The organism is Brevundimonas sp., assembly GCF_035626975.1.
GTDB lineage: Bacteria > Pseudomonadota > Alphaproteobacteria > Caulobacterales > Caulobacteraceae > Brevundimonas.
Window position 1 is genome coordinate 1 of record NZ_DASPMQ010000035.1, and the last position, 115343, is coordinate 115343.

Below are 115343 nucleotides of genomic sequence, written 5' to 3' on the forward strand. Positions count from 1 at the left end.
CGAGCCGCTGGTCTGGTACGAGGGCGCGACCCTGACCGACCGCCGCTGGCTGCACGCCGACGCCCAGGGGTCGATCATCGCCACGAGCGGGGCCAGCGGGGCCATCCTCGGCCAGACCTACCGCTACTCCCCCTACGGCGAACCCGATGCCGACTATGGCTTCAGCGGCGGCTCGCGGTTCCGCTACACCGGCCAGATCACCCTGCGCGACGCCCCGCTGTGGCACTACAAGGCGCGGGTCTACGACCCCGGCATCGGGCGGTTCCTGCAGACCGATCCGGTCGGCTACGCAGATCAGATGAACCTGCATGCCTATGTGGGGAACGATCCGGTGAACGGCACCGATCCCACGGGGATGCTCACTTCAAGCAGCAGTCCGTTTGATCCAAACTGTTATGTGGATTGCGCGACTGAGGAAGACTACGAAGAATATCTGCAAACCTTTATCAGTTCCGTGCAGAGTGGAGGCCGTCGAACGCGGCGACGCGGATGGGTTGATGACGCGCTGGAAACTATCATCGAGGGCACTGCTCGCAGCGTGCCGATTGATGTGTATCGCGTATGCAGTCAAAATGATGACCCGTGCCGGGAGGGCACCTATTGGACACCCGAAGATCCGCGAGAGATGGCTGATTGGCGAGACCGGCTGGCTGTCTACCCCGGGTGGAACTCCGGGGAGTATCTCGCTATCGGTCAGGTCACGTTCTGGGACCTAAGGACCGGACGCGTTCAGGTCTCCGGGCTTCCTGGATCTGTGGCAGGGCCTCAGCCGTACAATCCTGGGCTGGGGGGCGGTCCTTACGAGGGACGAGGGACCGAATGGAGGATTCGCGACCCCGCGAATACAGTAACCGGACTCCGCGTTATCCCGTTTAGGCGCCAAAGATGACTGCAAAGTTCGACGCGAAGTTGAGAGCTTGTCTGCGCTGGGGCGTAGGCGCGTGGTTGGTTGCCGTTTTCCCTCAAGACCCTGCGGCGACGTCAAGGGAGGTTCCCGTGCAGCATGTTTGTGAGCTGGTGCTTGAGCGAGGTGATGGCGACGAGAGGTACATGTCTTTTGAACACGTGCTTGAGCCGGCGATTGAGCCTTGGTTCCCGAACTTAATACTTGGCCAAGAGGCGACGCTTTACCGTGAGGTCGGCGGCAAGGACCGCAACTGGATTGCACTAACGTCGAAGACAAATTACCCGATCGCGCGGCAACTGGAGGCCGATGGGTTCGCCAGCGTAGTTGTGTATACACTGCGAGTGTCAGGGCCCGGCTTTGATTCGGGTAATTTTGAGCATTTCGATGCTCGGGGGTATACTTACCTAATCCCTCGTTGCGCGGCTGACGGGAGAGGTTAGGGGCCCTGCGGCGCGGGCGAGTCGGGGCTTGGGCTACGGCCGTGGTCGGGTGCCGGCGACCGTCGCCTGCCAGCACGACCGGGCCGCGTCCAGACGCAGGTCAACCGGCCCTAGCTGGAGTGATGCCAACCCTGGCGGAGGCGGCCAGCTACCGCGTGCCGATCAATCTGAACCAGATGACCTCGGCCAACGGCACGGCGCTGACTTGGGACAACAACGGCAACCTCGAACAGCACGGGACCACCGGCTACCAGTGGACCCACGGCAACCGCCTGTGGCGGGCGGTGAAGCCAACCTCGACGACGGAATACGCATCGGTGGATGACGGCAATGAAGCGGAGGCAGCACACAAGAGGCGTACCCACGCCTCCTGGCCGGCATAGACTGTGTCTAATATGTATGGGACGGTCCCGGCTGGATCATCCAGCTGTCCGATAGTGGGCTCTTCGCCGGAGCCAGGTTGCGGTAAGGCTGGAGCCAGTCTGACCTTAATCGAGACCAGAAACGGCACTCACGCCAACAGTAGCGCCGCCGGACTTGGCAACCCCCGGAAACTCGTCAATATGCTTGGCGAGGGCGTCGGGGGCTAAATGGGTAAACTGTTGAGTATATTTCGCGTGAGTCTCGCGGCGGCGCTCGCTGCCGGCGCGCCCGTGGCCGCGCAGGCCCAGACCGTCTTGGCGGATCCCAGAGGCTCCGGCCCGATCGTCTCGGCGGTGCAGTGGCTGCAGGGTACGTTGCTGGGCACCGTGGCGACCGTCGTCGCGGTGATCGCCGTCGCCTGCGTCGGCTTCATGATGCTGACCGGCCGGATGAACTGGCGCTATGGGGCGGTGGTGATCCTGGGTTGTTTCATCCTGTTCGGCGCCGTGAGCATCGTCGCCGGGATCCGGTCGACCGCCGCGTTCGCGGGCTAGGGACGTGGACGAGCTGGACCGCACGCCCCTGTTCACCGCCCTGACCCGGCCGCAGATGTTCGCGGGGGTGACCTACAGCTATTTCGTGATCAACGCCGTGGTCGCCGCGGAGCTGTTTCTGGTGTTCCGCTCGATCTGGGTTCTGCCCATCGCGCTCGTCGTCCACGGCGCCGGCGTGCTGCTCTGCCTGCGCGAGCCCCGGATCATCGACCTGTGGCTGACCCGCGTCGGCCAGTGCCCGCGTGTCCCCAATCACCGTATCTGGCGATGCAACTCCTACCGCCCCTGAGCCAGGGGGCTCGTACGGTGAAGCGTGAGCAACCGGCCGGGGTCCACCTCCCCTACGCCCGGCACGTCAACGACCACACGCTCGAGACGCGCGACGGCCTGCTTCTGCAGGTGATCCATCTGCGCGGTCTGCTGTTCGAGACCGCGGACACCAGCGAGCTGAACTATCGCAAGACTTTGCGGGACGCGATGTTGCGCGCCATCGGCTCGTCCCGATTCGCTCTCTATCACCACGTGGTGCGGCGGCGGGTCGAGGTCGACCTCGATCAGACGTTCCCGGACGACTTCTCGCAGACGTTGGGTGATCGGTGGGCGGAACGGCTGGCCGCGAAACAGCTGTTCGTCAACGACCTCTATCTGACGCTGGTGCGGCGGCCGCTGCAGGGCCGGGTCGGGATCGCCGACCGGATCCGCAACTGGTTCGTTCGCGCCGGCGAGGCGCCGGACACCGGACAGGTCGCCGAGCTTGGCCAACTGGACGCGGGGCGGGACACCCTGATTTCGGCTCTCGGAGAGTACGCGCCCCGCCTTCTGGGGGTCTACGAGACGCCGAACGGCGTCTGCTCGGAGCCGCTGGAGTTTCTCTCCGGGCTCTACAACGGCGAACAGCGGCCGGTGCTGTTGCCGCACCAGGATCTGGGATCCTACCTGCCCTACCGCCGGGTCAGTTTCGGTCAGGACACGGTGGAGCTGTCCGCGGCCGGCCATGTGCCCCGGGGCTTCCTCGGCCTGGTCTCGATCAAGGACTACCCGGCCTGGAGCGCGCCGGGCATGTTCGACGAGCTGCTGCGGCTGCCTTTCGAACTGGTCATCACCCAGTCCTTCGCCTTCGTCGAGCGCCAGACGGCGCTCGAGCGCATGAACCTGGCCCTGCGGCGCATGCGCTCCGCCGAGGACGAGGCGCTCTCCCTGCGCGGGGAGCTGGCCCAGGCCAAGGACGAGGTCGCGGCCGGCCGCGCCGGTTTCGGCGAGCACCACATGACGGTCGGCGTGCGCGGCGCGACGCTGGAGGAGATCGACGCCGGCGTCGCCGAGGTGACGGCCACCCTCGCGGACATGGGCATCGTCGCGGTGCGCGAGGAGATCGCGCTCGAGCCGGCCTTCTGGGCCCAATTCCCGGCCAACTTCAAATACATCGCCCGGCGGGGGCTGGTCTCCACCAACAATTTCGCCGGCCTCGCCAGCATCCACAACTTCCCGACCGGCGCCGAAACCGGGTCGCACTGGGGTGATGCGATTACCCTGCTGGAGACCACGGCGGCCGGCCCCTATTTCTTCAACTTCCACCAGGGCGATCTCGGCAACTTCACCGTCATCGGACCGTCCGGTTCGGGCAAGACGGTTGTGCTCAACTTCCTGCTGGCCCAGGCGCGCAAGCTCGGGCCGCGCATCATCTTTTTCGACAAGGACCGCGGCGCCGAACTGTTCATCCGGGCGATCGGCGGCCGCTACGATCTGCTGCGTCCCGGCGAGGCGTCCGGTCTCAATCCGCTTCAGCTCGAAGACACGCCGGCCAACCGCGGCTTCCTGGTCGACTGGCTCGCCCAGCTCGCGGGCGGGGCGGACGTCACGGATCTGGCCCGTATCCGCGACGCGGTCGCCGCCAATTTCGAACAGCCGGTCAAGCATCGTCGGTTGAGACACCTGGTCGAGCTGTTCCGCGGCGATCAGCGGCCCCACGCCGGTGATCTCTGGTCGCGCCTGCGTCCATGGTGGGGCGACGGGGAGCGCGCCTGGCTGTTCGACAACGCCAAGGACCTGACGGACCTTTCGGCGCAGACAGTCGGATTCGATATGACGGTGCTGCTCGACGATCCGGTCGTTCGGACGCCGGCGATGATGTACCTGTTCCACCGGGTGGAGGAACGCCTCGACGGCACGCCTGCGATCATCGTGGTCGACGAGGGATGGAAAGCGCTCGACGACGACGTCTTCGTCCGCCGCATCAAGGATTGGGAAAAGACCATCCGCAAGCGCAACGGCATCGTCGGCTTCGCGACCCAGAGCGCGCAGGACGCCCTCGAGAGCCGCATCGCCAGCGCCATCATCGAACAGGCCGCGACCCAGATCTTCATGGTCAACGCCAAGGCGCGCGCCGAAGACTATGTGCAGGGCTTCGGCTTGACGCCCCACGAGTTCGACCTGATCCGCACCCTGCCGGATAGCGCCCATTGCTTCCTCATCAAGCGCGGCGGTGAGAGCGTCGTCGCCCGCCTCGATCTGTCGGGTGAAGACGACCTGCTGACCATTCTGTCGGGCCGCGAACGGACCGTGCGCCTGCTCGACACCCTTCGTGCGTCCACCGGCGACGACCCTGCGCAGTGGATGGCGCCCCTCCTGGAGCAGGCATGAGCATCGCCGCCTGTCCCGCCCTGTCGACCGGTGAGGCGTTTCTGTCCACGCTGCTGCGGCACATCGACTGTCAGGCCCAGACGATCGGGACGACCGGCTATCAGGCGCTGGCCGATCCGGGCTCCCCCATGGCGGCTGTATTGACCGGCGTGCTGACCATCTTTGTCGCCCTCTTCGGCTTCCGCATGATTCTCGGCCAGGCGCCGAGTCTGCGCGATGGCGTCATGGCCGTGGTCAAGATCGGCGTAGTGCTGACGCTCGCCACCAGCTGGGGAGCCTACCGGACGGTCGTCTACGACGTGGTCGTCGATGGCCCGTCGCACCTCAGCGCCGCTATTGCCGGACCCGCCGCATTGCCCGGCGCCGGGGGCGACCTCATCGACCGCCTGCAGGCGGCGGATGGCGCGATCATCCGCCTGACCAATCTGGGGACCGGGCGCGAGGACGCCGCGTCCCGGCCGCTTCCCGGCCGGAGGGGTCCGAACCAACCTCCTGAGCGCACCCCGCTCCCCGACGATCCGGCTCTGGGCTGGGCGCGCGTGCTGTTCCTCTCGGGCGTGGTCGCCGCCGCCGCCACGGTCAGACTGACGGCCGGCGTTCTGCTCGCTCTGGCGCCGCTCATGGCGGGATTATTGTTGTTCGAGATCGGACGTAGCCTGTTCGCCGGCTGGGCGCGCGCCCTGGTGTTCACCCTTCTGGCCTCGATCGCCGTCACCGTCATGCTCGGCGTCGAACTGGCCCTGCTGGAGCCTTGGTTGATGCACGTCCTGAGGCTGCGCGAGGCCAAGGTTTTCACGGCCTCGGCCCCCGTCGAACTGCTGATCATGTGTCTGGCGTTCGCCTTGGCCCTGTTCGGATCGCTCGCGATCCTGCTGCGTCTGGCCTTCACGGTTCACCTCTCGATCAGCCCCGATCGCCTGCCCTTCCTCCAACGGGCCGCCGAACCGCGCGAGCGCCCCGTTCTGATTCCGGATCAGAAGACGGCCCACCCGTCTCCGTCCCGGGCTCTGGCCGTCGCCGACGCCCTTCGCGCCTCGCAGGGCCGTGATCGAACAGGGCCGGGCCAATTGTATTCGGGGCCCATCGCCCAGCCGTTGGTCGCCCAGCGCGCTGCGGGCGGCAACATGGACGCGTTCGCGGTACCGTCCTTCGGACAGGCTTTGCGCCGTAGCAGACCGCGAAAATCGCTTGGCGCCGCGCTTCGGGACCGTCGCTCATGAAGAAAACCAGCCGCGAGGCCCTCAACGCCTACTATCGTGAAGCGGGAAGCTGGGCTTCGGACAAGATCGGCGCCCTTCAGGCTTCACGCCGTCTCGCCTGGATCGTGGCCGTCGCGGCAGTCTCCGTCGCCGTCGTCGAGGCTCTGGCGCTCGTTATCCTCATGCCGCTGAAGACGGTGGTGCCCTACACCCTGCTGGTCGACCGTACGACCGGCTTCGTCCAGGCGCTCAAGCCCCTCGAACCGAACCAGATCACACCTGACCGGGCCCTCGTTCAGTCAATGCTGGTCCAGTATGTGATCGCCCGCGAAAGCTTCGACATCGCGACCCTTCAGGCCAACTATCAGAAGGTCGGCCTGTGGTCCGCGGACAAGGCGCATGAGGAATATCTGAACCTGATGCAGCCCTCCAATCTGGATGGCCCCTTGATCCGATATCCGCGAAGTGCGGTCGTCGAGACCCGGGTGAAGAGCGTGTCGCGACTCGACGAACAGTCCGCACTGGTGCGTTACGAGACTGTCCGCCGGGACGAAGGCGCCCAGGCAGAGCCGGCGCAGCACTGGGTCGCTATCGTCCAGTATCGCTTCTCGGGCGAGCCCATGTCCGCGGAGGACCGATTCCTGAACCCCCTGGGCTTCCAGGTCGTGGACTACAGGCGTGATCCGGAGGCCTTGCCACAGGTTGATGCCGTGGCGGCGGTCGACACCCCGGATCCGCTGGTGCTTGAGGTCGACGGACCCGTGACCGTCTATCCTGCGGAGGAAGCGCCGTGAAGCGGCTCATCCTCATCCTCATCCTTATGCTTCCGGGCACGCCGGCGATTGCGCAGGTTTCGCCCAGCCCTCTGCCGGGCGATCCCCGACTTCAGTCTATCCAGTACGACGCCGGCAAGGTCATCCGCCTGAACGTGGCGACCAATTTCCAGCTGACGGTCATCTTCGATCCGGCCGAACGGGTGGAGAATGTCGCTATCGGCAACAGCGATACCTGGCAGGCGACTGTCAACAAGCGAGGCGACACGCTCTTCCTCAAGCCGCTCCGGCAGGATGGCGCGACGAACATGACGGTCATCACTGATGCGAGGATCTACAATTTCGAGCTGACTTCGAGTTACGGCCCGACGGCCGAGTCGCCCTTCACAGTCCGGTTTCTGTATGGCGACGCGCCACCCGAAGGTCCGGCCGCTTCCACCGCAGAACCCGGCGTCGGACAATACCGACTGAGCGGGGCAAGCGCCTTGCGGCCCGTGACCATCACCGACGACGGCTTCCGCACCTATGTCGAGTGGCGTCCGGAACAGCCGCTTCCTGCGGTCTTCGCCATTGATGAGAGAGGCGACGCCACGCTCGTGGACGGCCACATCCGGGACGGCCAGTATGTCATCGACGCCGTGTATCGAAGGCTCGTGTTCCGCCTCGACGGCCAAACCGTACGCGCGACGCGTGTTCCTGTGGGGAATCGCAGGTGACCCCGGGCGCAAACAATCCACGCCCTGGGGTGAATGCGATGGATATCCGCCCCGTCGTCGCCCGCGAACGCGGCCAGGTCCCCGCCTGGCTGGTGATCGGCCTCATCATCCTGGGAGGTGTTCTCCTGTTCGTCGTCCTGGATGGCCAGAGACGCGCAGCCACTGCGCCGACTACCCAAGTGAGAACGGTGGATTCGGTTCAAAGCCTGTCGACCCTGCCGCCGCTCTACATCATCCCCGAGCCGCCGGCGCCGCCCCCGCCGCCGCTTCCACCAGCGGAACAGGTCACGCCGCCCCCGCCGCCCCCGCCGCCGCAATATATTCCGCAACCTCCGCCGCCCAGCTACGTGCCGCCACCCGCCTATGTGCCTCCTCAACCGGCGCCGGCGCCGCCCGTGACCTCAGGAGGACCTGCGCTGGTTGTCGATACGACAGTCGCGGCTGAAGCCGCCGCCGGCAGCACTGCTGGTCCCGCGGTCGCAGCCCGGCTCAGTCGGCCCTCGACGACGGTCCCGCAGGGTACTCTGATCCCCGCCGTACTTGAAACCGCGCTCGACTCGACCCCCCCTGGCCACGTGCGGGCCATCGTGTCTCGCGATGTCCGAGGGTTCGACGGCAGCCATGTGCTGATCCCTCGTGGGACCCGGGTGTTCGGCGAATACCAAGCGGACATGGCCGCTGGCCAAAGCCGGGCGCTGGTGCAATGGACGCGTCTCGTGCGGCCTGATGGCGTCACCATCGCAATCGCCTCTCCGGCAGCCGACCTTGAAGGTCGCGCCGGGATCGAGGGACGCGTTGACAGCCACTTCCTTGAGCGGTTCGGAGGCGCGCTGCTGCGGTCGACCCTGAACGTCGGCAGCAGTCTGGTGGGGCAGAAGATCGGCGGCGATGGTTCTGTGATCATCCTCCCCGGAGGGGTGCACGGCGCCGAAGCGCTGACAGCGAACACGGGTCCACGCCCCACGCTCCGGGTAGACGCGGGCGCCCGGGTGACGGTGTTCGTCGCCCGGGATCTGGAATTCCCGCCGAGCGAGGCTGGCCCGTGAAGGACGGCCAGCCCGAGGGTCAGGTCTATCTCCGGAGCTATCTGGCGCCGTTCGCCGAAATCCTCGGGCGGGCGGATGTGACGGATGTCTACGTCAACAGACCCGGAGAACTCTGGGCCGAAACGCTCGGCGGGGCGATAGAACATCACGAAGTGGCGGGTCTCGACCGCAATGTCCTTGCCCGGCTCGCTGGTCAGATCGCCGCCTTCACCCACCAAGGCGTCAACCGCGAGCATCCCATCCTGTCAGCGACCCTGCCGGGTGGCGAACGTGTGCAGATCATCGTCCCGCCGGCGACGCGGGGCGATCTTGCGCTGGCTATTCGCAAACATGTGTCGTCGGATCTCGATCTGTCCGACTACGTGGCGGCGGGCGCCTTCGAGAATGTCCATTGCGGCGGTTCTCGACCCGAGGGAGATGTCGACACGCGGCTCAGGGCGCTACTGGAGGTCGGGGACCTTGCGGGCCTGCTGGCTGCCGCAGTCAAAGCCCGTCGCAATATCCTTGTCTCGGGCGGGACCTCCACCGGGAAGACGACGTTCCTCAATGCCCTGATCCGCGAGATTCCGCCGGATGAGCGGCTGATTTTCATGGAGGACACGCCCGAACTGCACATGCGGCACTGCAATGCGATCGGCCTGCTCGCCGCCCGCAGCGCGCTCGGAGAAGCCGCCGTGACCGCGGAAGACCTGTTGAATGCGTCGCTGCGTATGCGGCCCGACAGGATCCTCCTCGGCGAACTGCGGGGACCGGAGGCCTATACTTTTCTTCGAGCTATCAACACCGGGCACCCGGGATCGATGACGACTGTGCACGCAGACAGTCCCGAACGCGCCGTGGAGCAAATCGCTTTGCTTGTTCTGCAGGGTGGAACGCGTCTCCGAAGGGACGACGTTCTTCACTATGTCCGCTCGACAATCGACGTGTTTGTTCAGCTAACCCGTGTGGCAGGACGCAGGAGTGTCTCGGAGATCCAGTTGCGCGAAGTCGCCTGAGCCCGCGCGCCCGGACGGAGGCCATGATCGCCCCCCTAAATGCCTTCACCGGGGGAGATAATCAGACCGAACGGGGAACGTGAGTTGCAAAACCCCATGCAAACCGTCCTGCCGAAACCGGGCTAACCCTTGGAGCGGCCGGCGGGAATCGAACCCGCGACATTCAGCTTGGGAAGCTGACGTTCTACCTCTGAACTACGGCCGCGACCGGGGTCGCCGGATCGGAGGCGGACCATAGCTTCGCGCCCGCAAAAGAAAAGGCCCGGCGCGGCGGCCGGGCCTCTCCATCGACCTGCCAGACCCCCTATTGGGCGACCTCGACGTCCACGCCGCGGCGCTCGAGGATTTCCTGAATCCCGTCATCGCCAGCCAGGTGGGCGGCGCCGACGGCGATGAACACCGTGCCGGATCCATCCAGCAGGGTCTGGATCTGGTCGGCCCAGTTGGTGTTCCGGCGGACCAGCAGGGCCTGGTAGAGGTCCTCGCTGCTCTCGCGCATCGGCTGGACGCCGATCGCCTCGATGGCCTCCACGTCGCCCGCCGCCCAGGCCTCGACGAGACGATCCAGGTCGACGGTCGCGGTTTCGAACTCCTCCAGCGTCGTGCGCAGGAAGGCGAGTTGGGCCTCCTCCGGGAAGCCGGCGAGAATGCGGATCTGCTCGTCGATGGTCTCAAAGCCGGTGACGGGTTTGCCGGCGGCCTCGGCGCGGGCCTTGAGGATCAGTTCGACACCGGATTGCGGATCGTAGCCGGCCCTGGCCAGCGGCGCGACCGCCAGGGTCAGGGCGGCGAGCCACGGACGGAAGGGCTCGAGCTGGGCCGCGCTGTACCCGATCGTCTTCGCCGCCGCGTCCAGGGCCGCGACCTCTTCGGCGTTCAGCAGGCTCGACAGGGGCCGGGTCGGGGATAGGCCGTGCTGCTGCACGAGGGGGATGACGGCGGCCTGGTCGTCTGGATTGGAAATCTCGAGCACCACGCGGGAGGCGCTGTCGAAGGCGGCGTCGACCCGATCCGTGCCCCAGCCCGTGGTCGGGCGCAGCAGGTGGACCGTGCCGAACAGATAGAGGGTGGAGTCGGCGTCCTTCACCACCCAGAGGGCGGGGCCGCGGCCCTCGGCCGGCGGAACGACGCGGAGGGCGGGGGCATCGCTCGCCACCGGCGGGGCCACGACCTGGGCGTCGGCCGGAGAGACCACGGCGAGGACGAGGGCGAGGCCCAGCGCGGTTCCGACGGTCAGGCGGCCGAGGGCGGCGACGGTGGTGTTCAGACGCATTTTGAAAGTCATCTCAGGTCCATGGCACGGGAAAGAGGATAGATCGGGGCGTCATTCGGCGATGAAGATGGCTTCGATCGGCTGGCCGAAGACGCGCGCGATGCGGAAGGCGAGGGGCAGGGACGGGTCGTAGCGGCCGGTCTCCAGCGCGTTGACGGTCTGACGCGAAACGCCGAGCCGTTCGGCCAGTTCGGCCTGGCTCCAGTCGCGCTCGGCCCGCAGCACCTTGAGGCGGTTGTTCATCGAGCGATCCTCACCGGCGCTTCCACCACCACCACGCCCAGGCGAGGGTGTAGCCGGCGACCATGAGCAGGGCGAGGGCGCCGGCGCCGGTGGCGGCGTAGGCGACCGGGTCGGTTCGCCCCTCGAACCACGTCGGAATTTCGACAGCGGCGGCCTGCGGGATCGAGGCGAGGATGATGAATACGCCGCCCACGGCCATGCCGCCGCAGCCGCCCCAGAACCAGGCCGACTTGTGCGCCTCGCGCGCCGCCTCGTCGATCGACCGCATCCAGGCCACGCTGATGGCCATCCCCCCGATCATGGAGACGACGGCCACCGCCGCCATGGTCCAGAACAGGAACTGGTCGACATCGATCGCGGCCCCGCGGGCCTTCTGGTAGCCGGCGACCCAGCCGACCGCAAAGGTCACCAGGATAAGGCCGACGAAGCCGAGCAGCGAGTACAGGGCGACCTGTTTCAGGCCTTTGGACATCCGGAAGCTTCCTTGTCGATGTGACAAGTGTCCTTTACGTGCCCGGGGGCGGCGATGTCAAGCAGACTTGTCAGAAAGTCTGTCGGCCTTGTCTACTCATTTCGCGGCCACGTCCGCGGCGGGCGCCGCCAGTTCCGGTCGGGACAGGGAGCGGGGAGCCGACTCGACCGGGGGCAGGGCCGGCAGCTCCTTGCCTTCGTGGTCGACCTGCAGATCCTCGAAGCGGCGGGCCGAGACCATGACCTGGCTTTCGAGCGAGCCGACGAACTGGTTGTACTTGCTCACCGCCGTGTCGAGGGCGCGGCCAACGGCGGCGGCGTGGCCGCCCATCACCGACAGGCGTTTGTAGAGCTCCTTGCCGAGCCTCGCGACGTCCTCGGCGTTCTTCGCCTGCTCCTCGGCCCGCCAGCCGTACGCAACAGCCTTGCAGAGGGCGAACAGGGTCGTGGGCGTGACGATGACCACCCGCGAGGCCATGGCCTGGGTCATCAGTTCGGGCTCGTGGTCGAGGGCGGCGGCGAGGAAGGCGTCGCCGGGCACGAACATGGCCACGAAGTCCGGGCTGGGCCTGAACTGGTCCTGATAGGCCTTGGAGGCGAGCTGGCGGACGTGGGTCTTCATGCTCGTCGCCGTGCGCAGCGAGGCGGCGAGACGCTGGGCCTCCTCGTCGCCGTCGGCCTCGTCGCCGAAGGCCAGCGACACCTTGGCGTCGATCACGAACATGCCGCCGCCGGGCAGGCGCACGACGAAATCGGGGCGCGACTGGCGGCCTTCCTCGTTGGCGGTCGAGGTCTGTTCCTCGAAGTCGAAGCGCCCGGCCATGCCGGCGGCCTCGAGCACGTTGCGGCAGGTCTGCTCGCCCCAGCGGCCACGCCGTCCGGTGTTGCCCTTGAGCGCCTCGGTCAGCCGGCGGGCCTCGTCGCGGGTGGCGGTCGAGGCGGTCATCAGCAGTTCGAGCTGCTGCTTCAGCCCGCCGGTCTCCTCGGCCCGGACCTTCTCGAGGGCGGCGACGTGTTCCTGGAATTGCTTCAGGGTGTCGGCGACCGGCTTGAGCTGCGCCTCCATGCGCTGCCGGGCCATCTCCTCGCGGTTGCGGAAGGTTTCGTCGGTGCGCTTGAGCAGCTCCTCGGCGACGGTGGTCGCTGACTGGGCGGCCTGGGCGCGCAGCAGTTCGGTGGAGGTCGCGGCCTGGTCCTCGAACAGGCGCATGCGGGCCTCGGTCTCGGCATGGCGTTCGCGCAGCTCCCACGCCCGGGTCTCGGCGGCCCCGGCGCGGCGGCGCTCCATCAGGGCCCAGGCAAGGGCGATGACGGCGACCACGGTGGCGGCGAAAAAGGCGACGAGGGTAGCGTTCATGCTCCGTTCCTTACCGGGAGTCGGCCGGGGCCGCCATGGCGGGGCATGCGAAGTGTCCCGGGGGACATGAAATTCGTGGGACACTTTCGGACATTTCGGACACTTCCCCGGGTTCCTGACCGAGAGAAGCCTGTCAGCCTGCTGCGTCAGAAGCGGACGTAGGGTTCCTCTTTCCTCCGTCATCCCCGGGCTTGATCCCGGGATGATGGTGAGGGGGGATGCTGGCGCTACGCCGGCCGGCGCTGCCGCAGCGCCTGGATGATGGTGCCGTCGTCGAGCCAGTCGAGCTCGCCGCCGACCGGAACGCCGCGGGCGAGGGAGGTGATCTCGACACCGGAGCCGGCGAGGCGCTCGGCGATGTAGTGGGCCGTGGTCTGGCCGTCGACGGTGGCGGGCAGGGCCAGCACCACCTCCTTCGCCTCGCCGTCGCGCACCCGGCCGGCCAGTTCAGCGACGCGCAGGGCGTCGGGGCCGACGCCGTCCAGCGCCGACAGCAGGCCGCCGAGCACATGGTATTTGCCGCGAAAGGCGCCCGACCGCTCCATGGCCCACAGGGCGCCGGCCTCCTCGACCACGCAGATCAGACCGTTGTCGCGGGTGCGGTCCGAGCAGATCGAGCAGGGATCGCGGGTATCGGGCGCGCCGCAGACGCTGCACGAGGTGACCTTCTCCGCCGTCTCGGCCAGCGAGGCAGCCAGCGGGACCAGCAGCTGTTCGCGTTTCTTCAGCAGCGCCAGCGCCGCGCGGCGGGCCGAACGGGGACCGAGACCGGGCAGTTTGGCGAGCAGGCTGATCAGCCGCTCGATCTCTGGTCCGGCGGACGCGGCCACCTAGAACAGCTTGGGCATGCCGGGGATGTTCATCCCGGCCATGGGGCCGGCGGCCTCGCGCATCAGGGCGGAGTTGATCTCGTCCAGCTTGCGCTTGGCGTCAGCGTGGGCGGCGACGATCAGGTCGGCGAGGATCTCGCCCTCGCCGGGGACCAGCAGGCTGTCGTCGATGGTCACCGAGGTGATGTCGCCGGGGCCCTTGAGGCCGATGGTGACCAGGCCGCCGCCGGAACTGCCGGACGCCGTGGTCTCGGCCATTTTCGCCTGGGCGTCCTGCAGCTTCTGCTGCATCGCCTGGGCCTGCTGCATGAGGGCGTTGAGGTCTTTCATGGCCCCTAGATAGGCCTCGCCGCCCTGGCCCCGCAAGGGAGGCGAGGGCCATCCCCGACAGCATTAGTAACAGTTTGTGTTCCGGAATGTCTGGCGCAGCGGCGCGGAAGGCCTAATTAGCATTCGCCACAGTTACTAATACTGATCAGGAGGACTTCCCCATGGCCTTTGACGCTTCCACCGTCCGCGACCGCCCGCTGTCCGAGCCGGCGCTGGCCCAGCTGTTCACCGAGGCGCGCACACGCAACGCCTGGTCGGATCGGCCGGTGTCGGAGGACCTGCTGCGCAAGCTGTACGACCTGACCAAATTCGGGCCGACGGCGGTCAACGCCACGCCGGCTCGGTTCGTGTTCGTGACCTCGCCGGAGGCCAAGGCCCGGCTGGCGCCGCACATGGCCGAGGCCAATCGCGCCAAGACGCTGCAGGCGCCGGTCAATGTGATCATCGGCCACGAGGTCGATTTCCATGAGCACCTGCCGGTGCTGTTCCCGCACGCGCCGGGCGCGAAGGACTGGTTTGGCGAGGAAGCCGGCCGGCGCGAGACCGCCTTCCGCAACGGTTCGCTGCAGGGCGGCTATTTCCTGCTGGCGGCGCGGGCCCTGGGCCTGGACGTCGGCCCGATGTCGGGGTTCGACGCGGCGGGGGTGAAGGCCGAATTCTTCCCGGACTCGACCATCGAGCCGAACTTCATCGTCAACCTGGGGTACGGCACGGACGAGAACCTGTTCCCGCGCTCGCCGCGGCTGGCCTTCGAGGAGGCGGCCCGGATTCTGTAGGGCGTTGGCGACGCGGCGCGTCCGGACGTGAACGCGCCGTAGTTCCGCGACGGCGGGCGGCGGGCGGCGGGCGGCGGCCGGCGCCCGGGCCCAAGGGCCGAGCGGGGCCGCCCGGGAGCGGCCCCGTCGGTCGCAATCACCAATCCGGCGGAAGGTAAGGGCCGTTGCCCGCACACACGTACATCCGGGTCTTGACCTCATAGCCGGCCGGAAGCCAGGGCGACGTCACGAAGGGCCCCCCGTTGCAGGAATCGGACCCGCTGCCGATCAGGTTGGTCATCGCCTCGTCGGAATAGATCTCGTGATAAAAGGCGATCGGCCAGCAAGTGTTGTGGTCGGTGCAATAGAAGTCCTCGCTGGATTGCAGGGCGACTGATGCGGCCGGCGCCGGGGCCGCGCCTGCCGTCATGACCAGGGCCGACGCGACCGAGAGTACTAAAATCTGACGCTTCATTCCATTTCCTCCCTATCCGGCGGATGCCGGTCAGTCAGACCCGCACGCTCTCGACCGTACAACAAGTCACAAGCGAGTGATCTGAGGTTGTGTCGCCGTTGGTTAACAACCGCGCCAGCGGGTCGGGAGCCGACTGTCGCAGGAGGGTGGACATGGATTTTCGCCTGCGACGGCTCGTCATCAATCCTGCGGCACGCCGACCTCACGACAGCCCGTGAGGGGCCCCTCAGTCTTCCTCGCCCGCCTCATCCGGAATGACCGGCAGTTCCACCGCCGGGGCCAGCGTCTTGATCTCGCCGATTCTCGCGCCCGGGAAAGCTTCCATCACGGCCACCACGAACGGATCGGCCTCGATCTGCGCCCGTTCCTCGGCGCGCTTGCGGCGATCGACCTCGATCATGGTCTCGCCGCCGCCCTGGCCGTTAGCGGCGATCAGCCAGGTGCGGCCGGTCCACTCCTTGAGGCGCGAGGACAGGCGGCGGGCGAGGTCGATCGGCGCGCCCTCGATGCTTTCGTAGGTGATGGCGCCGGGCTTGAAGGCGACGGGGCGGACGTAGCGCTGCACGTCCATCTGCAGGCCGACCTCGCGCTTCTCGCCGATCAGGGCGACCACAGCCTCGAACGACTGCGGGTCGGGCAGGGCGGGGGCCTGTACGGGCGGGGCCGCCAACTGGGCCGAGGCCCCGCCGCCCCCACCACCGCCCGAGGGGCCGCGCGGGGCGCCGCCGCCGGCGGGCATGGGCTCGCCATCGCGGAGGGCCTTGAGCGCCTCTTCCGGCCCGGGCAGGTCGGCGGCGTAGGCGAGGCGGACGATGGCCATCTCGACGGCGTCGGCGGGATTGGGCGCGCGGCGCACCTCGTCCAAGGCCTTGAGCAGCATCTGCCAGACGCGGGCCAGGGTGCCGGCCGAGATCACCGCGCCCAGCGCCGTCAGCTTCTGGGCCTGGTCGTTGGGCAGGCGGGTGGCTTGGGGCCCCAGCATCTTTGCCACCGAGGCGGCGTGGCAGTGCTCGAGCAGGTCGTTGGTCACCTGCACCGGATCGGCGCCGTAGCCGTAGAGGGTGCGAAACAACTCCAGCGCCTCGGGCGTGCGGCCGGCCATGACGGCCTCGAACAGGGCGATGGTCTGGCTCCGGTCGGCGAGGCCGAGCATGTCGCGGACGACGGTGGTCTGGACCGTCTCGCCTTTTTCGCCCTGGACCAGGGCCTGGTCCAGTAGGGACAGGCCGTCGCGGACCGAGCCTTCGGCGGCGCGGGCGATCAGGGCCAGGGCGTCCTGTTCGATCTTCATGCCCTCGCGGTCGGCGATGCGGGCGAGGTGCTCGACGAGGATTTCCGGCTCGACGCGGCGCAGGTCGAAACGCTGGCAGCGGCTGAGGATGGTCACCGGCACCTTGCGGATCTCGGTGGTGGCGAAGATGAATTTGGCGTGCGGCGGCGGCTCTTCCAGCGTCTTCAGCAGGGCGTTGAAGGCCTGGTTCGAGAGCATGTGCACTTCGTCGAGGACGTAGACCTTGTAGCGCGCCTCGACCGGGGCGTAGCGGACGCTCTCGATGATGTCGCGGATGCCGTCGATGCCGGTGTGGGACGCGGCGTCCATCTCGACCACGTCCATGTGCTGGCCGGCCATGATGGCGGCGTCGTGCCGGCCATGGCCGGTCAGCTCGAGCGACGGGCGGTCGATGCTGTCGGTCTGGTTGTTGAGGGCGCGGGCCAGCAGTCGGGCCGTGGTGGTCTTGCCGACCCCCCGCACGCCGGTGAGCATGAAGGCGTGGGCGATGCGGCCTGTGGCGAAGGCGTTGGTCAGGGTGCGGACCATGGCCTCCTGGCCGATCAGGTCCTCGAAGGTGCGCGGCCGGTATTTGCGGGCGAGGACGGTGTAGGCGGCGCCGTCGTCGACGTGGGCGGCCGGGCCGTCATCGGCCTTCGCAGGGGCGGCCTTCGCGGCGGACTTTGGCGCGGGCTTCGGTTCGGGGGATGCGGCGACGGGTGCGGAGATGGCCTCGGCCTCGCGCATGCCCGCGGGTTCGGGCGCGCCGAACATATCCTCGGTATTGGGGTCGCGCTCCTCGACTTCGGGCGCGTCCTCTTCCCAGGGGGGGCTTTCGAGACTCGGGTCGACGTCGCTCATGGATCCGTCTTAGCGCGGGAGGGCCCGGACGCTAAGGGCGTCGCTTTAAAGTTCTCGGGGATAGCCGGAATCGCGCGCGCTCAAGCAGCGAGCGACCGCGTCGCGAGTGACAGCGCACCAAAGAGAGGAGAGGTGGAGACCGCGACCCGAAGGGGAATTCGTTGTGGCTGCTGCCTTCCGGCCCTGACCAGGTTGGCGAAGCCTTCGCCCGCGATCTCCAAGGCCGATATGACGATTCCGGCTCGCCGATGCAAGCGGCGCCTTGCTAGAGAGCCTCATGCCCCTCCCCGCCCTGAACACCTTCGCCGGCAATCCGCTCGATCGGGCGGGGGACCGGCGCAACGATCCCGTCTGGCTGGCTGAACAGGCGGCTGATCCCGAGGCGCTGGCGCTGGTGCTGTGGGAGGGCCGGCCGCTGCTGGAGGCCGGGGGGGAGCCGCAGCTGGCGTGGCTGCCGATGGCGCACGCGCGGGCGGTGGTTCCGGACCGGGAACTGTTCCTCGGCCTGTGGAAGGGCGCGCCGGTGTTCGCGGTCGAGATCGAGGGCGCGGCCGATCCGACGGCGGGGCCCCTGCAAGGGCTGGGCGTGTTCCACGAGATGCGCGAGGCGGCGGCTCTGTTGTCGGGGCCGGACGCCGCCATGGCCGGGACGGCGAGGTCGCTGTTCGAATGGCGGCGGCGGCACGGCTTCTGCGCCGCCTGCGGGACGTTGAGCGAGGACGCCTGCGGCGGCTGGAAACGGGTTTGCCCGGCCTGCGCGACCGAGCATTTCCCGCGGGTCGACCCGGTGACCATCATGCTGGCGGTCTACCGGGGCGGGGATGAGCCGCGCTGCCTGCTGGGGCGTCAGGCGAGCTGGCCCGAGGGCCGGATGTCGGCGCTGGCGGGATTCCTGGAGCCGGGCGAGACCATCGAAGAGGGCTGCGCGCGCGAGATCAAGGAGGAGGCGGGACTGACCGTGACGGCGGTGCGCTACCACTCCAGCCAGCCGTGGCCGTTCCCGTCGCAGCTGATGATCGGCCTGATGTGTGAGGTCGATTCGGAGGACGCCGCGCCGGACCAGACCGAGCTCGAGGCGGTGGCCTGGCTGACCCGGGACGAGGCGCGGGCCTGTCTGGCGGGGGATCACCCGACGATCAAGGCGCCGCCGCGGATCGCCATTGCGCGGACGCTGATGGAGGCGTGGGTGGAAGGTTTCGAGGTCTGAACCGCTTCTCACCGCTCATCCGGGCGAAAGCCGGGACCCAGTTCTTTGGGTGATGAGCGCGAGCGCTTGTTGTATCGACGCTCGTCCTGAAACGCCGGCGCCAGACTGGACAGGACTGGGTCCCGGCTTTCGCCGGGATGAGCGGAATTACTGCGCTATCCGCCGCGCCGCTTCCAGATCGGCGGGGCTGTCGACCGACAGGGGGGCCTCGTCGATGACGGCGGCCCAGATCTGCAGGCCCATCTCGAGGGCGCGGAGCTGTTCCAGCTTCTCGCGGCGCTCCAGCGGCGACGGCGGGGCGGCGCAGAAGCGTTCGAGGGCGGCGCGGCGGTAGCCGTAGAGGCCCACATGGCGCCAGACGGGGCCGTCGCCGTACAGCGTCGAGCGGGTGAAGTAGAGGGCGCGGCCGTGGCGGGCGTCCTCCGGCAGGGCCAGCACGGCCTTGACCACATCGGGGTTGGCGCGGGCGGAGACGTCCGCTTCCGGCGCGACCAGGGTGGCGATGTCGCAGGCCGGCTCGGACTCGAGCAGGCGCGCGCAGGCGATGGCGAGGCCGGGATCGGCGAACGGCATGTCGCCCTGCAGGTTAATGACCGCGTCGTGGCGGCCATCGGGGTCGAGGGCGTTCAGCGCGGCGCGAATGCGGTCCGAGCCGGAGGGCAGGTCGGGGTCGGTCAGGACGGCGACGCCGCCCGCGGCCTCGATGGCGGCGACGATCTCCGGATCGCCCGCGGCGACGGCGACCGGCAGGCCGGACTCCGCCGCCTGACGCCAGGCGCGCACGATCATCGGCTGACCCCCGATGTCGGCCAGCGGCTTGCCGGGCAGGCGGGTCGCGGCCATGCGCGCCGGGATCAGAACGAGGGGGTTCATCGTTGTTTTCCTGCCTGCGACGCCCCGACGCCCTCGGGGACGCCCGGGGCCGGTTGCGAAGGTCGCGCTAGCGTGTAAGAGACGCCCACGCAAGAATCCGCCCCGCCGCGTCCGCGGCCGGGCCTCAAGAACGGGATGCGACGACGCGCATGAGCGGCGATCTGAACGCGAACAAGATTTTGGGCGCCGTGCTGGCGACCGCCTTCGTCATCGTCGGCGTGCAGCAGGTTACAGCCGCGATCTACCACACCGAGGCCCCTAAAAGGATGGGCTATTTCGTCGACGCGCCGGAAGAGGCCGCCGGCGGGGCCGCCGAGGCCGTGCTGCCGCCCGACTGGGGCACGGTGCTGCCGACCGCCGATCTGGCTGCCGGCGAGGCCGCCTTCGCGCGCTGCGTCGCCTGCCACACCGTCACCGCGGGCGGCGCCAACGGCACCGGTCCGAACCTGTACGGCGTGCTGGGGCGTCCCGTCGCCAGCCACGCGGGCTTCGCCTATTCCGACGCCATGATCGCCCACAAGGCCGAGGCCCCGACCTGGACCTATGATGCGCTCGACCAATTCCTGACCGCGCCGGGCCGGGTCGTGCAGGGCACCAAGATGTCGTTCGCCGGCATCCGCGACACCCAGACCCGCGTCAACCTGATCGCCTGGCTGCGCTCGCAGGGCTCGGGCGGCGTCGCCGTTCCGGCCCCCGATCCGGCCCGTCAGCCGGGCGCGGCGGCGGCCCCGGCCGAGACTCCCGCGGAAACCCCGGCCCCCGGCGCGGAACAGGCCGCGGCCCAGGCCGGCGGCGCGGCGGGCTCGGCCCCCGACACCGGCCCGGCGGCCCGGTCCACGACCCAGGCCACGCCGGCCGCTCCGCCGGCGGCGACCAGCGGGGGTCACAGCGCCCACTGAGCCGCGAGGCCGCTGCTGAACAAAATGCGGGCGCCCGTGGATCCACGGGCGCCCGTTTTCTTGCCTGCCGGCGAGCCGTCCTACTGGTGGATGGTCTCGCCGTGCTGGGTGTAGTCGAGGCCCTCGATCTCCGCCTCCTTCGTCACCCGCAGGCCGGTGGTGAATTTGCACACCATCAGGATCAGGAAGGTGCCGACCCCGCTCCACGCGATGACCGCGAGCAGGCCGATGGCCTGGTTCAGCAGGTTGGCGTTCTCGCCGGCCGGGTTGATGGCGGCGGTGGCGAACACGCCGGTCAGCAGGGCGCCGACGATGCCGCCGACACCATGGACCCCGAAGGCGTCGAGGCTGTCGTCGTATTTCAGGGCGCGCTTGAGCCAGACGGCGCCGGCGTAGCAGGCCGGGCCGGAGATGACGCCGATGAGGAAGGCGCCCTTGGGATCGACGAGGCCGGCGGCCGGGGTGATGCCTACCAGGCCGGCCACGACGCCGGACAGCAGGCCAAGCAGGGTCGGCCGCTTGTGGTCGATCCATTCGACGGCGGTCCAGCCGATCGCGGCCGCGGCGGCGGCGAGGATGGTGTTGAAGGCGGCCACGGCGGCGATCCCGTCGGCCGCCCAGGCCGAACCGGCGTTGAAGCCCAGCCAGCCGACCAGCAGCAGGCCCGCGCCGATGGCGGTGAAGGCGAGGTTGTGCGGGGCCATGTTGTCGCGGCCGAAGCCATGGCGCGGGCCGAGCACCAGCGCCGCCACCAGGCCGGCGACCCCGGCGTTGACGTGCACCACCGCCCCGCCGGCGAAGTCGAGCACGCCGAGCGAGCCCATCCAGCCGCCGCCCCAGACCTGGTGGCAGATCGGGACGTAGACCAGCAGGTGCCACAGGAAGAAGAACAGGATCGAGGCCGAGAATTTGATCCGCTCGGCGAAGGCCCCGGCGATCAGGGCCGGGGTGATGACGGCGAAGGTCAGCTGGTAGGCGACCCACAGGAACTCGGGCAGGCCCGGCGCCAGGCTATGCGCCGTTGATGGGGTGACGCCGTTGAGGAAGGCCGCCTGCAGCCCACCGATGAAGCCGTTGGTCGCCTCCGCGCTGGAGCCGAACGACAGGCTGTAGCCGACCACGAACCACAGCACGGTGACGATGGCGAAGGCCGCGGTGGAATGGGCGATCGTGGCGATGACGTTCTTGCGCCGGACCATGCCGCCGTAGAACAGGGCCAGGCCGGGCAGGGTCATCAGCAGGACCAGCGCTGTCGAGGTCAGGATCCAGGCCGACGAGGCTTCGTTCAGCTCAAGCGGCGCCTGGTGCGCGAGCAGGGCCGCGGCGACGGGCGCGGCCTCGGGCGCGGCGGCCAGCGCCGGCGCGGCGACCAGACAGGCGCCGAGAGTGAGCAGAAGGGGGAAAAGTCGAGTCATATGCGCGCGCCCGGGCCCTGGAATGCAGAAAATTTCGGCCCGAACCCGCGTTCGACGCCGCGGATTGGGATAGGACCCTATTGCGGTGCGGCAGGCAATTCATTTCGTGTGCGGCGCAATAACAAGCGGTGACGATGCGCTCTCTCGGTGTGGAAACCCTGTTTCGGACACGGGCTTGCCGCGAACCTTCGCGGATGCGTCAGGCGCCGTAGAAGTCGCGATACCAGTCCACGAACCGCTTCACCCCGATCTCGATCGGAGTCGACGGCGTGTAGCCGAGGGCGGCGCGGGTCTCGGTCACATCGGCTTCGGTGCGCACGACGTCCCCGTCCTGCACGGGCATCATGTTCAGCTCGGCCTTTCGACCCAGCGCATCCTCCAGCACCTCGATGTAGCGCATCAGCTGTTCGCGGCGGCCGGCGCCCAGATTGAGGATGCGCCACCGGGCGACGCCGCTGGTCGAGGGGTTGGGCGCCTCGGCCTTCCAGTCGGGATCGATCGCGGCCGGCCGGTCCAGGGCCGCCACCACGCCGTCGACGATATCGTCGACATAGGTGAAGTCGCGCTCCATCCGGCCATGGCCGTAGACGTCGATCGGCCGGCCTTCGAGAATCGCCCGGGTGAACTTGAACAGCGCCATGTCCGGCCGGCCCCACGGCCCGTAGACGGTGAAGAAGCGCAGGCCCGTCGAGGGGAAGCCGAACAGGTGGGAATAGGAGTGCGCCATCGCCTCGTTGGCGATCTTGGTGGCGGCGTAGACCGTCATCGGATGGGCGACGCCCTGGCGGACCGAAAAGGGCAGGGCGCCGTTGGCCCCGAAGGCCGAGCTGGTCGAGGCGAACACCAGGTGTTCGGCCTGCACCGCGCGGGCGCCCTCGAGGATGGTCAGGAAGCCGACCACGTTGGAATCGACGTAGCTCTCCGGATGTTCGAGGCTGTAGCGGACGCCGGCCTGGGCCCCGAGGTGGACGATGCGGCGCGGCGCGTGTTCGGCGAAGAGGGCCGCCATGCCGGGCCGGTCGGCGAGGTCGAGGGTGTGGTGGACGTATCCGGGCTCGGCCTGCAGCCGCCCCAGCCGCGCCTGTTTGAGGGTCGGGTCGTAGTAGCTGTTCAGGTTGTCGACACCGATCACCGTCTCCCCGCGCGCCAGCAGCCGGCGAGCGGTGTGGAAACCGATGAAGCCGGCCGAACCGGTGACGAGGACGGGGCCTTTGGTCATCCGTTCTCGTTACCGCCGGTAACGCCAGACCGCCAGCGTCAGCGCGCGTATCGCTCCTCCACCGGCGCATAACGGTCCCATACCGCGCGGTCGGCGAGGGAGCGGAGGAGCTTGATGTATTCGGCGTGGGTCCAGGCCAGCGGGGTCGCGGAGTTGGTGCCTTCGCCGGGGCGGTAGCCGTGGGCGGTGGGGTGGCCGACGCCATCCCAGGCCTGTTCGGGCAGCAGAAGGCCGCCGTTGGCGAAGGACTCCATGCCGCGGACCCAGGTGTCGCGAACCGGCGTCAGGTCGGATTTGCCTGCGGCGAGACGGGCGGCCAGTTCGTAGTGGCCGCGCTCGCCGGTGAAGAAGGGCCACAGGCGGCCGCGCTGGCCGGCCGCCATCTGGCCGCCGACGCCGTAGTTGGCCCCGGTGTCGGTGGTCTCGCCGTAGCCGTCGTTGCCGTAGCGGCGGAAGCCGGGGACGCCGTTGATGTCGTAGCGGACGCGGAAACGGTCCTCGCGGGTCTGGTCGTCGTATTCGGGCAGGGTGGCGAGAATGGACGGGGCGTCGGGGGCGCGGACGCCGTAGCGGACCAGTTCGAGGAAGCCGCCGTCGATGATGCGGTCCTCCGGCATGGCGGGCTGACCGTTGTTCTCGCCGATCGCGGCCTTGTCGTTGGGGTTCTCGTTGCGGGTGATGCGGACGAAATAGTCGCCGTCGCCCCAGTCGCCGCTGGTGGTGAACATTCGCGCCTCGACCTTCGCGGCGTAGTCGTCGGCGGCGGCCTGGTAGCGGGCGGCGGACGCCGGATCGCCTGAGGCGCGGGCGATGTCGGCGGCCACGGTCAGGCCGGTGATGACGGCGGCGGTGGTCGAGGGGGAATAGCCTTCCTGCTCCTCCCAGCGCTCCTGCTGCGTCCACGGCGGAGTGATCTGGCGGTCGTTCCACAGCAGGCCGACCTTGCCGCCGTCGACGAGGAAGTCGGCGGCCGGCTTGATCATCTGGCCATACATGCGGGCCATTTCCGCATCGGAGACGAGGCCGGCCTTCCACAGCTTCCAGCCCAGCATGATCGGCATCGCGGTCTGGTCGAGCTGGACGCCGACCCATTCGATCTCGCCGTCGACGTGGGTCTTCTGCAGGAACCAGCCCGTCGCGCCGGTGTTGCCGGGCGTCTCCGCGTCGACCTGCACCTGCGGCAGGTAGCGGAAGGCGGCCAGCGGGGTTTCCTTGTCGCCGAGGGCGAGCAGGGCCATGGCCACCTGGTAGAAGTCGCGCGGCCAGACGGCCTTGTAGCCGGTCGAGGGACTGGTGGCGTCGACGGTGTCGCCCCACGGGTTGGACAGCGAGGCGATAAGGGCGCCGGCGTAGGTGCGGTCCTCCTGCACCTTGAGCATCAGGGCGGAGGCGAAAGCCAGCTTGCCGCCGTCGGTGGACTGTTCGGCGAGGCGGGGGAGTTGGTCGAGGGAGGCGATGTAGTCCTCCCAGCCGACATGGTCGCCTTCGCCGTTGAAACGGGCGAGGACCTCGTCGAGGCCGGTCATGAATGGTCGGGTCGCCTCACGCACCGCGCCCGGCTCGCTGTCGCTGAAGCCGATGACGAAATCGCGCGACAGGGAGTCTCTCGTCCGAAGCCTCGGCAGGGCGCCGGTCAGCATGATGTTGCCGCCCTCGGGGCCGGTGGACTCGTAGACGTGGTCCAGCCGGCCGTCGGCCAGATCGGTCAGGCCGTCGGAGACGCCGATGAAGCCGACGCTCTGGGCCTCGAACGCCTCGCTGGCCCACAGGGCGAGGTGGATGTCGCCCTCCGCCGCGTGGAACACGCTGTAGCTCGTCGACCCGTCCGGCGTGGGCGGGTCGAGAGGTGCGGTCGAATGCCAGCCCCGATCCCCAACGCCGGTATTGGCCATGTGCGGCTCGAGCAGCAGGTAGGGGGTGATGTCGCCTCGCAAGGCCCGGATGGTGGCGCGCACCACCAGCGCCTGATCGTCGGGGCTGACGTAGATGCGCTTCTCGATCTCGTAGCGGCCGGCCTTGTCGGTGGTGATGACGCGATAGGCGGGCGAGAGCGGACGGCCCTGGGCGTCGACGTGCAGGTATTCGGTGCGGCTGGTGGTGTCGGTCCCCTCGACCGAGAGACCGGTCCCGGTGACCACGGCGAAGCGCAGCTGCTTGATCTGGGCCTCGTGGATCAGGCCGTACATGGTCTCGGTCAGGACGCCGTCGGCGATCGAGAACCAGACGCGGGAGACCTCGCCGGTCGGACCGCCGTCGCGGTACTGGCCGTCGACATAGGCTTCGTACGAGGCCCCCGCGCCGGTCTTGGCGGCGTTGACCCAGGTCGGCGTGTCGCCGGGCGCGCCGGGGGAGATGGAGACCACCTGGGGCGCGGGATCGGCGACGGAGGGGGCGTCGGCCCCGGGCGTCAGGTCCTGCAGGGTCGAGCACCCGCCGCCCATGGCCAGAAGGGCGGCGCCGGCGAGGAGAGTGGAGGACAGGCGCATGGGAGAACTCATCGGGCTGAAGGCGAAAGCAGGAAGGCGAGAGGGACGTCGAGCCGCTGGTTCCAGCTGGCCTCATTGTGCCCGGCTCCGGGAAAGACCAGCGAGCGGAAGCGGTCGGACGGCCAGCCGGCGGCGCGGATGGTCTCGTCGATGCGGCTCTGGAACTCGGCGTAGAAGGCGTCGAGGCTCTCGTCGCCGCGGTCGAAATAGAGGTAATGGCCGCCGACGGGGGGCAGGCCCTCGCGAACGACGCCGGTCCACGCGGCGACGAGGCGCTCGCGCCACGGAGACAGCAGGGCGGGGTCTTCGAGGCCCCCGATCTTCAGGGGCCAGTGGGTGGAGACGCGGCCCGCGCCGCCGAAGACGAGCGGGTATCGCATCAGCGCGTACAGGGAGATCAGGCCGCCCATGCTGCTGCCCATGATCGCCGTGTCGAGGCGGCCGGGACTGGTGCGGTACGTCCGGTCGATGAAGGGCTTCAACTCGCGGACGATGAAGCGCAGATAGCCGTCGGACAGGGGCTCGCCCCCGTAGATGGCCTGAACGTCGGCGCGCATGTCGTCGGGCAGGGCGCGGATCAGGTCGGCGGGGATGTATTCGCGCAGGCGCAGGGGCGTGTTGCCGATCCCGACCACGATCGGCGTGCGGATCTGGCCGGTGGCGGCGAGGCGGGCGACGTGCTCGTCCACGCCCCATTCGGCGCCGTAGGGCGCGCGCGAGGCGTCGAACAGGTTCTGGCCGTCGTGCATGTAGAGGACAGGCCAGCGGGCGTCCGAGGCGTCGTAGCCCGGCGGCAGCCAGACGGTGACGTCGCGGGGCTGGGCGAAGGCCGAGGCCATGGCCGGGTGTTCGACCAGCCGGCCCTGCGTCGGAGCCTCGGCGCGGGCGGCGGTCGCCAGCGGCAGGGCCGACAGCCCGGCCAGCAGGGCGCGGCGGTCGAGCCTCATGCCCTCGCCGTCCTTGTGTCAGGCACCAGCAGGCTGGCGCCGGCGGCGATCAGGAAGCTGACGGCGCCGAGCACCAGCGCCCAGATGGCGTCGCCGCCGAAGACGCCCTTGAGGATGGCCCCCAGGATGGTGGCGGCGACCAGCTGGGGCACCACGATGAAGATGTTGAAGATGCCCATGTAGACGCCCATTTTCCGACCCGGCACGGCGTTGGCCAGGATGGCGTAGGGCATCGAGACGATCGACGCCCAGGCGAAGCCGACGCCGATCATCGGCAGCCAGAGCCACTGCGGATCGCGGATCAGGAAGACGCCGAGGAAGCCGGCGGCGCCGAGCGCCAGGTTGACCGCGTGGGCCCCGCGCAGCCCTGTCCGGTGGGCGATGACCGGGATCAGGAAGGCGGCGAGGGCGGCGACGCCGTTGTAGATTCCCATCAGCACGCCGACCCAGTTGGCCCCCTCGCCGTAGCCGGCCGAGGTCGGGTCGGGCGAGGCGTAATGCACGGCGGTGACCGCCGGGGTCATGTAGATCCACATCGAGAACAGGGCGAACCAGCTGAAGAACTGGACCACGGCGAGGCCCTGCATGGTCTTCGGCATGGCGAAGATGTCGCTCATGATCTCGGTCAGGGCGTTGGAGCGGCCCGCCCCCGCCAGCGCTCCGGCGGCCAGCTGCATCAGGCCGAAGGCGACGATGAAGCCGGCCAGCAGATAGAGCTCCTTCTGCAGGCCGAGGAGATAGACCGCGCCCAGGCCGAGCGCGCCGGCGACGGCCCAGATCAGGCCGCCCCCGTACCAGGCGGCGCCGGAGCGGGCGGCGGCCGGGGCGTGGCGGGCGTCGCGCGCCGTTTCGAAGGCCTCGATCTGCTCGGGGCTGTATTCGCGGGTGGTGAAGACGGTCCACAGCACGGCGGCCAGCAGGGCCACGGCGCCGACATAGAAGGAGATGCGCACCGCCATCGGCACCACGCCCTCGGGGGCGGTCGAGGCGAGGCCGAACCACTCGGTCAGGATCCACGGCAGGCAGGAGGCGAACACCGCGCCGGCGCCGATGAAGAAGCTCTGCATCGCATAGCCGGTGGTCCGCTGCTCCTCGGGCAGGTTGTCCCCGACGAAGGCCCGGAACGGCTCCATGGTGATGTTGATCGAGGCGTCCATGATCCAGAGCATCGACGCCGCCATCCACAGCGCCGGGCTGTGCGGCATGACCAGCAGGGCCAGGGTGGTGAGGATCGCTCCGACGAGGAAATAGGGCCGGCGGCGGCCCAGCGGCCCCCAGGTCCTGTCGCTGAAATGGCCGACGATCGGCTGGACCAGCAGGCCCGTCAGGGGCGCGGCGATCCACAGGATGGCGAGGCTGTCGACCTCGGCGCCGAGGGTCTGGAAGATGCGGCTGGTGTTGGCGTTCTGCAGGCCGAACCCGATCTGGATGCCGAAGAAGCCGACGCACATGTTCCAGATCGCCCAGCCGCTGAGGCGCGGGCGGGCGGACAGCGGCGCGGCGGCGCCGGGCGCGACCCCTTCCGGCGTGACGGTGGTCAACGGCGCGCCCTCCCCAGCGGGACGAAGCGGATGGCCTGTCCGCCGCCCGGGGCGAGGCGCAGGTCGAGCACGTCGGCCGCGGTGACCTCGCGCTGCTCGATGACGATCGCCTCGCGGTTGGTCTTCCAGTGGGCGTCGGGCGCGTCGCGGTAGATCTCGGCGCGATAGCGGCGGCCCGGGTCGAGGAAGCTCAGCGGCTCGGACAGGGCGCGCGGCGACTCATCTGTGATCGAGCCGAGGAACCATTCGTCCGAGTTGCGGTCCTTGCGGACGATGGTGACGTAGTCGCCGACCTCGCCGTTCAGGACGCGGGTTTCGGCCCAGTCGACGGCGACGTCCTTGATGAACTGGAAGGGACCGGGATTGGCCTCGTAGTTGACCAGCAGGTCGGCGGCCATCTGGATCGGGCTGTAGATCGTCACATAGAGGGCCAGCTGCTTGGCCCAGGTGGTGGCGATGCCGTCGGGGCTGCGGGTGGTCATGCCGAAAATGCCCGGCGTGTAGTCCATCGGCCCGGCCAGCAGGCGGGTGAAGACCAGATTGACCTCGTGCTCAGGCGGATTGCCGGGCTGGCCCCAGGCGCTGAACTCGGTGCCGCGCGCGCCCTCGCGGCTGATCATGTTCGGATAGGTCCTGCGCAGGCCGGTGTCCTTGAACGGCTCGTGGGCGTTGATCGCGACCTGGTATTTCGCCGCCGTCTCGATCACCCGCATGTGGTGGCGGGCCATCTCCTGGCTCTCGTGCCAGGCCAGATGCGCCTGACCATCCGGACCGGTGACCCGGGCGCCGCCTGCGTCGGCGACATAGCCGGTCTTCACCGAATGCCAGCCGAAGCGCTGCATCTGGGCGAAGGCGGCGTCGAGCTGCTTCTCGTAGTGGAAGCCGTTGCCGCCGGTCTCATGGTGGCCGATGATCTCGACGCCCTTCTGGCGGGCGTAGGCGGCGACCCGCTCGATGTCATAGTCGGGATAGGGTTGGGTGAAACTGTAGTCCCAGCCGGTGCCGAACCACTCGCCGTCCCAGCCGACGTTCCAGCCCTCGACCAGCACCCCGCCGAAGCCGTGCTCGGCCGCGAAGTCGATGTGCTTGAGGGTGTTCTCGGTGGTGGCGCCGTGCTTCGGACCCGAGTTCCAGCTCTTCAGGTCGAGGTGCATCTCCCACCAGATGCCGATGTATTTCATCGGCTTGAACCAGCTGACGTCGCCCAGGGTGTTGGGCTCGTTGAGGTTCAGGATCAGGCTGGATTCGACGAGGTCGCCGGCCTTGTCGGCGATCTGGATCGTCCGCCACGGCGTCGCGAACGGGGCCTCGCGGACGACCGCCGCATTGGTCAGGCCGGGAGTCAGCATCGCGGTGAAGCGGCCGCCCTCGGCGCGGCGCAGGTTCATGCCGGCATAATCGATGACCGCCGCCTCATGGATCGACAGGTGCAGGCCGTCGTCCAGCTTCATGGTCAGCGGCGTCTGGGCCACGCCGACCGCCGAGATCGGCGTGCGGTTGTAGAGATACTCCTCGCGGTTCCACTCGAAGGCCGGGATCCACCAGGCCGTGCCGGGCGAGGCGACGGTGAACTCGGTCAGTTCGGCGCCGATGTTGACGGTCTTCAGATTGGGCTGGTCGGGGAATTCGTAGCGGAAGCCGAGGCCGTCGTCGTAGAGGCGGAAGACCACGTCCATGCGGCGCTGCAGGCCCCACTTCTCGGCCAGATGGACGCGGAACTCGGTGTAGTGGTTGCGGATGAAGCGCCGCTCGCCCCACGGCTGCTCCCAGGTGTCGTCATGCTGGGTCGGGGCGTCGGCGGTCACGGCGAAGTTGCGCTCCAGCTTGGCCGCGTCGGTCAGCAGGAAGCCGAGCCGCGAGGGCGCGATGACCGGCCGTCCGAGGCGGGTGACGCGATACTCCGGCCGGCCTTCGCCGGTGACGCCCACCTCGACGGTGAGGACCCCGCCGGGCGAGGAGGCGCGCACCGCGCCGGTCGATCCGGCCGGCGCCTGGGCCACGTCCTGGGCGTTCGCCGCGACGGGAAGGGCGCCCAGGATGGCGGTGGCGGACATCAACGAACGGCGGTTCAGCATCGGGATCAACTCCACTTAAAGGGTCTTGCCAGACGGCGCCGCGGCGGCGCAGAACGAGCAAGTTTTGCAGCAAATTTTGCAGTCATGCCATCAACGGGAAACCAAACGTGAGTCGCGGCAATACTCGCCTGGAAGATCTGGCCAAGCTGGCGGGCGTGTCGATCTCGACGGCCTCGCGCGCGCTGAACGACAGCCCGGCGGTCAACGCGCGGACCAAGCAGCTGATCTGGAAACTGGCGCGTGAGCACGACTATCCGTTCCGGCGCCACATGCCGGCCGGGCCGATCGGCGCCGACGGCGTCATCGCCCTGGTGACGCCCCGTCCGCAAGGACGCGAGGGTCGGCTGAGCGACCCCTTCTTTCTCGAGCTTCTGGCCGGCGTCGGCGAGGCGGCGCGCGAGCGCGGCTGCGACGTCATCATGAGTCATTTCGCGCCGACCAGCTACGAAGACCTGTCGGCGGCGATGAACACCAGCCACGCCGACGGCGTGATCTTCCTCGGCCAGAGCACCCTGCATCAGAGCCTGAACCGGCTGGCCGAGACCGAGGGGCGGTTCGTGGTCTGGGGCGCCGAGATGCCTGACCAGCAGTACTGTTCGGTCGGATCGGACAACCTGGCGGGCGGTCGGCGCGCGACGCTGCATCTGGCCCGGCTGGGCCGCAAGCGCATCGTTTTCCTGGGCGACCTCGATCCGCCCGAGGCCATGCAGCGGCATCGGGGCTATCTGGAGGCGCTGGCCAGGGCCGGGCTGTCGGTCGATCCGGACCTGATCATGGAAGCCCATTTCGAGGTCGAGTCCGCCGAGGCCTCGGTCGACAGCCTGATCCGGCGCGGCGTCGACTTCGACGGCGTGGTCTGCGCCTCGGACCAGATCGCGCTGGGCGCCGTGCGGGCCCTGCTGCACGCGGGGCTGCGGGTGCCCGAGGACGTCTCGGTGATCGGCTTCGACAATGTGCCGTTCAGTCGCTACTCGCGCCCGGCCCTGAGCACGATCGCCCAGGACACCATGAAGGCCGGACGGCTGCTGGTCTCCAAACTGCTCGACAACCCCGGGGACTCCGTCGGCCGGTCGGAGCGGATCCCGACCGACCTGATCGTGCGCGAGAGCTGCGGGGGCTGAAGTCATCCGGCGGCGTCGGCGAAGACCAGGCCGGCCATCGGCGGCAGCACGCCCCCGGACCCCGCTTCCAGATTGACCGTCTCGACGACGCGCCAGCCGGCCGGCGCCGTCCAGTCCGCCGCCTGCTCACCCAGGTTGAACACACAGAGCAGCCGCTCGCCGGCCAGGACGCGCTCGAGGCACAGCAGGCCCGGGGCGGCGTCGAGCAGCCGCATATCACCGCGGGTCAGGGCGGGATGGGCCTTTCGCAGCGCGACCAGACGGCGGGTGACGTTGAGCATGGAGGACGGATCCCCCTCCTGCCGGTCCACGGAGAGGCCGACGTGGCGCGGATCGACCGGCAGCCACGGCTCGGCGGTCGAGAAGCCGGCGTGCGGCCGGTCCGCCGACCACGGCATCGGCGTCCGGGCTCCGTCGCGGCCCAGCGTCTGGGGCCAGTTGGCGATGGCTTCGGGGTCGACCAGCCGGTCGAACGGCACCTCGGCCTGCGGCAGGGCCAGTTCCTCGCCCTGGTAGATGAAGACGTTGCCGCGCAGGCACATCAGCAGCAGCATGGCCATCTCGGCGAAGGCCTTGAGATCACGGTTCCCCGCCCAGCGCGAGATGGCCCGGGGCGCGTCGTGGTTGGAGAAGGTCCATGACGGCCAGCCCTGCCCGTCGCGGCCGTGCCAGGCCTCGGCCCCCTCGCGCACCAGCTGGTCGTTCAGGGCGGGGGCGTAGAGGTAGAGGAAGCCGTAGGCGCTGTTCAGATGGTCGTCGCCGGCGGTGAAGGCCTGCATCTCGCGCTCGGCGTGGTCGCCGCCGACCTCGGCCACGGTGAACCGGCCGCCATAGCTGTCGGTCAGGGCGCGGACCCGTTTCAGAAAGTCGACGATCCCGGGCTGGGACTGGTTGAAGACCTTGTCCTGGAAGTCGAACGGCCGGGTCCGCTTGCCGCCCGGCGGCAGGGGCGGGTTGTCCCGCAGCAACGGGTCGTGCATCGAGAAATTGATGGCGTCGAACCGGAAGCCGTCGACGCCCCGATCGAGCCAGAAGCGGGCCACATCCAGCAGGGCCTCCTGCACGGCCGGCTGGTGCAGGTTCAGCTGCGGCTGCTCGGGCAGGAAATTGTGCATGTAGTACTGGCCGCGTCGCGCGTCCCAGGTCCAGGCCGGACCGCCGAACACCGACTGCCAATTCGAGGGCGGCGCGCCGTCCGGTTTGGCGTCGGCCCAGACGTACCAGTCGGCCCTGGGATTGGTGCGCGACTGGCGACTCTCGCGAAACCAGGCGTGCTGGTCCGAGGTGTGGGCGAACACCAGATCGGTGATGATGCGCAGGCCCAGCCGGTGAGCCTTGGCGATCAGGGCGTCGAAGTCAGCGAGTGCGCCGAAGATCGGATCGACGTCGCAATAGTCGGCCACGTCGTAGCCGAAATCCTTCATTGGCGAGGTGAAGAAGGGCGACAGCCAGACCGCGTCGACGCCCAGCGAGGCGATGTGGTCGAGATGATCGGTGATCCCTTTCAGGTCGCCGACGCCGTCGCCGTTCGAGTCGGCGAAACTGCGCGGATAGACCTGGTAGACGATCGCGCCGCGCCACCAGTCGGCGGCGTCGGTCCGGGAAAGCGGGGACTCAAGGGTCTGGACGGTCAAGCTCAACCTTCAGATACGCAGACAAGATAGCCCAGGGCGGGCACGGAGACGGAGATGGCGCCGGGGGCGGCGGCGCGGGCGGGGCATTGGCCGAGCAGGGCGCGCCATTCTGAGGAGCCGGTCCCGACCGGGATGTTGACGTCGCGCGCCTCGGTGGCGGTGTTGAACACCACCAGTGTCTCGCCGTCATCATCGAGCCGCGAGATGGCGAGAATTCCCGGAGTCTGGTCGGCGATGCGGACGGCGACGCGGCCATGGCGCAGGCGCGCGTCGGCGGCCCGGACACGGGTCATCTCCGCGATGCGGCGGTACATGTCGGCGTTCACATCAAACGGGCCCGACGCCTGGCCGATGCGGCGATCGTCGGCATAGGACGGGGTGCGGGTCTCGAACATGTCCTGGCGCGAGCGGCGATCGTCGCCGTCGCCGGTGAAGCCCTGTTCGTCGCCATAATAGATCACCGGCACGCCGCGGCCGAGCAGGACCATGGCGTGAGCCAGGGCCGAGCGGTCCAACAGCTCGGCGTCGGATATGTCGGGCATGGCCTTGAGGATCAGGTGGCCGATGCGGCCCATGTCATGGTTGCCGGTGAAGGTCGGCAGGCGCCGCGCCGTCTCCACGCCGCCGGCGTAGATGGCGTCCTCCATCAGCAGATAGCCCATGGCGTCCGGGTTCCCGGCGCCGGTGACCATGTTCTGCACGGCCCGCTGGTAGGCGAAATCGAGCACGGTCGGCAGGCCGTCGACGACGGTGTGCATGGCGGCCGTACCGGTCTGGAAGTCGAAGGTCTCGCCGAAGATGTGGAAATTCGGAATGCCCTTCGCCCGGGCGCGTTCGAGGATGGCCGGGACAAAGACCTGCCAGAACTCCGGATTGACGTGGCGGGCGGTGTCGATGCGGTAGCCGTCGACGCCGTAGTCGTCGATCCAGCCGCCATAGATGTCGATGAAGCCCTGCACCACGCGGGGGTGTTCGGTGAACAGGTCGTCGAGGCCCGAGAAGTCGCCGTCCATGCGGGCTTCGCTGTACCAGGCGCTGTTGCCCCGGTTGTGATAGAGGCTGACGTCGTTCAGCCAGGCCGGAACCTTGACCGCCTCTTCGCCGGGCGGGGTCCAGGGCGTGTAGGCATAGTCCGGCCGGGTCAGGGCCCCGAAGTCGCCGCCTGGCTCGCCGGTGAAGCCGGCGTTGATCGGCTCGCCGTTCAGACCGCCGCGACGCTGATACGGATAGTCGCCCTTCCAGCGATAGCCGCAGTCGTTGTCGGGGCACTCGCGGTACCGGATGACGTCGGCGGTGTGGTTGATGACGATGTCCAGATAGACCTTCATCCCGCGCGCATGGGCGGCGTCGACGAGGGCGCGGAAGTCATCGTTGGTCCCGAAATGGGGATCGACGCGGGTGAAGTCGGTGATCCAGTAGCCGTGGTAGGCGGCGCTCTCCTGACCAGGCGGGCCCTGGACCGCCTTGTTCACGAAGGGCGGCGCGATCCACAGGGCGGTGACGCCGAGGCCCTGGATATAGTCGAGCCGATCGATCAGGCCGCGCAGGTCGCCGCCGTGGTAGAAGCCGGGATCGGTGGGATCATAGCCCGTCCGCAGCCGGTCGCCCTCAAGACCGCCGCGGTCATTGGCGGGGTCGCCGTTGGCGAACCGGTCCGGCAACAGGAAATAGATCACCTCGTCCTCGGCGGGCCTGTCGCGCACGCCGGGATCCTGGACGGGCGTCGCCAGCGCCGGAACGGCCGCGGTCATGGCGGCGAGCGCGGCGCACAGGGCGGTCACGCGCGCCCGCTTAGACCGCCAGAGGCTTCCCGTCATCGTCTCCGTCCCTTTGTTTGTCCGCGAACAACATGGCTCGGCGGATCGGTTTGCAAGATTTTGCAGCGGAGCCGCCGCATGTCAACTGGTCCAGACGACAGGTCGAAATTGCGGCGACGCAAAGGAAAAGCCCTTGTGCAGTGCGATATAGTCAAGGCTGGCCGTCACATTTCGGCCACGTCCGATGGTCCGTCGAAGAGAGGACGCTTGCATCCTTTCCATAAGTTTGCATTACTTTGCGGTAACACCGGACGCTTCGATAGAAATGCGACGGCCTTAGGGAGAATGAGATGAGAACCCAAGCTACTCGCCGTGCCCGTCTGCTCGGGGGCGCCGCCCTCGGCGCCGTCGCCGCCCTGGCCTTCGCCGCAACCGCCTCGGCGCAGGACGCGCCGCAGGAGGAGGACGCGACGCAGGTCGACGAGGTGATCGTCACCGGCATCCGCGGCTCGATCGAAAGCTCGATCGCCGCCAAGCGCAACAACACCTCGATCGTCGAGGTCGTGACCGCCGAGGACATCGGCAAACTGCCCGACATGTCGATCGCCGAATCGCTGGCCCGCCTGCCGGGTCTGGCGGCCCAGCGTCAGGACGGCCGGGCCCAGGTCATCAGCATCCGCGGGCTCGGTCCCGACTTCACCACCGCCCTGCTCAACGGCCGCGAACAGGTGACCACGGGCGACAACCGCGGCGTCGAGTTCGATCAGTATCCGTCCGAAGCTCTGGCCAGCGTGCTGGTTTACAAGACGCCCGACGGTTCGCTGGTCGGGCAAGGTCTCGCCGGCACGGTGGACCTGCGCACCATCCGCCCGCTGGAGCACGGTCGTCGGACGATCGCGCTGAACGCGCGCTACGAGGTGAACGACATCGGCGCCCTGAACGCCGGTACGAGCGACAGCGGCCAGCGCTACAGCTTCTCCTATATCGACCAGTTCGCGAACGACACGATCGGCCTCGCCCTCGGCTACGCTCACATGTCGTCGCCGTATCAGTCGGAGCGGTTCGAGGCCTGGGGCTATCCCACCGACGGGAACGGCGATCTGGTGATCGGCGGGGCCAAGGTCTTCGTGATGTCGTCCGAGCTCAAGCGGGACGGTTTCTTCGGCACCCTCGAATTGCGTCCGAACGACCGCGTCCACTCGACGTTCGACGCCTTCTACTCCGAGTTCGACAACACCCAGGTCCTGCGCGGCATTGAGTTCCCGCTCCAGTGGAGCAGCGCCTCGCTGTCGAACCAGCAGGTCGAGGACGGCATGGTCGTGGCCGGCACCTTCTCGAATGTGCGCGCCGTGGGCCGGGGCGATGTCACCGCCCGCGAGAGCAAGCTGCTTTCGCTGGGCTGGAACACCGAGGTGGTGCTGAACGACCGTTGGACGCTGGACGCCGACCTCAGCTATTCGAAGGTCGACCGCACCGACACCATTCTTGAGACCTATTGGGGCACGGGCCGCAACGGCACGGGGCCCACCGACACGCTGGACTTCGTCATCACCGGAGAGGGGGTGCCGCAGTTCTCGACCGATCTCGACTACGCCGATCCGACCCTGATGCGCCTCACCAGCCCGCAAGGCTGGGGCGGCGACGTCATTCCGGGCGGTCAGGACGGCTACCTGAACATGCCGACCATCGAGGATGAACTGAAGGCCGTGCGCCTGACCCTCAACGGCGATGTCGACCTGGGGGCGTTCAACGCGCTCGAAACCGGCATCTATTACAGCTCGCGTGAGAAGTCTCTCGTCGCGGACGAGTGGTTCCTCGGCATTCCGGGCGGGGCGACGGTGGCCGTGCCCGCCGACTACCTGCTGGAGCCGACCTCGCTCGCCTACGGCGGCATTCCCGGCATCCTGAGCTATGACGCGCTCGGCCTGGTCAACGACGGTTTCTACAACCTGGTCCGCAACCCGAACGGCGACGTGAAATCCAAGAACTGGACGATCGAGGAAGACATCGTCATCGGCTACGCCAAGCTGAACATGGACGCCAACTTCCAGTCCATTCCGGTCACCGGAAACCTCGGCATCCAGGCGGTGTACACCGATCAGCACTCGAATGGCTTCGCCGCCACCGGCAGCGGCGCCGGCACCATGTTCACCCCGATCGAAGGCGGGGATTCCTACCTGCAGATCCTGCCCAGCATGAACCTGATCCTCGAGCTGAAGGACGATCTGTTCCTGCGCACCGCCCTCGCCCGCACCATGGCGCGGCCTCGGATGGACCAGATGCGCGCCAGCCGCGGCTACAGCTTCAACCCGACCCTGAACGTGCCGGGCGCGACGGTGAACAGCTCGCCGTGGAGCGGCGGCGGCGGCAACCCGGAACTGAGGCCGTGGATCGCCAACGTCGCCGATGTTTCGCTGGAGCGCTATTTCGGCCGGTCGGCCTATGTGTCGCTGGCCGCCTTCTATCGCGACCTCGAGACCTTCGTTTACGACGAGCAGCGCCCGGCCGACTTCACCGGCTTCCCGACGGGCGGCGTGGTTCCGGTTATCAACACCGGTCTCTACAGCTCGCCCCAGAACGGTGAAGGCGGCGGCATGTGGGGGGTGGAGTTCGCCGCCTCGGCGCCGTTCGAAATGTTCCACCCGTCCCTGGAAGGGTTCGGCGCCTTCGTCAGCATTTCGCGGAACGGCAGCGAGATCGAACAGCCCGGCACCAATACGAAGACGGCCATCCCCGGTCTGTCGGAAACGGTCGCCAACCTGACGCTCTACTACGAGCGCTACGGCTTCCAGAGCCGGGTCAGCGCACGCTACCGTTCGGAGTTCCTGGGCGAGATGTCGGGCTTCGCCAACGGCCGGACGCTTCGCCAGGTCGGCGCGGAAACGGTCATCGACGCCCAGATCGGCTACGAGTTCCAGCCGGGCCCGCTGGAAGGCCTGTCGGCCCTGTTCCAGGTCAACAACCTGACCGACGAGCCGTTCTACACCTTCCAGAACGGTGACGACCGGCAGATCATCAATCACCAGAGCTATGGCCGAACCTTCCTGTTCGGCGTCAACTACCGCTACTGATCCTCCCCAACGATCAGTCAGACTGGCCGTCCCGGGCAACCGGGGCGGCCTTTTGCGTTCGGCGGTCCCCGGATCGGCCACTTTTGGTTACGGCTTGGGTAAAACGGCTGGACGCGGCCGTTCGACGATGAAACCGTTTGCGCCAACGCCGTGCGCGCCAGACGCGCGGTTACCCCGGGGAGAGAAATGACCGATACGCAAGCGCCGGCGAAGCAGGGCACGACCCTGGCCTTCGCCTATGTGACCACCCTGTTCTTCGCCTGGGGCTTCGCCACCTCGCTGATCGACCCGCTGATCGCGGCGGTCCGAAGAGTGTTCGACCTCAGCACGGCCGAGGCCATGCTGACCGCCTCGGCCTGGTTCATCGCCTACGCCGTCGTTTCGGTTCCGGCCGCCGCCGTGCTGGGCAAGCTGGGCTACAGCCGCTCGATAATTTCGGCGCTGGGGGTCATGGTGCTGGGCTGTCTGATCGTGCCGGTGGCGACGATCATGGACTGGTATCCCGGCGTGCTGATCGCCCTGTTCGTCATCGCCTCGGGCGTGACCTTGTTGCAGGTGGCCGCCAACCCGCTGGTCGCCGCCCTGGGCTCCAAAAAGAGCTCGCATGCGCGCCTGAATTTCTCGCAGTTCTTCAATTCGCTTGGCACCACCGTCGGCCCCTACCTCGGCTCGACCGTCCTGCTGACCGGCGGGGTATTCGCAGCCGGCGCCGTGGTCACCGCGGCCACACGCGACGAATCGCTGCGCAGCATCGATTTCGCCTTCCTGGCGCTCGGGGCCTTCTTCGCCGTCGTCGCCTTCTTCATCTTCACCGCGCGGAAAAAGATCAACGCCGCCGCCGCGGGCGCCGAGGAGGCGGGCGGCGTGTCCTCGCCGTTCAAGGCCTTCGGCTCGCCCTGGGCGCTGTTCGGCGCTCTCGCCATCTTCATCTATGTCGGCTCGGAAGTGGCCATCGGCGGCATCCTGACCAACTTCCTCGCCAGCCCGACGATCCTGAACATCCCTGAGGCCGACGCCGGCCGCATGGTCAGCCTTTACTGGGGCGGCGCCATGGTGGGGCGTTTCATCGGGGCCCTGCTGCTGACCAAGGTCCGGGCCGGGGTGCTGCTGACCGTCAATACGGCGGTGGCCGCCCTGTTGTGCCTGGTCGTGACCCAGACATCCGGCGAGACCGCGGCCTACGCCGCGATCGCGATCGGCTTCTTCAACTCGATCATGTTCCCGACCATCTTCACCCTGACGCTGGAGCGCTCGGGCGCGCCGGCGTCGGCCACCTCGGGTCTGCTGTGCACCGCCATCGTCGGCGGCGCGGTGCTGCCGTATCTGGGCGGCCAGATCGCCGATGCGTCGGCGACCTTCAACCCGGTCTTCTACGTCCCGCTGGTCGGCTACCTGCTGCTGACCGTCTTCGCCCTCGCCGCGGCGCGGACGCGGGTCAAGGACGCTGACGTGGTGGCCAAACCCGCCTCGCACTGATCCGGCGCGATCGAACGAACCAAGGGCCGCCGGGGGCATCCCCGGCGGCCCTTGCACGTTCAGGCCGGAGCGTCCCACAGTAGGCCGTTCCGGAGACCGCATGACCCGCAGGCTGTTTCGCACCCTTGTCCCCGCCCTGCTGTTGGCCCTGATCGCCGGCCAGGCCTGGGCCGAGGTGACCGTGACCTTCTATGCCCACCCCGGCGCACGGGTGCGCGGCGGCGATCTGTTGTTCCCCCATGCCTATGTGCACGCGCAGGGGACGGTCGACGCCACCGGCGAGCCGGTCGACTGGTCGGCGGGCTTCACCGCCAAAAGTCCCGGGCCGCAGCTACTGTTCGCCCGGGGCGGGGGTGTGGTGACGGCCCCGGACGCCCGCTATGTCGCCGAAGGACGGCCGTTCCTCAGGCTGGTCGTCGACGACGCCACATGGCATGCGCTCAAGGCCCGGGCCGAGTGGTGGAACAGCCCTGAGGGCTCGGTCTATGACCTGAGGCGACGCAACTGCATCACCTTCATCGCCGATCTGGCGCGGGTCGTCGGGCTGCGGACGGCGCCCGAGCCCTCGATGAAGCCCGGAACCTTCCTGGAGGCGACGGCGGCGCTGAATCCCGAGGCCGCATGGCGGGAGGAACCGGCCGTTCCGGCTGTTCCCGCGCCGCTTCCGGTGGTGGTCGCCCCGCCGGTGACCGAACCGGCCGTATAGTTCACCGATCCGGGCCAAGGACGGACCGGTCTCGCGTCAGGCGTCGCCGGACCACATGTTGTTGGACTTGAGGAACGCCTCGTGATCGGGGAGGCCCTCGACCGTCCGGGCGAAGACGTCGGAGATGTTGCGCAGCCCCGCCGCGGCCCGCTCCGGATCCTGATAGGCGTAGAGCGGGTTGAACATCCGGGGCTTGATCCCCTGGCCGTACATCACCGCCAGCCACGAGCCCTGGCTGAAATATTCGTCCGCGCCGACCTGATAGAGCAGGGCGCGTTCGCGGAAGGCCTCGACCCGTTCGGCCAGGCTGTCGGGGATCGGCATGGCCGCGACCTGCCGCCAGAACGGCGTGTCGTCCCTCTGGGACGCGTGATAGTGCAGGATGACGAAGTCGCGGATCAGCTCGACCTCGCGCCCGAGCCGCCGATTGTAGGCCGCGATGTTGACGGGGCTGAACGACCGGTCCGGGAAATGCTGCAGCAGCCGGACGAGGCCGGCCTGAACCAGGTGGATGCTGGTCGACTCGAGCGGCTCGATGAAGCCGCTGGACAGGCCAAGGCTGACGACGTTGCGGTCCCAGTAGGTCTTGCGCCGCCCGGTGACGAACCGCAGCGTACGCGGCTCGGCCAGGGGTTCGCCGTCCAGATTGGCCAGCAGGGTCTCGCGGGCCGCGTCGTCGCCCAGGTGGTCGGAGCTGTAGACGTAGCCGTTGCCGGTCCGGTGCTGCAGGGCGATGCGCCACTGCCAGCCCGCCTCCCGCGCGGTGGACAGGGTGTAGGACGTGGCCGGGCCGACCTTGGCGCAGGGCGCGGCGACGGCGCGGTCGACGGGCAGCCAGTGCGACCAGTCCTCATAGCCGGCCTTCAGCGCCCCCTCGATCAGCAGGCCGCGGAAGCCGGTGCAGTCGATGTAGAGGTCGGCCGACAGACTGCGGCCGCCCTCCAGGGTGATGCTGTCGACGAAGCCGTCTTCCGGGCGCTGGACGACCTCGACGACCTTGCCCTCGACCCGCTGGACGCCGCGGCCCTCGCAGACCTTGCGCAGGTATCTCGCGTAGAGGGTGGCGTCGAAATGGAAGGCGGTGAACAGGCCGTTGCGCGGCGAGCGGGGATCGGCGTCCCTGACCCCGACCTTGCCGGCGTCGGCAGCCCGCGAGCAGATCGAATAGTCGCCGAGCGGCCCGACCCGCCCCTTTGACTGGAGCGCGAAGAAGGTCTGCTGGAAATCCCCCAGCGTCGGCCCGGGACCGAAGGTGCCGAACGGATGGGTGTAGCGGTTGCCGATGTGGCCCCAGTCCTGGAAGACGATGGCCACCTTCAGCGTGGCCTTGGTCTCGCGCATGAACTCCGCTTCGTCGAGACCGATCATGATGTTGAAGTCGCGGATCGGCGGCACGGTGGCCTCGCCGACGCCAACCGCGCCAATCTCTTCGGATTCGACCAGGGTGACCGTGGCGTGCGGGCCAAGGGTCCGCTGCAGCGCCGCCGCCGCCATCCATCCCGCCGTTCCGCCGCCGACGACGAGGATGCTGCGGATCGGCTCGGCCATCAGGCCAGTTCCCGGTCCGTCGGTCGGCCCGCCTTCTCGAGAATGGCGGCGCACAGGGCGAACAGGCAGGCCAGGGTGGCGGTACGCAATGGATAGTCCACGGCGGAGTGGGCCAGCATGACCAGCAGGGCGATGCTGGCGGCGCGCTGCTGATCGCGCTCGCGCGAAGGCCCGGCGCGCCACGCGCTCCACAGGCGACGGCCGTACCAGATCAGCAAGGCGACGATCAGGAGGGCGCCCGGCCATCCGGCCTCAAGCCAGGTCTCGAGATATTCGTTGTGGGCGTGATTGAAGAAGGTCGGGTCCAGCTGCTCCAGCGGTTCGACCGATCGGAACACGGCGTCGAAGCTGCCGATGCCGGATCCCAGCGGCAGGTATGTCTCGGCCGCCCCGGCCACGATCGGCCAGCCCTCGAAGCGGCCCTCGGGCGCGGACTGGACGTCGAACCGGGCCAGGATGGGGGGCAGGGCGAACAGGGCCACGGCGCCGACGGCGGCGGCGACGCCCCCGGCCAGTCCGATCAACGCCGGCCCGGGGCGACCCCGTCCGGCGGCCACCCACGCAGCCAGCAGGCTGGCGATGGCGGTCGGGCCGAACAGTATGACGCCGGCGCGCGAGCGGATGGCGGCCAGTCCGATCACCACCAGGCCCATGAACAGGGCGCCGAACCACAGCGCCAGACGGCGGTCGTCGGTCCGGTGTCGCAGGGTGGCCGCGCCGAGGACGGCGGCGAAGGGCAGGCAGGCCAGCAGCAAGGTGGCCAGGTGGTTGCGGTTGGCGAAGAAGCCGGTGACCGAGCCCGCGCTGGTGGTCTCCCACGGATAGAGGCGCTCGCCGCCGCTCGCCAGTTGGGCCGCGCCAAGCAGCACGCCGACGACGGCCGCGACAAGGTAGACGCCGACAAGACGGCTGGTCAGCGTATGCGAGGCCGACAACACCAGCAGGAAAACGGCGGCGGGGGGAATCAGGGCGAGGGCCGACCCCCAGGTCAGGTCCGGCGTGAGGCTCAGCGGGGCCCAGCCGGGCTGCAGGCCCGCCAGCTCCAGCGCCAGGACCAGTTCATCCCGCCCCGGCAGACCCGTCCAGACGGCGGGAGGGAGAGGAACCAGCTGGATCAGCGGAATGGCCGCGGCGCCGGCCAGCAGGCCCAGCGCGAACCTGTGCTCACGCCACAGGCCGGAGCGGATCAGACGGCTCCCGGCGATCACGAGGAGGGGCAAGGCGGCCAGTTCGACGAGCGCCAGCCGCAGCGTGTGCTCGCGGCTGGCGCCGCCCAGAACAACAGAAAGGGCCAGCAGGATGATCGCCACGATCGCGGCGGCATCCCACTGGCCCTTCGAAACCTTGCTTGGCACGCGTTACGTCAGCGCAATGGCGGGCGCGTCGCGAACCAGGTCGGCTTAATCGCTTTCCGAGTCGTCTTCGTTCAGCACGATGATCGTGGCGATGATCACCGCGGTGCCGATCAGGACGACCGGAAGCGGGATGCCCGAGAATTCCGACGAAGCGTCGGCGCGAGCGCCCACGCGGTCGCCAACGCGAGCGACGGCGGAATCGTTGGCGGCGGCGGCTTGGCCAGCCACGAGCAGCAGGCCCGCCGTGACAGCGGCGATGGTCTTACGCATGCTTTAATCCCCTTCTAAACAGGTCTTTGGTACGGGCTGGCCCGCGACGTATCGACAATGGGTATAGGCGGCGAAGGTTTCAAAAGCAATACGATTCAACGAAAACGTGGTTCGGAAACCGTACAGTCGGCCTCAATCGTTCGGTGAACCAAGCTCAGTTATGGCGACGTGATCGATCCAGGCGATGGTCGGCATGCGCCGGTCGCCGCCGCGGCTTTCAATTCTCAGCCATTGGCCCGGACAGGCCGCCGGGACTGTGAACTCAGTGGACACCGGTGTCCAGACCGCGGCCGAACGCGCCACGGCCGGGGCGGACAGGACGCGCAGATCGCCCGGCGAACAGGTGAGGGACCAGACCAGACGCTCTCCCGGTTCGCCGGCCTCGGCCCGCGCCTCCGCCGTGAGCCGGTAGCGGCCGGGCGTGAGAAATAACAACTGTTCCGCGAACAGCACGGTGGAGTAGCCGTCGTAATCGATGCGCAGCGCCGGATCGGACGGGCGGATGTCGTCAGGCACGATCTCGACGACCGCTCCGGCCTCCTGGCCCAACCGCCACTGGAAGGGCTGGGGCGCCGCCGCGTCGCCGAAGTCGCCGTTCGAAACAGCGGAGACGGGCGGCCGGTTCAGGCGCGCGCGGATCGTACGGACGGCCTCGACCTGGCCCTTCTCGAGCAGGTGCAGGTAGACCTGGGCCAGTTCCTGATTGGTCAGGGGCGCCTTGCCGCGCTGGAGCAGGACCGCGAGATTGGCCGCGACCTGCAGCCCCTCGACCGTGCCGTAGAGGCTGTCGAAGTAGGCCTGGCGCCAGGGCGGACGGGCGTCGACCAGCCGGGCGATTTCCGGAAGGGCGCGCGCCCCGTCCTGGGTCGCCGCGACCGTGAACAGGCGGAAGACCTCGGGCCGGATATCCTCGCGCCGGCGCACGAGGGTGTCGGCGTGGGCGAAGGCCGAGGCGTAATCGCCCCGCTTCAGCCGATGCTCGACCAGCCACGCATGGGCCGGATCGTCACGCAGGCTCCAGTTGCCCGCGAGGGTCAGGATGTCGTCGGCGGCTGAGTCCCGTCCCGCGCGGGCCTCGCTCAGGCCAACGACACGCAGGGCGCGGACATTGAACGGCGCCCGCGACAGGGCCTCGCGGGCGAGGGCGGCGGCATTGTCGTAGCGCCGGGCGTTGTTGGTCTTCTGGCCAGCGGCGAACTCCGCCTCGGCGGCCCGGCGCAGGACCATGGGCGAGCCGGGGGCGGCGCGGATCGCGATCTCGGGCGGCGCGCGCTGCAGCACCGGCTGGAGCAGGATCTGCCAGCCCAGCCATACGGCTCCCACGGTCAGGGCATAGGGGGCGTAGGCCGCGAACCGGCCCGGCTCGCGCGCGACGGGGACGGCGGACGCGTCCACCTGATCCCTCAAGCCTTCTTGTCCTTCCTGGCCCGGGGCTCGCCTTCCGCGCCGTAGGCGTAGTCGTAGGCGTAGTCATAGCCGCCATACGAGGTGGTCTTGGCGTTGAATTTGGTCAGGACCGCGCCGAGCAGGCGGGCATGGCCGACCTTCAGCCGCCGCAGGGCGCCGCGCGCCTGGCCGCGGCGGGTGCCGCGCGATTCCAGCACGAACAGGACGCCTCCGACGCTCGCGGCCAGCAACGGGGAATCCGCGAAGCCGAGCACGGGCGGGCCGTCGACGATGACATGGTCGAAGCTGTTGCGCGCGTCGGCGAGGAATTGGCGCAGCCGGTCGCTGCCCCACAGTTCGGCCGGGTTCGGCGGCAGGGGACCGCACGGGATGAAGAACAGATTGTCCTGACGGGTGCGCTGGACGACGCTCTGCAGATCCGACGAGCCCGACAGCAGATTGCTCATGCCGCGCTCGTTCTCGACCCCGACCACGCGGTGCATGGACGGATTGCGCAGGTCGCCGTCGATCAGCAGGACCCGCTTGCCGATCCGCGCCAGATTGAGCGCGACGGCGTAGGCGGTGGTCGACTTGCCCTCGGCCGGCCGGGCGCTGGAGACCAGCAGGCTGGCGGGCGCGCCGTCGGGCGTGGAGAACTGCAGGGCCGTCCGGAGCGAATAGTAGGCTTCGGAGAATCCGGATCGGATGTCGGCCAGGGCCGCCGCCGTCGTCTGGCCCTTGTCGAGCAACGGGACGACGCCCAGGACCGGCACGCCCAGCTTCTTCTCGACGTCGTCCGGGGTGGCGATGGTCTCGTCGAGCGCTTCCAGCACCAGGGCGGCGACCACCCCCAGGCCCAGACCGAACAGGGCGGCGAGAGCCAGGTTGATCATCATGTTGGGCTTGGACGGGCTCTCCGGCGGACGGGCGCTGTCGACGATGGAGATATTGTTGGCCGTGACGTCGCCGGTGACCGCGATCTCCTTGTAGCGCTGCAGCAGGCTCTCATAGAGGGTCCGCGTGGTGTCGAGCTCGCGCTGCAGGATGTTGTACTGGATCGACCGGTCGCGCAGGTCGAGGACGTCGCCCTTCAGCCCGTTGACCTGGGCCTGCAGCGATCGCTCCTGGTTGGCGGCGATGACGTACTGGCTCTGGATCGAGCTGCGGATGTTGCTGGCCAGCGACTGGATCTGACCGTCGATCTCGGTGATCTGGGCGCGCAGGCGGACCATTTCAGGATAGTCTTCCTGGTAAACGCTCAGCTTCTGCTGGAATTCGGAATCCAGCTGGGCCCGCTGCTCGCTCAGGCGCTGGATTGACGGGTTCTGAAGCACCTCGGGCAGGGTCATCAACTGCGTCGTGCGCGCCGACCGCCATTTCTCCTCGGCGGCGACGCGGGCCGCGCGGGCCGTGGCCAGCGCGCTGTTCAGGGCCACGAGATTGTTCGAGGCCAGCGACTGGGTGGCGCCGCCATCCGTGTCGCCCTCATCGGAGGTCCCGCCGACGTTGATGATCTGCTGATTGGCGGCGTAGGCGACCAACTGGCGCTCGGCGTCCTCAAGCCGGCCCTTGGTCTGGGCGATGCGTTCCTCGAGGAAGGCGCGGGCGTAGGACGAGCTCTCGTATTTTCGGTCCAGGTTGGCCTGAATGAAATTCTCGGCGAACCCGTTGGCGACGCGCGCGGCGACAACCGGATCCGGGTTGTTGAAGCTGACGGCGACGAGGCGGGAACCGCGAATGGGCGTGACGCCCAGCCCGCCCTGGACCACGCTGAGGGCGATGGCGCGCCGGCGCTCGGCCTGGGCGGCGGCGCTGCCCGTGCGGGCCGGGGGCTCGACGCCCAGCGCGGCCAGGGCCTGATCGGAGCTGGCGAGGCCGAGGCTTTCGACGACGCGCTCGGCCAGCGAGCGGCTGCGCAACAGGCCATACTGGGTCTGGAAGAATTCCTCGCTGTCGCCCATGCTCTCGCGTGGCGTTACGTCCTCGGAGGTGACGACGCGCGCCGCCTCCCGATCGATCTGCAGCGTGGCCGTGGCCGTATAGATCGGCGTCATCAGCAGGGTCATGGCGGCGCCGACGGCGAGCGCGCCGAGGAAACAGCCGAGGATCAGGATCCGGTGCTTGAGAGCCATCCGCCAGTAGACGGCGAGATCGAACGCCGGCGCTTCCTGCGGTTCGTCGGCCCAGGCTCCGGCCTGATTGTCATCGAACACGGCATCGCCGAATCCGCCGGCCGCGCGGCCGGCGCGCGGATTACGATCGTCGGCGGAGGAGGGATCGCCCAGCATCATTAAGTCGCTCACACGTTAGCGGCCCGGGCCGCCGGTCACGGTAGGTTCGAGGCTGATATCGCAAAGCCTCGGCGGGCGCACACGAATTCCACCCGGCAAGGGTGGTCCGTCTGCGCTGTTTCTTGTCGGCGGGGGGCGTCCGGAGGTCAAGCCGGGCATCACTCGAGCGGCGGCGCCTGGTGATCGCCGTCGTTCATGGCGGCGCGCGTCCGCGGCGAGGGTTCAGTCCAGTTTCGATCCCAGACGACTTCGCTGTATAGGCCTGCGGCGCGCGCGGTGAAGGGCGATGGTTCACGGTCGCGACGGCCCGCAAGCCGTGTCCGGTCCAGTCGATCGGTGCTGCGCATCGTCATCGTCCCTTCCCTCCCTTGAGACGTTAACCCAGTTCCATGAGACGCGCGAATCACCCCGCCGGCCCCGGTCCAGAGTCGCGAAACGGGCGTGGCCTTCGACTGTTCCGTACGGCAACGCTGGCGTGGGCGGCGACGGTCGCCTGGCTGGCCTTTCGTCCTTCCACGGGGCTTGAAGGCGGGCTTCCGTGGGACAAGGCCAACCATGCCGTGGCCTTCCTCTTGCTGACCGCCCTGGCGGGCCGGGGGTGGCCAGGCCTGTCCCGGACGGCGCTGGTCCTGATCATGCTGGCGGCCGGCGTGGGCATCGAACTGGTGCAGGGCCTGCCGCAGATCGGGCGGGACGCGGATGTCTGGGACGTCGTGGCCGACGCAGCGGGGATCGCCGCCGGATTGGCCGTGCTGAAGCAGCTGGGTCGACGGCCCCGTCCGTTCAGGGAATGAGGGCGCGCCCGGCGGCCTTACGGGCGGCGATGTCCTCAAGCACGGGCTGCAGGGCCCGGCGGCGGGTCGAAGTGCCCTCGTAGACGCCTCCCAGATTGACTTGAGGAGTGCGCATCAACGGATCGCTGTCCCCCAGTCGATTGAGGAACTCAACCGCTTGAGCGGGATCGTAGGCTGCCCGCGCCACGAGGTAGGCGGCCATTCGATCGGCGTCGGCCTCGGCGCTCAGCGACAGCCCCCGGCGCATGGATATCGCCCAATTGGAGGCGCCTTTGACCCCGATGACGTCCGGCTGGGTCCGATGTTCGAGCACGGCGTGAGCCAGTTCGTGGCCGAGGGCAAAGGCCAATTCGTCCTCGCTCTGCGCCAGCTTCACCATGCCTTGGGTGACCCAGACGAGACGTCCATCGAACCCGCTGCGAGGCGAGATCCGGAGGTCGACCTGGGTGACGTAGGCGCAGGCCAGAACCGGGTGTATGTCGACGCTCCGTTCCGCGCCGCCGCGGCGGACGGTCAGCCGCGTCGCGCCCCGCGCGACGGCTCCATCCAGAACCGTGATGTTGGCCTGAAGACCCTCATAGGACTCGGCTTGGCCGACCGTGCCAAGGGACAGTGGATAGCCGTTTACGGCGACGATCAGGTCACCGGGCGCGAGGCCGGCGCGGGCCGCAGGGCTGTCATCCGGAGCGGCAAGCACGCCGGGAAGATCCCCGGCAAGGCCAAAGCGGCGCTCGGCGATCGGGCGCAGTTCGGTTCCGTACTGGGTAGCCGACTGCAGGGTCCAGCCGGCTCGCCGACGGCTAACGGGGCAAAGGTCGGCGTTGGCGCGGGCGAGGCGCCAGGCGACGGCCGCGACGCGGACGTCCACTGCGGTCAGGTCGCTGAGCCTCGCCTCCGGACTATCGTCCGTCTCGGCCGGGGGGAGAGTAGCATCAGGCTTGGCATGGCTGCCGCAGCCGCCCGCGACCAGCGCCAGCGCCAGCGCCAGCGCTCCGGCCGCGAGGAGGCGTGCGGTCGCCCGCATGGGATCAGAACGGACGGAAGATCGACAGGGCGGGCAGTGCGCCAACGATTTCCCGCATGGCCGAACTCATCCGCGAGGTATCGACAACGATGACATCATCGCCCAGCACCCTCGGATCCTCGGCGCGGCCCTGACGGATGGCGGCCAGGTCGAACAGGGCGACCGAACGCTGGCCGTCGATGGTGCGGAACACGGCGACCTTGGTCAGGTCGGCTACCCGGCTGGGTCCCTCGGCCATGGCCACGGCCTGCAGCAGGGAGGTGGTGCCCCGCATGGTGTAGACGCCGGGCTTGGTCACGGCGCCGTCGACGGTGATCTTCTGGCTCGCGGCCTCGGTCACGGTGACGGTGACCTGCGGATTGCGCAGATATTGGGTGCTGAGCCGCTCGGCGACGGCCGTGGACAGTTCGCCCGACGTCAGGCCGGCGGCTCGCACGGCGCCGATCAGCGGCATCTGGATATTGCCTGAGGTGTCGACCGTCAGGCTGTCGAACGACAGGTCCGGCACCTGGAAGACCCGCAGGCTGAGCTTGTCGCCGACCCCGATCTGATACTCGGTCTGGGGCGCCGCGGAGACCTGGGCGGCCGTCTGCAGGTCGACAGGCTGGGCCGCGGTCATCTGGCTGACGTCCATTCTCGTCCCCCCGCAGGCGGCGAGAAGGGTGGCCGAGGCGATAAGGACCAGCGAAAGGGCTCGCATCATGGGCGACAATACCTTGAAACTCAGGCGGCCTTGAACAGCCGTTTGAAGAAGCCGGGCCGTGAAGCCTGGGGTGGAGCGCCGACCGCGGCCGGAACCGAGGCGGGCAGAGCGTTTTCGAGCACGGCGAGGGGTCGGGTCAACACCATGTCGTCCGCCGCCTGCTCGCCCAGCCTGCGGGCGACCGCCTCGACGGCCTCCGACAGGACCGGCGACCGGCTGCGAAGGTTGTGGGCGTCGGTGGCCAGAATGTGGACGATCCCTTCGTCCAGCATGCGTTCGGCCCAGTACTGGGTGCGCTTGCCGAAACGACCGGTGACGGAGCCTGCGGTGATCTGCATCCAGGCGCCGGCCCCGGCCAGTTGCACCATCAGCTCATAGTGATCCTCGATCCAGCGCAGGCGCTCGGGGTGTGTGATCAACGGATGGAAGCCGGCCGCCATGCAGTCGAACACGGCCTCGGCCATGCGCGGCGGCGCCGTTGTGTGGGGCGGTTCGAACAGGAAATACCGGGTGTCGGCCAGCGTCAGCTTCGAGCCGTCGCGCAGGCCCGACGCCAGACCCGGCACCAGATGCACGTCTGCGCCGGTGACGAGACGCAGCGGGATGTCGGCCTCGTCGAGCTCGGCCTGCAGGGCGACCACCGCCGCGCGCACGCCCTGGGACGTGTTGTCGTAATAGCCGGGCATCATGTGCGGGGTGCAGGCGGTGACGGTAATGCCGTCGGCGACGGCCATCCGCGCCATCTCAAGCGAGGTGTCCAGGTCCGGCGCCCCGTCGTCTATGCCGGGCAGGATATGGCAGTGCAGATCGATCACGTCAGTCTCGCATCCGGAGCCGTGTCTAAAGGACAGGGCCGCCGGTGAACAGGGGATGAAGCCCGGCCCCCCGGCCGGTGATGTTGAACGCGAACCGTGACGGTTCGTTCAAATGATCAGGCCAGACCGACCGGCGCGTCGAGGATCAGGCCGGCCCGGGCCGCCTGGCAGACCTCATCGAAGGCTCCGGCGATGTGATAAAGCGAACTGGCCGGGGCCGGCTCGTCGATGAAGCTTCCATCGGCCTGAAGCCTGTCCCGCCAGGTTCCATTGGGGTTGAGGTAGCGGTTCAGGCCGCGCATGGCCCTGGCCGCGTCGGTCAGCCGCTCCTGTCGTTCCGCCCCCTCCGCCAGCGCGGCCATGGCCAGGGCCGCGCGCAGCCATTCCGTCTGGGGCCAGAGGCGGGCGCCGTCGCTCCGTACCTTCAGCGCGTCGTCCAGTTGATCCACGGCGACGCCGCGGCGCGGATCAATCCCGCGCAGGCCATGACCGTAGAGGCGTCTGGCGGCGGCCATGGCCCGGTCATCGCTCCGGGCGAGCGCGTGGCGCGAGAGCAGCCAGCTCCATTCGAACTGATGCCCCGGTTCGACCAGGCGGCCGTCCTCGCCGGGCGCGGGCCGCCAGCCGTCGTCGAAGAATTCGCGCAGGAAGCCGCCCTCGCCATCGATAAGGCGGGTCAGGGCGAGATCGGCGATGGCGTCGGCGACGCCATTCCAGCGATTGTCCACGCTGCGCGCGGCCCAGGCCTGGGCGGCCTCGAACAGGTGCATGTTGGCGTTGGCCTGGAAAGGATGGTCGCCGGCCTCGCGCCAGCCGCCGGCAGGAAGGCGATCGGCCTCGAGCCGGTCCAGCAGGGTCCGGGCGTGGGCCTCGCATCGTTCGGGTCGGACGCCGGCCGCATGCGCCGTCGCCATCGCCAGCAGGGCGAAGGCCTGCTCGTACAGCACGGCGGTGTCGTCCAGCACGGTTCCGTCCGGATTCAGCGCGTTGCGGATCGCGCCGTCGGGCCGGACGTAGCCGTCCAGGAACCGGTCCAGGCCCGCCTCGGCCCGCTCCCGCCATGGTCCGCGCCAACCCAGGGCTCCGGCGCGGCACAGGACGAAAATCTGTCGGCTCTGCACCCGGGCCCGGCGACGGGTCTCCCGGGGGCGGCCGTCCAGCGTCAGCGCCTCGACGAAGACGCCCCCGGCATGGACGCCCAGGGTGGTCCACAGCGGCAGGGCCGCGGTTCGCATCCAGTCGCCGAAGCGGGCGAAGGGGGTGGGCTCCCGGCGGTCGGGAATGTCGGCGTGGCCGGGCGCCTCGAGCTTGATGCGGTCGACAATCGTCTTGACCTGCTGGGCGCGGTCGAGGGCGCAGACCAGAACGGCGTCGGGCTCCACGATCACCGCGATATTCGATACGCCGAGGGTGGCCACGACCACGCCCTCTGGCGCCCGGACCAGGGTGTTGTGGCTGTCGACGCCGACGTGGACCCCGGCCTGACCTTCGCCGGTGGCCATGACCGAATCCCAGGCGCCGACGTCCGACCAGGCGAAGTCGACCGGCAGAACCGAGGTCCGGTCGCTCTTCTCCATGACCGCGTAGTCGATCGAAATCTTCGGGGCCGCCAGGAAGGCGTCGCCCAGCCGCATGGCCGGTGCGGTCTCGCCTCCTGGGGGAAGCGAGGCGCGGGCGCATTCGCCGATGGACGGCGCGTGGACCGCCAGTTCGTCCATGAGGGCCCGTGCGGCGACAATGAAGTTGCCGCTGTTCCACAAAAAGCCTTCGGCGACATAGCGAGCGGCGGTCTCGGCGTCGGGCTTTTCGACGAACCGGCTGACCGGGGCCAGACCGGGGCCGGCGGGACAGATGTAGCCATAGGCGGATGACGGGGAGGTCGGCTTGACGCCGAGGGTGACGATACGGCCGGTCGCCGCCTCGGCCGCCGCCACCCGGACCGCATCGCGGAAGGCCCCGGCGTCGGGAATATGGTGGTCGGACGCCACGATCGCGGCCACCCCGTTCGGGTCGCGGACCTCGATGAATGCCGCCGCCGCCGCCATGGCCGGCCCCGAGTCGCGGGCCTCCGGCTCAAGCAGGACCACGGCTTCGGCGCCGATCGCGGCCAGTTGGGCCGCCACCGCATCGGCGTGGCTCGCCCCGGCCACCACGATGACCCGCCCGTCGGCGGCCAGCGGCGCGACCCTGAGGACGGTGCTCTGGAACAGGGAGTGTTCGCCGGCCAGGGCGAGGAACTGTTTGGGCCGTCCGGGACGGGAGGCGGGCCACAGGCGCGATCCGGCCCCGCCGCACATGATCACCGGATAGATCGTCATCGTTCCCCCGCGGCCGCTCGGTCAGCGTGTGTTCTAGCCGCTTGGAAGGCCGGCGTCTCGCCTCCGCGCCGCGCCGGAAGCTGGTTACCGGTTTCTTTAGCCGGGCGCGCACTGAAGAAATCGCGCTTTCTGGTTGGGTTGTCGCCCGCACGTATACTTTTATCGACCGGCGTTACCCTTGTAAGATGCAATCAGGTGACAGCTTGACCGGAACGAGCTAAGACGCCGGAACTTTTTCGGCTTTCGGCGATTGGAGGCCGTTCGGGAATGTCGCGGGGGGGACCCGCGGCGGATTCTGTCCGATCGGCATTGAAGTGAAGGGGCCGTCTGTTTTCGTCACCCTACTGTGATGGCGCGTCATTATACTATGACGTGCCGGATCGGGGACGACATCAGCGGCGGGACTGACTTGGGTATTGCAAACGCGCTGACTATCCGTGGGCTGAAGGTGACGGCGCGCGCGGGCATCCGCGTCGCAGCGGTGATCGGCGCCTATCTGCTGGTGTCCGGCGGCGGCGTGACCCTTGGCGCCATGCTGCGGGCGGCCGAGGCGGCCTGGCCCCACGCGCTCGCCTTCGCCGTGCTCGGACTGGCGCTGGATCTGGCCTTCCGCACCGACCGGGCGCTGTGGCGCTATGTGTCGATCGTCGACATCGGGCCGATCGTCCGGAATTCGGTGCTGTCGGCGTTCATTTTCCTGGCCTTCAACTTCTTCCTCGAACGTGGCGCCTCGCTGCCCCGTACGGCTCTGCTCATCTTGCCGGTGCTGGATGTCGTCATGACCCTGGCGCTGGTGCTGGTGCGGCGGATCGCTCACGACAAGGCGGCCTTGCGCAGTCTGGTCCCCCTCCTCGGCAAACAGGACGACCGGACGCCGTTGATCCTGGCCGGGCGCATGGACCGGGCCGACAGCTTCCTGCGCGAACTGTCCCGCGGCGACGACGACTACCGCCCGGTGGGCATCGTCACGGATGCGGCCGGCGCGGCGGCGCGGGAACTGCGCGGCGTCAAGGTCCTGGCGGGCGTCCGACCCGCCGCCGACATGTTGGCCGATTTCGCCGGCCACGGGACCGAGCCGGCCATCGTCTTCCTGGACGATTCCATCACGCCCGCGGATTTTGGCGTCGAGCGCCTCGGCCAGATGCGGACCGGCGGCGTCAAGCTGCTGCGCACCCCCAGCCTCGTGGAAGTCGGCGGGACCGGCGACGACCGGGCCATGCGCGAGTTCAAGCTCGAGGAGCTGCTGGCCCGACCGCCCGTGCGCCTGGACGATGGTCCCCTCCGGGCCCTGGTCGCGGGACGGCGGGTGCTGGTCACCGGCGCCGGCGGATCGATCGGCTCGGAAATCTGTCGGCAGGTCGCCAGCCTGGGCTGTGGCCATCTGGCCATGCTCGACAACTCCGAGTTCGGCCTGTTCAAGATCGACCAGGAAATCGGCGACCGCTGGCCGACGTTGTCGCGTCACGAGTATCTGCATGACGTCCGCAACAAGGCCCTGCTGAACGAGTGCTTCGACGAGGTGCGGCCCGACGTGGTCTTCCACGCCGCCGCCCTGAAGCATGTGCCGCTGATGGAGCGCCATCCCTGCGAGAGCGTGCTGACCAATGTCGTCGGCACCTGGAACGTCGCCGAAGCCGCCAACGTCGCCGGGGTGAAGCACATGGTCTTCATCTCGACCGACAAGGCTGTCGATCCGCCGAACGTGATGGGCGCGACCAAGCGGCTGGCCGAGGCGGTCGTGCGCGCCCAGCAGACCAGCGTGGGCGACACCCGCTTCAGCGTCGTGCGCTTTGGCAATGTGTTGGGCTCGGCCGGATCGGTGGTGCCCACCTTCCGCGCCCAGATCGAGCGCGGCGGTCCGGTGACGGTCACCCATCCCGACATTGAACGCTACTTCATGACCATCCCGGAGGCGGTGCAGCTGGTGCTGCACGCCACGGCCCACTCGGCGCGCCAGCCGGACGGCCCGCTGGGCGTCTTCGTGCTCGACATGGGCAAGCCGGTGAAGATCATGGATCTGGCGCGCCAGCTGATCGAATTGTCCGGCAAGACGCCGGGCCGCGACATCGAGATCGAGGTCACCGGCCTGCGCCCTGGCGAGAAGCTGTTCGAGGAACTGGTCGATTCCACCGAGGTCTCGGAGATGTGCGGCCAGAGCCTGATGTGCGTCACGGACCGCATCCAGGGCGTTCGGATGACCGAGCACACCGTCCAGAAACTGGAACGGGCCGCCCGCTCGGGCGACAGCGCGGCGACGAGGACGCTGATCTTCGACACGCTCGCCCAGGTCCGGGCCGTTCCGTCGGAGGAAAAGTCGGGCGCGATCCTGCCGATGCGGCGCGCCTGACGTCAGCCGCATCGCCTAGTGCGATATGTCCTTGGCGCGGACCACCTTGCCGATGGTCATCCAGATCGTCTTCAGGTCCATGCCGAAGCCCTGCTTCTGCAGGTATTCGACGTCCAGCTTGACCTTGTCCGGGATGGGCAGTTCGTCGCGGCCGTTGACCTGGGCCCAGCCGGTGAGGCCGGGGCGCAGGCGATGGACCCCGTTCTCGGTGCGCAGGGCGATCAGGTCGTCCTGGTTGAACAGCGCCGGCCGCGGTCCGACGATCGACATGTCGCCGACAAGGATGCTCCACAGCTGCGGCAGTTCATCGAGACTGCTCTTTCTCAGAAAGCCGCCGATCGGCGTCAGCCAGGCGGTGGTGTCGCTCAGCAGATGGGTGGCGACCGCCGGGGTCTCGATCCGCATCGAGCGGAATTTCGGCATCCGGAACACGACGTTGTCGCGCCCCACCCGATCGGACCAGTAGATCGCCGGTCCCTTCGACGTAAGCCGGACGGCGATGGCCACGGCCAGCATCGGCAGGGCGAAGACGATCAGAGCCGTCAGCGCCATGATGAAGTCGAATGCGCGCTTCATCGGGTTCAGCGGCCCTTGAAGACGCCGCGCATGGCGTCGACGACCCGGGCGATCTCCGCAGGGGTCATGTTGGATCCGGACGGCATGCACAGTCCCTGATCGAAGATGCGGTCGGACACCGGTTCATTGCCATGCGCGAAGTGGCGGCAGTGGGCGAAGACCGGCTGCAGGTGCATCGGCTTCCACACCGGCCGCGCCTCGATCATCTCCTCGGACAGGCGGCGGATGACGTCCGAGGCCGTGAGGCCGGTAACCTCGGGATCGACGGTCAGGGCCGACAGCCAGCGGTTGGAATAACTCCAGTCCGGCTCCGGCTGCCATTCCAGCCCCTCGATGTCCGATAGCCCGTCGCGGTAAGTCTCGTAGACGGCGCGGCGGGCCTCGACCCGCTGATCGAGGACCTGCAACTGGCCCCGTCCGACCCCGGCCAGGATGTTGGACATACGATAGTTGAAACCGATCTGGCTGTGCTGATAGTGCGGGGCCGGATCTCGGGCCTGGGTCGCCAGGAAGCGGGCCTGTTTGATCAGGTCCTCGTCGTCCGACACCAGCATGCCGCCGCCCGAGGTGGTGATGATCTTGTTGCCGTTGAACGAGTACACCCCCATGCGGCCGAACACGCCCGAGGGCTTGCCCTTGTAGCGCGCGCCCAGGCTCTCGGCCGCATCCTCGATGACGGGCACGCCATGGCGGCCGCAGATGGCGTTCAGCGCGTCCATGTCAGCGCTCTGGCCGTAAAGGTTGACCACGATCACGGCCTTGGGCAGCCAGCCTTCGGCCGTCGCCGCGTCGAAGGCGCGCTCCAGCGCCTGCGGCGACATGTTCCAGCTGCCCGGCTCGCTGTCGATGAACACCGGCTCGCCGCCTTCATAGACGATCGGATTGGCCGAGGCCGCGAAGGTCAGGGTCGAGCAGAACACCCTGTCCCCGGGCTTCACGCCGAGGATGCGCACCGCCAGATGGATGGCGGCGGTCCCCGACGAGACGGCGGCGGCGTGGCCGGCCCCGACGAGGTCGGCGATCTCGCGCTCGAAGGCGTCGACATTGGGCCCCAGCGGCGCGATCCAGTTGGTGCGGAAGGCCTCCTCGACATAGTGCAGCTCGGCCTCGCCCATGTGCGGCGTGGACAGCAGGATGGGCGCGCCGATGTCGCGGCGAGCCAGCACCCGCACGACCCGGCCGGCTCCGTCAATCAGCGGCAGATGGTTGATCTCGTGCCGATCCATCAGGGCCAGCGCGGCCTTGCGGCTGACCTCTTCGGGCGCGGTGACCGACTCGAGCGGCGGCAGGCTTTCCAGGGTGTCGCCCATCTCGGCGCCGGCCAGCAGCAGACGGCGCAGGTCGCCGTCGGTAACGGTGCGCATGAGCCGCCCGGCGTCGTCCAGCAGCAGCAGCATCTGCATGCCCGAGGCATTGATGATCGCCATGGCGTCGCGGATGGTGCTGTCAGCCTTGGCGCTGAAGGCCTCGATATTGGTCATTCAAAAACTCTCGGGGCGGCGGGCACGCCGGTCCAGGTCTGGTTGGAGGCGACGTCGCGGGTCACGACCGCGCCTGCGCCGATGGTCACGCCATCGCCGATCGACAGGCCCGGCAGCACCACGGCGCCGGCGCCGATCAGGCACCTTGCGCCGACATGCACCCCGCCGCCCAGGCTGCAACCGGGGGCGAGGTGGGTGAAGTCCCCGACCTCGCAATCGTGGTCCACCACGGCGCCGTGATTGACGATGACGCCGCGTCCGATCCGCGCCGAGGGTCCGACGACGGACAGGGCGGCGACGAAGGCCCCGCTGGCGATCTCGGCGAAGCGGGAGACCCGCGCCGACGGGTGGCGCACCGCAAGGGCTCGGCCTCCCGCGGCCTCGGCCTCGCCGTGCAGGCGGGCCCGGGCCTCAATGGCGCCGATGGCGATGTGGAAGTCCTGATTGCGCAAGGCGTCGGTGATCTCCGGCGTCTCGATCCGCGCGCCCAGCAGATCGTCGCCGGCCCGCTCGGTCCGGCCGTCGCGGACGCGGATGTCGGACAGGTCCGCGCCGTTTTCCAGCAGGGCGTCCAGCACGACCTTGCAGTGGCCACCGGCCCCGATCAGGTGGATCATCTCAATACCCGTTGACCTTCATCAGCAGGGCCGCGTCCAGCGGTTCCGTCGCCAGCAGGCGGGCGATGCGTTGTCCGGCCCGCCCGTCGCCATAGACGTTCTGCAACGGAAACCGGCCGTGGGCCAGCAGCCGCGCCACGCCATCGGCGACGGCCGCCGCGGTGGCCGGGACGTCGACCAGGTTGGCGTTGCGTTCGCGCAGGTTCTGGCGTGGACCGACGTTGAGCACCGGCGTGCCGAAGCTGGCGGCCTCGATGATCCCGGCGCTGGAGTTGCCCACCATCAGATCCGCGCGGGCCATGGCGGCGATGAAGGCGGGGCGAGCCAGGTGGGTGCGGACGGTCACGTCCGGCCGGCCCTTCGCCTCCGACAGGGCGGCGCGCACCCCGTCGCTGCCCGCGTCGGCGTTCGGCATCAGGGCCAGCGCCTGCACCCCCGCGTCGGACAGGGCGGCGAGCAGGGCATGGGTGTCGTCGGCGGCGGTCGCCGCCTCCTGCAGCACCGGATGATAGACCATCAGGGCGAACGGCCGCGCCGGGTCGAGCCCGTGCAGCCGCGCCACCTCCTCCCGATCCGGAAGGGCCGCGTCTGTCAGGCCATCGAGGCCGGGGGCTCCGGTGACATGGATACGGGCCGGGTCCTCGCCCATCCGGATCAGCCGCTCGCGCGCCTCAGTGGTGGCGGTGAAATGCAGGTGGCTGAGCTTCGAGACAGCGTGGCGCACCGGCTCGTCGACGGTGCCCGACCGTTCGCCGCCATGAATATGGGCGACGGGGATGTTCAGGTGGATGCCCGCCAGCGCGCCCGCCAGCATCTCGCCCCGGTCGCCCAGCAGCAGGACGATGTCCGGCCGCTCGCTCTCCAGCGCATCGGTGAAGGCGCTCAGCATGGTTCCGATATTGCGGGCCATCGTTGCGCCGGTGGCCGGTTCCAGCGGTACGGGCACGCGGGCGGCGATCCGCAGCCCGGCGGCGGCGATCTCCTCCACCGTATTCCCGTAGACCGGCGACAGATGCATGCCTGTGGCGATCACCGACAAATCCAGCTCCAGATGGTCGCGGATCAGCTGGAGCGTCGAGCGCATCAGGCCGAAGTCGGCCCGGGTGCCGCTGATGTAGCAAACCCGCCGCATGCTCAGGGCATCGCCTCGCCGGACAGGATGTCCCAGCTCAGCGGCTGGCCCGCCTCGACGTCCGCCTGCAGGGCGCGGCCCGGCAAGGTGTGGAAGAAGCGCGGCGCGATGCCACTGGCCGGGCGCAGCAGGATCAGGTCGCCCTCGGTCAGCACATGGCCGGCGGGCAAGGCGCGCCGGGCCATCACCGATCGCCGCGCGACCGCGCGCACGGGGATTTCCGCGGCCGTCGGCGCCTTGACCGACGATCCGAGCGCCGCCTCGACGTCGCGGATCTGGCGCACCAGGGCGGTCAGTTCGGGCACGGTCAGGGACGCGCGATGGTCCGGGCCGGGCAGGGTGGGATCGAGGGTGAAATGCTTCTCGATCACCGTGGCGCCGAGGGCCACGGCGGCGGTCGACACGGCGAGGCCCAGGGTGTGGTCCGAATAGCCGACGGGCAGGCCGGTGACGTCGCCGATCGTGCGCATGGCGCGCAGGTTCACGTCGGACGGCGCGGCCGGATAGTTGGACGTGCAGTGCAGGATGGTGACGACCTGGTCCAGCGGCGCCGCCAGACCATGCTTCGCCCGGGTCTCGCCGATGACCGTCACCGCGTCGGTGATCTCTTCCATCGTCGCCATGCCGGTCGAGACGATCATCGGCCGGTCCAGCGCCGCCAGATGGCGCAGGAAGGGGTGGTTGACGATCTCGCCCGAGGGAACCTTGATCCGCTTCATCCCGCCGGCGACGAGGAAGTCGGCGGCCTCCTCGTCGAAGGGCGTCGACATGAACTCCACCCCGACCTCGGCGCAGCGCGCGATCAGCCGGTGGTGCAGGGCCTCCGACATTTCCAGCGCCTTCAGCATCTCGTGCTGATTGCCCTCGCCGGTTTCCCGCTTCTGGTAGTCGGCCTTTTCGGCCCCCGGCGCGGCCAGCTTGTCGGCCGAGAAGGTCTGGAACTTGACCGCGTCGGCGCCCGCCGCCTTCGCCGCGTCGACCATGGCCAACGCCCGTTCGGCGTCGCCGTTATGGTTCACGCCCGCCTCGGCGATGATAAAGACGCTCAAACCGACCTCCGACGCGCTGTCGTTCTGTTTCCTAGACCATCCACCGGGGCTCAGGTAGCCGCAGTCACTCCCGGCGGCGCCCAGTTCAGCGTCCGCCGGGTGTGGTCGATGTCGACCTCGAGATCGCCGAACAGCTGCGCGGCCATCGCGCCCTTGCCCGCCAGCTTCAGCAACAGGGCGAGCAGGGACGGCGGAACCGGCAACAGGCGGATCGAACGGCCACGCGCCGCCGCCATCCGCTCCAGCAGCGTCCGGGTCGAGATCGGCTCGCCGTCGCTGACCAGGAAGGTCTCGCCGGCCGCGGCCGGATGATCAAGCACGGTTTCGATCAGGTCGCACAGGGCACCGCGCGAGACGAGGTCGCGGCGATTCCGCGTCACCAGTCCGAACGGCAGCGGCAGGCCCTTGCCGATGACCCGCTCCAGCGTGGCCAGATTGCCCTTGGGGTCCGGCCCGACGATCAGTGGCGGCCGGATCACAACGACTTCGAGCCCGGTCTGCGCCGCGACCGCGTGCAGCCCCTGTTCCGCCTCATGCTTCGACACCGCATAGGGCGAATGCGGATGCGGCGGATCGTCGTGCCGGAACGGCCGGCCGTTCGTCTCCGCGCCGTTGACGCCGATGCTGGAAATGAAGACGAACCGGCGTACACCGGCCGCGGCGGCCTGCCGCGCCAGCGCCAGGGTCGCGGCGGTGTTGACGGCCCGGAACTGCGCCAGCGGCTCGGCCGCCGTCTCCCGCAGCACATGGGCGCGGGCGGCGCAGTGGACGACGGCTTCGACGCCCGTGAGCGCCGCCGACCAATCGGTCGCCTCGGACAACTCCCCGACCGCGGCCGTCTCGACGCCGGCGGGCCAGCCGCCACACTCGCTGCGAACGCCGGCGCGGATCTTGCGGCCCCCGGCGGAGAGGTGATCGACCACCGCCCGGCCGAGGAAGCCGGTCGCGCCCGTGACGAGGATGCGTTCAGCCGGCACTCGCGCCCTCCGCCGGCCGGGGCAGGACCAGCCTGCCGCGGCGGATTTCCAGGTCGATGAACCGCCGGGCGCCTTCGACGCTGAAATGGTTGTCATCGAAGTACATCGACGCGCCGCCGATCAGGGATGCGCACCGGCCGTCGGCGCAGACCAGGTCAGCCGGGTCGATCACGTCGACGCCGGGCATCTGGTCCAGCCGGTCGAGCACCGGGCGGATGTAGGCGTTCCGCTCACGGTGGAACTGCAGGGTCACCCCGGTCACCCGGCGGGCGTCGGTCGGGTCGCCCTTGAATGTATAGCGCTCCACATGGGTCGGCAGATCGGGGATGGGGGCCATGATGTGCACCCGTTTTCCGGACGCGGTCAGTCGCTCGACGATGCGTGTCAGGCTCTCGGCGTAACGGGCCCGCGCCTCGTCGGGGGGAATGTCGGTCAGGAAGTTGGGTCTGGCGGTCGGCAGGTGCGGGTAAGACTTCGTCTGGTCCCCGAACAGATAGAAGCTGTGCCGGAAGACGAGGACGACATCGGTGATGCGCCGGTCCTGCTCGAGCCAGGCGACGGATTCCCGGGTCCACCGGCTGCAGCCCGGATTGTCCGACTCGAAGGTCAGGGCGGCCTGGCAGCCGCTGAACGTCAGATGCAGCACGCCCTGTCCCGCAGGCCGGAGCCGCTCGGCCAGGGCGTAGGCGACCTCCACCCCGTGACTGTCGCCGAACACCGCCCAGCGGACATCGTCCGCTACGAAATACCGGCAGGCCTGGTCCGGCCCCCGGGCGTCAACGCCCTCGACGTGACAGTCGTCCCGGCGGGGGCTCGGCGCCCCGGTCGCGGCCACGGCGAGCGTTTCAGGGCTGAACCGGCCCGGGAACCCTTCACGCAGATGGGTCGCCAGACCGACGGCGACCAGCAGGGCCGAGCCGACGAAGAAGCCGGCGTATACCTGCCCGCGCGTGAAACGCCGCCGGTCCCGGAACGGGGCCTCAACGAACTTCAGCGACAGCCAGGCGAGAAGGAAGGTCAGCGCGATCAGCGCCGAATAGGCGGGCCAGCCGGCCTCCGTCAGACCCTGCATCCGCGACAGGGCGTAGAGCGGCTGATGCCAGAGATAGGCGCTGTACGACATCAGGCCGACGAGGACGAAGCCCCGGCTGGCCAGGACGCCGCCGATCGGCGTATCCGGACGCGACATCAGGATCAGCAGGGCCGTGCCGAGGACCGGCGGTATGGCGCTGACGCCGGGGAACAGCGTCGTGCTGTCGTAGACGAAGATCGGCGCGACGATCATCACCAGGGCCGCCAACTCGATAACCGGCGTGGCGAAACGGATGCGCGCCACGGCTGCGCGCCAGCTCCGCTCGTGCAGGGCGATGAAGACGCCAAACATCAGCTCCCAGGCCCGCATAGGCGTCATGAAGAAGGTCAGCATCTGGTCGCGTGGGGCGAACACCAGGCACAGGACCAGCGACGCCAGCAGGACCGCGGCCATCAGCGCGTTGAGCAGCTTCGGCCGCCCCCATGCCGCGATCAGCGCCAGGAAGGGGAAGAAGACATAGTACTGTTCCTCGACCGACAGGCTCCACATGTGGGTCAGCGGGAACAGCTCGGCGTCGCCGCCGAAATAGCCGCTCTTCATCCAGAAGAAGACATTGGACGCGAAGACCGTGGTGGCCACCAGGCTCTGGCCGTAGGTCTGCATGTGCTGCGGCGGCAGGATGAACCAGGCGGCGGCCGTCGTCGCGACGAGCACGACGAACAGGGCAGGGAAAATCCGCCGGATCCGCCGTTCGTAAAAGCCGAGGAAGGTGAACCGCCGTTCCCCGACCTCGCGCAGGATGATGGAAGAGATCAGATAGCCGCTGATCACGAAGAAGACGTCGACGCCGACGTAGCCCCCGGTGGCCACACCCAGATTGGTGTGGAACAGGATGACGGCGACCACGGCGATGGCCCGAAGGCCGTCGATCTCCGGCCTGTACTGGCTGCCCCCCGGCTTCGGCATCAGGCGGATCGGCCCCCGGCCCGTGCAGGCCGGTTGACGGGCGCCCGCAGGCGAAGCCGGGCCGTCATGAAGGCCGCCACCATCCAGAGATGGATGACAAACCCGTTCGAGAAGCCGATCGGCGTATTAATCAGGCTGAAGACGATTCCGAGGATGACGAACGGCCCGAACAACAGCCAGCGGGGGTCCTTGCCGCCCCTGATCTCCCCATAGACCTTCCCGGCCAGCCATCCCCAGATCAGGCAGGGGATCAGGCCGAAGAATTTGAAATCGACATACAGGGACCCGAAGGCCGACGGCAGGAAGCCGTAGGTGTTCATGTCCAGCAGGACGGCGAAGCCGTCGGCGATGAACTCGCCCTTGACCCGCCGGATCAGCGCCGAGATGAGATCGACCCCGTAGGCGCCCAGCATCATCGGCCCGTCGTAGTCGGTGAAGATGATGTTCGACATCACCAGGCCCTGGACCACATACCAGGCGAAGATGAACACCAGATAGGTCCCGTCGGAGCCGAGCAGGGTATAGTAGAGACCGGACATCCGGCCGTTGAAGCTGACGCCCCAGCCCAGTTCGGCCACCCCGAACATCGCCTCCACGCCGCCGACCACGTCGGCGCGGGCGAAGAAGACCTGGACGAAATAGACCGCGGCGAGGACCCCGACCAGAAAGATGCCGGCCTTGCTGGCGGGACCGAGGCGGAAGGCCCGCGCCCGACCACGAACCACCGGGCGGGCCACGCGGTCCTGCCGAAGCTCGGGGAACACCCTCTTGCGGAGCAGATAGCCGAAGATCAGCATCAGGAAGGCGTAGAACAGCGGCGCCCGTCCACCCATGGCCAGCGACGTCAGCACCACCGGCAGCAGTCCGAACGCGCCCACGCGCCAGAGCACCGGCTTCAGACGGAAGCCGATCTCGCGGATCAGGTAGACGTACCCCGCCGGATAGGTGAGGAAGGCGATCTGGAACCAGATCGTGCTCTCGGACTGGCTCCCGGCCAGGAGCGCGCCGGCCCGGTCGGATCGCGCCTGGTAGGCCTCGGCCAGGTCGAGGACATTGCTGCCCTGGATGTCCATGATCGACGCGAGGCTGGCGATTATCGCGGCGGCTATCAGGATCTGGTCCGTCAGCCTGAAGTCGATCCCGACGCCAGGCCGGAGCGGCTGCTGGGGCTGCGGTCTCGACGCCGACAGCGCACCGACGCAAAACGTTGCGATGAACATCGCCATGACGAGGAAACCGTAGAGCGTCAGGACCCGCCCCTCGAGCCGGAACGGCAGGATGAGGAACAGGGCGATGCACACGATCCAGACGAGCAGCATCAGGGCGGCGGGGTGAAACTTCATGCCGGTTCCCCGATGCGCGACGAGGCGCCGAAAACTGAACTCATCCGATCACGCAGGTGATGACCCGGCGTTCGCCGTCCTCGACCATGCCGCCCCGGTGAATCCCCTTGGTGTCGAACAGGACGATCGAGCCGCGGCCGGCGGTGACGGCCCACAGCCCCTGGCCGATCTCCCGACCCAGCGGCGAGTCGGGGGTCAGGTCGTTACCGAACGACCCTTTCTGCCGAAGCTTGCGGGGCAGGGCGGCGAAGCGCGCCCGCGCCTTCGCGTCGGTGCCGGCCAGACCGTTGGAGTCGTTGGCCTCGCAGATCAGGTCGTCGAGACGGTTGATTTTCATCCGGTTGGATCCGACCACATAGCTGAACGGACCGGTCCGCGGGTCGACATCGGTCATGTAGATGATGGCCTTCAGATCGCCGCCCGAGGCGTCGCGGTGGCAATAGGCGGTCGGCGGCAGGGTTTTCAGTTCGGCGTCCGGGAAAATGTCGCGCCAGAAGGTGTCGGTGGTGTCGTTGATCTGCGGATTGACGTCGATCAGCGCCGCCTTGCGCCCCAGATAGGCGGAGGCGACATCGAAAATCCCGGCTTCCCTCAATGTGGTTTCGATCGCGTCGAACAGCTCGCGCTGTTCCGCCCGGCTGGCCTGGCCGCGCGACTCCTCGAACTGACGCTTGCCGTTGGAACGGCCCCGTCGGGCGGCAAGCCGGTCGAACTCGGGCCGGGCCGCCTCCTCGAGCACGGCGAAGCGGTCGCGGGGCATGGTGACGACGTGGATGCCGTGCCCGGCCATCTTGCCGGCGTCGGCCTCGGCGGCGGACAGTTTGCGGCTGCGGGCGTCGCCGCTGACGAGGTTCCGCAGCGCCGCTCCCACGAAGCGCAGCCGCCCCGCCGCCGATCTGTCGGCGCGAATATCGTAGGGAATGAACTCGTATTTGATGGCTCGCTTGACCAGCAGTTTGGCCATGCTGACGGCGAAGATCAGGCCCGCCTCCAGCCGCGTGGCCAGCGGGGCCCGGTTGATCAGCTCGCGATAGGCGTCGTGGCGCTCGTACTCGACCAGGGCCGGAGTCCAGCCGATATCCGACACAGGCTTGACGCCCGGTTCCGGTTCGACGGTCAGGTAGCCGGAGGCGGCCATGGCGCGGATCCTCATTCCGGGTCCGACCCCGACGCGGCGGTCATCGGGGCCATCCCGGCGGCCCCGATCCGCGCGGCGAAATCGACTGTTCACTAGCCAAATCGGGCCTGAAAGGTCAAGCAATCCGGCGGGCGGGCCATGCTTCCGGATCGGACCGGTCAGGGCGGGGAGCGCCGCGCGCGCCCTCAGTTCAGGGGCGATCCGGCATGCCGCCCGCCGGCCGGCGGCATGAACCGGCCGTGCCAGTCCTCGCCATCGGTCCCCAGCGCACGGATGCGCTCGCCGAGCCGGCGGCCCAGTTCGGCGGCCGCCGGGTTCGGCTGCGTGGGGTCGAAGCCGCGGAACGAGAAGAAGTCGGCGTCGAAGCTGCCGCGCAGCAGGTTGGCGATGATCCGCGCCTGGCGATCGTGCAGCGACGCCGGCGGCTTCCACCCCGCCACCGTGGCCGCCAGCCGGTCCAGATCGGCCTGGTTCCGCAGGACCAGGAAATCCCCGTCGGTGACGTAATAGGCCTCGCCGCAGACCGAGATGTTGCCAAGCAGCCCGGCCTGAAGGCCCAGCGTCCCGGTTGCCGTGACGTTGATCCCGCAGCGCGCCAGCAGGGCGTTGCCGCTGACTTCGTAGGGGACGATGACCACATTGGGGAAGGCCTTGAGCCGGTCCAGCAGTTCGGTCTGGCGGAAGCCGAACTGGAGCGGGTGGTCCTTGACGATGATCTGGTAGCCGGCGGCGGTCAGGCCGCGCGCCACCTCGACCAGCATGTCCTCGTGCCGCAGCAGGTCGAGGTCCTCGATCCAGTAGTCGATGGCGGCTTCGGGGAAGAGCTGCAGGCCGAACAGCACGCGCCGCTCCATCGGGAAGGCCTCCAGCTTGGCCTCCCAGTCCGGCTCGACCAGACCGGTGACCCGGACGTCGCGCCATTTCGCCTTGTGACCGAGGCTGGGCTGGGCGTCGAGATAGTGCAGGTTCAGAGGGTCGCGCCGCCACCACGAATACAGTTTGAAGAAGGCCGCGCGGGTGCGGAAATAGCCCAGCGTCCGGAGAAAGCGCGCCGGGGTGTAGGCGGCCTGGCCCTGCACATAGGCGGGCGTGAACAGCGGATCGGCGATCTCATGGATCTTGGCCTCGACCAGCACCGGGTCGGGCTCGGCGGCGGCGGTGATCAGACGGCCCCGGTGCATCAGCATGCACATTTCGGGCAGGGCGCTGGCGGTGACCTCGAAATGCGGCACGCCGCGCTTGCGGGCGAGCCGGGCCAGCACGTCCTGGACATAGCTGTCGATCGGGAAGCTGACCAGGTAGTTGGGCGTCAGCGCCTCGAGCTGGATGTCCATCGCCTCGGCGACCGCCAGCGCCATGGCGGCGGCCTTGCGCTTCGGCAGCCAGCGCAGCACCCGGCACCGGGCGATGACGTCGTCGACCTCTGCTGCGGTCAGCAGCGCCGAGGCGACGGCGCCCTCGCCATGGTGACGCTTGAAGGCGGCGTAGTAGTCGTCGGTGATCCAGCGATCGCCTTCACCGCGGCGATCGGTCAGCACCGTCACCTGGTCGAAGCCGAGGTTCTGTCCGACGTGACGCCACCAGTCGTGGGTCCGGTGGATGGCGTAGATGAGGGCAGTCGTCATGCTTCCAGTCTTCGAACGGCCCGGCTGACCAGCAGCAGATAGAGGACCGAGGTGGCGATAGCGGCGTAAGCTGCGCCGTATACCCCGAACAGCTTCGTCAGGAGAACCAGCAGGATCGAGCCGACCGCGAAGGCCGCGCCCTGCGAGGTCAGGATATGCCGCTCGTCGTGGCGGGCGTTGAGGATCAGGGCGTGGAAATCCGCCGCCGCCCGCGCCACGAAGCCGACCAGCAGCAGGCCCATCAGCACGAGGCTGAGCTGGAAGCGTTCGGACCAGACGCCCTGCGTCAGCCGGTCGGCGGCGAAGGCGGCCAGCAACAGGAGCGGCACGCCCACCAACGTCTTCACATACTCGCGCAGCACTCGTCGGCGCAGGTGAGCCACGGTCGCGACCCTGGCCTCGGCGAAGATGGCCGGCGTGATGCGGTTGAACGAGGCGATGTTGAACGCCTGGTAGGCGAAGGCGACCAGCAGGGTGTGGCGGAAATAGAGGCCAGTCTGTTCGAAACTCATCAGGCCGCCGACCGCCAGCCGGTCGAACTGCAGGATCAGGATGGCGATCAGCCCGATCAGGAAGTGGGTCAGGGAGGCCTTGTGCTGGCCGAGGATATCCCTCCGGAAGCTGAACGGCGCGTCCCGGGCGGCCGAGGCGTTCAGCCGCGCGAATATGATCGCGAGGCCCAGGGTGCAGATCACCGCGCCGACGGCCCACAGCTCGATCACGAAGGCGAGGTCGAATCCATCGCGGGCGAACAGGGCGCGGTACAGGACCACGGCGGCGAGCAGGCTGTTCTTGGCCGCCACCACCACCAGCATCGGATAGTAGCGGTGGTTGATCAGGGCGTATTGATAGGCTTGGTTCGACAGGTGTTCGCCGACCACCACAACCACGGCGAGGGCGAGGATCATCCAGCCCGGCTGGGCCCACAGCGCCACCGCCAGCACAAACAGCGGGACCATCAGCGCCCAGTTGAAAGCGAAGAACTTCAGCGCCTGCACGACATAGCGGTCGAACACGGCGTGCGGCTCGCCGGCCGAGCGCCGCTGGATGTCGATGTGGCGCTCGAAATTGAAGGCGAAGGCGAACAGGCCGACCAGGGTGGCGATCAGGCCGAAGCGGCCGGCCTGGGCGATCTCGAGGCCATAGGTGGCGGTCAGGATGAAGGCGGCGCGCGTGGCCACGTCGACCAGCTTCACCCCGACGAGGAAAAGGTCGCGGGTCCTCTGGCTGGTCACCAGGCGGTCCACCCGCCGTCGACGGCCAGCACCTGGCCGGTGACATAGGACGACGCGTCGCTGGCGAGGAACAGCAGCGGCGGCGCCATCTCCCCGGCCAGGGCCATCCGGCCCATCGGTGTGCGCGCCGAGTATTTCTGGTCGAACACCCCGTTCTGACCCGAGGACACCCCGCCGGGCACGAGGCAGTTCACCCGGATGCCCTTGTCGGCCCAGTGGGTGGCCAGCCACTTCGTCAGGCCGACGACCGCCGCCTTGGACGCCGAATAGACGGCCGGCGTGTTGATCGGACCGCCCAGATACTCCGAGCCTTCGTAGATGCGATCGTCGGGACCGACGAGGCCGTAGATGGAGGCGGTCTGGATGATCCGGCCGGAGCCGGCCTTCAGCATCTCGCGGCCGACGGCCTGGGCCATCAGGAACATGCCGTCGATGTTGACGCCCATGACCTCGCGCCAGGTCTCGAGGCTGTAGGTCTCGAAGGGTTCGAAGAAGTCGCGGACGTTCGCGGTCTTGGTGGCGGCGTTGTTGACCAGCACGTCGATGCGGCCGAACCGGGCCATGACAGCGTCTACCGCCGCCGTCACCGAGGCCGGATCCGAGACGTCGCAGCCAAAGCCGGCGGCGGCCTCTCCGATATCGGCGGCCGCGGCCCTGGCGTCGTCCGCCAGCACATCCAGGACGGCGACGCGCGCGCCGGAGTCGGCCAGCGCCCGGCAGAACACGCGGCCCAGGATGCCGGCGCCGCCGGTCACCACGGCGACCTGCCCGTCCAGTCGGGTGGCGGCTTGCGTCATCAGTTGTGCGTCCGGAAGACGGGTTTGATCGCCGGCCCGTTCAACTGCGTCTCCACGCCGGCGTCGAGCGCCTGCCGATAGACCCCCAGGGCGCCGTCGAAGGCTTCCAGCGTCATGGCCAGTTCGGGCTCGCCGTGGGACTGCGAGATCGCCAGCCACGGCATCATCACGCCGCGCTTCAGCATCTCCTGGGCGAACAGGGTCCGCATCGGCAGGGAGGGCGCGCCGTCTGCGTCGCGGGTGACGTAGTTGAGCGCGACGGCCGGGCCTTCCATCAGGACGTGGTCCTGCAGGCCGTGCCGCCCGGCGACCTCGGCCAGGCCCGCCTTCAGCTTCGCGCCATAGGTCCAAAGATGGGCGGGGACGTCCTCGGCGGCGTTGATCCGGGTCGCCTCGACGAAGGCGCCCAGCGCCGGCATCTCGGCGCCGTGGGTCGAGGACAGCAGGAAGGTCCGCTCCATGCCGGGCTTGTCGATCGATCCGACCTGCATGAACTCGCGCTTGCCGACCACGGCCGCCAGGGAGAAGCCGTTGGCCATGGCCTTGCCGTAGGTGGCCAGGTCCGCCTCGACGCCGAACGTCGCCTGGGCGCCGCGCAGGTTCCAGCGGAAGCCGGTGATCATCTCGTCGAGGATGAACAGCGCGCCGTTGGCGTGGGCGAGGTCTCGCACCTGATGCAGGAAGCCGCCGGCGTAATGCTCCGGTCCGTGGTGCGGCTCGGGCGGCAGGCCGGGCATACCGTCGGCCTGATGCGGCCAGATATGGGTTGCGGGTTCCAGCATCACTGCCGCGATCTGGTCCGGATACTGGTCGAACAGGGCCTTCAGCGAGCCCATGTCGTTGTAGTCGAACACCAGCGTCGTGGCCGCATGATCCGGCAGGGTGCCGCGCTTGATGGCGGTGACTCCGATGAACCAGTCGTCGAACGAGAAGAACGGGTGCTGGCGCGGCACGCAGACGTAGCGGCGGCCCGTGTAGGCGCGGGCGATCTTGACCGCGGCGGTGGTGACGTTGGAGCCGTTCTTGCCGAACTTGACCATCTCCGCGCACGGGATCAGGTCGCAGATCAGCTCGGCCGCCTCCAGCTCGATCTCCGTGGCGCGGGTCAGGTTCACGCCGTTCTCGATCTGGCGGATGGCGGCGGCGTTCACCCGGTCGTCGGCATAGCCGATGGTCACCGCCCGCAGCGCCATGCCGTAGTCGAGATACCGGTTGCCGTGGGTGTCCCAGACCCAGGCGCCCTTGCCCCGGCCCAGCACCGGCGGCGCGATCGAGGGGAACTGGTCGTCGCCGCGCGAATAGGTGTGGGCGCCGCCGGGGATCGCCCGGTGCAGCCGGGCGCGCAGGGCGGCGAAATCGGCTTCCTCGTTGCTCGGACGGGCGTCGGTCGGGATCAGGGGTTCGGTGGTCATCGGGAGAGGGTCCTCACACCCGCCACAGCGGGTAGGGCTTGTCCTGGCGTTTCAGCGTCGCGGTCTTGGGGCCGCCTATGTAGAGCGTATGGTCGGGCAGGTCGCGGTCCAGCACCAGCGACTCCGTGGCGATCTGGCAATGGTCGCCGATTGTGCAGGCTCCGAGCACGGCGCTGCCGGGTCTGAGCGTCACATGCTTGCCGAAGGTCGGGTAGACGTCGTTGTTCGAACCGACCCCGCAGCGCTGGTAGGCCACGAAGAAGTCGCCGTAGTTCCCGCGTCCCAGCACGGTGCCGAGCGGATGAACCAGCAGGAAGACCGACGGCAGCTCGACCTCGTAGAAGGCGTCGAGGCCGTGCAGGGCCTTGTTGAGCAGGAACAGTTTGGAGCAGGTCGAGGCGGGGCCGCCCTGGCGGTGCAGCTCATTGGCCAGCAGGTACAGCCACATGGCGTACTGGTCGCCGTGCAGGTGGCTGAACACGGCGTTCTGACCGTCGAAGAAGTATTTGTTGTCGACGTGGCTGAAGCAATGCTCGAGCCGGGGCAGGGCGGCCTCGACCGCCGCTCTCAGATCGTCGGCGCCGACCGCGTCCGGGTCGGGGAACATGGCGTTGACCTGGGCGGCCGCGTAGGCGGCGAGACCGGGAGCGTCGAGGCTGGAGCGGACCTTCGGGTTCATGCCGCGGGCTCCACCTTGGCGGAGGGCGCCGTCCGTTCCCGGAACAACCGCCACAGGCCGATCACCGGGACCAGCTGTTGCCTGAACCAGGCCTCGGGCAGGCGTTCAGCGACCAGGCCATAGACCAGCTCCTGATCGCCGCGCGGCGCCCAGGTGCCGAACAGATGGTCCCACACCGACAGGACGCCGCCGTAGTTCCGATCCAGATGCGGTTCCAGAGATGAATGATGCACCTCATGGAAGGACGGCGAGACGAACAGCTTGTCCAGCGGTCCGAACGACCAGCCGCTGTCGGAGTGGATGATCAGCTGGTGGAACTGCAGCAGGGCGGCGATGGCCACCGGCAGGGCCGCGTCGACCTTCATCATCGCCGCCGGCACGGCGAGTACGACCAGGGCTACGACACGGTCGATCACCGTCGCCCGGAAGGTGGTCAGGACGTTCAGATGGACCTGCGAATGGTGGGTCTTGTGGAACTGCCAGACGATGCGGCTCTCGTGCTGGAGCCGATGCCACCAGTAGACGCAGAAGTCGGTGACTACGAACAGGATGAGCAACTGGACCCACACCGGCAGGTCCGCCAGCGCCCGCACCTCGAGCCAGGGCGCCCAGGTCTGCAGGCCGCGGGCCACCAGCAGCCCCACGGGCAGGATGACCGCGAACTGGATCACATGCAGGAACTCGAGCAGGCCATAGACGGCATCGACCCGGACGCCCTTCGATCCGTACCGGCTCGGCAGGTCGCGTCGGCGGATCAGGTCGATGGCGACCCCAAACACGACCGCGGCCAGGAACTGGCCGTAGAACCAGGCTTCGGCGGTCACGTTGCGGGCCAGGCTGTCGACCATCACCATCGCGCTGCCCGCCGGATCGGCGAGAAGGTGCGATGGACGCAGCGACAGCAGACCGCTCACGATCGGCTGCCCTTCTGGTTCCTCACGTGGACGCCGTTGGTGGCCAGATAGGTGCGCACCTTGATCGGGCTGTGGTCGGTGAAGATGAACATCGACGAGATGGTGATGGCCGAGGCGCCGGCCTCCAGCGCCGCCTTGCAATCGTCGAGGCTGCCCGCGCCGGACGAGGCGATCAGCGGGATGCTCAGCTTGTTCGACAGGTCGCTGATCAGCTCCAGATCGTAGCCGTTCATCATCCCGTCGCGGTCGATCGAGGTCATCAGGATCTCGCCGGCGTGCAGGTCCTGCATGCGCTGGGCGAACTCGACCGGATCGTGGCTGGTCTGGACCGCGCCGCCGTGGCCGTGCACCCGCTTGCGCCCGAATTCGTCGGCCTTGTAGTCGATCGACACGACGATGCACTGGTCGCCAAACCGTGACGCCGCCTGGGTGACGAAGTCCGGATCGTCGATGGCGGCGGAGTTGATGCTGACCTTGTCGGCCCCGCTCTTCAGCAGGCTTTCGATCTGGCCGAGCGTGCGAACGCCGCCGCCCGCGGTCAGCGGCACGAAGACCTCCTCGGCCACGCGCTCGATGATGGATCCGGTGACGGTGCGGTTCTCGGCGCTGGCGTCGATATCGACGAAGATCAGCTCGTCGACGCCGTAGCTGTCATAGACCTTGGCGGTGGAGACCGGATTGCCGGCCTCGCGCTGGTCCTCCGTGAAACGGCGCATCTTCACCAGACGGCCGCCGCGGATCAGGAATTTGGGGATGATCCGTTTCTTGAGCATCAGAAGTCGTGCGCCAGCCAGTTCTGCAGCAGCTGCAGACCGTTGTCCTGGCTCTTCTCCGGATGGAACTGGGTGGCCACCAGATTGCCGCGCCGCACCGCCGCGGTGAACGGACCGCCGTGATCGCAGACCCCGACCACATCGGCGGGGTCGCTGCAGGCCATGTGGAAGGAGTGGACGAAATAGTAGTCGCTTTCACCGGACGGCAGGCCCTTGAACAGCCATTCGTCGGAGGCGAACGAAACGGCGTTCCAGCCGACGTGGGGCACCTTGGCCGGCCGCTGAACCTCCAGCGGCCGGATTTCCGCGTCGAGCCAGCCGAGGCCCTCGTGGGCGCCGTGTTCAAGGCTGCGTTTGGCGAACAACTGCATACCGAGGCAGACGCCCAGCACCGGTTTCTTCACCTCCAGCGCCAGCCGGTCCAGCACCGGTCGAAGCCCCTTGTCGTCAATGGCCTTCATCGCGTCACCGAACGCGCCGACGCCCGGCAGCACCAGCCGGTCGGCCTCTTCCAGCGCGTCGAAGTCGGCGGTCACCACAGCGTCCTCGCCGATGTATTCGAAGGCGTTCATCAGCGAACGGACGTTGCCCATGCCGTAGTCGATGATGGCGATGGTCATCGCGCGCGCTCCCTTACCCGGCCGGCGTCTTCGGCGGGCCGACGGGGATGTGGCTGAGGTCCGTCCGGTCCCATTTGTCGAAGTCGGGCAGCACCGGACCGGTCTCCAGGTTCTTGCGATCGAACTTCCACGGATGCACCTGGTGAGGCTCCAGATACTTGTAGAATTCCTCCTCGGTCATCTGGATCTGCTCCAGGAACCAGTCCATCGAGGCCGGGCGCTTGCCGTCGTATTTCGCCTCGATCTCCAGCGCCTCCTCGCGCGTCTTGCGGCCGTTGCGGATGTCGATCGACAGCAGGTGGTTGGCCCGGCCGTAGCCGCGCTTCACGTATTTCGAATAGTCCCGCATGCCCTGGAAGGTGCACTCGACCTTCTCGTAGTCGTACTCGGGGGGCACGCCCTCGACCTCCTGGCCCTTCCAGCCCAGTTCCTTCTCGATCAGGGCCACGTTCGCCTTGGTGTCCCACTCGATGTAGTTGCCCAGGCAGATCGACTGGACCTTGAGTTTGATCAGGTCCTTGCGCTTCGGATAGTCGAACATCCACAGGTCGCGGCGCTCCACGCGCCCCTGCAGGAATTCGTACATGTCGTCGGCGGTGATGCCCTGGTTCATCAGCCGGTTGAACCGCTTCTCGTCGACCTCCTCCATCTCCTCGAAGGTGTACCAGCTGTGGTACTCGGCCGTGCTCTCGCCCCAGAAGAGCAGCGGCACCTCGAAGCGCACCGCCATGTGCATGACGCCGGAATAGATGCCGGTGTGACAGTGCCAGCAGAAGTCGCCGCGGCGCTTGAAGCTCTCCAGCATCAGCTCGCGCACAACGTGGAAATTGGGCGTGAACTCGACCACGTCGCAGCCCAGCTGCTTGAACACCGAGGTGTTCAGCTCGTCGATCTTGGGCCGGTAGCCCCAGTGGTTGTAGCGCACCACCAGCGGCTTCAGCTTCAGCACCTTGATGATGTAGTAGAGCTGGAAGACCGAGTCCTTGCCGCCCGAATAGGGCACGATGCAGTCGTACAGGCCCTTGCCCTTGTGGGCGGCGACGATCTCGTCGAGCTGGCGCTGGCGGTCGGCCCAGTCGATCTTGTCCTGCTTGAACTCGACCTGCCGGCAGACCGAGCAGACGCCTTCCTCATCGTAGGTGATGGTGTCGACCGTCTCGGGGGTCAGGCATCGGGTGCACTTGCGCATGGTCATTCCACGCCGGACGGGGAGGTCCGGCCTTCAGCTTCGAGGATGGTATCAAGGTTCGAGGCGATCGCCTCGACGCAGATGAAGTCCACCAGGTCATCGACCTCGTGGGCCTTGTGACGGGCCGTCTCATAGCCGAGCGTCCGGGCGTGGCAGAAGCCCCGCTCGCGCCGCAGGGCCTCGACCGTCGAAATGTAGAGTGTGCCATCCAGCACGAACAGCGGTTCGATGTCCTGCCGGCGCGGCATCTCGCCGAAGGTGGCCGCGGCGTAGGGGGTGATGGCCCCGTCGCCGGCCTTGCGGACAGCGAAGGCCGGGTGGGTGGCCTCCAGCTTCGAGACGCCGACAATGGCGTCGGCATCGGCGGCGATCAGCTGTTCCAGCGCGGCGTCGACGTCCGAGCCCTCGGTCAGCGGCGAGGTCGGCTCAAGCAGCACGACGAAGTCGTAGGCGTCACCGGCTTCGGCCAGCGTCTCCACCGCGTGCAGGATGAAGCCGATCGACGGCGCGGTGTCGGAGGCCAGTTCGGCCGGGCGCAGGAAGGGGGCGTCCGCGCCATGGGCGACGGCGATGTCCGCGAAGCCCTGGTCGTCGGTCGAGATGATAACCCGGTCGACGTGGCGCGAGGCGCGTGCGGCGGCGATCGGCCAGGCCAACAGGGGCTTGCCCGACAGCGGCCGGATGTTCTTCAGCGGCAGGCCCTTTGAGCCCTTCCGCGCCGGAACGATCGCCAGGACGCGCTTGCCGTCGATCATTTGCCGGTCGTCCCCACGATGTCCGGGGCCTTGACGAACGGCGCGCGGGCGCGCTGCACCGACCGGTCGACGACCTTGTGGGCGAAGAACAGCGCCTTCGGGTAGTTGAGGCCGTGCGTCTGCTGGCTGCGGCGGATCTCGTCGTTCTGCTTCATGATGCTGGCGGCGGTGCCGCCGGTCGCCCCGCCCGAGCGCATCCGCACCCAGATCTGCGGCACGTATACCGACTTCAGCTTGTGGACGTAGAAGGCCCGCAGCATGAAATCGTAGTCGGCGGCCAGCCGGTAGCCGGTGTCGTACTGACCGACCTTGTCGTAGGCGGCGCGGGTCAGGAACAGGGTCGGATGGGCGGGAATGAAGCCGCGGCGCAGATTCTCGACCGTGGCGGGGCGAGACTTCCAGTGCCGCTCGATCTTGCCGGTGTTCTCCGGGTCGACGTAGACGAGGTCGGCGTGAACGGCCTCCACGGTCGGGTCCTCGAACGCCTTCATCATGTTCTCAAGGACGTCGGGTGCGCAGTAGTAGTCGTCGGAGTTGATGAAGCCGATGACGTCGCCGGTCGCCCGTGACAGGCCCTTGTTGTAGGCGTCGTAGATGCCCTTGTCGGGCTCCGACACGGCCGAGGTGACGCGCTGGCCTTCGCGCGCCACGATCTCCATCGTGTCGTCTTTCGACCCGCCGTCGACGACCAGGTACTCGATCCGCGGGTACGTCTGGACGTTCACCGAGCGCAGGGTGTCGGCGATGGTGCGCGCGCTGTTGTACGAGGCGGTGATCAGCGAAAGCGTCTTCATAACCCAGTCCCAGTCGCCGTCAGCGGCGGCGCCGCGCGGTCCTTGTCCGACAGGATCACCGTGTCGACCCCCAGAAGGGCCGGCAGGCGGTCCGCGATCGAGAACGCCTGTTCCGACGCCTCATCGTAACCGCCGTCGCAAACATATTCAAAGACAGTGTCTTGCAGGGCGTAGAAGCCATGCGCGTATTCGGCGCCAATCCTGACCCAGCCGTCCTCCGGCGTCAGTCGGGTGACGTGCAGTTCGCGCGTCGGATCGTCCATCGACACCACGACGTCGGCGATGGCGCCCGAGACAACGCGGATGACCTTGGTCTGCTCCGACGGCGCTCGCTGCACATGCAGGCCCCGGAACACGCCGGCCCTTGAGAAGGACCGCTTAACGACCATCGAGTCGCTCTCGTAGAGCACCTCCAGCCAGCCGCGATCGTCCTCGCGGCGGCGCGTCGTCTGATCCAGCCGGACGAACGGATCCAAGGGCTCAGCTCCAGTCCGCGTTCTTGATCAGCAAGGCCTTGCGGGCGGCCAGCAGGTCGGCCTCCATCATCTCGTCGACCAGTTCCTCGAAGGTGATCTCGGGCTCCCAGCCCAGTTTCGCCTTGGCCTTGGACGGGTCGCCCAGCAGGGTCTCGACCTCGGTCGGCCGAAAATAGCGGGGATCGACCCGGACGATGGTCTGGCCTTCCCTGATCGCGGGGCAGCGGGTCACGGCGTGCGACGCGTCGACCGCCTCGACGATGCCGACCTCGCTGACGCCCGTGCCTTCCCAGCGCAGCGTCACGCCGATGCGGGCGGCCGAGGCCTCGACGAACTGGCGCACGCTGTACTGCTTGCCGGTGGCGATGACGTAGTCGTCAGGCTCGTCCTGCTGCAGCATCATCCACTGCATGCGCACATAGTCTTTGGCGTGACCCCAGTCGCGCAGGGCGTCCATGTTGCCGAGATACAGACAGTCGCTCAGGCCCTGGGCGATCTCGCCAAGGCCGCGGGTGATCTTGCGCGTGACGAAGGTCTCGCCGCGACGCTCGCTCTCGTGGTTGAACAGGATGCCGTTGCACGCGAAGATTCCGTAGGCCTCGCGGTAGTTCACGCACATCCAGTAGGCGAACATCTTGGCCACCGCATAGGGACTGCGCGGATAGAAGGGCGTGGTCTCGCTCTGGATCGGCTCCTGCACCAGGCCGTAGAGCTCGGACGTCGAGGCCTGGTAGAATTTGGTCTTCTTCTCCATGCCCAGCAGGCGGATGGCCTCGAGCAGGCGCAGGGTGCCGAGGGCGTCGACGTCGGCGGTGTATTCCGGCGTCTCGAAGCTGACGGCGACATGGCTCTGGGCCCCGAGATTGTAGATCTCGTCCGGCTGCACCTGCTGGATGATACGCACCAGGTTCGAGGTGTCGGTCAGGTCGCCGAAATGCATCTGGAAGCGCACGTCGGCGTCGTGCAGGTCCTGGTAGATGTGGTCGACCCGCTCGGTGTTGAACAGCGACGAACGGCGTTTGATGCCGTGGACTTCGTAGCCCTTCTCGAGCAGGAATTCCGCCAGATAGGAGCCGTCCTGGCCCGTGATGCCGGTAATCAGCGCGGTCTTTTTCGTCATCAGGCCTTCCAGACACAGAGCAGTCGGAGGGCGCGCGGGCGCGTGGAAGCGCAGCCCGGGTGACCCCCCGCATCGGGCGATTGCCGGCCATGAACGCGTTGTTGCCGACGGCGATCCATGGCCGTCGCCTGTCTAGGCGGGAAATGTGACGATGGCCAGCCGAGGGGCCAGACGGAAACCGCCCTTTTTGCAGTGCAAGGTGACCCGACCGGCGGCGTGCTCTAGGAGCCCCGCCGGAGGAGCATTCCAGTATGAGTCGTCACCGCAGCCGTACCCTCGGCGAACGTCCCCTGTCGCCCGAAACCCTGATGATGGGCTACGGCTACGATCCCGCCCTCTCCGAGGGGTCGATCAAGGCCCCGATTTTCCAGACCTCGACTTTCGTCTTCCGGTCCGCCGAGGACGGCAAGCGGTTCTTCGAGGTGGCCTACGGTCTGCGCGAGAAGGACCCGGAAGAGGCGCTGGGCCTGATCTATTCCCGGATCAACAATCCCAACCTCGAAATCCTCGAGGATCGGCTGGCGGTGTGGGACGGGGCCGACAAGGCGCTGGTCTTCTCCAGCGGCATGGCGGCGATCTCGACCACCATCCTCGCGCTCAGCCGTCCGAACGACGTGGTCGTCTATACGGCTCCGGCGTACGGCGGCACCGAATATCTGTTCGACCGGATTCTGCCGCGTATGGGCGTCGAGACGGTCAGCGTGGCGGATCGGGATGGCGGCGAGGCGCTGACCCGCGCCATCGGCGAGGCCGCCGGACGGGCGGAAGGGCGCGGCGGGCGGCTGGCCGCGGTCTATGTCGAGACGCCGGCCAACCCCACCAACCAGCTGATCGACCTTCAGGCCGCCGCCGCCGCCATTCGGGCCCTGGGCCAGGTGGAGCCCCCGCCGCTGGTGGTCGACAACACCTTCCTCGGACCGCTGTGGCAGAAGCCGCTCGAGCACGGCGCCGACCTGATCCTGTATTCCCTGACCAAGTACGTCGGCGGCCATTCGGACCTGATCGCCGGCGCCTGCCTCGGCCGCGCCGACCTGATGGCCCGGGTGGCGGAGATGCGGACGATCTGCGGCACGGTGACCGACCCGCACACCGCCTGGCTGCTGATGCGCAGCCTCGAGACGCTGCACATCCGCATGGAGCGGTCCCAGGCCAACGCCGTGGAGCTGGTCCGGCGCCTGCGCGGCCATCCCAAGGTCGAGGCGGTCCTCGACGCCGGCGGGGCCGAAAGCTCGCCCGGCCAACGCGCCATCTTCGCCCGGCAGTGCTCCGGCGCGGGCTCGACCTTTTCGTTGCGCCTGAAGGGCGGCGAGGCCGAGGCCTTCCGCATGCTCAACGCCCTGCAGCTGTTCAAGCTGGCGGTCAGCCTGGGCGGCACCGAGAGCCTGGTCTCGCATCCGTCCAGCACGACGCATTCGGACTACAGTCCCGAGGCCAAGACCCGCTGCGGCATCGGCGACAACCTGGTCCGGCTGTCGGTCGGCATCGAGAACGTCGACGACCTGTACGCCGACCTCGAGCAGGCGCTGGCGGCGATCTAGATCAGTGCGACCGCCAGAAAGGCGTGGCCCATCAGCCAGAGCACGCCCACGAAATTGATCATGAACACCTGGCCGCGCAGGGCGACGTTGTCGCCGCGGCACTGAACGAAAGTGTGGGCGAGCCGACCCGCCAGAAAGACCCAGGCGGCGGCCACGTCCCAGGTCGTCGCCTGCGCCGTCAGGATCAGCAACAGGGCGCCGATCCACGCGAACACCGGCGCCTCGAACTGGTTGGCCAGATTGCGCTGGAACCGGGCCGAGAGCGGCGGGTCTCCGTCCGCCCGGGCGAAGTCGTTCTTGCTCGCCGCGCCGCGTCGGACCGTCACCAGACGTGCCCAGGTCAGCGCCGCATAGAGCCCGGTCACCAGGCCGAAATGCAGGAACAGCGGCAATAGCAGCGCCGCCGCCGTCGAGGACATGACCTCAGGCATCTTCAGGCATGGATGTCAACGTCTTTCCGGTCGCGGATCAGCAGCCCGCCGACGACCACCGTCAGCGCCGCGATCACGACCGGGTACCAGAGGCCGTAGTAGATGTTGCCGGTGGCGGCCACGATCGCGAAGGCGGTGGTCGGCAGGAAGCCGCCGAACCAGCCGTTGCCGATGTGATAGGGCAGGGACATCGAGGTGTAGCGCACCCGCGTGGGGAACATCTCGACCAGCGCCGCCGCGATCGGCCCGTAGACCATGGTCACATAGAGCACGAGCAGGAACAGGATGCCCACGACCAGCGGCTTGTTCATCAGGGCGCTGTCGGCCCGGGCCGGATAGCCGGCGGCGGCGAGGGCCGAGCCGAGCCCCGCCTCCCATGCCGCCTTGCCCGAAATGTCGCCCGCCAGCCCCGGCACGACCGTCTCACCGATGCGGACCTCGGCGACCGCGCCGCGCGGCGCGGCCACCGTCTCGTAGCTCACCCCCGCCTTGGCCAGATATGACTTGGCCAGGTCGCAGGAACTGTCGAACACCGTCTTGCCGACCGGATCGAACTGGAAGGCGCAGTCCGCCGGGTCGGCGATCACCACGACCGGCGAGGCCGCAGTCGCCGCCGCCAGCCGCGGGTTGGCTGCTTCGGTCAGGGCGTGGAACAGCGGGAAATAGGTCAGGGCGGCCAGCAAGCAGCCCACGAGGATGATCGGCTTGCGGCCCACCTTGTCCGACAACCAGCCCCAGAAGACGAAGAAGGGCGTGGCCAGCGCCAGGGCCGTGGCGATCAGCACATTGGCCAGCGCCGGCTCCACCTTCAGCGTCTTTTCGAGGAAGAACAGGGCGTAGAACTGCCCGGTGTACCAGACCACCGCCTGTCCGGCGGCGAGGCCGAACAGGGCCAGCAGCACCAGTTTCAGGTTCGGCCATTTGCCGAAGCTGTCCTTCAACGGCGTCGACGACCCGCGACCCTCGGCCTTCATGCGCTGGAACGCCGGGCTCTCGGCCAGCTTCAGCCGGATCCACAGGGACACCCCGAGCAGCAGGATCGAGACCAGGAAGGGGATCCGCCAGCCCCAGGCCGTGAACGCCTCTTCTCCCAGAACGGTGCGCACGCCGAGGATGACGAGCAGGCTCAGCATCAGGCCGGCGGTGGCGGTGATCTGGATGAAGCTGGTGTAGAAGCCGCGCTTCCCGGGCGGGGCGTGTTCGGCGACATAGGTGGCCGCTCCGCCGTACTCGCCGCCGAGCGCCAGTCCCTGAACCAGCCGCATCAGGATGAGGACGGCCGGAGCCGCGACGCCGATCGCCGCGTACGACGGCAGCAGACCGACCACGAAGGTCGACAGGCCCATCAGCATCATGGTGACCAGGAAGGTGTTCTTGCGGCCCCACAGGTCGCCGAGCCGTCCGAAGAAGATCGCCCCGAAGGGCCGGACCGCGAAGCCGGCCGCGAACGCCATCAGCGCGAAGATGAAGCCGGTGGTCTCGTTCACGCCGGAAAAGAACTGGGCGGTGATGATCGCGGCCAGCGAGCCGTAGAGGTAGAAGTCGTACCACTCGATGACCGTCCCGACCGACGAGGCGAGGATCACCAGCCCGTCCCGGCGTCCGACCGTGGGCTGTTCGGCTGCGGCGTCGGTCATTGTCCCTCCCCAAGCATTGTGCGGCTAGCGTAAGCCGGATTCGCCCCCTCTGCGCCATATTGTGTTCCCCGGCGTCGAGGTCATGGCGCTTCCCCATTGCGGGAACCGCCGGTCGGCAAACTCTGCGCAGGATGGAAACCGGTGTCAATTTGAATCCGGCGCTGCCCCCTTGGTCAACGCAGGCCGGCCTTGACCAAGGGGAATGCACAAGTTCGGGTTTTGTCCTAAGGACAATGTTCGACCAGAGAGACTCACCCGCGTGAACGAGCCCAAACGGACCGGCAAGCCTGCGACCATCAACGACATCGCCCGCCTGGCCGAGGTGTCGAAGAAGACTGTTTCGCGGGTCATCAACAACTCCCCCTTCGTCAAGGAGGAAACCCGCAAGCGGGTCGAGGCGGTCATCGCCGAACACGGCTTCTCGCCCGATCCGCAGGCGCGCGGGCTGGCTTTCCGGCGATCCTTCCTCGTCGGGATGATTTACGACAACCCCAGCCCCAACTACGTGGTCAACATGCAGCAGGGCGTGCTGGACGCGGTGCGCGGCTCGGGTCTCGAACTGGTCGTCCACCCGTGCGATCGGGCCGCCGACAGCTTCCTGAGCGAGGTGCGCGCCTTCGTCGTGCGCCAGAAGCTGTTCGGCGTCGTCATGCCGCCGTCGGTATCCGAGGATGATCGGGTCGTCGCCATCCTGAAGGAGGCCGGCTGCCCCTATGTGCGGATCGCCTCCGTCTCGCTGGACGAGCCGGCCTGCATGGTGGTGACGCACGACAGCCGCGGCGCGGCGCAGGCGGCGCGGCATCTCGCGCAACTGGGGCACCGCCGGGTGGCCTTCATCTCCGGACCCGACAGCTTCCGCTCCTCGCATGAACGGGGGCGGGGATTCCGCGAAGGTCTGGCCGACCACGGCGTTTCCCTCAGTGACGCCTATATCCGGCAGGGCGCCTACACCTTCGAGTCCGGGGTCGAGGCGGCGCGCAGCCTGCTGGCCATGCCGGAGCCGCCCACCGCCATCTTCGCCGGCAACGATGAAATGGCCATCGGGGTCATGAAGGCGGCCCGCGACGCCGGTTTCGACGTGCCGCGCGACCTGTCCATTGTCGGGTTCGACGACCTGCCGATGGCCTCGCGCGTCTGGCCCAACCTGACCACGGTGCGCTTGCCGATCCGGGACATGGGCCGGATGGCCGCTGAGAAGCTGACCGCACCCAGCCGTGGTCTGGATCCGGCCACGCTGGCCCAGCCTGAAGTGGACCCTTCGCTGGTCGTGCGGGATTCGACGGCGGCGCCAAGGGGCTGATCCGAAAGGTGAGATAGCGCTAACAGGTGACACCGGGGCCATATGGAACCCGCATGGACGATGGCGGTTTGCCTCGACAAGATGTGTCGTGAACCCAACATATGACCCTTCTCCACACTGCCGAGGAATGCCGCCAGAAGGTGAGGGACCTGATCGCTGAAGCAGTGCGCGAGCCGGACCAGGTCCGTCGTGAGGGACTGCTCGGGCTGGCCGATCAGTGGATGGCCGCTTCGCGCCGTCGCCGGGCCAACCCGCCTTTCGGCGCCGCCCAGGCCCATTCAGCCAATCCTCAAGGCTCCTGAAGGATCAGGGCCGTGCTCAGCGGCCCGTGGCCAGAAGCTCCGTCAGATCGGCCCAGACGCTCTCGGCGGTCGGAACCCGGCCAGCGCCGCGCCCGGTCGCGGTGAAGACGCGGCCGTCGGCGGTGGTCACGCGCACGGCGTTGCCTTCGTCGGCCAGGCCCGCGAACAGCAGGTCCCCATCCACCGCCTCAAAACGCACCGCCGCCCGGCGTCCGGGCAGGTCCAGCCTGGCCATCTGGCGCACGCGCCCGGCCGGCAGAACACTCGTCCCGGACAGGGCTTCCCGGGTGACGCCGTCGACGGGCAAGCGCCAGTCGGCGGCTTCATGGGCGAGGATGGCCAGCTTGGCGGCGGCGTCGAGGCCGGTCAGGTCGGCGGACGGATCGGCTTCCGCAAATCCGGCGTCACGCGCGGCGGCGAGGGCGGGCTCAAACGCCCTCCCTTCCGCCAAACGGTTCAGGATGAAGTTGCAGGTGCCGTTCAGGACGGCCTCGATCCGCACCACGGGCGCATGGTCGCGGGCCCGGCGCACGGTCTCGATCACCGGCGTGCCGCCGCCGACGCCGGCGGAATAGAGCAGGCGCGCGCCGCCGCTTGCGGCCAGGGCCTTGAGGACGGGCAGGTCGGCGCCGATCGCCTGTTTGTTGGCGCTGACCACGTCGATCCCGCGGGACAGGGCGCGGCGGATCAGGGCCCGGCCGGTCGACCCGTCCGAGATGGCCTCGACCAGCACGTCCGGCTCGCGCGCCAGCAACGCCGTCGGATCGGCCAGCAGCAGTCCCTCCGGTATGGTGACGTCCCGGACCTTGCCGGGATCGCGAACCAGTACGCCGACCACCTCGAAGCGGGCGTCAGCCAGCAAACGGGGCAACAGGCCGCCGCCGACCACGCCACATCCCGCCAGCGCTACCCGGCGCGGCTCGGCCGGACCCTTCCCGGGGCTCGGCGGACCGGCGTCCGGACCGGCCACGAGGGTGACGCCGTCATGCAGCAGGGCTTCCCCGGCCGCAGGCGTCACGCTCGACACGCCAATGGCGTCGAGCGCCGCCGCCAGACGGTCGACCGCGCGATCGCCGCCCGCGACGACGGCCACCACCCGACGACCGCGCCGGACCTCGCCATACACGGCCGAGGCCGCGTCGGCCGGCTCGCCCGAGATCTGCAGAAGGGCGACCGGCTCGACGGCGGGCGCCGCGGACGGGTCGAGGGAGAGCCGGGCGGCGGGGAGGGCGGTCATGCCGGCGGTCCTTCAGGCGGCTTCGGCGGAGAGCGGAACCGGCACGGCCGCCAGCGCCGCCGACAGGTCGGCCAGCAGATCCTCGGGGTGTTCGAGCCCGATCGACAGGCGCAGCAGGCCGTCGGTGATCCCCGCGGTCCCCCGCGCCTCGGGCGTCATGGCCGCATGGGTCATCAGCGCCGGATGGGCGATCAGGCTTTCGACGCCGCCGAGGGATTCCGCCAGGGTGAAGACCTCAAGCCCGTCAACCAGCGTCCGCACCGCCGCGATGTCGGCCAGCTCGAAGCTCAGCATGGCGCCGAACCCGCGCTGTTGACGCGCCGCCACCGCATGGCCGGGATGGCTCTTCAGGCCCGGATAATGAACCGCCTTCACCGCAGGATGGGCGTCCAGCCACTCGGCGACCCGCCCGGCCGTGGCCTGCTGGCGCTCGATGCGGGCGAACAGGGTGCGGACGCCGCGCAGGGTCAGCCAGGCGTCGAACGGCGAACCGGTGACGCCGAGACAGTTGGCCCACCAGGTCAGCTGTTCGAGGTCGGCGGAATCCTTCGCGACCACGCAGCCGCCGACCACGTCGGAGTGGCCGTTGATGTATTTGGTGGTCGAGTGGATCACCAGGTCCGCGCCGAGAGCGATGGGCTGCTGCAGGGCCGGGGACAGGAAGGTGTTGTCGACCGCCGCCTTGCAGCCGACGGCGTGGGCCCGGGCGCAGATATCAGCCACGTCGACCACGCGCATCAGCGGATTGGACGGCGTCTCGATCAGGATCAGCTTCGGCTTGCGGGCGAAGGCGGCGTCGAGCGCCGCGCGGTCGTTCTGGTCGACGAAGGCCACGTCGAAATGGCCGCGCTTCACCCGTGCGCACAGCAGGCGGTGGGTGCCGCCATACAGGTCATGCGGGGCGATCAGCAGGTCGCCGGGCTCCAGCGAACACAGCGCCAGGTCGACCGCCGCCATGCCGGTCGCCGTCACCACCGCGCCGCAGCCGCCTTCGAGCCGGGCCAGCGCCTCGGCCAGCACGTCGCGCGTGGGATTGCCCGAACGCGTGTAGTCGTAGCGCCGCTTCCCATCCAGTCCGTCGAAACTGAAGTTCGACGACAGATAGAGCGGCGTCATCACCGCGCCGTGCGCCGGATCGCTGTTGACCCCATGGCGCGCGGCGATCGTACACGGGTGGTTTTCGGGGGAGGAGGTCATGCGGCGATCTCGCGGGCCAGAGGGCTTTGGGGGAGGGCGTAGAGGGGGCTGAGGGCGTCGTGCAGCGCGCGGCCGACCAGTTCGCGCTCCTTGAGGAAGGCGTCGTGGCCGAACATCGAGGGGGCCTCGACGAGGCGGCGCAGGTTCGGCGCGCGGGCGGCCAGCTCGCGGCTGTCCTCGATCGGCACCAGCCGGTCGGAGGTGAAGCCGACGACGGTCAGCGAGCAGCGGACCGCCTCCGGCGCCACGGCGTGGCGGTCCAGCGAATCCGACAGGGAAATCCAGCGGGCGGCCGAGGTGACCTCCGCATAGTCGGCGCCGCGCGCGATCAGATAGTCGCAGACCGGATAGGGCGCGCCCGCCTCGGCCGGCGGCGTTGAGGCGAAGCGCAGGGCGAACTCGTCGGGCGTGCGATAGGTCGCCATGGCCAGCTCGCGGGCCAGCGCCACTCCCTCGGCCTCACGGCCGGATTCGCGGGCGAAGGCCAGCAGGCGGCGCTGAACGCCGCGCCAGGCGGTGGCGGCGGGATGGGTCCTGTGCGCCGCCGAGATCGCCACCAGATGCCCGATCCGGTCCGGAAAGGCGGCGGCGAAGGCCAGGCCGATGCAGCCGCCGTAGGAGGCTCCGACGAACGCATCGACACGCGGTTCATCGAGCGCCTCGAGCAGCAGGGCCAGCAGGCGGGCCTGATCCGCGGTGGTGATGGTGACGCCCGGCTCGTCCTTGCCGGGGGGCAGGTCGAACGCCAGCACGCGGGCCCGGTTCAGGTCGATCGGACCGCCGGCCTTGACCGCCCATGGCCACCAGCGCGCCGCGAACCGGCCGCTGGAGATGCCGCCGACGACGACGATCAGCGGACCGCGGTCGGGCCCGTAGAGGCGGCCGGTCACCTCGGCCGCGGAGAGGCGTTCGCCCGACTCCAGCCGGAAATCCCGCGGCACGACGGCGCGGACGTCGCGCCCGGGGACCTCATCGAGGGGCCAGTCCTGGCCGGTCAGATCTGGGGACGCCACGGTCCGCTCCGCTCTCGCTCAGCGAAACCGGCGGGGCGAACCAATTCGTGCGGTGACAGACCCGTGGAGTCGGCCGGGCCCCGGACGCGAAGGGGCCGTCGCTCCACTCATCTCTCGCGGCTCCGAAGGAACCCCGCAGGAGTTGGCACCATCTCCAGGATCGGGTGGATCCTGGTAGGTTGCCCCGGCGTCAAAGGGCCTATCCCTCAGCCGGTCTTGATGAGTGCCCTTACGGTGGCGAACCGGACGGGAGGCGTCAACCCCCATTTTGCAGGTGCGAAGTCGTGTCGGTCAGCCTTCGCTCCAGCCGCCCGCCAGCGCCTTGAACAGGGCGATCTGGTAGGTGGTGACCAGCGCGTCCGAGGCGGCCAGCTGGGCGTCGGCTCCGGCCAGCGTCCGTTCGGCGTCCAGCACCGTCAGGAAGCTGTCGGCCCCGGCGTCGAAGCGCAGGCGCGACAGCCGGGCGGCGGTAGCCGCCTGGTCCCGCGCCGCCTGCAGCGCCGAGCGGCGGTCCAGTTCGTTGGCGTAGTTGGCCAGGGCCGTTTCCGTCTCCTGCAGCGCGACCAGCACCGTCTGGTCGAATGTCGCCAGCGCGGCGTCCGAACCGGCGCTGGCCTGTTCGATACGCGCCCGGGCGGCGAACACATTGGGGAACGACCAGCTGATCAGCGGTCCGACCGAGAAGCGGAAATTCTCGCTGTCGCCCAGACCGTCGGCCTCCAGCGCCGTGGCGCCGAGAGATCCGCCCAGGGTGATGCGCGGATACAGATCCGCCGTCGCCACGTTCACCCGCGCCGCCGCGGCGGCCAGGTTGCGCTCGGCCTGCCGCACGTCGGGACGCCGGGCCAGCAGGGCCGCGCCGTCGCCGACCGGGATCGGTTGGGTCAGCTGGGGTGGCCGCTGGCAGGCGCGGGCCGCTTCGCTGGCCTCGGCCGGCGTGCGTCCGGTCAGCGTCGACAGACGGAACAGGGCCCCGTCCCGCTGGGCCCGCAGGGGCGGCAGCGAGGCGCGGGTGGTTTCCAGCGCCGATCGGGAGCGGGCGGTGTCCAGACCGTTGCCCGATCCGGCGTCGAGCAGACGCTGGGTCAGATCGACGGTGTTCGATTGCAGCTCGATGGTCCGCTCCGCCACCGCGATCTGGGCGTTGGCCGAACAGGCGTCGGCATAGGCCCGGGCGGTCTCGGCGGCGACGGTGACGCGCACGATGTCCAGCGCCGCCTCGGCGGCCCCGGCGTCGGCCCGGGCGGCGCGGATGGTCGATTCCACCCGGCCGAACAGGTCGACCTCATACGAGACGTCCAGCCCGGCGTCATAGGTGTCGGTCTCGGGCGCTTCCGTTCCGGGCGGCAGGCCCGGCACGGTCGCAGCCGAGGGTCGGCCGGTGTTGAACGCCGCCGTGGTGGTCGTTCCGGGCAGGCGGCCGACGCGAGCCTCGCCCAGCGCGGCTCGGACGCGGCGCAGGTTGGCGGCCGCGGCCTCCAGCTCGTTGTTCTCGGTCAGGGCCTGGCCGATCAGGCCGTCCAGCACCGGGTCGTCGTACAGCCGCCACCAGTCGTCGCGCGCGGCCTGCGCCGTCACGGCGGGGGCCGCGGCCCCGATGAAGGCGCCCGACGCGGAGGGGGGAAGGGTCGCGTCAGGCGCCTTCGGCCCGACCGCGCACGAGGCCAGCAACAGGCTGGCGCCGGCGGTTGCGGTCAGGAACCGGAGAGAGGAACGGGTCGTCATCAGGCGTCTCCCAGCCGCGGCGTGGCCGGCGCGGGGTCGGCGTCATGCGGCGGCAGGCCGTGGGTGGTGGGGATGGTTTGCGGTTTCTCCGGCCGACTCGGCAGCTTCGAGGCCAGCCAGCGGCTGACGACGTAGAAGACGGGGGTGAAGATCAGGCCGAACAGGGTCACGCCCAGCATGCCGTAGAAGACGGCGGTGCCCAGCGACTGGCGCATTTCGGCGCCGGGGCCGGTCGCCAGCATCAGCGGCACGACGCCGAAGATGAAGGCGAAGGACGTCATCAGGATCGGGCGCAGGCGGGTGCGGGCGGCCTGCACGGCCGCGTCCCACCGGCTCAGCCCCTGTTCCTCCTCGGCCTGTTTGGCGAACTCCACGATCAGGATGGCGTTCTTCGCGGCCAGTGCGATCAGCACCACCAGTCCGATCTGGACCAGGATGTTGTTGTCCAGGCCCCGGAGGCCGATCCCGAGCATCGCCGCCAGCACGCACATCGGTACGATCAGCACGATGGCCAGCGGCAGGGTGAAGGCCTCGTACTGGGCCGCGAGGACCAGGAAGACGAACACCACGGCCATCAGGAAGACGAGGGTAGTGCCGCCGGACGAGATCTTCTCCTGCAGCGCCAGTTCGGTCCACTCGTAGGAGAAGCCCGGCGGCAAGGTCGCCGCGGCGAGTTGCTCCATGGTGTCGAGCGCCTGGCCCGACGACACGCCGGGCGCCGCCTGTCCCTGCAGCTCCGAGGCCGGGAACAGGTTGTAGCGGACCACGCGGGCCGGACCGGAATCGTCCCTCAGCGTCGCCACCGAGCCGATCGGCACCATCGCGCCGGAGGCCGAGCGGGTCTTCAGGTTGGCGATGTCGGCGACGTCGTCGCGATAGGCCGGCTCCGCCTGGGCCGTGACCCGGAAGGTGCGGCCCAGGAAGTTGAAGTCGTTGATGTAGGACGAACCCAGATAGATGCCGAGCGTATCGAACACGTCGTCGGGCTGGACGCCCATCATCAGCGCCCGGTCGCGGTCCACGTCGGCGGACACGCGCGGCGAGCCGGTGTTGTAGAGCGAGAACACCTGCTGCACCCGTTCCGGCTGCTGCGCGGCCGCGCCCATCATGGCGAAGGTGGCCCCTTCCAGGGCGCGATAGCCCTGGCCGCCGCGATCCTGCACCATCATCTTGAAGCCGTTGCCGTTGCCCAGACCCTGGACCGACGGCGGGGCGATGACGAAGATGTTGGCGTCCTCGATGCCGAAGGTCGCGCCGGTGATGGCCCCGGCCAGCGCCGCCGCGGCCGTTTCCCTCGTCTTGCGCTCCTCGAAATCGCTCAGGCGCACGAAGATCGTCGCGGCGTTGGAGCCGAACGAGAAGCTCGAGCCGTCGAGGCCGGCGAAGGCCACGGTGCCGTCCACGCCCTCGGTCTTCTCGATGATGGTCCGGGCCTGGGTCATCACCGCCTCGGTGCGTTCCAGCGAGGCGCCCGCGGGCAACTGGATGACGCCGATCAGATAGCCCTGGTCCTGGTCCGGGATGAAGCCGGTCGGGGTGTCGACCACGCGCCAGGCCGTCAGGGCCAGCAGGCCGACATAGATGGCCAGCACCAGGCCCACGGTCCGCACCAGCCGGGCGGTCAGCCGGCCGTACTTGTCGGACAGCCAGTCAAAGCCCTCGTTGAACCGGCGTCCGGCCCAGCCGCCATAGTAGGCGACCGTGCCGAGCGGGCCCGGCTTGCGGGTCGGCGCGTGGCTCAGGTCGTGGGGCTTCAGCAGCACCGCGGCCATGGCCGGCGACAGAGTGAGCGACACCAGCAGCGAGATCACCGAGGCCGAGGCGATGGTCACCGCGAACTGCTGGTAGAAGATGCCGGGAATGCCGGGCACGAAGGCCGTGGGCACGAACACCGCCACCAGCACCAGGCCGATCGCGATCAGCGCGCCGGACACCTCCTTCATCGACCGGTAGGCCGCCTCCTTGGGGGTCAGGCCCAGGCGGATGTAGCGTTCGACGTTCTCGACCACGACGATGGCGTCGTCGACCACGATGCCGATGGCCAGCACGAGGCCGAACAGCGACAGCGAGTTGATCGAATACCCCAGCCCCAGCAGCACCGCGAAGGTGCCGACCAGCGACACGGGGATCGCCACGATGGGGATGATGGCGGCGCGCCAGGTCTGCAGGAAGACGATGACCACCAGCACCACCAGGATCATCGCCTCGAACACGGTGTGCTGCACCGCCTCGACGGATTCGGCGACGAATTCGGTGGGGTTGTAGGGAACGGAGATCGCCATGCCCGGGGGCAGCTGGGCGCGTACGGCCTCGATCTCGGCCTGGACCAGCTCCGCGGTCTCCAGCGCGTTGGCGCCGGGCTGCTGCTGGATGGCGAGGGCGACGCCCGGCTGGCCATCGAAATAGCCGCGGATGCCGTAGTCCTGCGAGCCGAGTTCGACGCGCGCGACATCACGCACCCGGGTCGTTCGACCCTGGGCGTCGGTCTTGATGACGATATTGCCGAACTGGTCGGGATCGCTCAGGCGCGACTGCACCTGCACCGGCAGCTGGAAGGCCGCGGCGTTGGTGGGGAAGGGCGGCTGGCCGATGGCGCCGGCGGCGGCGGAACTGTTCTGTCCGCGCAGGGCGCCGACGATTTCCTGGGCCGTCAGGTTGCGCGCGGCCGCCTTGCTGGGGTCGATCCAGACCCGCATCGAATAGTTGCCGCCGCCGAACACCTGCACGGCGCCCACGCCGTCGAGGCGCAGGAAGCGGTCGCGCAGGGTCGAGTTGGCGTAGTTGCCGATATAATCGTTGGCCAGGCTGCGGTCGGGCGAGGTCAGGCCGACGATCAGCAGGAAGTCCTGCTGTTGCTTGTTCACCGTCACGCCGATCTGGCGCACGGGTTCAGGCAGTCGGGGCTCGGCCAGGGCGACGCGGTTCTGGACCAGCACCTGGGCGGCGTCGAGATCGGTGCCTGGCTCGAAGGTGACGGTGATGGTCGCCACCCCGTCCGAGGTCGAGGACGACGACAGATAGAGCATGCGCTCGACGCCGTTGACCTCCTGCTCGATCGGCGCGGCTACGGTCTCGGCCATGGTTTCGGCCGAGGCGCCCGGATAGACGGCCGTGACCGCGATCGTCGGCGGCGCGATCTCCGGATACTGCGACAGGGGCAGCAGCGGATAGGCGAACACGCCGAGCAGCGTGATGAACACCGAGATCACGGCCGCGAAGATCGGCCGGTCGATGAAGAAGCGTGAGATATTCATGGCCGGATCAGTCGCCCGAGGAGAGGCTGTTGGCGAAGGTCGCGGTCGAGGCCGGCGCGGACTGGGTGACCGGAACCTGCGTCTCGCGCGCGACAGGGCGGATCTGGCCGTTGCGGGCCTGAACCTTCATGCCCGGCTGCTGGATGCGCTGGACGCCGTTGATGATGACGCGGTCGGTCGGCAGCAGGCCGGAACGGATGACCCGCAGGCCGTCGACCAGCGGACCCAGCTGCACCGGCTTGGGCGCCACCGAACCGTCGGCGGCGACCACATAGACGATGCGCCGGGCCTGATCGGTGGCGATGGCGGCGTCGGGCACCAGCATGGCGTTGTAGGTCCCGGCGCCCGCGAGGCGCGCCTGACCGAACATGCCCGGCTTCAGGAAGCCGTCGGCGTTGGGGATCAGGGCGCGCAGGCGGATCACGCCCGACGACGTGTCCACCGCGTTGTCGGTGAAATCGAGCGTGCCCGAGCGGCTGAAACCGCTCTCGTCCTGCAGGCGGATCTGGATCGGGGCGGGGCCCCGGCGGACCTGTCGCTGGTATTTCAGCAGCACGGCCTCGGAGCCGTCGAACACGAAATGGATCGGCGCGCTGGAGACGACAGTCGTCAGCACGTCCGCGGCGGACGATCCCCCGGCGACGAGGTTGCCCGCGTCGACGCGGCGGTCCGACACCCGACCGGAGATCGGGGCCGTCACCCGCGTGAACTCGAGATCCAGCTGCCGCGCCCGGACGTTGGCGTTGGCGGCGGCGATGGCGGCTTCGGCCGTCTGCAGCGCGCCGCGGCGGGTGTCGACCTCGGCTTGCGACACGGCCTGGGATTCCAGCAGGGCCTCAGACCGGGCCAGTTCGCTCCGCGCCAGCGCCAGCTGGGCCTGCGCCTGGGCCAGCTGGGCCCGGGCCGAGGCCAGGGCGGCCTGGGCGGGGCGCGGGTCAAGCGTAAACAGCACCTGGCCGCGCCGGACATAGTCGCCGTCACGGAAATGGACGCCCGAGACATAGCCGCCGACGCGGGCGCGCACCTCGACCGACTGGGTCGCCTCGAAGCGCCCCGTGAACTCGTCCCAGTCCTGGACGGCCTGCACCAGCGGCACGGCGACGGTCACCGACGGCGCCGGCGGAGCCTGGGCCTCGCTCTTTGAGGAACAGCCATAGAGCGCGGCCGCCATCAAGGCGGACGCGGCCACGATCTTCACCGTGCGCATGAATGCAAGTCTCCGTAAGGGAGCAAATCCCTGTCTCAGTCGACCGCGGCGATCGGGGAGGAAGCCGGTAGTCAACGCCCGGTGACTTAATGGTGATTGCAACCGCGCTTGTCAACGGGCGTTGACAAAGCCATATAGGCCATGGGGCTTTGTCAGGAGCTATCCTGTTGTTTTGTCATGTCGCGCCTCGGCCAAGAAATGCCGAGGCGACCCGCGCCGCCATTCTGGAGGCCGCGCGCGAGCGGTTCGCGCGCGAAAGCTATGACGACGTCGGCATGCGGGACATCGCCCGGGACGTGGGCGTCGACGCCGCCCTGGTGTCCCGCTATTTCGGCTCGAAGGAAGATCTGTTCACCGCCGTGCTCGACAGCTGTGAGAACGGCGCGACGCTGATGGAAGGCGACCGGTCCACCTTCGGTCGTCGTATCGCGCACGAGGCCATCTTCGAAGGCAAGAGCGAGAGCAAGCTCAAGGGGCTGCTGGTCCTGCTGCGCTCGGTTGGATCGACCAAGGCCATGGAGCTTGTCCAGCGCACCGGCAACGAGCGCTTCTTCAATCCGTTCGCCGAGTGGGTCGGCGGGTCCGACGCGGCGGTCCGCGCCAGGTTGGCGGCCGCCTTCGTGATGGGCATGGCGGTCAGTCGTGAGATCACGGGCGGCTTCGGCCTGAAGTCCGAGGAATGTGAGAGGATGCGCGACAGAATGGCCACAATTCTGCAGGACATCATCGACGGCTGATGCGCGGAGCGCGGCGGTTTCGTTCCGCGTCCCCGCGCGTCTTGCATATTCGCGGTATGGCTGAGCCCGGTTGCTCCCGACCCGCGCAGCGTTTATCCGCTCGGGCGGATATCAGGAGGCGCGTATGCAGGTCACCGAGCTGGCAGTGGACGGCGGGGAACCTGTCGAGGCCGATCCGGTCTTCCCGCCTCCCTACGAGTACAGCTGGGACTTCACCTACGGCCTCGGTCCGTGGACGACCTGGCTGCCGCCGTCGGTGGTGACCGAACCCGGCGGCGAGTACGAGCAGTTCACCCGCCTGCAGGCCCCTGGCGGCCTGGACGCCAACCACATCGACGGCGTCGGAGCCATCTGGCTCGTGGCGCACCTGTCGACGCCGACCCAGGGCTCACCGGGCGTCCTCAACCTCCAGGACGCGGAATTCGAGATCACCGTGCGCGGCACGGACTTCCTCGCCAACGGGGGCAAGCTGGCGATCTGGCTGTGCCGCTACGTGCCCGAGACCGGCCTGCTGCAGAATTTCTATGTCGGCCTTCAGGTGACCAACTGGGCGAACACCGGCGGCGACATGATGGGCCAGGTCACCGACGACTGGACCACCATCACGCTGCGGATCAGCGACGACCCGGCCGACTGGACCTACGCCGGCAACTACGAGACCTTCGAGGGAGACTGGGCAGACCGCTATCAGCCCTTCGACCTCGCGCAGACCCTGTCGTATGTCGACGCCACCCTGCATCTCGTCGTGCTGAACGAGGACGCCGACAACGCGCCGACGGGTTTCCTCGACCTCGCCAACATCACCGTCCGGACCCAGACTCCGGCGACGCCCGTCGGAGCCAGCGGCCTCGATCCCGAGCTGCACTACGGGCTTGAGGATCAGGACGCGACCGGCGTCCTCGCCGGCGCCGCCGGTGTCGATATGGACAACGCCACCTTCAGCCTGGTCTCGGGCTCGGTGCGCAACGGAACGGTCACGATCGACCCGGACACGGGCGAGTTCGTATTCACGCCTCCGGCCAACCATTTCGGCCCGACCGACTACGTCGGCGCGTCGGTGTTCCAGTATACGGTGTCGGACGGGGTCAACACCTCGGCCCCGATCAGCGTCATCGTCTATATCGGCGGCATCGATGACGCGCCGCTGCTCACGACCCGCAATGAAACGGCCCAGATCGAGGCTGGCGAACCGTTCGAGTTCACCCTGTTCAAGGGCACGGACATCGACGGCGACGTCCTGACGTTCGAGCTCGTCGCCGGCTCTGTCGTCGGTGGCACGCTGGACCTCGATCCGGAGAGCGGTCACTACACCTTCACCCCGACCGCGGGTTTCACCGGCGAGGCCTCGTTCCGCTATCGCACCACCGACGGCCAGGTGGGCTCCGGTGAGAAGACCGTCGTCCTGACCGTCCATCCGTCGGGCCAGGCGCCCGCCCTCCCGTCGTTCGATACGGTGGTGAACCAGTATCTGCTCCAGGGCGATATGGAGAACTGGGTCTACTATACGGTCCGGCTCGCCTACGAGGGCGATCAGAACGCCGCCTACCATTACGCGACCTGGCTCAACGCCGGGGTCAACGGCGTGACCATGGACAAGGCGCTGGCGCGCGAGTTCCTCGAACTGGCGTCTCCCGTGGTGCCGGACGCCCGGCTGCTCCTCTCACGCCTCTACACCTCGGGCGAGGGCGGAGAGCGGGACTACGTCCAGGCCCGCGAACTGCTCGAGTCGCTACCGACCAACAAGGACGCCGTCTACCGGCTGGCCATCCTCGACCATCTCGGTCTCGGCGCGCCCCAGGACAAGGCTCTGGCCGTCGAGGGCTTCCTCAAGGCCGCCAACATGGGCCAGATGGAGGCCGCCTATGCGCTGGGCCGCCGGTATCTGGATGGCGAAGGCGTCGGCGCCTCCCCGTCGGACGCCTATTTCTGGCTCGGCGTGGCGCTGAAGTTCAACGCGCCGCCGCACAACGCCCAGTTCGACGATCTGCTGGAGCTCAACCAGGCCGAAGCCGCCCAAAGCCTGTCGCCGTCGGAGATCGCCGCGCTCGACGCCGCCATCGCCGGCTGGGATCCGGGCGAGGCCTCGCCGGTCAATGACGCGCCCTCGATCACGGGCGAGGACGCCGTCGGGGCCCAGGCCGCCCCCGGCCAGGCGGTGACCGGCACGCTGGGCGATGCGACCGACCCCGACGGCGACGCCCTGACCTACGCCCTGGTCGGCGGTTCGACCCGGAACGGGGTCGTGACCATCGATCCGGAGACCGGAGCGTTCACCTTCAATCCCACGCCCGGCTTCACGGGCGTCGCCTCGTTCAGCTACGTCGTCTCGGATGGCCTGACCTCCAGCGCGCCCCAAACGGTCGAGTTCGCGGTCGAGGCTGGAACCGCCGCCGCCGCGGATGCCGGGGGCACGGGGGAAACGCAGGCCCTGACGGTGGCTGCGCCCGCCGGCCTTCTTTCGAATGATTTCGCGGCGTCCGGCGGCACGATCAGCGTCACCGCCGTCGAGGGCCAGGCCGCCAATGTCGGCCAGCCGATCGCCGGCGACTGGGGCAGCCTCACGGTCCAGGCCGACGGTTCCTACGTCTTCACCCCCGCGGCCGTGGCCCGGACCCTGCTCGAGGGCCAGACCGGGACCGACACCTTCGCCTACACCATCACCGACTCGGCGGGCGTCAGTTCGACCGCCATCCTGACGATCACCGTCAACGGCCAGGACGGCACCGTCATCAACGGCTCCGGCGTCCTGATCGGCACCGCCTTCGCAGACGAGATCACCGGCGGCGCGGCTCACGACGTGCTGATCGGCCACGCCGGGAATGACCGCCTCGCCGGCGGCGCGGGACCGGCCAACGAGCTGTACGGCGGGGTCGGGAACGACACCTACGTTATCGAGGTCCTCGGCGACACCATCGTCGAATACGCCGGCGAAGGTTACGATACGGTCCAGACCGCGCTGTCGTCCTACACCTTGCGCGACCAGATCGAGGCGCTGACCTACACCGGTTCCGGCGCCTTCGTCGGGTCCGGCAACGGCAGCGCCAACGTGATCACCGGCAAGGCCGGCGCCGACGTCCTGCTCGGGCTCGACGGCAACGACACCCTGAACGGCTGGACCGGCGCGGCCAATGAACTGCATGGCGGCGCCGGAGACGACATCTATGTGGTGCAGGTCGCCGGCGACACGCTGATCGAGGCGGCCGGCGGTGGAACCGATACGGTCAAGACCACGCTCGGCGCCTATACGCTGACCGCCGCCAACGTCGAGAACCTGACCTACATCGGCGTCGGCGCCTTCATTGGCGTGGGCAATGCGGAGGCGAACATCCTGACGGGCGGCGCGGCGAACGACGTCCTGTCCGGCCGGGCCGGCTCGGATCAGCTGGTCGGCGGAGCGGGCCTCGACACCGCCAGCTACGCGGCGGCCGCGGCCGGGGTGAACGTCCGGCTCAATCTCGGTGTCACGCTCAACGACGGCGACGGCTCCACCGACACCCTCGTCAGCATCGAGCACGCGACCGGCTCGGCCTTCGACGACCTGCTGGTCGGCAATGCGGCCGCCAACACCCTGTCCGGCGGCGAGGGGCGCGACACACTGCTGGGTCTGGACGGCGCCGACGTTCTGATCGGCGGCACGGGCGTGGCCAACCAGATGCAGGGCGGCCTGGGCGACGATCTTTATGTGGTCTCGGCCGTCGGCGATTCCATCGTCGAACTGGCCGGCCAGGGAACGGACGGCGTCCAGACCAGTCTCGCGAAATTCAAGCTCGCCGCGGAGGTCGAGACCCTGACCTACACCGGCGCCGCCGCCTTCACGGGGCAGGGCAACGCCCTGGGCAACGTCATCACCGGCGGCGCGGCGCGCGACCTCCTGCTCGGCTACGCCGGAAACGACACGCTGGTCGGCGGGGCCGGCGTGGCCAATGAACTGTACGGAGGCCTTGGCGACGACACCTATGTGGTCTCGGTGGCGGGCGACACCATCGTCGAGGTCGCCGGCGAGGGCATTGACACGGTGCAGACGGCGCTGGCCGCCTACACCCTCAGGACCAACGTCGAGAACCTGGCCTACACCGGCGCCGGCGCCTTCACCGGTATCGGCAACGCCGCCGCCAACACGCTGACCGGCGGCGCCGGCGCCGACGTGCTGAAAGGGTTGAACGGCGACGACGTCCTGAATGGTGGCGGCGGAAGCGACATCGCGGTCATGCAGGGCCTGCAGGCCGACTATTCGGTCGTGGCCGTCGAAGGCGGCTGGCAGGTCACCGACCTGACGGCGGGACGCGACGGAGTCGATCTGCTTTACGGCGTCGAGTCGCTGCGCTTCTCCAATGGCGCCGTGGTGTCGCTGTCCTCGTTCGCGCCGTCGCCGCTCCTGTCGGACAAGGACGGCGACGTCCAGGTCCTGCCCGGGCTTGAGGATGTGCTGGTCGTCGAACCGGCTCCGCTGTTCTCCGACGGTCACGGAGGACGGATGGCGATCCTCGACGATCAGGGCCTGATCAGCGCCGATCCGTGGGATCCCTGGTTCGGAGTCTGATCAGCCGCGCGGCTGGAATTTCCGGATCACGCCCGAGAAGGTCATCAGCACCCGATCGCCGGCGTGGATCTGGCCGCGCACGAAGATCAGGCTCTTGCCGGCCCGGATGACCTCGCCGGTGGCCTCGACCAGTTCACCGACATAGGCGCCGTCGATGAAGGTGGAATCGAGCGACACGGTCACGCCCGAGGCGCCCTCCATCTCCTGGTAGGCGGTCTGGAACATGGCGATGTCGGCGAAGGTCATCAGGCAACCGCCATGCATGCGGTCGCCGGCGTTCATATGTTTTTGCTCGGCCCGGAAGGCGCAGCGCATCCGCCCGTCGGGGTCCGGCTTGAAGTAGAACGGCCCGACCACCTGATCGAAGGTGCCGTGCAGGTCGTACATCTGCCAGCCCGCGAACTCGCCCTCCGAAACCGTGACTTTCGCGACCATCTCGAACTCCGCCTTCTTTCTGTTCCCGCAATGCAGCATATAGGCGCGATGAGCGACCCCATTGAATCCGCCATCTTCGAAAAACTGGCGAAGGCCGACCCCAAGGGCGTCGGCGGCAAGAGCATCGAACCCGCCGACGTGGCCAAGGACCTGCAGCCCGAACAATGGCAGCGCATGCTGCCCAAGGTGCGCGCCTGCGCCCTGGGGCTGATGCGGCAGGGCCGCCTGACGATCACCAAGAAGGGCAAGGCGGTCGATCCGAACGCCTTCAAGGGCGTCATCCGCCTGCGCTTGCCGACCGAGGCGGAAACCGCCGCGGCGCTGGCGGCGCTGCCGCCGGCCGTCGAAAGCGATGACGACTAGGGTCTCCCCGATCCGCTCATCCCGGCGAAAGCCGGGACCCAGTGCTTTGGGTGACCGGTCGTTCCAACCGTGCTCGAACGCCAGTCCTGAAACGCCGGCGTCAAGCTGGACAGACCCGGGTCCCGGCTTTCGCCGGGATGAGCGGAGGGTGGGGCCATGAGCCTCGACGCCGTCCTCGCCGACATCCGCGCCTGCCGGGCCTGCCTCGGCCAGTTGCCGCATACGCCGCGCCCGGTCGTCCACGTCTTTCCCGAGACCCGGCTGCTGATCTGCGGCCAGGCTCCGGGTCGACGCGTGCACGAGAGCGGCCTGCCGTTCACCGATCCGTCCGGCGACCGCCTGCGCGACTGGCTCGGCGTCGACTATCAGACCTTCTATGCCGACCGCCGCATCGGCGTGGCCGCCCAGGCCTTCTGCTATCCGGGAACGGCCCCCAAAGGCGGCGACTATCCGCCGCCGCGCCGCTGCGCCGAGTTGTGGCGCCCAGGCCTGCTCGCCGAACTCCCGCGGGTCGAGCTGACGTTGGCGGTCGGCGGCTACGCCCAGGCGTGGGCCCTGGGCGAACGGGCGAGGCCGAACATGACCGAAACGGTGCGGGCGTGGCGCGACTACGCCCCGGACATCCTGCCCCTGCCGCATCCGTCGTGGCGCAACACCGCCTGGCTGCGGAAGAACCCGTGGTTCGAGGAAGAGGTGCTGCCCTGGCTGCGCGAGCGGGTGCGTGGCATCCTGACCTCATGATCCGCGCCATGGCCGCCCTGTCTGCTGTCCTGACCCTCGCGGCCTGCGCCACGCCCGCCATCCAGCCGCCCCTGACCCCGCCGCCCGGGTTCGCCGGCCCCGTGCTGGAGGCGCGGGCGCTGGTCATGGACGACGGCGCGCGCCTGCCGCTGGCCCGCTGGACGCCCGAGGGCGAACCCTGGGCGGTGGTCATCGGCCTGCACGGCATGAACGACAGCCGCGCTTCGTTCCGCCTCGCGGGACCCTGGTGGGCCGAGCGGGGGATCGAGACCTGGGCCTTCGACCAACGCGGCTTCGGCGGCGCGCCCGGTCGCGGCGTCTGGGCCGGCGAGGCGCGGATGGCGGACGATTTGCGCACGACGGTCGCCCTGGCGCGGGCGCTCCATCCTCGCGCGGTGATCGCGGTCGTCGGCGAAAGCATGGGCGGCGCGGTCGCCGTCGCCGCCTTCGGCTCGGACCGTCCGCCGGCGGCCGACCGCGTCGTCCTGCTGGCCCCCGCGGTCTGGGGCTGGTCGGCGCAGGGGCCGGTCAACTCGGCCGGCCTGTGGATCGCCGCCCGCGCCATGGGCGACCGCGCCGTCGGCGCCCCGGAATGGGCGGTCAAGGATCTGCCTGCTTCGGACAACCGGCTGGAGCTGATCCGCAACGGCCGCGACCCGAACAGCATCCTGCCGACGCGGTTCGACGCCCTGTACGGCCTCGTCGATCTGATGGAGCGCGCCTCGATCCGGCTGGGCGACATCCGCGCGCCGACCCTGCTGCTGTACGGCGGCCACGACAACGTCATCCGGAAGGACCCGATGCGCCGGGCGCTCGAGCGGGCGGGGGACCGGCCGGGTTTCCGCACCGCCTTCTATCCGGACGGCTGGCATATCCTGAACCGGGATCTGCAGGCGGAGACAGTCTATCGCGACGTCGAGGCCTGGCTCAGGGACGCGTCTGCGCCTCTACCATCGGGCGCAGCGGAGGTGTTGCCGATGCTGGCGAGGAAGGCCGATCACTGATCAGAAAGGGGGAGGGTACCGATAGAACATTTCGATCCGCTCGATCTGACCGTTGAAGCCCAGCACGACCTCGACGTCCCAAAGGAGATTGCCGACGCCATTGGGCGTCAGCGTCAAACGATACGGTCTCCAGCTGGGGTTGTCGGTAGGCTGACGCAACATGCTGGCGGGCTGGTCGAAACTGGCGTTCAGGAACGCGTCTCTCGGAGACATCGCTGTCATCGGATATGCGGCGGGCGCGCCCGACAGAAGCTGAAAATAGAGACGGGCGCCGCTTCGAAGGTCCGTCTGGGCTTCCTGGATTTTCGCAATCAGATCGGCCTTCTCTTCGGCCGTCAAAGCCAGAGGCTGGGTCGACGCGTATGTCACCGGTTGCGGGACTGTCTGGGCCGAGGCGGGCGAGCCTGACAGCGCCAGACCGATAACCGCGATCGAGAACATCTCTCGAAGCATGCACCGCACTCCGTTCGTGGAATGGCGCACTACGCCCGCAGAACCCAAGCATGTCCAGCGCGACGCCCACGCTGACGTGAAACCGCCATGCTTGCGGTGTTAAGCGCCGGGGCGTAAGCACCCGCGCAACAAAAAAACACCCCGGGAGACGCTCAGGTGAGCATGACGCTGTTTGATTCCCCGTCCTTCGCGAACCACGAAGGCGTTCACGCCGTCTTTGACGAAAAGACCGGCCTGCGCGCCATTATCGCCGTTCACTCGACCGCACGCGGCCCGGCCGTCGGCGGCACCCGGATGTGGAACTATGCGTCCAGCGCGGAAGCGCTTGAGGACGTGCTGCGTCTGTCGCGGGGCATGAGCTACAAGAACGCCGTCGCGGACCTCGAGATGGGGGGCGGCAAGTCGGTCATCATCGGCGACAGCCGCAGCCAGAAGACGCCGGAGCTGTTCCGCGCCTTCGGCCGCGCCGTCGATACGCTGGGCGGCCTCTACTATGCGGCGGAAGACGTCGGCGTGTCGGTCGCTGACATCGCCGAGGCCCGCAAGGTCACCCCCTATGTCCTCGGCCTGAACGACGGTCCCGAGGCCTCGGGCGATCCCAGCCCGGTCACGGCCGAGGGCGTGTTCCGCTCGACCCTGACCGTCGCCCGCCGCCTGTGGAAGCAGGACGACCTGACCGGCCTGACCGTCGCCCTGCAGGGCATCGGCCATGTCGGCGGCTATCTGGCCGACAAGCTGCACGCGGCCGGCGCGAAACTGGTGATGACCGACGTCAACACCGCCCTGCTGGCCGAGGTCGCCGCCCGCACCAATGCCGAGATCGTGGCCCCCGACGCCATCTATGACGTCAGGGCCGACATCTACGCCCCGTGCGCCCTCGGCGCGACGCTGAACCCGGAAACGCTGGGCCGCCTGACCGCGAAGGCCGTGGTCGGCGCCGCCAACAACCAGCTGGCCACGCCGGAGATCGGCCGGATCCTGTTCGAGCGCGGCGTGCTCTACGCCCCCGACTACGTCGTCAACGGCGGCGGCATCATCAACGTCGCTTCGGAACTGCTGGCCCGCCAGACCGGCGGCGCCTACGACCCGGCCTGGGTCGAGGGCAAGCTGTCCCGTCTGATGGAGACGCTGGAGGAGATCCTTGAGCGCTCCGCCGTCGAGAAGCGGCCGACCCACGAGATCGCCGACGCCATCGCCGAGGCCCGCATCAACGCGGCGCGGGACGCCAGGGCGGACCAGCGCAAGGCGGCCTGACCGACGGCGCAGCGCCGCAGATGATGTCACCTCCCCATCTTCGATGGGGAGGTGGCGCGGCGCGAATACGCGCCGTGACGGAGGGGCCCTTTCCGACGCACGACGGTTGCGCCGTTTCGCCCCTCCACCGCTTCGCGGTCCCCCACCTCATTCGCAAATGGCGTACGGGGAGGAGACGGAGGCCCATGACGCTCTGCTGCCTTTTCCGGAATCCATAGTCGGGTTGCGCGGAAAACTCGCCGCTTCTTCAACGGCATCCCCTTTTCTCGAGCCAATCTGTCCGCCTGGGAAAACGGCGGGCGCATAATGCCGCCTGTCCTGTCGCCCGTGTGGGGCCGGTCTTTGACAATCTCATCCCCCACCCGCACCGCCTGAGGCGCGCGGCGACCCGTGAGACCATTCAGACTGTTCAGACGATTCAGACTCTGTTTTTGGTTTCATTCGGGCAGAACCGGATCGTCCGGTCTCCGTCTTCCCGCCGCGGAGCTCCGGATTCGCTCCCGCGCTGCATACGGCCCACTATCACCGCGAACGCCCATCTGATTCGGGCCGAGGCGCCATGAACGCAACTTCCCGCAAAGCTTTCGATCCGCTGCTCATCGTGATGGCGGTCGGCTTTGTCGTGGCGGTCGGAGCCCTGGCCTATCCGGCGTTCCGGGCCGACCCGACGAGCGCCCCCGGCCTGATCCTGATCTTCACCGTCGGCGCCGTGGCCCTGATCGGCCTGTTCGCCTTCGCCCGGAGCGAGAGCCGCCGGCCGCTGGGCGACGTCACCATCGACCTGCTCGACGCCATGGCCGAGCCCGCCGCCCTTGTCTGGGCCTCGGGTCAGGTGCTCGCCTTCAACGCGGCCTGGGCCGAGAGCAACGGCGCCGTCACCACCCTGCCCAAGGGGCGCTCGGCCTCGGCGCTGTACATGGCCTTCGCCCAGGCCCGCGCCGGCGAGCAGGGCCGGGCCATCGTCGTGATTGGCGAACGCGAGCAGGAAGTCCTGATCGGCCAGGCCGGGGAAGGCCGTTTTCTGGTTCGGGCGGCGCCCGACGCGGCCCTTCCGGTCATGACCGGCGGCGCGCCCACGCCCAGTTCCAACGGCCCGGAGAGCCGGGCCATGGCCGCCGGCGCCCCGTTCGGCTCCGCCGTCATCGCGGCCGAGGATCTGTTCGGCGGCAAGGTCGAGAAGGCCAATGCGGCGCTCGCCCTGCTGACCGGCCCGGCCGCGGCCCGCGACGCCGCCTTCGGCCACCTGTTCGATCCCGCCTGCGTCGCCGAGGCGCGCGCCAAGCTGGCGGCCGGCTCCTCCGGACCGATCGAGCTCGTCGCCCGCGCCTTCCCCGACAAGATGTTGCATCTCTACGTCGCCCCGGAGGGCGACAAGCGGCGCATCTGGCTGTTCGACGTCACAGCCCAGAAATCGATGGAGCTGCAGCTCTCCCAGGCCCAGAAGATGCAGGCCGTCGGCCAGCTCGCCGGTGGCGTGGCCCACGACTTCAACAACCTGCTGACCGCCATCCAGCTGCAGCTCTCGGGCCTGCTGGAGCGCCACCCGGTCGGCGATCCCTCCTATGAGGGTCTGAACGAGATCCGCCAGACCGCCATCCGCGCCGCCGACCTGGTGCGCAAGCTGCTGGCCTTCTCGCGCAAATCCACCGTGCGGCGCGAGCGTCTCGACCTCGGCGAACTGGTCGGCGAGTTCGCGGTCCTGCTGCGCCGCCTGCTGCGCGAGGATGTGCGGCTGGAAACCGACTACGGCCGCGACCTGCCGGTGGTCCTGGCCGACAAGAGTCAGCTCGAAACGGCGGTGATGAACCTGGCCGTCAACGCCCGCGACGCCATGCGCGGCGTGGTCGAACCCGGCGCGGGCGTGGTCACCATCCGCACCCACCGCCTGACCCGTGACGAGGCGCGCGCCCTCGGTTGGGCCGCCGCCCCCACCGAGGCCGTCGCCCTGATCGAGGTGACCGACACCGGCCCCGGGGTGCCGCCCGAACTGCTCGACAAGATCTTCGAGCCCTTCTTCACCACCAAGGCGGTGAACGAGGGCACCGGCATGGGCCTGGCCACCGTCTACGGCATCGTCGAACAGGCGGGCGGCCACATCAACGTCTCCAACCCCGACGGGGCCGGGGCCGCCTTCCGCATCTTCCTGCCCGAGGCCGCCGAGGCCGATCTGGCCGAGACGCCGGTGGTCGAGAAGGTCGCCAAGGCGCCGCGCGACCTCTCCGGCGCGGGCCGCATCCTGTTCGTCGAGGACGAGGCCGCCGTGCGCGGCATCGCCGCCCGCCTGCTGCGCCAGCGCGGGTATGACGTGATCGAGGCCGCCGACGGCGAGGAGGCCCTGGCGCTGGCCGAGGAACACGCCGGGACGATCGACATGATGATCTCGGACGTCATCATGCCGGGGCTCGACGGTCCGTCCCTGCTGAAGAAGGCCCGGCCGTTCCTCGGCGACGCGCCGGTGATGTTCATCTCGGGCTACGCCGAGAGCGACTTCTCGGACCTGTTGCAGGACGAGGTCGGCGTGTCCTTCCTGCCCAAGCCGCTCGACATCAAGACGCTGGCCGAACGGGTCAAGCAGGAACTGCGCGCGGCCTGATCCTTTCCCCTCGCCGCCCATCGGGAGCCTTGCCGTCGACCCCGCGACTGTCATAGCTGTCCCGTCCCCCCACGGAGTGTCTGACCGATGATCGACCGCCGCCGCCTGATGTTGTCCTCCGCCGGCTTTGGTCTGCTGGCGGCCGTGCCCGCCGTCGCCCAGGTTTCGGCCCCGATCTCCGAGGCCGATGCGCGGCTCGACGCGATGTTGACCCGCTGGTTCGACGAGAATGTCGAACTGTCGCCCGAGTACGCCACCAACCTCGGTCTGGACCGCGACGCCCGGGCGCATCTGTCAGGAAAGCTGCGTCAGCAGGGGCTCGCCGACATCGAGGCGGATCGCGCCCGCGCGCGCGCCCGCTGGGCCGAGATACAGGCCGTTTCGGAAGATGGATTGTCGGATCAGGCCAGGGTGTCGCTGGCGGTCTATCGTTTCACGGCCGAGGGCGCGGCGCGCGCGGCGGACATCCCCTATGGCGGCGGCATCGGCCCCTATACGGTGACCCAGCGGTCAGGGGCCTACTTCTCCGTACCGGACTTCATGGCCAACCAGCACCGGGTCGAGACCCCGGCCGACGCCGAAGCCTTCCTGTCGCGCCTGTCGGCCTTCGCCACGGTGCTCGATCAGGAGAATGAGCGGATCGCCGCCGACGCCGCCCTGGGCGTCATGCTGCCGTCCTTCCTCATGGACAAGACCCTGACCCAGCTCAGGACGCTGCGCGACACCGCCCCCGCCGACATGGCCATGGTCCAGGCCCTGGTCCGCAAAACGGGCGAAAAGACCATCGCGGGCGACTGGGGCGCCCGCGCAGCCGCCATCATCGAGGCCGAGGTCAAGCCGGCGCTGGGCCGTCAGATCGCGGTGTTCGAGGCCCAGCGTCCCAACGCCACCGATGACGCTGGCGCCTGGAAACTGCCGCAGGGCGACACCACCTACGCCCTGGCGCTGCGCACCTACACGACCACCACCTACGACGCCCAGGCGATCCACGACATCGGCCTGGAACAGGTCGCCGCCATCCAGACGGAAATCGACACGATCCTCAAGGGCATGGGCATGGCCGAGGGCACGGTCGGCCAGCGCATCAAGACCCTCAGCGAAGACCCGCAGCACCTCTGGCCCAACACCGACGAGGCCAAGGTCGAACTGATCGGCTCCCTCAACCGGCAGATGGCCGAGCTGACGCCGCTGCTGCCCCGCGTCTTCAACACCCTGCCCAAGGCGGCGGTCGAGATTCGCCGTGTCCCGCCGTCGATCGAGCTCGGCGCGCCCGGCGGCTACTATCAGGCCGCCTCGCTGGATGGCTCGCGGCCGGGCGCCTACTACATCAACCTGTCGAACACCGCGAACTGGCCCAAATGGAGCCTGCCGACCCTGACCTATCACGAGGCCAGTCCCGGTCACCATTTCCAGATCACCGTGGCGCGCGAGGCCGGCTCCCTGCCCATCTATCGCCGTGTGGCCGGCAACTCGGCCTATAACGAGGGCTGGGCCCTCTACGCCGAACGCGTCGCGGCCGATGATCTGGATGTCTACGCCGGCAATCCGCTCGGCCGGGTCGGATATCTGCAGTCCTACCTGTTCCGCGCCGTCCGCCTGGTGGTTGACACCGGCCTGCACCACAAGCGCTGGAGCCGCGATCAGGCAATCCGCTACATGATCGACGAGTGCGGCGAGCCGCCCGAGTCGGCCGAGAAGGAGATCGACCGCTATTGCGTCTCCATCGGCCAGGCCTGTTCCTACAAGCTGGGGCAGACCGTGATCGCGCGCCTGCGCAGCGAGGCGGAGGCCCGCCCCGGCTTCGACCTGAAGACCTTCCATGACCGGGTGCTGCTGAACGGCTCGGTGCCGCTGGCCGTGCTGGAAGGCCTGATGCGCACCTGACCGATCGGTAACTTGTCAGCGGGCGTGAGGCGCCGTTCTGTGCCGGTCACCTTTCCGGAGCTTCGCCATGCTTGATCGCCGTCGTTTCCTGCTGTCCACCGCCGCCGGGGTGGGCATGGCCGCAGCCGGTCCGGTCGTGGCCGGCTCGCCGCAGACCGCCAGCGCCGGCGCCCGGGTCACGGCGCTGCTGGACCGGATGATGCAGGAGTTCCTGGCCCAGTCGCCGGAGTTCATGACCTCGCTTGGCCTCGACAGGGGATCCAATGCGGCGGTGCGCAGCCGCCTCGATGATCGCTCGCTGGCCTTCGTCGACCGGTCCTTCGCGGCCTTCCGCGGGTACGGCGCCGAACTGGACGCGATCGATCGCGCCGGCCTCTCGGGCATGGATGCGGTCAACTACGACACCACCCGCTTCATCATCGACGGCGCGGCGACGGCCGATCGCTTCGATTACGGCGTCCAGTCGCCGGTGGGCGGGGTCAGCCCCTATCTCGTCAGCCAGCTTACGGGCAGCTACAGCAGCATCCCGCAGTTCCTCGACACCCAGCATCAGGTCCGCACCGCCGAAGACGCGGAGACCTATCTGGCGCGCCTGTCGGCTTTCGCCGAAGTTCTGGACGTCGAAACCGACAGGGTGCGCGCGGACTTTGCGGCCGGCGCGACTCCGCCGGACTTCGTTCTGCGCCGGACCAGCGAGCAGTTCGCCGCTACCCTCGGCGTCGATCCGGCCCAATCCGGCCTGACCCGGTCGCTCGCGCGCCGCGCCGCGGAAGCCAATCTTGCGGGGGATTGGGCCGCGCGGGCGGAAGCCATCGTGCGCGATGCGGTCTATCCCGCCATGCAGCGCCAGGTCGACGTCCTCGCGGCGGCCCTGCCGGGAGCGACGTCCGACGCCGGCTGCTGGCGCCTGCCGGACGGCGAGGCCTACTACCGCCATGGCGTGCTCAGCTACACGACCACCGACATGGGCGGCGACGAAATCCACGAGATCGGCCTCGCCCAGGTGGCCGAGCTCAGCGCCCGCGCCGATGAGATTCTCCGGGCCGAGGGCCTGACCCAGGGCTCGGTCGGCGAGCGCATCGCCGCCGTCTCCAGGCACCCTGACCAGCTGTATCCGAACACCGACGCCGGCAAGGCCCGTTTGCTGGCCGATCTCAACGACCAGATGGCGAAGATGCAACAGCGCCTGCCCGAGATGTTCGGAAGGCTGCCGCGCGCGGGCGTCGAAATTCGTCGCGTTCCGGTCGAGATCGAGGCGGGCGCCCCGGGCGGCAGCTACCAGATGCCGGCGCTGGATGGCTCGCGTCCCGGCGCCTACTACATCAACCTGCGCGACACCGCCGAAACGTCGCGCTTCACCCTTCCGACCCTGACCTATCACGAGGCTACGCCGGGCCACCATTTCCAGATCGCCGTCGCGCTTGAGGCCGAGGGCATCCCGATGCTGCGCAAGATGCCGTTGTTCTCGGGCTACACCGAGGGCTGGGCGCTCTACGCCGAACAGCTGGCGGACGAGATGGGCGTCTACGAGGACGACCCGCTGGGACGTCTGGGCTACCTCCAGTCCTTCATGTTCCGCGCCACCCGCCTCGTCGCGGACTCGGGCCTGCACCACAAGCGCTGGAGCCGCGAACAGGCGGTCCGCTACATGGTCGAGACTCTCGGCGACGCGGAATCCACCATGATCACCGAGGTCGAGCGCTACTGCGTCTGGCCGGGTCAGGCCTGCAGCTACAAGCTGGGTCACACGGTGTGGGATCGCACCCGCAGCCGGGCGAAGGCGGTGCTGGGCGACCGCTTCGACCTCCGCGGCTTCCACGATACGGCGCTGGCGGCGGGCGCCATTCCGCTGGAGGTGCTCGAGCGCCTGATCGGCGACTGGACAGCGGGCGTCCAGGCGGCCTGACCCGTCGATGGACTGGCGCTGATCAGGTCGCCGCCACGGCCTCGCGGGCGGCCAGTACGTTTGGATCCGCGGCGGCGGCGGCCAGGATCCAGTCGCGGAAGCGGGCGATCTTGGGCGAACGCCGTCGGCCCTCCGGCCAGACCAGCCAGTAGGCGTAGTCCGGGACCAGCTTGACCGCGAGCGGGACCGGCTGGACCAGCAGGCCCGCCGCCAATTCCCGGGCGAACAGGATTGGCGAGGCCAGGGCCACGCCCTGGTCGCCGATCGCCGACGCCACCTCCAGCGCCTGATAGTCCGCCCGCAGACGGGACGGCGCCTGACCGTCGGCGGCGACGCCGGCGGCGGCGAACCACACGGCCCACTCCTTCTCGAGCCCGATCCGCGGCGCCTTCAGCAGGTCCTCGGCGGTCTGGAGCTGCAGCCGATCCCGCAGGCGGGGGCTGCACAGAGGCGTGTATACGCTCGGCATCACCTCGACACTTTCCAGCCCCGGCCAGTCGCCGGTGCCCGAGCGAATGCCGACATCGAAGCCCTCTCGCGACAGGTCGATGAGATGCGCCGCCGTGTCGAGCCGCACCGCCAGCTCGGGATGGGCCAGTTGGAACTCGCCAAGCCGAGGGGCCAGCCACTGCGTCGCCAAGGTCGCCAGGGTGGTGATCGACAGGATCGCCTGATCGGCTTCGGTCAGTTCGGAAAGCGCCCGGCGCAGCAGGCTCATGGCCTCCGTTGCGGCGCGCGACAGCCGTTCACCGGACTCGGTCGGAACGACCTCGCGCGGCAGGCGGCGGAACAGGCTCTGGCCCAGCCGGCCCTCGAGCGCCTTGATCTGCCAGCTGACCGCCGCCTGGGTCATGCCCAGTTCCTCGGCCGCGCGGGTGAAGCTGTTCAGGCGGGCGGCGGCCTCGAACACCCGAATGGAGGCGAGGGGAATTCCGGCGAGAGGATCGGCCATAAGTGTGCCTTATGTTGCGCTGCGCCAATCTGGTTTGCGGATCAACTCTGTCAAGCTCATTTTGACGTTGTCCTCACCACAGGATCGTCAGGAGGCCGAGATGGAAGAAGCGCATCACATACATAAGGAACCTGCATGGGGTTGGGTTTCCGTGCTCAACGACTGGCGGCGCAGCCGCACCCGGGCCCGCATCCGCAAGCCGCAGCGGATCGTGACGCCCTGGAGCCGATGATCCGCCCACGACCCGATCGCGGCGCAGGAGCCCAATCTCCGAACGCCGCCGCGATTGCGGCCCGGACCCGCGGGGAGCTTTCTGCTCTCGCGATTTCGGGTCGCTTGCGTAACGGCTAGCCGACCGTCCAGCCGTCCGCGTCGCGCAGGGCGTTGTGGATGGCCGTCGCCGCGATGGCGGCCTCGGCGCCCGCCACGGCAATCTGGTTCAGCCCGCGCACCACGTCTCCGGCCGCATACAGGCCCGGCACGCTGGTCGCCTGATGGGCGTCCACCACGAGACGGCCATCGCCCCCTGTCCGCGCGCCCAGCGCTCGCGCCAGTTCCGCGTTCGGCGATGTTCCCAGGGCCGAATAGACCAGGTCGAACACGCGGAACGTCCCGCCCCAGCTCAGCGCCGTGACCCGGTCGCCCTGCAGCTGGACATTGTCGATCGGCGCCCGGATCAGTTCGACGCCCATCCGCAGCAACTCGCCTTCCTCCGTCAGCGCCTCCGCCGGCCCGACGTGGATCAGCGTGATCCGGTCGGAGTAGGTGCGCAGAAAGGCCGCTTCGCGCACTCCCGTGTCGTCCCGGCCAATGATCGCCACCGCCTTGTCGATGGCCTCATAGCCGTCGCAGATCGGGCAGATCCGGACCAATGATCGCTCGATGGCTCCCTCGATCCCGGGCAGGTCGGGGTGATGGTCCATCACCCCGGTCGCCAGCAGCACCGCCCGCGCCCGGATGTCGCGCCCGTTCAGACGCACCAGGAACCCTTCGCCGTCCCGTACCAGATGCTCGACCCGCCCGGGTTCGATCACGGCGTCGAACTCCAGCGCCTGTTCGGTCATCCGCTTCAGGATCGCTTCGCCGGTGATGCCCCGCGGAAAGCCGGGCATGTTGTGGCTGAGCGGGATCCAGCAGGCCCGCGGCGCGCCGCCGTCGGCGACCAGCACCCGTCGCCGGAACCGCGCCAGATAGGTCGCGGCGGTCAGGCCAGCCGGCCCGGCGCCGATGACGAGCACCTCGGGATCGGCGTCGCTCAACGCGTCCGCCACGTCGTCGGCCAGTAGTCCGCCGGGACGCCCCAGCATTCCCGCATTTCCGACTCGCTGGTCAGCGTGAACTCGCGGCCGGTCCAGGTCCAGGTCGAGGCCGTGCCGCAATCGCCGACGCCCCGCCCCTTGGCGAAGGCGGTGATGGTGCGGGTCTCCGGCGAATAACCGCCGTTGATGGTGCCCGCTGTGGGTGCGTCGGAGGTCGAGGCCAGCCGCGCCGGCCGGGGGGCGCGGCCGCCGGGGCCGGTGATGTACCAGTCGTGGCCCATGTTGTAGGCGCCGGCGAAGCAGGGAACCGCCCAGAGCTCCGTGGTGGCGTTCAGGCGCGCCGACATGACTTCCTTTCCGATCCAGTGCTCGGAGGTTTCCGAGCGACATTCCGCCACCGCGGGCACGGTCTCCAACGCGGCCGGCAAGACCTGGTTCTGATCGCCGAAGCCCGCCTGCGAAACGGCCTGAGCCGGGGTGACGACGGGCAGGGGCGGGGCGCCGGGCACGCTGGATGCAGGGCGGGAACCCGGGCGGCGCAGGGCCGTCACCGTATTCACCCGACCCTGCCGCTCGTCGATCCAGAGCAGGGCGGCGGCCGCGCCTGACAGCGAAAGCTCGTGCTCGGGGCCGATCCGGGCTGTCCGGCCGTTGGCGAGCGCTCGCACCGCCTCGAGCGCGCGCGCCGCCGGCATCTCGGCGGCGACGGGTTCGTTGGCGGCGAGCGTCATCGGGTAGTTGGTCCCGTCGATGGTGAGGGCGAACGCGCGGGTCTTTTCCGCCTGGTCCGGCCAGTATCCCGCCGCGACCTCCGGCCGGGCGTCCGGCCCGGGCTCCACGGCGACCCGGATCCAGCCGAACCCCTCGCGTCCCGGTCCATAGGCGAAACAGGCGTTGCCGTTGTCGCACACGGCGATCCAGTCCCGGAAGGCTTCCGACTCCGATGCCATGGCCCCGGGACCGGCCGCCTGCGACCTCGAAGCCGTGGTGGGTGGCGCGGCCGGGGCGGCTTTTTCCCCCGAGGCGTCCGAGGGGCCACAGGCCGGGAGGATCATGAGGGAGCTCGCGCCGACGGCGGCGCGTCGCCAATGGTACATGCGTATGTCCCCGGGAGCAGCGTCGTCCCCCGGACACGATACACCCTGGGTCCCGATGAGTCGCCGCCGCCCTTTGCGCCCGCGCTCCGCCGCCGCTATACCGCCCGCCTCACTCCCCATTCTTCAGTCAGAGGCGCGAAACCCGCATGGCCAAGATCAAGGTCGCCCACCCCATCGTGGACATCGACGGCGACGAGATGACCCGCATCATCTGGCAGATGATCAAGGACAAGCTGGTCTTCCCCTTCCTCGACCTCGAGCTCGACTACTACGACCTGTCGATGGAGAACCGGGACGCCACCGACGACAAGGTCACGGTGGATGCGGCCCACGCGATCCAGAAGCACGGCGTCGGTGTGAAGTGCGCCACCATCACCCCCGACGAGGCGCGGGTGAAGGAGTTCGGCCTCAAGAAGATGTGGAAGTCGCCCAACGGCACCATCCGCAACATCCTCGGCGGCGTGGTCTTCCGCGAGCCGATCATCTGCTCGAACGTGCCCCGTCTGGTGCCGGGCTGGACCCAGCCCATCGTCGTCGGCCGCCACGCCTTCGGCGACCAGTACAAGGCCACCGACTTCCTGATCCCCGGCCCGGGCAAGCTGACCATCAAGTTCCAGGGCGCCGACGGCCAGGTCATCGAGCATGAGGTGTTCGACTTCCCGTCGTCGGGCGTCGCCATGGGCATGTACAACCTCGATGACTCGATCACCGAGTTCGCCCGCGCCAGCTTCGCCTTCGGCCTGCAGCGCAACTTCCCGGTCTATCTCTCCACCAAGAACACCATCCTCAAGGCCTATGACGGCCGCTTCAAGGACATCTTCCAGAAGGTGTTCGACGAGGAGTTCGCGGCCGAGTTCAAGGAAAAGGGCCTGACCTACGAACACCGGCTGATCGACGACATGGTGGCCGCGGCCATCAAGTGGTCGGGCGGCTTCGTCTGGGCCTGCAAGAACTATGACGGCGACGTGCAGTCCGACGTGGTGGCCCAGGGCTTCGGCTCGCTGGGCCTGATGACCTCGGTGCTGATGACCCCGGACGGCAAGGTGCTGGAGTCGGAAGCCGCCCACGGCACCGTCACCCGCCATTACCGCCAGCACCAGAAGGGCGAGGCGACCTCGACCAACTCCATCGCCTCGATCTTCGCCTGGACCCGCGGCTTCTCGCACCGTGCCAAGCTGGACGGCAACGACGAGCTGGCGACGTTCGCCGCGACGCTGGAGCGGGTCGTGGTCGAGACCGTCGAGGCCGGCCATATGACCAAGGATCTGGCGCTGCTGGTCGGCGACCAGCAGGGCTGGCTGACCACCGAGGGCTTCCTCGACAAGGTGGCCGAGAACCTGACCAAGGCGATGGCTTCCTAGAGGGACGCTATCGCTTGCGACGCGGTCGCTCGCTGCTTGAGCGTCCTGGCCGCGTCGTCCCGCAGGGCCGATGACCGCGGCCAGACAATATGGCCGCGTCGAGTCGAGAAGGCGGAGCCTTCTGACCGCAGCCAAACTTCCAGGGGCCCGCAGGATTCGCGTCCGGCGGGCCTTTCGTTTGAGCCAGACCCGCGTTCGTGCATTGATGCAACGAACCCGGGGGTCCCATGAAGAAGCTGTTTGGCAACCTGCTGCTGCTGGCCGTCGTCGTGGCGGTGGTCAGCTTCTTCGCCGCGCCGGCGGTGGCCTTCTTCGGCATCCGGTCGGCGGCGGACGCCAATGACGCGGCCGGCCTGTCGCGCCTGATCGATTTCGCCGCCGTACGCCAGTCGCTGCGGCCCCAGCTGTCGGGCGATCCCGCCGCCCTGGCCCCCGCCCCGACCTTCCTTGAAGACCCGATCGGCGCCGTCCGGCGTCAGTTCGAACGGGTCGACCCGGCGGCCGTCGCCGACGTGGACGCCTATCTCACGCCGGCCGCCCTGGCCGCCCTGACGCGGGGGGAGGGACGCTATGCGTCCGAACGGTCCCGGCTTTCGGCGCCCGTCGCGGCCGAGACCAATCCCATGCCCGCGCCGGTGTTCTGGGGCGTCAACAGGGCCCGCATGGCCGTGGTCGACGAAGGGGGCTCCGAAACCGTCTTCACCTTCGAGCGCAAGGGGCCGTTCGAATGGAAGCTGGTCCATATCGGCCTGCCCGAGGGCGTTGCGCCGGCCGCCGCCCCGCCTCCGACGGCCGCGCCGGCGCGGCTTCCGGTGGTCGGCAAGAGCGGCAAGACCGGCGGCTGACCGCGGTCTCGCTGGCCCAGGCCCCCGACTCGCGGCAACCGTAGCCGTGGGGAGGCGTTTCGACGCCAGAGGGTAACATGATCAAGAAATACATCGTCGGCGCCGCCGTCGTGACCATCGCCGTATTGGCCGCCGCCTGGGCCGCCGCGCCCGTCCTCGCCGCCCAGGCGCTGATCCGCGCGGCCAAGGCCGGGGACGCCCGGCGCATCGAGCAGCTGGTTGACTTCCCCGCCCTGCGCCAGAGCCTCAAGGACGAGCTGAACGCCGAACTGGCGGCCCAGATGCGCCGCGATCCCCGCATGGCCGAGAGCGGCCTCGGCGGCCTCGGCATGATCCTGGCGCCGATGCTGCTGTCCGGCGCCGTCGACGCCGCCGTGACCCCCGAGGTGGTCGCCCGGATGGTCACCACCGCCGAGGCGCCCGACCCGACCGTCCGCGACGACCCCGAACCGGGCGACACCGCCGATGAGGGAGACGACATCCATCAGGCCTGGGGCTACCGCGACCTCAACACCTTCGCCGTCACCCTGACCGACCGCGACCACCCCGACCAGCGACTGGCGCTAATCCTCGAACGCCGCGGGATGTTCGCATGGAAATTGGCGGCCGTGGATATCCAGAGCGGAGCGGCGGCCTGACCTAGCCCGCCAGCGCCGCCCGCACCGCCGCCAGACCATCCTCGGCCTTGCCGCCGTCGGGAGCGCCGCCCTGGGCGAAGTCGGGCTTGCCGCCGGCGCCCTGACCGCCCATGGCCAGCACCGCTGCGCGGGCGAGATCCGCGGCGTTGACCTTGCCGGTCATGTCCGAAGTCACGGCCACGGTGACCGCAGCCTTGCCGTCGGTGACGCCGATCAGGGCCACGACGCCCGAGCCGACCTGTTTGCGGAAATCCTCGGCCACGCCGCGCAGGCCCTTGCCGTCCACGCCGTCCAGGACGCGCGCGATCAGCTTGACGCCGTTGATCTCTTCCGGCGCGGCGCTGCCGGCCGAGCCCCCGCCAAGGGCGAGCTGCTTCTTCAGGTCGGCGACCTGTTTCTCCAGCGTCCGCACCGAACCGGACAGGGCCTCGACCCGGGCCGGTACGTCGGCGGGCTGGACCTTGAACGACTGAGCCAGCTTCCTCGCCACGCCGGCCTGGGCCAGCAGATACTGGCGCGCGGCCTCGCCGGTCAGGGCTTCAATGCGGCGCACGCCGGCGGCGATGCCGGTCTCGGATGTGATCTTGAACAGGGCGATGTCGCCGGTGCGGGCCACATGGGTGCCGCCGCACAGCTCGACGGAATAGGGGCCCTCGCCGGCCAGCGCGCGGCCCAGCGTCAGCACGCGGACCTCGTCGCCGTATTTCTCGCCGAACAGGGCCACGGCGCCGGCCTCGATGGCGGCCTGCGGGGCCATCATCTTCGTTTCGGCCGGGATGTTCTGACGGATGACGGCGTTCACCTCGTCCTCCATCCGGGCCAGTTCGTCCTCGGTGACCGGGGCGTTGTGGCTGAAGTCGAAACGCAGGCGTTCGGCGTCGACCAGCTGGCCCTTCTGGGCCACGTGGCCGCCCAGCACATTGGCCAGCGCCTTGTGCAGCAGGTGGGCGGCGGAGTGGTTGG

Annotated in this window: 97 protein-coding genes, 1 tRNA gene, 1 other RNA gene and 1 riboswitch (1 of these 100 running past the window's edge); of the genes, 34 read left to right on the forward strand and 65 right to left on the reverse strand. The window is 68.8% G+C overall.

What is annotated here, in order from left to right:
* The 10 genes from VEB62_RS08620 to virB11 all read left to right on the forward strand — a co-directional run.
* A partial coding sequence (locus VEB62_RS08620; RefSeq protein ID WP_324798100.1) for an RHS repeat-associated core domain-containing protein occupies nt 1-889 on the forward strand: 889 nt, incomplete at its 5' end.
* Nucleotides 890-1469: 580 nt separating this feature from the next.
* Nucleotides 1470-1730, forward strand: a complete 261-nt coding sequence (locus VEB62_RS08625; protein ID WP_324798102.1) for a hypothetical protein — start codon at nt 1470-1472, stop codon at nt 1728-1730.
* A gap of 207 nt (nt 1731-1937) precedes the next feature.
* Complete coding sequence (locus VEB62_RS08630) at nt 1938-2264, forward strand: TrbC/VirB2 family protein (RefSeq protein WP_414642004.1); 327 nt, start codon at nt 1938-1940, stop codon at nt 2262-2264.
* Nucleotides 2265-2268: 4 nt separating this feature from the next.
* Complete coding sequence (locus VEB62_RS08635; protein ID WP_324798105.1) at nt 2269-2553, forward strand: VirB3 family type IV secretion system protein; 285 nt, start codon at nt 2269-2271, stop codon at nt 2551-2553.
* Entirely contained in the window at nt 2532-4904 is a 2373-nt protein-coding gene (locus tag VEB62_RS08640) for a VirB4 family type IV secretion/conjugal transfer ATPase (RefSeq protein WP_414642006.1), read from the forward strand. The genes VEB62_RS08635 and VEB62_RS08640 overlap by 22 nt, the downstream gene beginning before the upstream one ends.
* Complete coding sequence (locus tag VEB62_RS08645; RefSeq protein WP_324798110.1) at nt 4901-6124, forward strand: TrbL/VirB6 family protein; 1224 nt, start codon at nt 4901-4903, stop codon at nt 6122-6124. The genes VEB62_RS08640 and VEB62_RS08645 overlap by 4 nt, the downstream gene beginning before the upstream one ends.
* Complete coding sequence (locus VEB62_RS08650; RefSeq protein ID WP_324798113.1) at nt 6121-6897, forward strand: VirB8 family type IV secretion system protein; 777 nt, start codon at nt 6121-6123, stop codon at nt 6895-6897. Before VEB62_RS08645 ends, VEB62_RS08650 begins: the two co-directional genes overlap by 4 nt.
* Nucleotides 6894-7592: a TrbG/VirB9 family P-type conjugative transfer protein gene (locus tag VEB62_RS08655; RefSeq protein ID WP_324798115.1), complete on the forward strand. Its 699-nt coding sequence runs from the start codon at nt 6894-6896 to the stop codon at nt 7590-7592. The genes VEB62_RS08650 and VEB62_RS08655 overlap by 4 nt, the downstream gene beginning before the upstream one ends.
* A gap of 38 nt (nt 7593-7630) precedes the next feature.
* Nucleotides 7631-8638 (forward strand): TrbI/VirB10 family protein, encoded by a 1008-nt coding sequence (locus VEB62_RS08660; RefSeq protein ID WP_324798117.1) that lies wholly within the window; start codon nt 7631-7633, stop codon nt 8636-8638.
* Nucleotides 8635-9633, forward strand: a complete 999-nt coding sequence (virB11, locus tag VEB62_RS08665; RefSeq protein WP_324798119.1) for a P-type DNA transfer ATPase VirB11 — start codon at nt 8635-8637, stop codon at nt 9631-9633. Before VEB62_RS08660 ends, virB11 begins: the two co-directional genes overlap by 4 nt.
* Before the next feature lie 130 nt (nt 9634-9763).
* On the opposite strand, the gene VEB62_RS08670 is transcribed toward virB11, so the two are convergent.
* The 7 genes from VEB62_RS08670 to VEB62_RS08700 form a co-directional block, all read right to left on the reverse strand.
* Nucleotides 9764-9838, reverse strand: a tRNA-Gly gene (locus tag VEB62_RS08670).
* Between the two features lie 99 nt (nt 9839-9937).
* A complete protein-coding gene (locus tag VEB62_RS08675; RefSeq protein ID WP_324798122.1) occupies nt 9938-10918 on the reverse strand; it encodes a TraB/GumN family protein in 981 nt (326 codons plus the stop codon).
* A 39-nt stretch (nt 10919-10957) separates the two neighbouring features.
* Nucleotides 10958-11149, reverse strand: coding sequence for a helix-turn-helix transcriptional regulator (locus tag VEB62_RS08680; protein ID WP_324798124.1), 192 nt, complete (start codon nt 11147-11149; stop codon nt 10958-10960).
* 10 nt (nt 11150-11159) lie between these two features.
* Entirely contained in the window at nt 11160-11621 is a 462-nt protein-coding gene (locus tag VEB62_RS08685) for a hypothetical protein (protein WP_324798127.1), read from the reverse strand.
* Between the two features lie 96 nt (nt 11622-11717).
* Nucleotides 11718-12977, reverse strand: coding sequence for a DNA recombination protein RmuC (locus tag VEB62_RS08690; RefSeq protein WP_324798128.1), 1260 nt, complete (start codon nt 12975-12977; stop codon nt 11718-11720).
* A gap of 227 nt (nt 12978-13204) precedes the next feature.
* Entirely contained in the window at nt 13205-13807 is a 603-nt protein-coding gene (recR, locus tag VEB62_RS08695) for a recombination mediator RecR (RefSeq protein ID WP_324798130.1), read from the reverse strand.
* Nucleotides 13808-14137 (reverse strand): YbaB/EbfC family nucleoid-associated protein, encoded by a 330-nt coding sequence (locus tag VEB62_RS08700; protein WP_324798133.1) that lies wholly within the window; start codon nt 14135-14137, stop codon nt 13808-13810.
* 161 nt (nt 14138-14298) lie between these two features.
* Here VEB62_RS08700 and VEB62_RS08705 point away from each other — a divergent pair, with 161 nt between their 5' ends.
* Nucleotides 14299-14913 (forward strand): malonic semialdehyde reductase, encoded by a 615-nt coding sequence (locus VEB62_RS08705; protein WP_324798135.1) that lies wholly within the window; start codon nt 14299-14301, stop codon nt 14911-14913.
* A gap of 136 nt (nt 14914-15049) precedes the next feature.
* On the opposite strand, the gene VEB62_RS08710 is transcribed toward VEB62_RS08705, so the two are convergent.
* The 3 genes from VEB62_RS08710 to ffs all read right to left on the reverse strand — a co-directional run bounded on the left by VEB62_RS08710 (nt 15050) and on the right by ffs (nt 17721).
* On the reverse strand, nt 15050-15367 hold the full coding sequence (locus tag VEB62_RS08710; protein WP_324798138.1) for a hypothetical protein: 318 nt from the start codon (nt 15365-15367) through the stop codon (nt 15050-15052).
* 226 nt (nt 15368-15593) lie between these two features.
* The gene (locus tag VEB62_RS08715) at nt 15594-17498 is read right to left on the reverse strand and encodes a DNA polymerase III subunit gamma/tau (RefSeq protein ID WP_324798139.1); all 1905 of its coding nucleotides are present in this window, start codon (nt 17496-17498) and stop codon (nt 15594-15596) included.
* Nucleotides 17499-17625: 127 nt separating this feature from the next.
* An RNA gene (ffs, locus tag VEB62_RS08720) (signal recognition particle sRNA small type) lies at nt 17626-17721 on the reverse strand.
* 54 nt (nt 17722-17775) lie between these two features.
* Between ffs and nudC the strand changes: the two genes are divergently transcribed.
* On the forward strand, nt 17776-18705 hold the full coding sequence (gene nudC / locus VEB62_RS08725) for an NAD(+) diphosphatase (RefSeq protein ID WP_324798141.1): 930 nt from the start codon (nt 17776-17778) through the stop codon (nt 18703-18705).
* Nucleotides 18706-18852: 147 nt separating this feature from the next.
* Here nudC and VEB62_RS08730 read toward each other — a convergent pair whose 3' ends face one another.
* On the reverse strand, nt 18853-19578 hold the full coding sequence (locus VEB62_RS08730) for a 3-deoxy-manno-octulosonate cytidylyltransferase (protein ID WP_324798144.1): 726 nt from the start codon (nt 19576-19578) through the stop codon (nt 18853-18855).
* A gap of 149 nt (nt 19579-19727) precedes the next feature.
* Here VEB62_RS08730 and VEB62_RS08735 point away from each other — a divergent pair, with 149 nt between their 5' ends.
* The gene (locus VEB62_RS08735) at nt 19728-20477 is read left to right on the forward strand and encodes a c-type cytochrome (RefSeq protein ID WP_324798146.1); all 750 of its coding nucleotides are present in this window, start codon (nt 19728-19730) and stop codon (nt 20475-20477) included.
* Between the two features lie 80 nt (nt 20478-20557).
* Here the strand turns inward: VEB62_RS08735 and VEB62_RS08740 are convergent, their stop codons facing one another.
* The 6 genes from VEB62_RS08740 to VEB62_RS08765 all read right to left on the reverse strand — a co-directional run bounded on the left by VEB62_RS08740 (nt 20558) and on the right by VEB62_RS08765 (nt 30160).
* A complete protein-coding gene (locus VEB62_RS08740) occupies nt 20558-21892 on the reverse strand; it encodes an ammonium transporter (RefSeq protein ID WP_324798148.1) in 1335 nt (444 codons plus the stop codon).
* Between the two features lie 199 nt (nt 21893-22091).
* Nucleotides 22092-23111 (reverse strand): NAD-dependent epimerase, encoded by a 1020-nt coding sequence (locus VEB62_RS08745; protein ID WP_324798151.1) that lies wholly within the window; start codon nt 23109-23111, stop codon nt 22092-22094.
* Nucleotides 23112-23149: 38 nt separating this feature from the next.
* The gene (locus VEB62_RS08750; protein WP_324798153.1) at nt 23150-25597 is read right to left on the reverse strand and encodes a glucan 1,4-alpha-glucosidase; all 2448 of its coding nucleotides are present in this window, start codon (nt 25595-25597) and stop codon (nt 23150-23152) included.
* 8 nt (nt 25598-25605) lie between these two features.
* A complete protein-coding gene (locus tag VEB62_RS08755; protein WP_324798156.1) occupies nt 25606-26544 on the reverse strand; it encodes an alpha/beta hydrolase in 939 nt (312 codons plus the stop codon).
* On the reverse strand, nt 26541-27995 hold the full coding sequence (locus VEB62_RS08760; protein WP_324798356.1) for an MFS transporter: 1455 nt from the start codon (nt 27993-27995) through the stop codon (nt 26541-26543). Before VEB62_RS08760 ends, VEB62_RS08755 begins: the two co-directional genes overlap by 4 nt.
* A gap of 86 nt (nt 27996-28081) precedes the next feature.
* Complete coding sequence (locus VEB62_RS08765; RefSeq protein ID WP_324798159.1) at nt 28082-30160, reverse strand: glycoside hydrolase family 97 protein; 2079 nt, start codon at nt 30158-30160, stop codon at nt 28082-28084.
* 89 nt (nt 30161-30249) lie between these two features.
* On the opposite strand from VEB62_RS08765, the gene VEB62_RS08770 reads away from it, so the two are divergent.
* The gene (locus VEB62_RS08770; protein ID WP_324798359.1) at nt 30250-31281 is read left to right on the forward strand and encodes a LacI family DNA-binding transcriptional regulator; all 1032 of its coding nucleotides are present in this window, start codon (nt 30250-30252) and stop codon (nt 31279-31281) included.
* A gap of 2 nt (nt 31282-31283) precedes the next feature.
* On the opposite strand, the gene VEB62_RS08775 is transcribed toward VEB62_RS08770, so the two are convergent.
* A complete protein-coding gene (locus VEB62_RS08775) occupies nt 31284-32915 on the reverse strand; it encodes an alpha-amylase family glycosyl hydrolase (RefSeq protein WP_324798161.1) in 1632 nt (543 codons plus the stop codon).
* A 2-nt stretch (nt 32916-32917) separates the two neighbouring features.
* Nucleotides 32918-34696, reverse strand: a complete 1779-nt coding sequence (locus tag VEB62_RS08780; protein ID WP_414642007.1) for an alpha-amylase family glycosyl hydrolase — start codon at nt 34694-34696, stop codon at nt 32918-32920.
* 326 nt (nt 34697-35022) lie between these two features.
* Here VEB62_RS08780 and VEB62_RS08785 point away from each other — a divergent pair, with 326 nt between their 5' ends.
* The 3 genes from VEB62_RS08785 (at nt 35023) to VEB62_RS08795 (ending at nt 39925) form a co-directional block, all read left to right on the forward strand.
* The gene (locus VEB62_RS08785; RefSeq protein WP_324798164.1) at nt 35023-37743 is read left to right on the forward strand and encodes a TonB-dependent receptor; all 2721 of its coding nucleotides are present in this window, start codon (nt 35023-35025) and stop codon (nt 37741-37743) included.
* Nucleotides 37744-37929: 186 nt separating this feature from the next.
* Nucleotides 37930-39219, forward strand: a complete 1290-nt coding sequence (locus VEB62_RS08790) for a sugar MFS transporter (protein ID WP_324798166.1) — start codon at nt 37930-37932, stop codon at nt 39217-39219.
* Between the two features lie 100 nt (nt 39220-39319).
* Nucleotides 39320-39925, forward strand: coding sequence for a hypothetical protein (locus tag VEB62_RS08795; protein ID WP_324798169.1), 606 nt, complete (start codon nt 39320-39322; stop codon nt 39923-39925).
* Nucleotides 39926-39961: 36 nt separating this feature from the next.
* Here the strand turns inward: VEB62_RS08795 and VEB62_RS08800 are convergent, their stop codons facing one another.
* The 6 genes from VEB62_RS08800 to VEB62_RS08825 form a co-directional block, all read right to left on the reverse strand.
* On the reverse strand, nt 39962-41473 hold the full coding sequence (locus tag VEB62_RS08800; protein WP_324798172.1) for a tryptophan halogenase family protein: 1512 nt from the start codon (nt 41471-41473) through the stop codon (nt 39962-39964).
* Entirely contained in the window at nt 41473-42828 is a 1356-nt protein-coding gene (locus VEB62_RS08805; RefSeq protein WP_324798175.1) for an O-antigen ligase family protein, read from the reverse strand. The genes VEB62_RS08800 and VEB62_RS08805 overlap by 1 nt, the downstream gene beginning before the upstream one ends.
* A 45-nt stretch (nt 42829-42873) precedes the next feature.
* Nucleotides 42874-43098, reverse strand: a complete 225-nt coding sequence (locus VEB62_RS08810; RefSeq protein ID WP_324798178.1) for a hypothetical protein — start codon at nt 43096-43098, stop codon at nt 42874-42876.
* A 132-nt stretch (nt 43099-43230) separates the two neighbouring features.
* Nucleotides 43231-44505 (reverse strand): tetratricopeptide repeat protein, encoded by a 1275-nt coding sequence (locus VEB62_RS08815; RefSeq protein WP_324798180.1) that lies wholly within the window; start codon nt 44503-44505, stop codon nt 43231-43233.
* Nucleotides 44502-46787 (reverse strand): GumC family protein, encoded by a 2286-nt coding sequence (locus VEB62_RS08820; RefSeq protein ID WP_324798182.1) that lies wholly within the window; start codon nt 46785-46787, stop codon nt 44502-44504. The genes VEB62_RS08815 and VEB62_RS08820 overlap by 4 nt, the downstream gene beginning before the upstream one ends.
* 146 nt (nt 46788-46933) lie before the next feature.
* Complete coding sequence (locus VEB62_RS08825) at nt 46934-47128, reverse strand: hypothetical protein (RefSeq protein WP_324798185.1); 195 nt, start codon at nt 47126-47128, stop codon at nt 46934-46936.
* 207 nt (nt 47129-47335) lie between these two features.
* Here VEB62_RS08825 and VEB62_RS08830 point away from each other — a divergent pair, with 207 nt between their 5' ends.
* Nucleotides 47336-47569: a VanZ family protein gene (locus VEB62_RS08830; protein WP_324798188.1), complete on the forward strand. Its 234-nt coding sequence runs from the start codon at nt 47336-47338 to the stop codon at nt 47567-47569.
* Here VEB62_RS08830 and VEB62_RS08835 read toward each other — a convergent pair.
* The 4 genes from VEB62_RS08835 to VEB62_RS08850 all read right to left on the reverse strand — a co-directional run bounded on the left by VEB62_RS08835 (nt 47559) and on the right by VEB62_RS08850 (nt 52429).
* Nucleotides 47559-48593, reverse strand: a complete 1035-nt coding sequence (locus VEB62_RS08835) for a M48 family metalloprotease (RefSeq protein ID WP_324798191.1) — start codon at nt 48591-48593, stop codon at nt 47559-47561. The genes VEB62_RS08830 and VEB62_RS08835 overlap by 11 nt on opposite strands.
* Nucleotides 48594-48597: 4 nt before the next feature.
* Entirely contained in the window at nt 48598-49296 is a 699-nt protein-coding gene (locus VEB62_RS08840; protein WP_324798193.1) for a polysaccharide biosynthesis/export family protein, read from the reverse strand.
* A 20-nt stretch (nt 49297-49316) separates the two neighbouring features.
* Nucleotides 49317-50111 carry a tyrosine-protein phosphatase gene (locus tag VEB62_RS08845; RefSeq protein WP_324798196.1) on the reverse strand — a complete coding sequence of 265 codons (795 nt, stop codon included), beginning with the start codon at nt 50109-50111 and terminating at the stop codon, nt 49317-49319.
* 116 nt (nt 50112-50227) lie between these two features.
* Nucleotides 50228-52429 (reverse strand): AGE family epimerase/isomerase, encoded by a 2202-nt coding sequence (locus VEB62_RS08850; protein ID WP_324798197.1) that lies wholly within the window; start codon nt 52427-52429, stop codon nt 50228-50230.
* A 448-nt stretch (nt 52430-52877) separates the two neighbouring features.
* Here VEB62_RS08850 and VEB62_RS08855 point away from each other — a divergent pair, with 448 nt between their 5' ends.
* Nucleotides 52878-54776 carry a UDP-N-acetylglucosamine 4,6-dehydratase family protein gene (locus tag VEB62_RS08855; RefSeq protein ID WP_324798198.1) on the forward strand — a complete coding sequence of 633 codons (1899 nt, stop codon included), beginning with the start codon at nt 52878-52880 and terminating at the stop codon, nt 54774-54776.
* A gap of 15 nt (nt 54777-54791) precedes the next feature.
* Here the strand turns inward: VEB62_RS08855 and VEB62_RS08860 are convergent, their stop codons facing one another.
* The 22 genes from VEB62_RS08860 to gmd all read right to left on the reverse strand — a co-directional run bounded on the left by VEB62_RS08860 (nt 54792) and on the right by gmd (nt 77477).
* On the reverse strand, nt 54792-55352 hold the full coding sequence (locus tag VEB62_RS08860) for a sugar transferase (protein ID WP_324798201.1): 561 nt from the start codon (nt 55350-55352) through the stop codon (nt 54792-54794).
* Nucleotides 55353-55357: 5 nt separating this feature from the next.
* Nucleotides 55358-56833, reverse strand: a complete 1476-nt coding sequence (locus VEB62_RS08865; protein ID WP_324798204.1) for an aminotransferase class I/II-fold pyridoxal phosphate-dependent enzyme — start codon at nt 56831-56833, stop codon at nt 55358-55360.
* Nucleotides 56830-57450 (reverse strand): acetyltransferase, encoded by a 621-nt coding sequence (locus VEB62_RS08870; RefSeq protein ID WP_324798207.1) that lies wholly within the window; start codon nt 57448-57450, stop codon nt 56830-56832. The genes VEB62_RS08865 and VEB62_RS08870 overlap by 4 nt, the downstream gene beginning before the upstream one ends.
* 1 nt (nt 57451) lies before the next feature.
* On the reverse strand, nt 57452-58582 hold the full coding sequence (neuC, locus tag VEB62_RS08875; RefSeq protein ID WP_324798210.1) for a UDP-N-acetylglucosamine 2-epimerase: 1131 nt from the start codon (nt 58580-58582) through the stop codon (nt 57452-57454).
* Between the two features lie 2 nt (nt 58583-58584).
* Nucleotides 58585-59631 (reverse strand): N-acetylneuraminate synthase, encoded by a 1047-nt coding sequence (gene neuB / locus VEB62_RS08880; protein ID WP_324798213.1) that lies wholly within the window; start codon nt 59629-59631, stop codon nt 58585-58587.
* A 50-nt stretch (nt 59632-59681) separates the two neighbouring features.
* Nucleotides 59682-60608: an NAD-dependent epimerase/dehydratase family protein gene (locus VEB62_RS08885; protein ID WP_324798216.1), complete on the reverse strand. Its 927-nt coding sequence runs from the start codon at nt 60606-60608 to the stop codon at nt 59682-59684.
* On the reverse strand, nt 60598-62607 hold the full coding sequence (locus VEB62_RS08890; RefSeq protein WP_324798219.1) for an acyltransferase family protein: 2010 nt from the start codon (nt 62605-62607) through the stop codon (nt 60598-60600). Before VEB62_RS08890 ends, VEB62_RS08885 begins: the two co-directional genes overlap by 11 nt.
* Nucleotides 62607-63950, reverse strand: coding sequence for an oligosaccharide repeat unit polymerase (locus tag VEB62_RS08895; protein ID WP_324798222.1), 1344 nt, complete (start codon nt 63948-63950; stop codon nt 62607-62609). The genes VEB62_RS08890 and VEB62_RS08895 overlap by 1 nt, the downstream gene beginning before the upstream one ends.
* A 40-nt stretch (nt 63951-63990) precedes the next feature.
* Nucleotides 63991-65088 carry a hypothetical protein gene (locus VEB62_RS08900; RefSeq protein ID WP_324798225.1) on the reverse strand — a complete coding sequence of 366 codons (1098 nt, stop codon included), beginning with the start codon at nt 65086-65088 and terminating at the stop codon, nt 63991-63993.
* 185 nt (nt 65089-65273) lie between these two features.
* A complete protein-coding gene (locus VEB62_RS08905; RefSeq protein ID WP_324798227.1) occupies nt 65274-66713 on the reverse strand; it encodes a capsular polysaccharide export protein, LipB/KpsS family in 1440 nt (479 codons plus the stop codon).
* A complete protein-coding gene (locus VEB62_RS08910; RefSeq protein ID WP_324798230.1) occupies nt 66710-67948 on the reverse strand; it encodes a polysaccharide biosynthesis protein in 1239 nt (412 codons plus the stop codon). Before VEB62_RS08910 ends, VEB62_RS08905 begins: the two co-directional genes overlap by 4 nt.
* The gene (locus tag VEB62_RS08915; protein ID WP_324798232.1) at nt 67945-68745 is read right to left on the reverse strand and encodes an SDR family oxidoreductase; all 801 of its coding nucleotides are present in this window, start codon (nt 68743-68745) and stop codon (nt 67945-67947) included. The genes VEB62_RS08910 and VEB62_RS08915 overlap by 4 nt, the downstream gene beginning before the upstream one ends.
* Entirely contained in the window at nt 68745-70157 is a 1413-nt protein-coding gene (locus VEB62_RS08920) for a glutamate-1-semialdehyde 2,1-aminomutase (protein ID WP_324798235.1), read from the reverse strand. Before VEB62_RS08920 ends, VEB62_RS08915 begins: the two co-directional genes overlap by 1 nt.
* Before the next feature lie 13 nt (nt 70158-70170).
* Complete coding sequence (locus VEB62_RS08925; protein WP_324798238.1) at nt 70171-70836, reverse strand: LbetaH domain-containing protein; 666 nt, start codon at nt 70834-70836, stop codon at nt 70171-70173.
* Nucleotides 70833-71750, reverse strand: a complete 918-nt coding sequence (locus tag VEB62_RS08930; RefSeq protein ID WP_324798241.1) for a sterol desaturase family protein — start codon at nt 71748-71750, stop codon at nt 70833-70835. Before VEB62_RS08930 ends, VEB62_RS08925 begins: the two co-directional genes overlap by 4 nt.
* Nucleotides 71747-72523 (reverse strand): imidazole glycerol phosphate synthase subunit HisF, encoded by a 777-nt coding sequence (hisF, locus tag VEB62_RS08935; protein WP_324798244.1) that lies wholly within the window; start codon nt 72521-72523, stop codon nt 71747-71749. The genes VEB62_RS08930 and hisF overlap by 4 nt, the downstream gene beginning before the upstream one ends.
* The gene (hisH, locus tag VEB62_RS08940) at nt 72523-73143 is read right to left on the reverse strand and encodes an imidazole glycerol phosphate synthase subunit HisH (protein WP_324798247.1); all 621 of its coding nucleotides are present in this window, start codon (nt 73141-73143) and stop codon (nt 72523-72525) included. The genes hisF and hisH overlap by 1 nt, the downstream gene beginning before the upstream one ends.
* A 13-nt stretch (nt 73144-73156) precedes the next feature.
* Entirely contained in the window at nt 73157-74338 is a 1182-nt protein-coding gene (locus VEB62_RS08945; protein ID WP_324798250.1) for an N-acetyl sugar amidotransferase, read from the reverse strand.
* Nucleotides 74335-75087: an acylneuraminate cytidylyltransferase family protein gene (locus VEB62_RS08950; protein ID WP_324798252.1), complete on the reverse strand. Its 753-nt coding sequence runs from the start codon at nt 75085-75087 to the stop codon at nt 74335-74337. The genes VEB62_RS08945 and VEB62_RS08950 overlap by 4 nt, the downstream gene beginning before the upstream one ends.
* The gene (locus VEB62_RS08955) at nt 75084-75881 is read right to left on the reverse strand and encodes a glycosyltransferase family 2 protein (protein ID WP_324798255.1); all 798 of its coding nucleotides are present in this window, start codon (nt 75879-75881) and stop codon (nt 75084-75086) included. Before VEB62_RS08955 ends, VEB62_RS08950 begins: the two co-directional genes overlap by 4 nt.
* Nucleotides 75878-76357, reverse strand: coding sequence for a dTDP-4-dehydrorhamnose 3,5-epimerase family protein (locus VEB62_RS08960; RefSeq protein ID WP_324798257.1), 480 nt, complete (start codon nt 76355-76357; stop codon nt 75878-75880). Before VEB62_RS08960 ends, VEB62_RS08955 begins: the two co-directional genes overlap by 4 nt.
* Before the next feature lie 4 nt (nt 76358-76361).
* The gene (gmd, locus tag VEB62_RS08965; RefSeq protein WP_324798260.1) at nt 76362-77477 is read right to left on the reverse strand and encodes a GDP-mannose 4,6-dehydratase; all 1116 of its coding nucleotides are present in this window, start codon (nt 77475-77477) and stop codon (nt 76362-76364) included.
* Between the two features lie 251 nt (nt 77478-77728).
* Here gmd and VEB62_RS08970 point away from each other — a divergent pair, with 251 nt between their 5' ends.
* A complete protein-coding gene (locus VEB62_RS08970; RefSeq protein ID WP_324798263.1) occupies nt 77729-79015 on the forward strand; it encodes a cystathionine gamma-synthase family protein in 1287 nt (428 codons plus the stop codon).
* Here VEB62_RS08970 and VEB62_RS08975 read toward each other — a convergent pair.
* The gene (locus VEB62_RS08975; protein WP_324798265.1) at nt 79012-79446 is read right to left on the reverse strand and encodes an MAPEG family protein; all 435 of its coding nucleotides are present in this window, start codon (nt 79444-79446) and stop codon (nt 79012-79014) included. The genes VEB62_RS08970 and VEB62_RS08975 overlap by 4 nt on opposite strands.
* 2 nt (nt 79447-79448) lie before the next feature.
* Nucleotides 79449-81083 carry an MFS transporter gene (locus tag VEB62_RS08980; protein WP_324798268.1) on the reverse strand — a complete coding sequence of 545 codons (1635 nt, stop codon included), beginning with the start codon at nt 81081-81083 and terminating at the stop codon, nt 79449-79451.
* A 259-nt stretch (nt 81084-81342) separates the two neighbouring features.
* Between VEB62_RS08980 and VEB62_RS08985 the strand changes: the two genes are divergently transcribed.
* Nucleotides 81343-82383 (forward strand): LacI family DNA-binding transcriptional regulator, encoded by a 1041-nt coding sequence (locus tag VEB62_RS08985; RefSeq protein ID WP_324798270.1) that lies wholly within the window; start codon nt 81343-81345, stop codon nt 82381-82383.
* 101 nt (nt 82384-82484) lie between these two features.
* Nucleotides 82485-82685 carry a hypothetical protein gene (locus VEB62_RS08990; protein WP_324798273.1) on the forward strand — a complete coding sequence of 67 codons (201 nt, stop codon included), beginning with the start codon at nt 82485-82487 and terminating at the stop codon, nt 82683-82685.
* Between the two features lie 16 nt (nt 82686-82701).
* On the opposite strand, the gene VEB62_RS08995 is transcribed toward VEB62_RS08990, so the two are convergent.
* The 6 genes from VEB62_RS08995 to VEB62_RS09020 form a co-directional block, all read right to left on the reverse strand.
* On the reverse strand, nt 82702-83922 hold the full coding sequence (locus VEB62_RS08995) for a homoserine dehydrogenase family protein (RefSeq protein WP_324798275.1): 1221 nt from the start codon (nt 83920-83922) through the stop codon (nt 82702-82704).
* Nucleotides 83923-83934: 12 nt separating this feature from the next.
* The gene (metB, locus tag VEB62_RS09000) at nt 83935-85119 is read right to left on the reverse strand and encodes a cystathionine gamma-synthase (protein WP_324798277.1); all 1185 of its coding nucleotides are present in this window, start codon (nt 85117-85119) and stop codon (nt 83935-83937) included.
* On the reverse strand, nt 85116-86132 hold the full coding sequence (gene metX, locus VEB62_RS09005; protein WP_324798280.1) for a homoserine O-succinyltransferase MetX: 1017 nt from the start codon (nt 86130-86132) through the stop codon (nt 85116-85118). The genes metB and metX overlap by 4 nt, the downstream gene beginning before the upstream one ends.
* Nucleotides 86133-86236: 104 nt before the next feature.
* A riboswitch (SAM riboswitch) is annotated at nt 86237-86358 on the reverse strand.
* A gap of 65 nt (nt 86359-86423) precedes the next feature.
* The gene (locus tag VEB62_RS09010; protein ID WP_324798282.1) at nt 86424-87857 is read right to left on the reverse strand and encodes an efflux transporter outer membrane subunit; all 1434 of its coding nucleotides are present in this window, start codon (nt 87855-87857) and stop codon (nt 86424-86426) included.
* The gene (locus VEB62_RS09015; RefSeq protein ID WP_324798283.1) at nt 87857-91111 is read right to left on the reverse strand and encodes an efflux RND transporter permease subunit; all 3255 of its coding nucleotides are present in this window, start codon (nt 91109-91111) and stop codon (nt 87857-87859) included. The genes VEB62_RS09010 and VEB62_RS09015 overlap by 1 nt, the downstream gene beginning before the upstream one ends.
* 7 nt (nt 91112-91118) lie before the next feature.
* Nucleotides 91119-92318, reverse strand: a complete 1200-nt coding sequence (locus VEB62_RS09020) for an efflux RND transporter periplasmic adaptor subunit (protein ID WP_324798286.1) — start codon at nt 92316-92318, stop codon at nt 91119-91121.
* Between the two features lie 167 nt (nt 92319-92485).
* On the opposite strand from VEB62_RS09020, the gene VEB62_RS09025 reads away from it, so the two are divergent.
* Both VEB62_RS09025 and VEB62_RS09030 read left to right on the forward strand, forming a co-directional pair.
* On the forward strand, nt 92486-93055 hold the full coding sequence (locus VEB62_RS09025) for a TetR/AcrR family transcriptional regulator (RefSeq protein ID WP_324798288.1): 570 nt from the start codon (nt 92486-92488) through the stop codon (nt 93053-93055).
* A gap of 124 nt (nt 93056-93179) precedes the next feature.
* Complete coding sequence (locus VEB62_RS09030; RefSeq protein ID WP_324798290.1) at nt 93180-97595, forward strand: cadherin-like domain-containing protein; 4416 nt, start codon at nt 93180-93182, stop codon at nt 97593-97595.
* On the opposite strand, the gene VEB62_RS09035 is transcribed toward VEB62_RS09030, so the two are convergent.
* Nucleotides 97596-98030, reverse strand: a complete 435-nt coding sequence (locus VEB62_RS09035) for a PaaI family thioesterase (RefSeq protein ID WP_324798294.1) — start codon at nt 98028-98030, stop codon at nt 97596-97598.
* Nucleotides 98031-98078: 48 nt separating this feature from the next.
* On the opposite strand from VEB62_RS09035, the gene VEB62_RS09040 reads away from it, so the two are divergent.
* From VEB62_RS09040 to VEB62_RS09050, 3 genes are all read left to right on the forward strand, one after another.
* The gene (locus tag VEB62_RS09040) at nt 98079-98393 is read left to right on the forward strand and encodes a DUF3253 domain-containing protein (RefSeq protein ID WP_324798296.1); all 315 of its coding nucleotides are present in this window, start codon (nt 98079-98081) and stop codon (nt 98391-98393) included.
* A 156-nt stretch (nt 98394-98549) separates the two neighbouring features.
* Entirely contained in the window at nt 98550-99134 is a 585-nt protein-coding gene (locus VEB62_RS09045; protein ID WP_324798299.1) for a uracil-DNA glycosylase family protein, read from the forward strand.
* A gap of 8 nt (nt 99135-99142) precedes the next feature.
* The gene (locus tag VEB62_RS09050) at nt 99143-100138 is read left to right on the forward strand and encodes an alpha/beta fold hydrolase (protein ID WP_324798301.1); all 996 of its coding nucleotides are present in this window, start codon (nt 99143-99145) and stop codon (nt 100136-100138) included.
* On the opposite strand, the gene VEB62_RS09055 is transcribed toward VEB62_RS09050, so the two are convergent.
* Nucleotides 100139-100591 carry a hypothetical protein gene (locus VEB62_RS09055; protein WP_324798303.1) on the reverse strand — a complete coding sequence of 151 codons (453 nt, stop codon included), beginning with the start codon at nt 100589-100591 and terminating at the stop codon, nt 100139-100141.
* 162 nt (nt 100592-100753) lie between these two features.
* On the opposite strand from VEB62_RS09055, the gene VEB62_RS09060 reads away from it, so the two are divergent.
* The 4 genes from VEB62_RS09060 to VEB62_RS09075 all read left to right on the forward strand — a co-directional run bounded on the left by VEB62_RS09060 (nt 100754) and on the right by VEB62_RS09075 (nt 108228).
* Nucleotides 100754-101845, forward strand: coding sequence for a Glu/Leu/Phe/Val family dehydrogenase (locus tag VEB62_RS09060; RefSeq protein ID WP_324798306.1), 1092 nt, complete (start codon nt 100754-100756; stop codon nt 101843-101845).
* A gap of 559 nt (nt 101846-102404) precedes the next feature.
* Complete coding sequence (gene cckA, locus VEB62_RS09065) at nt 102405-104438, forward strand: cell cycle histidine kinase CckA (protein ID WP_324798308.1); 2034 nt, start codon at nt 102405-102407, stop codon at nt 104436-104438.
* An 87-nt stretch (nt 104439-104525) separates the two neighbouring features.
* Complete coding sequence (locus VEB62_RS09070; protein WP_324798311.1) at nt 104526-106322, forward strand: DUF885 domain-containing protein; 1797 nt, start codon at nt 104526-104528, stop codon at nt 106320-106322.
* 67 nt (nt 106323-106389) lie between these two features.
* Nucleotides 106390-108228, forward strand: a complete 1839-nt coding sequence (locus VEB62_RS09075) for a DUF885 domain-containing protein (protein WP_324798314.1) — start codon at nt 106390-106392, stop codon at nt 108226-108228.
* Nucleotides 108229-108250: 22 nt separating this feature from the next.
* Here VEB62_RS09075 and VEB62_RS09080 read toward each other — a convergent pair whose 3' ends face one another.
* The 3 genes from VEB62_RS09080 to VEB62_RS09090 form a co-directional block, all read right to left on the reverse strand.
* Complete coding sequence (locus VEB62_RS09080) at nt 108251-109180, reverse strand: LysR substrate-binding domain-containing protein (protein ID WP_324798317.1); 930 nt, start codon at nt 109178-109180, stop codon at nt 108251-108253.
* Between the two features lie 347 nt (nt 109181-109527).
* Entirely contained in the window at nt 109528-110487 is a 960-nt protein-coding gene (locus tag VEB62_RS09085; protein ID WP_324798320.1) for an NAD(P)/FAD-dependent oxidoreductase, read from the reverse strand.
* The gene (locus VEB62_RS09090; RefSeq protein WP_324798323.1) at nt 110436-111389 is read right to left on the reverse strand and encodes a DUF1176 domain-containing protein; all 954 of its coding nucleotides are present in this window, start codon (nt 111387-111389) and stop codon (nt 110436-110438) included. Before VEB62_RS09090 ends, VEB62_RS09085 begins: the two co-directional genes overlap by 52 nt.
* A gap of 293 nt (nt 111390-111682) precedes the next feature.
* Here VEB62_RS09090 and VEB62_RS09095 point away from each other — a divergent pair, with 293 nt between their 5' ends.
* The 3 genes from VEB62_RS09095 to VEB62_RS09105 all read left to right on the forward strand — a co-directional run bounded on the left by VEB62_RS09095 (nt 111683) and on the right by VEB62_RS09105 (nt 114380).
* A complete protein-coding gene (locus VEB62_RS09095; protein WP_324798326.1) occupies nt 111683-112897 on the forward strand; it encodes an NADP-dependent isocitrate dehydrogenase in 1215 nt (404 codons plus the stop codon).
* Between the two features lie 227 nt (nt 112898-113124).
* Nucleotides 113125-113742: a DUF2939 domain-containing protein gene (locus VEB62_RS09100; protein WP_324798329.1), complete on the forward strand. Its 618-nt coding sequence runs from the start codon at nt 113125-113127 to the stop codon at nt 113740-113742.
* A 77-nt stretch (nt 113743-113819) separates the two neighbouring features.
* Nucleotides 113820-114380, forward strand: coding sequence for a DUF2939 domain-containing protein (locus VEB62_RS09105; RefSeq protein WP_324798331.1), 561 nt, complete (start codon nt 113820-113822; stop codon nt 114378-114380).
* Between the two features lies 1 nt (nt 114381).
* Here the strand turns inward: VEB62_RS09105 and alaS are convergent, their stop codons facing one another.
* Nucleotides 114382-115343: the end of an alanine--tRNA ligase gene (gene alaS / locus VEB62_RS09110; protein ID WP_324798334.1), read on the reverse strand. Its footprint extends 1699 nt past the window's final position; 962 of the gene's 2661 nt are visible here — the last part of the coding sequence; the start codon falls outside the window, past its right edge; it ends in the stop codon at nt 114382-114384.

Bases quoted from the DNA above. Each gene is read 5' to 3' on its own strand.
- VEB62_RS08625 (WP_324798102.1), top strand. From the start codon at position 1,470: ATGCCAACCCTGGCGGAGGCGGCCAGCTACCGCGTGCCGATCAATCTG.
- VEB62_RS08630 (WP_414642004.1), top strand. From the start codon at position 1,938: ATGGGTAAACTGTTGAGTATATTTCGCGTGAGTCTCGCGGCGGCGCTC.
- VEB62_RS08640 (WP_414642006.1), top strand. From the start codon at position 2,532: ATGCAACTCCTACCGCCCCTGAGCCAGGGGGCTCGTACGGTGAAGCGT.
- VEB62_RS08645 (WP_324798110.1), top strand. From the start codon at position 4,901: ATGAGCATCGCCGCCTGTCCCGCCCTGTCGACCGGTGAGGCGTTTCTG.
- VEB62_RS08650 (WP_324798113.1), top strand. From the start codon at position 6,121: ATGAAGAAAACCAGCCGCGAGGCCCTCAACGCCTACTATCGTGAAGCG.
- VEB62_RS08660 (WP_324798117.1), top strand. From the start codon at position 7,631: ATGGATATCCGCCCCGTCGTCGCCCGCGAACGCGGCCAGGTCCCCGCC.
- VEB62_RS08675 (WP_324798122.1), bottom strand. From the start codon at position 10,918: ATGACTTTCAAAATGCGTCTGAACACCACCGTCGCCGCCCTCGGCCGC.
- VEB62_RS08680 (WP_324798124.1), bottom strand. From the start codon at position 11,149: ATGAACAACCGCCTCAAGGTGCTGCGGGCCGAGCGCGACTGGAGCCAG.
- VEB62_RS08685 (WP_324798127.1), bottom strand. From the start codon at position 11,621: ATGTCCAAAGGCCTGAAACAGGTCGCCCTGTACTCGCTGCTCGGCTTC.
- VEB62_RS08690 (WP_324798128.1), bottom strand. From the start codon at position 12,977: ATGAACGCTACCCTCGTCGCCTTTTTCGCCGCCACCGTGGTCGCCGTC.
- VEB62_RS08700 (WP_324798133.1), bottom strand. From the start codon at position 14,137: ATGAAAGACCTCAACGCCCTCATGCAGCAGGCCCAGGCGATGCAGCAG.
- VEB62_RS08705 (WP_324798135.1), top strand. From the start codon at position 14,299: ATGGCCTTTGACGCTTCCACCGTCCGCGACCGCCCGCTGTCCGAGCCG.
- VEB62_RS08710 (WP_324798138.1), bottom strand. From the start codon at position 15,367: ATGAAGCGTCAGATTTTAGTACTCTCGGTCGCGTCGGCCCTGGTCATG.
- VEB62_RS08715 (WP_324798139.1), bottom strand. From the start codon at position 17,498: ATGAGCGACGTCGACCCGAGTCTCGAAAGCCCCCCCTGGGAAGAGGAC.
- nudC (WP_324798141.1), top strand. From the start codon at position 17,776: ATGCCCCTCCCCGCCCTGAACACCTTCGCCGGCAATCCGCTCGATCGG.
- VEB62_RS08730 (WP_324798144.1), bottom strand. From the start codon at position 19,578: ATGAACCCCCTCGTTCTGATCCCGGCGCGCATGGCCGCGACCCGCCTG.
- VEB62_RS08735 (WP_324798146.1), top strand. From the start codon at position 19,728: ATGAGCGGCGATCTGAACGCGAACAAGATTTTGGGCGCCGTGCTGGCG.
- VEB62_RS08740 (WP_324798148.1), bottom strand. From the start codon at position 21,892: ATGACTCGACTTTTCCCCCTTCTGCTCACTCTCGGCGCCTGTCTGGTC.
- VEB62_RS08745 (WP_324798151.1), bottom strand. From the start codon at position 23,111: ATGACCAAAGGCCCCGTCCTCGTCACCGGTTCGGCCGGCTTCATCGGT.
- VEB62_RS08750 (WP_324798153.1), bottom strand. From the start codon at position 25,597: ATGCGCCTGTCCTCCACTCTCCTCGCCGGCGCCGCCCTTCTGGCCATG.
- VEB62_RS08755 (WP_324798156.1), bottom strand. From the start codon at position 26,544: ATGAGGCTCGACCGCCGCGCCCTGCTGGCCGGGCTGTCGGCCCTGCCG.
- VEB62_RS08760 (WP_324798356.1), bottom strand. From the start codon at position 27,995: ATGTGCGTCGGCTTCTTCGGCATCCAGATCGGGTTCGGCCTGCAGAAC.
- VEB62_RS08765 (WP_324798159.1), bottom strand. From the start codon at position 30,160: ATGCTGAACCGCCGTTCGTTGATGTCCGCCACCGCCATCCTGGGCGCC.
- VEB62_RS08785 (WP_324798164.1), top strand. From the start codon at position 35,023: ATGAGAACCCAAGCTACTCGCCGTGCCCGTCTGCTCGGGGGCGCCGCC.
- VEB62_RS08790 (WP_324798166.1), top strand. From the start codon at position 37,930: ATGACCGATACGCAAGCGCCGGCGAAGCAGGGCACGACCCTGGCCTTC.
- VEB62_RS08795 (WP_324798169.1), top strand. From the start codon at position 39,320: ATGACCCGCAGGCTGTTTCGCACCCTTGTCCCCGCCCTGCTGTTGGCC.
- VEB62_RS08800 (WP_324798172.1), bottom strand. From the start codon at position 41,473: ATGGCCGAGCCGATCCGCAGCATCCTCGTCGTCGGCGGCGGAACGGCG.
- VEB62_RS08810 (WP_324798178.1), bottom strand. From the start codon at position 43,098: ATGCGTAAGACCATCGCCGCTGTCACGGCGGGCCTGCTGCTCGTGGCT.
- VEB62_RS08825 (WP_324798185.1), bottom strand. From the start codon at position 47,128: ATGACGATGCGCAGCACCGATCGACTGGACCGGACACGGCTTGCGGGC.
- VEB62_RS08835 (WP_324798191.1), bottom strand. From the start codon at position 48,593: ATGCGGGCGACCGCACGCCTCCTCGCGGCCGGAGCGCTGGCGCTGGCG.
- VEB62_RS08840 (WP_324798193.1), bottom strand. From the start codon at position 49,296: ATGATGCGAGCCCTTTCGCTGGTCCTTATCGCCTCGGCCACCCTTCTC.
- VEB62_RS08850 (WP_324798197.1), bottom strand. From the start codon at position 52,429: ATGACGATCTATCCGGTGATCATGTGCGGCGGGGCCGGATCGCGCCTG.
- VEB62_RS08860 (WP_324798201.1), bottom strand. From the start codon at position 55,352: ATGAAGCGCGCATTCGACTTCATCATGGCGCTGACGGCTCTGATCGTC.
- VEB62_RS08865 (WP_324798204.1), bottom strand. From the start codon at position 56,833: ATGACCAATATCGAGGCCTTCAGCGCCAAGGCTGACAGCACCATCCGC.
- VEB62_RS08870 (WP_324798207.1), bottom strand. From the start codon at position 57,450: ATGATCCACCTGATCGGGGCCGGTGGCCACTGCAAGGTCGTGCTGGAC.
- neuC (WP_324798210.1), bottom strand. From the start codon at position 58,582: ATGCGGCGGGTTTGCTACATCAGCGGCACCCGGGCCGACTTCGGCCTG.
- VEB62_RS08890 (WP_324798219.1), bottom strand. From the start codon at position 62,607: ATGCCGAAGCCGGGGGGCAGCCAGTACAGGCCGGAGATCGACGGCCTT.
- VEB62_RS08895 (WP_324798222.1), bottom strand. From the start codon at position 63,950: ATGAAGTTTCACCCCGCCGCCCTGATGCTGCTCGTCTGGATCGTGTGC.
- VEB62_RS08900 (WP_324798225.1), bottom strand. From the start codon at position 65,088: ATGGCCGCCTCCGGCTACCTGACCGTCGAACCGGAACCGGGCGTCAAG.
- VEB62_RS08905 (WP_324798227.1), bottom strand. From the start codon at position 66,713: ATGACGACTGCCCTCATCTACGCCATCCACCGGACCCACGACTGGTGG.
- VEB62_RS08915 (WP_324798232.1), bottom strand. From the start codon at position 68,745: ATGACGCAAGCCGCCACCCGACTGGACGGGCAGGTCGCCGTGGTGACC.
- VEB62_RS08920 (WP_324798235.1), bottom strand. From the start codon at position 70,157: ATGACCACCGAACCCCTGATCCCGACCGACGCCCGTCCGAGCAACGAG.
- VEB62_RS08925 (WP_324798238.1), bottom strand. From the start codon at position 70,836: ATGAACCCGAAGGTCCGCTCCAGCCTCGACGCTCCCGGTCTCGCCGCC.
- hisF (WP_324798244.1), bottom strand. From the start codon at position 72,523: ATGCTCAAGAAACGGATCATCCCCAAATTCCTGATCCGCGGCGGCCGT.
- hisH (WP_324798247.1), bottom strand. From the start codon at position 73,143: ATGACCATCGCCATCATCGACTACGGCATGGGCAACGTCCGTTCGCTG.
- VEB62_RS08945 (WP_324798250.1), bottom strand. From the start codon at position 74,338: ATGACCATGCGCAAGTGCACCCGATGCCTGACCCCCGAGACGGTCGAC.
- VEB62_RS08950 (WP_324798252.1), bottom strand. From the start codon at position 75,087: ATGATCGACGGCAAGCGCGTCCTGGCGATCGTTCCGGCGCGGAAGGGC.
- VEB62_RS08955 (WP_324798255.1), bottom strand. From the start codon at position 75,881: ATGAAGACGCTTTCGCTGATCACCGCCTCGTACAACAGCGCGCGCACC.
- gmd (WP_324798260.1), bottom strand. From the start codon at position 77,477: ATGACGAAAAAGACCGCGCTGATTACCGGCATCACGGGCCAGGACGGC.
- VEB62_RS08970 (WP_324798263.1), top strand. From the start codon at position 77,729: ATGAGTCGTCACCGCAGCCGTACCCTCGGCGAACGTCCCCTGTCGCCC.
- VEB62_RS08975 (WP_324798265.1), bottom strand. From the start codon at position 79,446: ATGCCTGAGGTCATGTCCTCGACGGCGGCGGCGCTGCTATTGCCGCTG.
- VEB62_RS08980 (WP_324798268.1), bottom strand. From the start codon at position 81,083: ATGACCGACGCCGCAGCCGAACAGCCCACGGTCGGACGCCGGGACGGG.
- VEB62_RS08990 (WP_324798273.1), top strand. From the start codon at position 82,485: ATGACCCTTCTCCACACTGCCGAGGAATGCCGCCAGAAGGTGAGGGAC.
- VEB62_RS08995 (WP_324798275.1), bottom strand. From the start codon at position 83,922: ATGACCGCCCTCCCCGCCGCCCGGCTCTCCCTCGACCCGTCCGCGGCG.
- metB (WP_324798277.1), bottom strand. From the start codon at position 85,119: ATGACCTCCTCCCCCGAAAACCACCCGTGTACGATCGCCGCGCGCCAT.
- VEB62_RS09010 (WP_324798282.1), bottom strand. From the start codon at position 87,857: ATGACGACCCGTTCCTCTCTCCGGTTCCTGACCGCAACCGCCGGCGCC.
- VEB62_RS09015 (WP_324798283.1), bottom strand. From the start codon at position 91,111: ATGAATATCTCACGCTTCTTCATCGACCGGCCGATCTTCGCGGCCGTG.
- VEB62_RS09020 (WP_324798286.1), bottom strand. From the start codon at position 92,318: ATGCGCACGGTGAAGATCGTGGCCGCGTCCGCCTTGATGGCGGCCGCG.
- VEB62_RS09030 (WP_324798290.1), top strand. From the start codon at position 93,180: ATGCAGGTCACCGAGCTGGCAGTGGACGGCGGGGAACCTGTCGAGGCC.
- VEB62_RS09035 (WP_324798294.1), bottom strand. From the start codon at position 98,030: ATGGTCGCGAAAGTCACGGTTTCGGAGGGCGAGTTCGCGGGCTGGCAG.
- VEB62_RS09040 (WP_324798296.1), top strand. From the start codon at position 98,079: ATGAGCGACCCCATTGAATCCGCCATCTTCGAAAAACTGGCGAAGGCC.
- VEB62_RS09045 (WP_324798299.1), top strand. From the start codon at position 98,550: ATGAGCCTCGACGCCGTCCTCGCCGACATCCGCGCCTGCCGGGCCTGC.
- VEB62_RS09050 (WP_324798301.1), top strand. From the start codon at position 99,143: ATGGCCGCCCTGTCTGCTGTCCTGACCCTCGCGGCCTGCGCCACGCCC.
- VEB62_RS09055 (WP_324798303.1), bottom strand. From the start codon at position 100,591: ATGCTTCGAGAGATGTTCTCGATCGCGGTTATCGGTCTGGCGCTGTCA.
- VEB62_RS09060 (WP_324798306.1), top strand. From the start codon at position 100,754: ATGACGCTGTTTGATTCCCCGTCCTTCGCGAACCACGAAGGCGTTCAC.
- cckA (WP_324798308.1), top strand. From the start codon at position 102,405: ATGAACGCAACTTCCCGCAAAGCTTTCGATCCGCTGCTCATCGTGATG.
- VEB62_RS09070 (WP_324798311.1), top strand. From the start codon at position 104,526: ATGATCGACCGCCGCCGCCTGATGTTGTCCTCCGCCGGCTTTGGTCTG.
- VEB62_RS09075 (WP_324798314.1), top strand. From the start codon at position 106,390: ATGCTTGATCGCCGTCGTTTCCTGCTGTCCACCGCCGCCGGGGTGGGC.
- VEB62_RS09080 (WP_324798317.1), bottom strand. From the start codon at position 109,180: ATGGCCGATCCTCTCGCCGGAATTCCCCTCGCCTCCATTCGGGTGTTC.
- VEB62_RS09085 (WP_324798320.1), bottom strand. From the start codon at position 110,487: ATGCTGGGGCGTCCCGGCGGACTACTGGCCGACGACGTGGCGGACGCG.
- VEB62_RS09090 (WP_324798323.1), bottom strand. From the start codon at position 111,389: ATGGCATCGGAGTCGGAAGCCTTCCGGGACTGGATCGCCGTGTGCGAC.
- VEB62_RS09095 (WP_324798326.1), top strand. From the start codon at position 111,683: ATGGCCAAGATCAAGGTCGCCCACCCCATCGTGGACATCGACGGCGAC.
- VEB62_RS09100 (WP_324798329.1), top strand. From the start codon at position 113,125: ATGAAGAAGCTGTTTGGCAACCTGCTGCTGCTGGCCGTCGTCGTGGCG.
- VEB62_RS09105 (WP_324798331.1), top strand. From the start codon at position 113,820: ATGATCAAGAAATACATCGTCGGCGCCGCCGTCGTGACCATCGCCGTA.